Origin of the sequence: Flavobacterium enshiense (genome assembly GCF_040750275.1) — a bacterium.
GTDB classification, from domain to species: Bacteria; Bacteroidota; Bacteroidia; order Flavobacteriales; family Flavobacteriaceae; genus Flavobacterium; species Flavobacterium enshiense_B.
Genome location: NZ_JBDOCV010000003.1, coordinates 1 through 112,151, shown reverse-complemented (window position 1 = coordinate 112,151; position 112,151 = coordinate 1). Strand labels below are relative to the sequence as shown.

125 protein-coding genes (1 of these 125 running past the window's edge) are annotated in these 112,151 nt (G+C 36.7%); 33 read left to right on the top strand and 92 right to left on the bottom strand.

Going from position 1 to position 112,151, the window contains the following annotated elements; genetic code table 11:
• The 3 genes from ABGT15_RS06350 to ABGT15_RS06340 all read right to left on the bottom strand — a co-directional run.
• Positions 1-70 carry the beginning of a hypothetical protein gene (locus ABGT15_RS06350; RefSeq protein WP_367230589.1) on the bottom strand. Its footprint begins 1,145 nt before the window's first position, so the window shows 70 of its 1,215 coding nt (coding positions 1-70); it begins with the start codon at positions 68-70; its stop codon lies beyond the left edge, outside the window.
• Between the two features lie 132 nt (positions 71-202).
• Positions 203-967 carry a TIGR02757 family protein gene (locus ABGT15_RS06345; RefSeq protein WP_367230588.1) on the bottom strand — a complete coding sequence of 255 codons (765 nt, stop codon included), beginning with the start codon at positions 965-967 and terminating at the stop codon, positions 203-205.
• Positions 968-978: 11 nt separating this feature from the next.
• Positions 979-1,674, bottom strand: a complete 696-nt coding sequence (locus ABGT15_RS06340) for an ABC transporter ATP-binding protein (protein ID WP_367230652.1) — start codon at positions 1,672-1,674, stop codon at positions 979-981.
• Between the two features lie 240 nt (positions 1,675-1,914).
• Between ABGT15_RS06340 and msrA the strand changes: the two genes are divergently transcribed.
• Together msrA and ABGT15_RS06330 are read left to right on the top strand one after the other, a co-directional pair.
• A complete protein-coding gene (gene msrA / locus ABGT15_RS06335; protein ID WP_367230651.1) occupies positions 1,915-2,463 on the top strand; it encodes a peptide-methionine (S)-S-oxide reductase MsrA in 549 nt (182 codons plus the stop codon).
• 56 nt (positions 2,464-2,519) lie between these two features.
• A complete protein-coding gene (locus tag ABGT15_RS06330; protein WP_367230587.1) occupies positions 2,520-2,819 on the top strand; it encodes a hypothetical protein in 300 nt (99 codons plus the stop codon).
• A 17-nt stretch (positions 2,820-2,836) separates the two neighbouring features.
• Here the strand turns inward: ABGT15_RS06330 and ABGT15_RS06325 are convergent, their stop codons facing one another.
• The 7 genes from ABGT15_RS06325 to ABGT15_RS06295 all read right to left on the bottom strand — a co-directional run bounded on the left by ABGT15_RS06325 (position 2,837) and on the right by ABGT15_RS06295 (position 8,102).
• Positions 2,837-3,163 (bottom strand): DUF6787 family protein, encoded by a 327-nt coding sequence (locus tag ABGT15_RS06325; protein WP_367230586.1) that lies wholly within the window; start codon positions 3,161-3,163, stop codon positions 2,837-2,839.
• Positions 3,164-3,191: 28 nt separating this feature from the next.
• Positions 3,192-3,629, bottom strand: coding sequence for a DUF6146 family protein (locus tag ABGT15_RS06320; RefSeq protein WP_367230585.1), 438 nt, complete (start codon positions 3,627-3,629; stop codon positions 3,192-3,194).
• 106 nt (positions 3,630-3,735) lie between these two features.
• Positions 3,736-4,293, bottom strand: a complete 558-nt coding sequence (locus ABGT15_RS06315; protein ID WP_367230584.1) for a hypothetical protein — start codon at positions 4,291-4,293, stop codon at positions 3,736-3,738.
• 156 nt (positions 4,294-4,449) lie between these two features.
• The gene (locus ABGT15_RS06310; protein ID WP_367230583.1) at positions 4,450-5,406 is read right to left on the bottom strand and encodes a D-2-hydroxyacid dehydrogenase; all 957 of its coding nucleotides are present in this window, start codon (positions 5,404-5,406) and stop codon (positions 4,450-4,452) included.
• A gap of 56 nt (positions 5,407-5,462) precedes the next feature.
• The gene (gene serC, locus ABGT15_RS06305) at positions 5,463-6,533 is read right to left on the bottom strand and encodes a 3-phosphoserine/phosphohydroxythreonine transaminase (RefSeq protein ID WP_367230582.1); all 1,071 of its coding nucleotides are present in this window, start codon (positions 6,531-6,533) and stop codon (positions 5,463-5,465) included.
• 7 nt (positions 6,534-6,540) lie between these two features.
• The gene (locus ABGT15_RS06300; RefSeq protein WP_367230581.1) at positions 6,541-6,942 is read right to left on the bottom strand and encodes an LNS2 domain-containing protein; all 402 of its coding nucleotides are present in this window, start codon (positions 6,940-6,942) and stop codon (positions 6,541-6,543) included.
• 80 nt (positions 6,943-7,022) lie between these two features.
• A complete protein-coding gene (locus ABGT15_RS06295) occupies positions 7,023-8,102 on the bottom strand; it encodes an acyl-CoA reductase (RefSeq protein WP_367230580.1) in 1,080 nt (359 codons plus the stop codon).
• A gap of 118 nt (positions 8,103-8,220) precedes the next feature.
• Here ABGT15_RS06295 and ABGT15_RS06290 point away from each other — a divergent pair, with 118 nt between their 5' ends.
• A complete protein-coding gene (locus ABGT15_RS06290) occupies positions 8,221-8,571 on the top strand; it encodes a 4Fe-4S dicluster domain-containing protein (protein ID WP_237790610.1) in 351 nt (116 codons plus the stop codon).
• Positions 8,572-8,604: 33 nt separating this feature from the next.
• Positions 8,605-9,039 (top strand): hypothetical protein, encoded by a 435-nt coding sequence (locus ABGT15_RS06285; RefSeq protein ID WP_367230579.1) that lies wholly within the window; start codon positions 8,605-8,607, stop codon positions 9,037-9,039.
• A gap of 24 nt (positions 9,040-9,063) precedes the next feature.
• Here ABGT15_RS06285 and ABGT15_RS06280 read toward each other — a convergent pair whose 3' ends face one another.
• Positions 9,064-9,600, bottom strand: coding sequence for a hypothetical protein (locus ABGT15_RS06280; RefSeq protein ID WP_367230578.1), 537 nt, complete (start codon positions 9,598-9,600; stop codon positions 9,064-9,066).
• A gap of 212 nt (positions 9,601-9,812) precedes the next feature.
• Between ABGT15_RS06280 and ychF the strand changes: the two genes are divergently transcribed.
• The 3 genes from ychF (at position 9,813) to ABGT15_RS06265 (ending at position 12,541) form a co-directional block, all read left to right on the top strand.
• Complete coding sequence (gene ychF, locus ABGT15_RS06275) at positions 9,813-10,907, top strand: redox-regulated ATPase YchF (RefSeq protein WP_367230577.1); 1,095 nt, start codon at positions 9,813-9,815, stop codon at positions 10,905-10,907.
• 132 nt (positions 10,908-11,039) lie between these two features.
• Positions 11,040-11,567, top strand: a complete 528-nt coding sequence (locus ABGT15_RS06270; RefSeq protein WP_367230576.1) for an NADPH-dependent FMN reductase — start codon at positions 11,040-11,042, stop codon at positions 11,565-11,567.
• Between the two features lie 290 nt (positions 11,568-11,857).
• Positions 11,858-12,541, top strand: coding sequence for a TIGR02117 family protein (locus ABGT15_RS06265; protein ID WP_367230575.1), 684 nt, complete (start codon positions 11,858-11,860; stop codon positions 12,539-12,541).
• Positions 12,542-12,577: 36 nt separating this feature from the next.
• Here ABGT15_RS06265 and ABGT15_RS06260 read toward each other — a convergent pair whose 3' ends face one another.
• Positions 12,578-15,184 carry a TonB-dependent receptor gene (locus ABGT15_RS06260; protein ID WP_367230574.1) on the bottom strand — a complete coding sequence of 869 codons (2,607 nt, stop codon included), beginning with the start codon at positions 15,182-15,184 and terminating at the stop codon, positions 12,578-12,580.
• Positions 15,185-15,398: 214 nt separating this feature from the next.
• On the opposite strand from ABGT15_RS06260, the gene ABGT15_RS06255 reads away from it, so the two are divergent.
• Both ABGT15_RS06255 and ABGT15_RS06250 read left to right on the top strand, forming a co-directional pair.
• The gene (locus ABGT15_RS06255; protein WP_367230573.1) at positions 15,399-17,261 is read left to right on the top strand and encodes a DNA topoisomerase IV subunit B; all 1,863 of its coding nucleotides are present in this window, start codon (positions 15,399-15,401) and stop codon (positions 17,259-17,261) included.
• A 69-nt stretch (positions 17,262-17,330) separates the two neighbouring features.
• Positions 17,331-20,021 (top strand): DNA gyrase/topoisomerase IV subunit A, encoded by a 2,691-nt coding sequence (locus tag ABGT15_RS06250; protein ID WP_367230572.1) that lies wholly within the window; start codon positions 17,331-17,333, stop codon positions 20,019-20,021.
• A gap of 47 nt (positions 20,022-20,068) precedes the next feature.
• On the opposite strand, the gene ABGT15_RS06245 is transcribed toward ABGT15_RS06250, so the two are convergent.
• From ABGT15_RS06245 to ABGT15_RS06205, 9 genes are read right to left on the bottom strand one after another with little or no spacing between them, the layout of a single operon-like run.
• Positions 20,069-20,836, bottom strand: a complete 768-nt coding sequence (locus ABGT15_RS06245) for a TerC family protein (RefSeq protein WP_367230571.1) — start codon at positions 20,834-20,836, stop codon at positions 20,069-20,071.
• Positions 20,837-20,870: 34 nt separating this feature from the next.
• Positions 20,871-21,242, bottom strand: coding sequence for a DNA topoisomerase IV (locus ABGT15_RS06240; protein WP_367230570.1), 372 nt, complete (start codon positions 21,240-21,242; stop codon positions 20,871-20,873).
• Positions 21,239-21,814 (bottom strand): DUF1572 family protein, encoded by a 576-nt coding sequence (locus ABGT15_RS06235; protein WP_367230569.1) that lies wholly within the window; start codon positions 21,812-21,814, stop codon positions 21,239-21,241. The genes ABGT15_RS06240 and ABGT15_RS06235 overlap by 4 nt, the downstream gene beginning before the upstream one ends.
• Complete coding sequence (locus tag ABGT15_RS06230) at positions 21,801-22,028, bottom strand: DUF6095 family protein (RefSeq protein ID WP_367230568.1); 228 nt, start codon at positions 22,026-22,028, stop codon at positions 21,801-21,803. The genes ABGT15_RS06235 and ABGT15_RS06230 overlap by 14 nt, the downstream gene beginning before the upstream one ends.
• On the bottom strand, positions 22,028-22,495 hold the full coding sequence (locus ABGT15_RS06225) for a hypothetical protein (protein WP_367230567.1): 468 nt from the start codon (positions 22,493-22,495) through the stop codon (positions 22,028-22,030). The genes ABGT15_RS06230 and ABGT15_RS06225 overlap by 1 nt, the downstream gene beginning before the upstream one ends.
• A 4-nt stretch (positions 22,496-22,499) precedes the next feature.
• Positions 22,500-23,315 carry an N-acetylmuramic acid 6-phosphate etherase gene (gene murQ, locus ABGT15_RS06220; protein ID WP_367230566.1) on the bottom strand — a complete coding sequence of 272 codons (816 nt, stop codon included), beginning with the start codon at positions 23,313-23,315 and terminating at the stop codon, positions 22,500-22,502.
• A gap of 3 nt (positions 23,316-23,318) precedes the next feature.
• A complete protein-coding gene (locus ABGT15_RS06215; RefSeq protein WP_367230565.1) occupies positions 23,319-23,699 on the bottom strand; it encodes a PH domain-containing protein in 381 nt (126 codons plus the stop codon).
• Between the two features lie 30 nt (positions 23,700-23,729).
• Positions 23,730-24,425 (bottom strand): ZIP family metal transporter, encoded by a 696-nt coding sequence (locus ABGT15_RS06210; RefSeq protein WP_367230564.1) that lies wholly within the window; start codon positions 24,423-24,425, stop codon positions 23,730-23,732.
• Position 24,426: 1 nt separating this feature from the next.
• A complete protein-coding gene (locus ABGT15_RS06205) occupies positions 24,427-25,158 on the bottom strand; it encodes an SAM-dependent methyltransferase (RefSeq protein ID WP_367230563.1) in 732 nt (243 codons plus the stop codon).
• A 116-nt stretch (positions 25,159-25,274) separates the two neighbouring features.
• Between ABGT15_RS06205 and ABGT15_RS06200 the strand changes: the two genes are divergently transcribed.
• The gene (locus ABGT15_RS06200; RefSeq protein WP_367230562.1) at positions 25,275-26,480 is read left to right on the top strand and encodes a THUMP domain-containing class I SAM-dependent RNA methyltransferase; all 1,206 of its coding nucleotides are present in this window, start codon (positions 25,275-25,277) and stop codon (positions 26,478-26,480) included.
• A gap of 42 nt (positions 26,481-26,522) precedes the next feature.
• Positions 26,523-26,756 carry a hypothetical protein gene (locus tag ABGT15_RS06195; RefSeq protein ID WP_367230561.1) on the top strand — a complete coding sequence of 78 codons (234 nt, stop codon included), beginning with the start codon at positions 26,523-26,525 and terminating at the stop codon, positions 26,754-26,756.
• A gap of 41 nt (positions 26,757-26,797) precedes the next feature.
• On the opposite strand, the gene ABGT15_RS06190 is transcribed toward ABGT15_RS06195, so the two are convergent.
• The 3 genes from ABGT15_RS06190 to rlmD all read right to left on the bottom strand — a co-directional run bounded on the left by ABGT15_RS06190 (position 26,798) and on the right by rlmD (position 29,470).
• Positions 26,798-27,502, bottom strand: a complete 705-nt coding sequence (locus tag ABGT15_RS06190; RefSeq protein ID WP_367230560.1) for a DUF6048 family protein — start codon at positions 27,500-27,502, stop codon at positions 26,798-26,800.
• Positions 27,474-27,974, bottom strand: coding sequence for a DUF6452 family protein (locus ABGT15_RS06185; RefSeq protein ID WP_367230559.1), 501 nt, complete (start codon positions 27,972-27,974; stop codon positions 27,474-27,476). The genes ABGT15_RS06190 and ABGT15_RS06185 overlap by 29 nt, the downstream gene beginning before the upstream one ends.
• An 80-nt stretch (positions 27,975-28,054) precedes the next feature.
• Entirely contained in the window at positions 28,055-29,470 is a 1,416-nt protein-coding gene (rlmD, locus tag ABGT15_RS06180; protein WP_367230558.1) for a 23S rRNA (uracil(1939)-C(5))-methyltransferase RlmD, read from the bottom strand.
• A gap of 214 nt (positions 29,471-29,684) precedes the next feature.
• Between rlmD and ABGT15_RS06175 the strand changes: the two genes are divergently transcribed.
• Both ABGT15_RS06175 and ABGT15_RS06170 read left to right on the top strand, forming a co-directional pair.
• Positions 29,685-30,398: a hypothetical protein gene (locus ABGT15_RS06175; protein WP_367230557.1), complete on the top strand. Its 714-nt coding sequence runs from the start codon at positions 29,685-29,687 to the stop codon at positions 30,396-30,398.
• A gap of 72 nt (positions 30,399-30,470) precedes the next feature.
• Complete coding sequence (locus ABGT15_RS06170) at positions 30,471-31,013, top strand: DUF1697 domain-containing protein (RefSeq protein ID WP_367230556.1); 543 nt, start codon at positions 30,471-30,473, stop codon at positions 31,011-31,013.
• On the opposite strand, the gene ABGT15_RS06165 is transcribed toward ABGT15_RS06170, so the two are convergent.
• A complete protein-coding gene (locus ABGT15_RS06165) occupies positions 31,014-32,780 on the bottom strand; it encodes a cytochrome c peroxidase (protein ID WP_367230555.1) in 1,767 nt (588 codons plus the stop codon).
• A 70-nt stretch (positions 32,781-32,850) separates the two neighbouring features.
• On the bottom strand, positions 32,851-34,296 hold the full coding sequence (locus ABGT15_RS06160; protein WP_367230554.1) for a hypothetical protein: 1,446 nt from the start codon (positions 34,294-34,296) through the stop codon (positions 32,851-32,853).
• A gap of 299 nt (positions 34,297-34,595) precedes the next feature.
• On the opposite strand from ABGT15_RS06160, the gene rocD reads away from it, so the two are divergent.
• The gene (gene rocD / locus ABGT15_RS06155) at positions 34,596-35,840 is read left to right on the top strand and encodes an ornithine--oxo-acid transaminase (RefSeq protein WP_367230553.1); all 1,245 of its coding nucleotides are present in this window, start codon (positions 34,596-34,598) and stop codon (positions 35,838-35,840) included.
• Between the two features lie 60 nt (positions 35,841-35,900).
• Here the strand turns inward: rocD and ABGT15_RS06150 are convergent, their stop codons facing one another.
• A complete protein-coding gene (locus tag ABGT15_RS06150) occupies positions 35,901-36,260 on the bottom strand; it encodes a CCC motif membrane protein (protein WP_367230552.1) in 360 nt (119 codons plus the stop codon).
• A gap of 20 nt (positions 36,261-36,280) precedes the next feature.
• A complete protein-coding gene (locus ABGT15_RS06145) occupies positions 36,281-36,562 on the bottom strand; it encodes a DUF2752 domain-containing protein (RefSeq protein ID WP_367230551.1) in 282 nt (93 codons plus the stop codon).
• 106 nt (positions 36,563-36,668) lie between these two features.
• Between ABGT15_RS06145 and ABGT15_RS06140 the strand changes: the two genes are divergently transcribed.
• Both ABGT15_RS06140 and ABGT15_RS06135 read left to right on the top strand, forming a co-directional pair.
• A complete protein-coding gene (locus ABGT15_RS06140) occupies positions 36,669-36,848 on the top strand; it encodes a hypothetical protein (protein WP_367230550.1) in 180 nt (59 codons plus the stop codon).
• A complete protein-coding gene (locus ABGT15_RS06135; protein ID WP_367230549.1) occupies positions 36,841-37,395 on the top strand; it encodes a Smr/MutS family protein in 555 nt (184 codons plus the stop codon). Before ABGT15_RS06140 ends, ABGT15_RS06135 begins: the two co-directional genes overlap by 8 nt.
• Here ABGT15_RS06135 and ABGT15_RS06130 read toward each other — a convergent pair whose 3' ends face one another.
• Positions 37,396-37,917, bottom strand: coding sequence for a hypothetical protein (locus ABGT15_RS06130; protein ID WP_367230548.1), 522 nt, complete (start codon positions 37,915-37,917; stop codon positions 37,396-37,398).
• A 112-nt stretch (positions 37,918-38,029) separates the two neighbouring features.
• Here ABGT15_RS06130 and ABGT15_RS06125 point away from each other — a divergent pair, with 112 nt between their 5' ends.
• From ABGT15_RS06125 to ABGT15_RS06115, 3 genes are all read left to right on the top strand, one after another.
• Positions 38,030-39,796 (top strand): MFS transporter, encoded by a 1,767-nt coding sequence (locus ABGT15_RS06125; protein WP_367230547.1) that lies wholly within the window; start codon positions 38,030-38,032, stop codon positions 39,794-39,796.
• A 71-nt stretch (positions 39,797-39,867) separates the two neighbouring features.
• Complete coding sequence (locus ABGT15_RS06120; RefSeq protein WP_367230546.1) at positions 39,868-40,776, top strand: EamA family transporter; 909 nt, start codon at positions 39,868-39,870, stop codon at positions 40,774-40,776.
• Between the two features lies 1 nt (position 40,777).
• Positions 40,778-41,899: a cysteine desulfurase family protein gene (locus ABGT15_RS06115; protein WP_367230545.1), complete on the top strand. Its 1,122-nt coding sequence runs from the start codon at positions 40,778-40,780 to the stop codon at positions 41,897-41,899.
• 2 nt (positions 41,900-41,901) lie between these two features.
• Here ABGT15_RS06115 and ABGT15_RS06110 read toward each other — a convergent pair whose 3' ends face one another.
• From ABGT15_RS06110 to rsfS, 7 genes are all read right to left on the bottom strand, one after another.
• Positions 41,902-42,690, bottom strand: a complete 789-nt coding sequence (locus tag ABGT15_RS06110) for a superoxide dismutase (RefSeq protein ID WP_367230544.1) — start codon at positions 42,688-42,690, stop codon at positions 41,902-41,904.
• A 31-nt stretch (positions 42,691-42,721) separates the two neighbouring features.
• Positions 42,722-43,006 carry an acyl-CoA-binding protein gene (locus tag ABGT15_RS06105; RefSeq protein WP_367230543.1) on the bottom strand — a complete coding sequence of 95 codons (285 nt, stop codon included), beginning with the start codon at positions 43,004-43,006 and terminating at the stop codon, positions 42,722-42,724.
• Entirely contained in the window at positions 43,006-43,668 is a 663-nt protein-coding gene (locus tag ABGT15_RS06100) for a phosphatidylserine decarboxylase family protein (RefSeq protein WP_367230542.1), read from the bottom strand. The genes ABGT15_RS06105 and ABGT15_RS06100 overlap by 1 nt, the downstream gene beginning before the upstream one ends.
• Complete coding sequence (locus tag ABGT15_RS06095; protein WP_367230541.1) at positions 43,649-44,467, bottom strand: phosphatidate cytidylyltransferase; 819 nt, start codon at positions 44,465-44,467, stop codon at positions 43,649-43,651. Before ABGT15_RS06095 ends, ABGT15_RS06100 begins: the two co-directional genes overlap by 20 nt.
• A gap of 1 nt (position 44,468) precedes the next feature.
• Positions 44,469-45,074, bottom strand: a complete 606-nt coding sequence (locus ABGT15_RS06090; RefSeq protein WP_367230540.1) for a lactate utilization protein B/C — start codon at positions 45,072-45,074, stop codon at positions 44,469-44,471.
• A gap of 111 nt (positions 45,075-45,185) precedes the next feature.
• The gene (ftsH, locus tag ABGT15_RS06085; RefSeq protein ID WP_367230539.1) at positions 45,186-47,120 is read right to left on the bottom strand and encodes an ATP-dependent zinc metalloprotease FtsH; all 1,935 of its coding nucleotides are present in this window, start codon (positions 47,118-47,120) and stop codon (positions 45,186-45,188) included.
• A gap of 12 nt (positions 47,121-47,132) precedes the next feature.
• A complete protein-coding gene (gene rsfS, locus ABGT15_RS06080) occupies positions 47,133-47,504 on the bottom strand; it encodes a ribosome silencing factor (RefSeq protein WP_367230538.1) in 372 nt (123 codons plus the stop codon).
• A 92-nt stretch (positions 47,505-47,596) separates the two neighbouring features.
• Here rsfS and ABGT15_RS06075 point away from each other — a divergent pair, with 92 nt between their 5' ends.
• Complete coding sequence (locus ABGT15_RS06075; RefSeq protein WP_367230537.1) at positions 47,597-48,328, top strand: biotin--[acetyl-CoA-carboxylase] ligase; 732 nt, start codon at positions 47,597-47,599, stop codon at positions 48,326-48,328.
• 55 nt (positions 48,329-48,383) lie between these two features.
• On the opposite strand, the gene ABGT15_RS06070 is transcribed toward ABGT15_RS06075, so the two are convergent.
• The gene (locus ABGT15_RS06070; protein ID WP_367230536.1) at positions 48,384-48,776 is read right to left on the bottom strand and encodes an SRPBCC family protein; all 393 of its coding nucleotides are present in this window, start codon (positions 48,774-48,776) and stop codon (positions 48,384-48,386) included.
• Between the two features lie 16 nt (positions 48,777-48,792).
• A complete protein-coding gene (gene pyrE, locus ABGT15_RS06065) occupies positions 48,793-49,440 on the bottom strand; it encodes an orotate phosphoribosyltransferase (RefSeq protein WP_367230535.1) in 648 nt (215 codons plus the stop codon).
• Positions 49,441-49,447: 7 nt separating this feature from the next.
• Here pyrE and ABGT15_RS06060 point away from each other — a divergent pair, with 7 nt between their 5' ends.
• The gene (locus ABGT15_RS06060) at positions 49,448-50,050 is read left to right on the top strand and encodes an NUDIX hydrolase (protein ID WP_367230534.1); all 603 of its coding nucleotides are present in this window, start codon (positions 49,448-49,450) and stop codon (positions 50,048-50,050) included.
• A 268-nt stretch (positions 50,051-50,318) separates the two neighbouring features.
• Here the strand turns inward: ABGT15_RS06060 and ABGT15_RS06055 are convergent, their stop codons facing one another.
• From ABGT15_RS06055 to ABGT15_RS06040, 4 genes are read right to left on the bottom strand one after another with little or no spacing between them, the layout of a single operon-like run.
• Positions 50,319-52,052, bottom strand: coding sequence for a M14 family metallopeptidase (locus ABGT15_RS06055; RefSeq protein WP_367230533.1), 1,734 nt, complete (start codon positions 52,050-52,052; stop codon positions 50,319-50,321).
• A 7-nt stretch (positions 52,053-52,059) separates the two neighbouring features.
• A complete protein-coding gene (gene coaD / locus ABGT15_RS06050) occupies positions 52,060-52,515 on the bottom strand; it encodes a pantetheine-phosphate adenylyltransferase (protein ID WP_367230532.1) in 456 nt (151 codons plus the stop codon).
• A gap of 2 nt (positions 52,516-52,517) precedes the next feature.
• The gene (locus tag ABGT15_RS06045; protein ID WP_367230531.1) at positions 52,518-53,129 is read right to left on the bottom strand and encodes a zinc-ribbon domain-containing protein; all 612 of its coding nucleotides are present in this window, start codon (positions 53,127-53,129) and stop codon (positions 52,518-52,520) included.
• Between the two features lies 1 nt (position 53,130).
• Positions 53,131-54,105: a D-alanine--D-alanine ligase gene (locus ABGT15_RS06040; RefSeq protein WP_367230530.1), complete on the bottom strand. Its 975-nt coding sequence runs from the start codon at positions 54,103-54,105 to the stop codon at positions 53,131-53,133.
• Between the two features lie 191 nt (positions 54,106-54,296).
• On the opposite strand from ABGT15_RS06040, the gene ABGT15_RS06035 reads away from it, so the two are divergent.
• From ABGT15_RS06035 to ABGT15_RS06025, 3 genes are read left to right on the top strand one after another with little or no spacing between them, the layout of a single operon-like run.
• Positions 54,297-54,929 carry a PASTA domain-containing protein gene (locus ABGT15_RS06035; RefSeq protein WP_367230529.1) on the top strand — a complete coding sequence of 211 codons (633 nt, stop codon included), beginning with the start codon at positions 54,297-54,299 and terminating at the stop codon, positions 54,927-54,929.
• Positions 54,919-55,971, top strand: coding sequence for an RluA family pseudouridine synthase (locus tag ABGT15_RS06030; protein ID WP_367230528.1), 1,053 nt, complete (start codon positions 54,919-54,921; stop codon positions 55,969-55,971). Before ABGT15_RS06035 ends, ABGT15_RS06030 begins: the two co-directional genes overlap by 11 nt.
• 42 nt (positions 55,972-56,013) lie before the next feature.
• The gene (locus ABGT15_RS06025) at positions 56,014-59,025 is read left to right on the top strand and encodes a DUF7619 domain-containing protein (protein ID WP_367230527.1); all 3,012 of its coding nucleotides are present in this window, start codon (positions 56,014-56,016) and stop codon (positions 59,023-59,025) included.
• A 38-nt stretch (positions 59,026-59,063) separates the two neighbouring features.
• Here the strand turns inward: ABGT15_RS06025 and ABGT15_RS06020 are convergent, their stop codons facing one another.
• The 7 genes from ABGT15_RS06020 to lpdA form a co-directional block, all read right to left on the bottom strand.
• Positions 59,064-59,711 carry an intradiol ring-cleavage dioxygenase gene (locus ABGT15_RS06020; protein WP_367230526.1) on the bottom strand — a complete coding sequence of 216 codons (648 nt, stop codon included), beginning with the start codon at positions 59,709-59,711 and terminating at the stop codon, positions 59,064-59,066.
• A gap of 33 nt (positions 59,712-59,744) precedes the next feature.
• Complete coding sequence (locus ABGT15_RS06015) at positions 59,745-60,719, bottom strand: MlaD family protein (protein ID WP_367230525.1); 975 nt, start codon at positions 60,717-60,719, stop codon at positions 59,745-59,747.
• Between the two features lie 6 nt (positions 60,720-60,725).
• Positions 60,726-61,463 (bottom strand): ABC transporter ATP-binding protein, encoded by a 738-nt coding sequence (locus ABGT15_RS06010; protein ID WP_367230524.1) that lies wholly within the window; start codon positions 61,461-61,463, stop codon positions 60,726-60,728.
• A gap of 5 nt (positions 61,464-61,468) precedes the next feature.
• On the bottom strand, positions 61,469-62,221 hold the full coding sequence (locus tag ABGT15_RS06005) for an MlaE family ABC transporter permease (RefSeq protein ID WP_367230523.1): 753 nt from the start codon (positions 62,219-62,221) through the stop codon (positions 61,469-61,471).
• A gap of 166 nt (positions 62,222-62,387) precedes the next feature.
• Positions 62,388-64,304, bottom strand: coding sequence for an SPFH domain-containing protein (locus ABGT15_RS06000; RefSeq protein WP_367230522.1), 1,917 nt, complete (start codon positions 64,302-64,304; stop codon positions 62,388-62,390).
• Positions 64,305-64,625: 321 nt separating this feature from the next.
• Positions 64,626-65,051: a hypothetical protein gene (locus tag ABGT15_RS05995; protein WP_367230521.1), complete on the bottom strand. Its 426-nt coding sequence runs from the start codon at positions 65,049-65,051 to the stop codon at positions 64,626-64,628.
• Between the two features lie 164 nt (positions 65,052-65,215).
• Positions 65,216-66,604 (bottom strand): dihydrolipoyl dehydrogenase, encoded by a 1,389-nt coding sequence (lpdA, locus tag ABGT15_RS05990; RefSeq protein ID WP_367230520.1) that lies wholly within the window; start codon positions 66,602-66,604, stop codon positions 65,216-65,218.
• A 214-nt stretch (positions 66,605-66,818) separates the two neighbouring features.
• Here lpdA and ABGT15_RS05985 point away from each other — a divergent pair, with 214 nt between their 5' ends.
• Positions 66,819-67,472, top strand: coding sequence for a CPBP family intramembrane glutamic endopeptidase (locus ABGT15_RS05985; protein WP_367230519.1), 654 nt, complete (start codon positions 66,819-66,821; stop codon positions 67,470-67,472).
• 18 nt (positions 67,473-67,490) lie between these two features.
• Here the strand turns inward: ABGT15_RS05985 and ABGT15_RS05980 are convergent, their stop codons facing one another.
• Both ABGT15_RS05980 and truA read right to left on the bottom strand, forming a co-directional pair.
• Positions 67,491-69,242, bottom strand: coding sequence for an ABC transporter ATP-binding protein (locus ABGT15_RS05980; protein WP_367230518.1), 1,752 nt, complete (start codon positions 69,240-69,242; stop codon positions 67,491-67,493).
• Positions 69,239-69,985, bottom strand: coding sequence for a tRNA pseudouridine(38-40) synthase TruA (truA, locus tag ABGT15_RS05975; RefSeq protein WP_367230517.1), 747 nt, complete (start codon positions 69,983-69,985; stop codon positions 69,239-69,241). Before truA ends, ABGT15_RS05980 begins: the two co-directional genes overlap by 4 nt.
• A gap of 130 nt (positions 69,986-70,115) precedes the next feature.
• Between truA and ABGT15_RS05970 the strand changes: the two genes are divergently transcribed.
• On the top strand, positions 70,116-70,613 hold the full coding sequence (locus ABGT15_RS05970; RefSeq protein ID WP_367230516.1) for a metallophosphoesterase family protein: 498 nt from the start codon (positions 70,116-70,118) through the stop codon (positions 70,611-70,613).
• Here the strand turns inward: ABGT15_RS05970 and ABGT15_RS05965 are convergent.
• The 4 genes from ABGT15_RS05965 to ABGT15_RS05950 all read right to left on the bottom strand — a co-directional run bounded on the left by ABGT15_RS05965 (position 70,581) and on the right by ABGT15_RS05950 (position 73,943).
• Positions 70,581-72,302: a sensor histidine kinase gene (locus ABGT15_RS05965; RefSeq protein ID WP_367230515.1), complete on the bottom strand. Its 1,722-nt coding sequence runs from the start codon at positions 72,300-72,302 to the stop codon at positions 70,581-70,583. The genes ABGT15_RS05970 and ABGT15_RS05965 overlap by 33 nt on opposite strands.
• Positions 72,303-72,380: 78 nt before the next feature.
• A complete protein-coding gene (locus ABGT15_RS05960) occupies positions 72,381-72,674 on the bottom strand; it encodes a hypothetical protein (RefSeq protein WP_367230514.1) in 294 nt (97 codons plus the stop codon).
• Between the two features lie 24 nt (positions 72,675-72,698).
• A complete protein-coding gene (locus ABGT15_RS05955) occupies positions 72,699-73,367 on the bottom strand; it encodes a response regulator (protein ID WP_367230513.1) in 669 nt (222 codons plus the stop codon).
• Positions 73,368-73,532: 165 nt separating this feature from the next.
• Positions 73,533-73,943, bottom strand: a complete 411-nt coding sequence (locus tag ABGT15_RS05950) for a DUF4293 domain-containing protein (RefSeq protein WP_367230512.1) — start codon at positions 73,941-73,943, stop codon at positions 73,533-73,535.
• Between the two features lie 180 nt (positions 73,944-74,123).
• Between ABGT15_RS05950 and rho the strand changes: the two genes are divergently transcribed.
• Positions 74,124-75,827, top strand: a complete 1,704-nt coding sequence (rho, locus tag ABGT15_RS05945) for a transcription termination factor Rho (protein WP_367230511.1) — start codon at positions 74,124-74,126, stop codon at positions 75,825-75,827.
• Positions 75,828-75,927: 100 nt separating this feature from the next.
• On the opposite strand, the gene ABGT15_RS05940 is transcribed toward rho, so the two are convergent.
• Genes ABGT15_RS05940 through ABGT15_RS05925 form a run of 4 tightly spaced genes read right to left on the bottom strand, consistent with a single transcriptional unit; the run spans position 75,928 to position 79,567 of the window.
• Positions 75,928-76,224 carry a hypothetical protein gene (locus tag ABGT15_RS05940; RefSeq protein WP_367230510.1) on the bottom strand — a complete coding sequence of 99 codons (297 nt, stop codon included), beginning with the start codon at positions 76,222-76,224 and terminating at the stop codon, positions 75,928-75,930.
• A 52-nt stretch (positions 76,225-76,276) separates the two neighbouring features.
• Complete coding sequence (locus tag ABGT15_RS05935; RefSeq protein ID WP_367230509.1) at positions 76,277-77,413, bottom strand: endonuclease; 1,137 nt, start codon at positions 77,411-77,413, stop codon at positions 76,277-76,279.
• Positions 77,414-77,426: 13 nt separating this feature from the next.
• Entirely contained in the window at positions 77,427-78,641 is a 1,215-nt protein-coding gene (locus ABGT15_RS05930) for an RsmB/NOP family class I SAM-dependent RNA methyltransferase (protein WP_367230508.1), read from the bottom strand.
• Between the two features lie 50 nt (positions 78,642-78,691).
• The gene (locus ABGT15_RS05925) at positions 78,692-79,567 is read right to left on the bottom strand and encodes a helix-turn-helix domain-containing protein (RefSeq protein WP_367230507.1); all 876 of its coding nucleotides are present in this window, start codon (positions 79,565-79,567) and stop codon (positions 78,692-78,694) included.
• 101 nt (positions 79,568-79,668) lie between these two features.
• On the opposite strand from ABGT15_RS05925, the gene ABGT15_RS05920 reads away from it, so the two are divergent.
• Both ABGT15_RS05920 and ABGT15_RS05915 read left to right on the top strand, forming a co-directional pair.
• A complete protein-coding gene (locus tag ABGT15_RS05920; protein WP_367230506.1) occupies positions 79,669-80,028 on the top strand; it encodes a DUF983 domain-containing protein in 360 nt (119 codons plus the stop codon).
• 38 nt (positions 80,029-80,066) lie between these two features.
• Positions 80,067-81,161 carry a WD40/YVTN/BNR-like repeat-containing protein gene (locus ABGT15_RS05915; RefSeq protein WP_367230505.1) on the top strand — a complete coding sequence of 365 codons (1,095 nt, stop codon included), beginning with the start codon at positions 80,067-80,069 and terminating at the stop codon, positions 81,159-81,161.
• A 41-nt stretch (positions 81,162-81,202) separates the two neighbouring features.
• Here the strand turns inward: ABGT15_RS05915 and ABGT15_RS05910 are convergent, their stop codons facing one another.
• The 4 genes from ABGT15_RS05910 to ABGT15_RS05895 all read right to left on the bottom strand — a co-directional run bounded on the left by ABGT15_RS05910 (position 81,203) and on the right by ABGT15_RS05895 (position 83,386).
• Entirely contained in the window at positions 81,203-81,814 is a 612-nt protein-coding gene (locus ABGT15_RS05910; protein ID WP_367230504.1) for a PAS domain-containing protein, read from the bottom strand.
• A 163-nt stretch (positions 81,815-81,977) separates the two neighbouring features.
• The gene (locus ABGT15_RS05905; protein WP_367230503.1) at positions 81,978-82,427 is read right to left on the bottom strand and encodes a sensor of ECF-type sigma factor; all 450 of its coding nucleotides are present in this window, start codon (positions 82,425-82,427) and stop codon (positions 81,978-81,980) included.
• A gap of 2 nt (positions 82,428-82,429) precedes the next feature.
• Positions 82,430-82,813, bottom strand: a complete 384-nt coding sequence (locus ABGT15_RS05900; RefSeq protein WP_367230502.1) for a hypothetical protein — start codon at positions 82,811-82,813, stop codon at positions 82,430-82,432.
• Between the two features lie 30 nt (positions 82,814-82,843).
• On the bottom strand, positions 82,844-83,386 hold the full coding sequence (locus tag ABGT15_RS05895; protein ID WP_367230501.1) for an RNA polymerase sigma factor: 543 nt from the start codon (positions 83,384-83,386) through the stop codon (positions 82,844-82,846).
• 222 nt (positions 83,387-83,608) lie between these two features.
• Between ABGT15_RS05895 and ABGT15_RS05890 the strand changes: the two genes are divergently transcribed.
• Positions 83,609-84,265, top strand: coding sequence for an HAD family hydrolase (locus ABGT15_RS05890; protein WP_367230500.1), 657 nt, complete (start codon positions 83,609-83,611; stop codon positions 84,263-84,265).
• A gap of 27 nt (positions 84,266-84,292) precedes the next feature.
• On the opposite strand, the gene ABGT15_RS05885 is transcribed toward ABGT15_RS05890, so the two are convergent.
• On the bottom strand, positions 84,293-85,579 hold the full coding sequence (locus ABGT15_RS05885) for a cryptochrome/photolyase family protein (RefSeq protein ID WP_367230499.1): 1,287 nt from the start codon (positions 85,577-85,579) through the stop codon (positions 84,293-84,295).
• A gap of 4 nt (positions 85,580-85,583) precedes the next feature.
• The gene (locus ABGT15_RS05880; protein WP_367230498.1) at positions 85,584-86,045 is read right to left on the bottom strand and encodes an SRPBCC family protein; all 462 of its coding nucleotides are present in this window, start codon (positions 86,043-86,045) and stop codon (positions 85,584-85,586) included.
• A 135-nt stretch (positions 86,046-86,180) separates the two neighbouring features.
• Between ABGT15_RS05880 and ABGT15_RS05875 the strand changes: the two genes are divergently transcribed.
• The gene (locus ABGT15_RS05875) at positions 86,181-87,029 is read left to right on the top strand and encodes a DUF2911 domain-containing protein (RefSeq protein ID WP_367230497.1); all 849 of its coding nucleotides are present in this window, start codon (positions 86,181-86,183) and stop codon (positions 87,027-87,029) included.
• A gap of 51 nt (positions 87,030-87,080) precedes the next feature.
• Here ABGT15_RS05875 and ABGT15_RS05870 read toward each other — a convergent pair whose 3' ends face one another.
• From ABGT15_RS05870 to ABGT15_RS05800, 15 genes are all read right to left on the bottom strand, one after another.
• Complete coding sequence (locus ABGT15_RS05870) at positions 87,081-88,763, bottom strand: sodium:solute symporter (protein ID WP_367230496.1); 1,683 nt, start codon at positions 88,761-88,763, stop codon at positions 87,081-87,083.
• Between the two features lie 122 nt (positions 88,764-88,885).
• Positions 88,886-91,375 (bottom strand): PIG-L family deacetylase, encoded by a 2,490-nt coding sequence (locus ABGT15_RS05865; protein ID WP_367230495.1) that lies wholly within the window; start codon positions 91,373-91,375, stop codon positions 88,886-88,888.
• Between the two features lie 128 nt (positions 91,376-91,503).
• Positions 91,504-92,148, bottom strand: a complete 645-nt coding sequence (locus ABGT15_RS05860) for a hypothetical protein (protein WP_367230494.1) — start codon at positions 92,146-92,148, stop codon at positions 91,504-91,506.
• Between the two features lie 205 nt (positions 92,149-92,353).
• Entirely contained in the window at positions 92,354-92,893 is a 540-nt protein-coding gene (locus ABGT15_RS05855; protein WP_367230493.1) for a hypothetical protein, read from the bottom strand.
• Between the two features lie 104 nt (positions 92,894-92,997).
• Positions 92,998-93,531 carry a mechanosensitive ion channel domain-containing protein gene (locus tag ABGT15_RS05850; RefSeq protein WP_437125355.1) on the bottom strand — a complete coding sequence of 178 codons (534 nt, stop codon included), beginning with the start codon at positions 93,529-93,531 and terminating at the stop codon, positions 92,998-93,000.
• Between the two features lie 11 nt (positions 93,532-93,542).
• Complete coding sequence (locus ABGT15_RS05845; RefSeq protein ID WP_367230491.1) at positions 93,543-94,127, bottom strand: Maf-like protein; 585 nt, start codon at positions 94,125-94,127, stop codon at positions 93,543-93,545.
• Positions 94,120-95,043, bottom strand: a complete 924-nt coding sequence (locus ABGT15_RS05840) for a geranylgeranylglycerol-phosphate geranylgeranyltransferase (protein WP_367230490.1) — start codon at positions 95,041-95,043, stop codon at positions 94,120-94,122. Before ABGT15_RS05840 ends, ABGT15_RS05845 begins: the two co-directional genes overlap by 8 nt.
• A 62-nt stretch (positions 95,044-95,105) precedes the next feature.
• A complete protein-coding gene (locus tag ABGT15_RS05835) occupies positions 95,106-95,633 on the bottom strand; it encodes a KdsC family phosphatase (RefSeq protein ID WP_367230489.1) in 528 nt (175 codons plus the stop codon).
• Complete coding sequence (locus tag ABGT15_RS05830) at positions 95,633-96,382, bottom strand: Rossmann-like and DUF2520 domain-containing protein (RefSeq protein WP_367230488.1); 750 nt, start codon at positions 96,380-96,382, stop codon at positions 95,633-95,635. Before ABGT15_RS05830 ends, ABGT15_RS05835 begins: the two co-directional genes overlap by 1 nt.
• A gap of 31 nt (positions 96,383-96,413) precedes the next feature.
• On the bottom strand, positions 96,414-97,307 hold the full coding sequence (locus tag ABGT15_RS05825; protein WP_367230487.1) for a TolB family protein: 894 nt from the start codon (positions 97,305-97,307) through the stop codon (positions 96,414-96,416).
• 121 nt (positions 97,308-97,428) lie between these two features.
• Positions 97,429-98,181, bottom strand: a complete 753-nt coding sequence (tpiA, locus tag ABGT15_RS05820) for a triose-phosphate isomerase (protein WP_367230486.1) — start codon at positions 98,179-98,181, stop codon at positions 97,429-97,431.
• Positions 98,181-98,690: a TlpA family protein disulfide reductase gene (locus ABGT15_RS05815; RefSeq protein WP_367230485.1), complete on the bottom strand. Its 510-nt coding sequence runs from the start codon at positions 98,688-98,690 to the stop codon at positions 98,181-98,183. The genes tpiA and ABGT15_RS05815 overlap by 1 nt, the downstream gene beginning before the upstream one ends.
• A 10-nt stretch (positions 98,691-98,700) precedes the next feature.
• Entirely contained in the window at positions 98,701-99,798 is a 1,098-nt protein-coding gene (locus tag ABGT15_RS05810; RefSeq protein ID WP_367230484.1) for a BT_3928 family protein, read from the bottom strand.
• A gap of 1 nt (position 99,799) precedes the next feature.
• A complete protein-coding gene (locus ABGT15_RS05805; RefSeq protein WP_367230483.1) occupies positions 99,800-100,246 on the bottom strand; it encodes a GNAT family N-acetyltransferase in 447 nt (148 codons plus the stop codon).
• Positions 100,247-100,248: 2 nt separating this feature from the next.
• Positions 100,249-100,791 (bottom strand): DUF1599 domain-containing protein, encoded by a 543-nt coding sequence (locus ABGT15_RS05800; RefSeq protein WP_367230482.1) that lies wholly within the window; start codon positions 100,789-100,791, stop codon positions 100,249-100,251.
• 109 nt (positions 100,792-100,900) lie between these two features.
• Between ABGT15_RS05800 and folP the strand changes: the two genes are divergently transcribed.
• On the top strand, positions 100,901-101,725 hold the full coding sequence (folP, locus tag ABGT15_RS05795; protein ID WP_367230481.1) for a dihydropteroate synthase: 825 nt from the start codon (positions 100,901-100,903) through the stop codon (positions 101,723-101,725).
• Positions 101,726-101,736: 11 nt separating this feature from the next.
• The gene (locus ABGT15_RS05790) at positions 101,737-102,357 is read left to right on the top strand and encodes a hypothetical protein (protein ID WP_367230480.1); all 621 of its coding nucleotides are present in this window, start codon (positions 101,737-101,739) and stop codon (positions 102,355-102,357) included.
• On the opposite strand, the gene rlmH is transcribed toward ABGT15_RS05790, so the two are convergent.
• The 12 genes from rlmH to ABGT15_RS05730 all read right to left on the bottom strand — a co-directional run bounded on the left by rlmH (position 102,351) and on the right by ABGT15_RS05730 (position 111,930).
• Positions 102,351-102,824 (bottom strand): 23S rRNA (pseudouridine(1915)-N(3))-methyltransferase RlmH, encoded by a 474-nt coding sequence (gene rlmH, locus ABGT15_RS05785; RefSeq protein ID WP_367230479.1) that lies wholly within the window; start codon positions 102,822-102,824, stop codon positions 102,351-102,353. The genes ABGT15_RS05790 and rlmH overlap by 7 nt on opposite strands.
• Positions 102,825-102,877: 53 nt before the next feature.
• Entirely contained in the window at positions 102,878-103,441 is a 564-nt protein-coding gene (locus tag ABGT15_RS05780; protein WP_367230478.1) for a DUF4256 domain-containing protein, read from the bottom strand.
• A gap of 255 nt (positions 103,442-103,696) precedes the next feature.
• Positions 103,697-104,584: a TlpA family protein disulfide reductase gene (locus ABGT15_RS05775; RefSeq protein ID WP_367230477.1), complete on the bottom strand. Its 888-nt coding sequence runs from the start codon at positions 104,582-104,584 to the stop codon at positions 103,697-103,699.
• A gap of 218 nt (positions 104,585-104,802) precedes the next feature.
• The gene (locus tag ABGT15_RS05770; protein ID WP_367230476.1) at positions 104,803-105,228 is read right to left on the bottom strand and encodes a VOC family protein; all 426 of its coding nucleotides are present in this window, start codon (positions 105,226-105,228) and stop codon (positions 104,803-104,805) included.
• 703 nt (positions 105,229-105,931) lie between these two features.
• A complete protein-coding gene (locus tag ABGT15_RS05765) occupies positions 105,932-106,771 on the bottom strand; it encodes an amidohydrolase family protein (protein ID WP_367230475.1) in 840 nt (279 codons plus the stop codon).
• Positions 106,772-107,022: 251 nt separating this feature from the next.
• Positions 107,023-107,361: a hypothetical protein gene (locus tag ABGT15_RS05760; protein ID WP_367230474.1), complete on the bottom strand. Its 339-nt coding sequence runs from the start codon at positions 107,359-107,361 to the stop codon at positions 107,023-107,025.
• Between the two features lie 213 nt (positions 107,362-107,574).
• Positions 107,575-108,102: a hypothetical protein gene (locus ABGT15_RS05755; protein ID WP_367230473.1), complete on the bottom strand. Its 528-nt coding sequence runs from the start codon at positions 108,100-108,102 to the stop codon at positions 107,575-107,577.
• A gap of 164 nt (positions 108,103-108,266) precedes the next feature.
• Positions 108,267-108,875 (bottom strand): DUF6705 family protein, encoded by a 609-nt coding sequence (locus tag ABGT15_RS05750; RefSeq protein WP_367230472.1) that lies wholly within the window; start codon positions 108,873-108,875, stop codon positions 108,267-108,269.
• Positions 108,876-108,877: 2 nt separating this feature from the next.
• Positions 108,878-109,273 (bottom strand): hypothetical protein, encoded by a 396-nt coding sequence (locus ABGT15_RS05745; RefSeq protein WP_367230471.1) that lies wholly within the window; start codon positions 109,271-109,273, stop codon positions 108,878-108,880.
• A gap of 41 nt (positions 109,274-109,314) precedes the next feature.
• Complete coding sequence (locus ABGT15_RS05740) at positions 109,315-110,415, bottom strand: hypothetical protein (protein WP_367230470.1); 1,101 nt, start codon at positions 110,413-110,415, stop codon at positions 109,315-109,317.
• 265 nt (positions 110,416-110,680) lie between these two features.
• A complete protein-coding gene (locus ABGT15_RS05735; RefSeq protein WP_367230469.1) occupies positions 110,681-111,307 on the bottom strand; it encodes a hypothetical protein in 627 nt (208 codons plus the stop codon).
• A 311-nt stretch (positions 111,308-111,618) separates the two neighbouring features.
• Positions 111,619-111,930 (bottom strand): hypothetical protein, encoded by a 312-nt coding sequence (locus ABGT15_RS05730; protein WP_367230467.1) that lies wholly within the window; start codon positions 111,928-111,930, stop codon positions 111,619-111,621.
• Positions 111,931-112,151 lie beyond the last annotated feature (221 nt).

The window sequence follows — 112,151 nt, the reverse complement described above, 5'->3', positions numbered from 1 at the left end:
TCTGAATGCCAATTTTAGGAATTTTATTCAGATTCGTATCTTCTAAAAAGATAAGTGACAGGTCGATCATTAAAAAAATAACATTTTGTATTTATATTTTAGGTTCCTGTAACAAATTTGGGGAATTTGTAATGAAAAATACAAAAAACAGTGCAAACATACATGCTGTTTTGATTAATTCCTAACAAAATGTGTTTTTTTATTAAAAGTTTTCAAAAACACCAAGTCCGAATAAAGCAAAATCATATTTCACAGGATCGTTAGAGTCCAGACGACGAAGATTGGAATCCAATTCGGCTAATGCTTTGGCATCGTTTTGTTTACGTATTAATAATTCTAATTTACGTGCCACATTTCCGGAATGCACATCCAGAGGACAGGAAAGTTTGGAAGGCGGGATGCTTTTCCAAATGCCAAAATCAACACCATTGCTGTCTTTGCGGCACATCCATCGTAAATACATGTTGATGCGTTTGGCAGCTGAACCGCCCATTGGATCGGGCAGGTGCTTTTCGGTTCGGGATAAGTGGTTTATTTCAAAGAAGGTTTTTTTGAATTCAGATATGCTTTTCTGCATGGAAACTTCTTCCTGGTGCAAGGCAAATGCAGCTTCCAGACCACCATGATTGATGTAAATGTTTTGCAGACTTTTAATGAATCCTATAAAATCCTGACCGTTAAAGGTGCGGTGTACAAAATTTTCAAGCCGTTCCAAATCTTTTGCCTTATGGCTCATCACAAAATCGTAAGGTGAATTTCCCATTAGTTCCATTTTCTTTTGGGCATTTTTAATAATCATTTTACGATTGCCCCAGGCGATTACAGAAGCAAGAAAACCGGCAATTTCAATATCTTCTTTTAAGGAGTAGGCATGCGGAATTTGAATCGGATCACTTTCGATAAAATTTGGATTGTTGTATAATTCAACTTTTTCGTCGAGGAAAGATTTGAGTTCAGTAAAATCCAAAGTTTAGAAATTTATTCGTTTTTAATTAAAGTGTTGTTAAGGACTTCATTCCGGATATCGCCATCGACCATAACCAGTTTGCGGTCGGCCATATTTGCTAATTCTTCGTTATGGGTTACAATCACAAACGTTTGTCCGAATTCGTCACGCAGTTTGAAAAATAATTGATGCAGGTTTTCAGCCGAATGCGTATCAAGATTTCCGGAAGGCTCATCGGCAAAAATCACGGAAGGTTTGTTAATTAAAGCTCTCGCTACAGCTACACGTTGCTGTTCCCCACCGGAAAGTTCTCCTGGTTTGTGGTCGTAGCGGTGCGATAATCCTAAATAATCAAGCAAACGTTTCGCTTCGGATTCGGTTGTTGCCTTGTCTTTTCCGGCGATATAAGCAGGAATACAAACATTTTCTAAAGCGGTAAATTCAGGTAATAACTGATGAAACTGAAAGATAAACCCGAGCTGCAAATTTCGAAACTTGGAGAGTGATTTGTCTTTCATTTTCAATAAATCTTCTCCATTAATTACCAGCTCCATGTTTTTCTCTGAAGAAGGTTTGTCCAAAGTCCCCAAAATTTGTAAAAGTGTTGTTTTTCCTGCACCGGATGCCCCAACAATGGAAACAATTTCTCCTTTTTTAATGTGCAGGTTTACGCCTTTAAGGACGTGAAGTTTATCGAAGTATTTATGAATGTTTTTTGCCTGAATCATCATTACGAATTTGTACAAAGAAACAAAGAAATTTGAGTAAAATGAAATCCGTCCCCTTCAATATTCCGTATAATACTATAAAGTTTCGTTAACGTAGAAATTTAGGTTTTAGAATTGGTTAAATTTGATAAAAGAAAAGTGATGAAGGCATTTTTTGTATTTTTAGTTGCTCTTTCGACGATAGGTTGTCAGTCGAGAGAAAAAAGTTTATCAGTTGAGAAAAACGAGGAGAATAAAACAATGAGCGAGCAAAAAGGTTTAGAAGTTGCCACATTGGCAGGAGGATGTTTTTGGTGTACAGAAGCCCTTTTCTTAGAATTGAAAGGGGTAAAAAAAGTGGTTTCGGGTTATACCGGTGGGAAAACCAAAAATCCCACTTATGAAGAAGTATGTTCAGGTTACAGTGGCCATGCCGAGGCAATTGAAATTACTTTCGATCCTAAAGAAATATCCTATGAGGATATATTAGAAGTGTTTTTTGCTACACACGACCCTACAACGTTAAACCGTCAGGGTGCCGATGTGGGAACGCAATACAGAAGTGAGGTTTTTTATCACGGAGCGATTCAGAAAGAAGCAACAGAGAATTTTATCAAGCTGTTGAATGACCAAAATATTTTCGGAAAAAAAGTAATTACCAAAATTTCGGAAGCTGTGGTTTTTTATCCCGCGGAAGATTACCATCAGAATTATTACAACCGTAATAAGAATCAAGGATACTGTATGGCGGTAATCAGTCCGAAATTGGAAAAACTGCGTAAAAATTATAAGTCTAAGCTCAATGACTAATTTTAGTGATGATTAATCTGGCATTGGATTTGCAATGACAATCAAAAACATTTTAAATGACAGAAACCGAAGTAAAAACCGCAACGGACAATCGTGGAAAAAAATTAGCCTTGAGTATTATATTTGACCTTATTGGCTATGCGTCTTATGGAATCCCTTTGTTTGCAGAAATAACGGATGTGATTTGGGCACCGATTGCTGGATTTCTTCTTGCCAGAATGTATAAAGGGACTGTAGGTACAATTGGAGGTATTACCGTTTTTATAGAAGAACTTCTTCCAGGTATTGATTTTATCCCGACTTTTACACTTACGTGGATTTATACGTATCTGATAAAGAAAGAGAATAGAAAATAGAAATTGAAGGGGCTTTATTAGGCTCCTTTTTTATTTCCGAACAAATCAGCAATGAAGCCTAATTTCATCCCACGAAGCATTTTGAAAACAAAGTTTTTAAAGAAAGTATGTTGTCCGAAAATGGTTCCAATGCTTACCAAAAGTACTTTATAAACCGGAAGTATGATTAAGATATAAAGTGTCCAATATAAAACCGGGTGTAAAGTGTCACGGGTAATTCCCAGCCATTCCAATATGGGTTTAGACAGGTAAGAAGCGGTAGTTCCGGTAATGGCAAAAACGACAAAAATGACAGCCATCTGCCAATTGCTTTGAATTCCCCAACGCTCTTTTAAATTTGCCATTTTTTAGAAATATGCTCAAAAATACAAATTATGGGCGAGGCACAAAACCTCCAAGACGAATATTATTTTTCATTTGAAAATAAACCAGATAATTGTACAACAGATAGTTTACTTCATAACCATAATCCGTTCCGTTCTGGTAATCGATTTGCATCAGGAATAAATCACGTTCCTGATTGTTTTTTGGAGAACGGGAGCGATTGTTCCATTCGGTTACCCAAGGTACATTTCGGGCTTCAAGATGACTTTGAGGATAAAATCCACGTGGTTTTGCAGTGGAATTGAGCCAATAATTAAAGCCTCCGTCAATAATAATGATTTCATATTCCATTTCATCGTTGGCGATGCGAACCGTATCATTTGCTTTTTGGGAAACCTGATTTTCTGCAACAGGTTTTGAAGTCGGATTGCAACCGAAAATGATGGCAGCTGTCACAATAAAAAAGGAATAAATTATATTTTTCATCACTCTGAATTTTCTTATAAAGTTACTAAAAGTCAGCCGATTGAAAAATCAATTTAACAAAAAAGCCAGACAGTATGCCTGGCTTTTAATATTGAATATCACAGCTTTATTTTCCAAAAAGCTTACCAAGTAAACCACCTAAAAAACCGCCGCTTTTTCCGGAAAGGGCAGCTGTAGCATCACTCATATCTACTTTTCCGTCCTTATTTTGATCTAAGCCGAACTGTCCGCCGTATTTGGAAACTGCATCCATCAGCCCGCCGGAATTTCCGCCTCCAATGGCATTAACAATGTCGGATACATTAAATCCGGGCTGATTCGGATCCTGAGCTTTACCAATTAAAGAACCTAAAACTTTTGGAATCATATTACCGGCAACACCTGAAGCTGCATCACTGCTTAAACCGAATTTTTGTCCTAAGTTACCAGATAACTGATCGGTTAATTGTTTTACTACAGGATGGGAAGTATCAATGTTGGCATTGTTTAGTAAGCCAGCCACATCACTAATGTTTCCGTTGGCAACCATATCTTTTAATCCGGAAAGGATAGAAGAAGAGGTTTCGTTCATTACTGCGTCATTATGTTCGTTTGGGACATTCTGATTGTTCACAATGGCATCGCCACCAAACTGTTTTACTAATTCTGATATCTGATCTAACATTGGAAAATGTTTTAAGGTTAACTATCAAATTTAAGCAAAAAAATGATTACAAATTTGTTAGAAGATTATATTTCAGAAGTTGTTAAAAGAAAAATCGTGTATTCCCGGCACTGTTTGTTTTGCCAAGAATACACGAAATTAAGTATTGTTACTGAATTAGTTGTTTTTTAGTAAACTGATAATTTGTTCCGCTAATTCCGTTCCGATTCTGTCCTGAGCTTCTAAAGTTGCAGCACCGATATGCGGTGTCATTGAAATTTTAGGGTTCATCAAAACCTGAATCGCAGGCGTTGGTTCTTCTTCGAAAACATCTAAACCAGCAAAGCGTACTTTGTTTTCTTCTAAAGCATCAATTAAGGCTACTTCATCTATAACACCGCCACGGGCACAGTTTACGATACCTACACCATCTTTCATTATATCAAACTGGGTTTTCCCTATAATATAGTCGTCTTGAGCCGGAACATGCAGCGTAATGAAATCGGAATGTTTTAAAATATCTTCCATTGGTTCCGTTTCAATATCTACATTGATGAATTGCCCGTTATAAAAATCGACTTTAATGGTGGCTTCATCTACATATTTGTCGGATGCGATTACTTTCATGCCTAATCCTAAGGCCATTCGCGCCACTTCACGACCAATTCTTCCAAAACCGATAATTCCTATGGTTTTTCCGCGAAGTTCAATCCCGTCAGCATAGGCTTTTTTCAGATTGTTGAACTGTGAATCGCCGTCCAAAGGCATGTTTCGGTTGGAATCGTGTAAAAATCGAACCCCCGAGAATAAATGTGCAAATACCAATTCCGCAACGGATTCCGAAGACGATGCCGGGGTATTGATTACATGAATTCCTTTTTCACGAGCATAAGCCACATCAATATTGTCCATTCCAACCCCACCGCGACCGATGATTTTGATGGATGGGCAATTGTCGATAATATCCTGACGTACTTTCGTGGCACTGCGCACTAAAATTACGTCAATGTTGTTGGTATTGATATAGTTGGCCACTTGTTCCTGAGCCACTTTTGTTGTAATTACTTCAAATCCGGCTTTTTCTAAAGCAGTAATCCCGCTTTGCGATAGGCCGTCGTTTGCTAATACTTTCATTTTTATTTTGTCATTGCGAGGAACGAAGTAATCCCGTTCTTCTTTGTTATTGTACTTTAAATTTTACTTTCCAGTTCCTTCATCACATCAACCAAAACCTGAACACTTTCAATCGGTAAGGCATTGTACATCGAAGCGCGATACCCACCAACCGAGCGGTGTCCGTTAATTCCGGAAACTCCTGCTGCTTTCCACATCGAATCGAACAATTCTTTATGGTTTTCATCTGCCAATAAAAAGGTTGCATTCATGTTGGAACGATCTTCTTTTACGGTAGTTCCTTTGAATAAAGGGTTTCTGTCGATTTCATCATACAACAATTTTGCTTTGGCTTCATTTAGCTTTTCAATAGCGGCGATGCCTCCTAAATTTTTTAGCCATTGCATCGTTAAAAGCGAAGTATATACTGCAAATACCGCAGGTGTGTTGTACATGCTTTCTTTATCGATGTGTTGTTGATAATTCATGATGTTCGGAATGGCTCTTCCGGTTTTTCCTAAAAGCTCTTCTTTCACTACGATTAACGTAACTCCGGCTGGGCCCATATTTTTCTGTGCTCCGGCGTAAATTAAATCAAATTTTGAAAAATCAAGGGTTCTTGAAAAAATATCGGAACTCATATCGCACACCATTGGAACATTTGTGTCCGGGAAATGCTTCATTTGTGTTCCGAAGATGGTATTGTTGCTGGTACAGTGGAAATAATCTGCATCGGCAGGAATACTGTATTCTTTTGGAATATGATTGTAATTTTCAGGTTTAGAAGAAGCTACTACAACGGTTTCTCCAAAAGCTTTGGCTTCTTTAATAGCGCCACTGGCCCATGTTCCTGTATCTAAATATGCAGCTTTCCCGTTTTCTTTCATTAGGTTGTATGGGATTCGTAAAAACTCCATACTCGCGCCACCTTGTAAAAATAACGCTTGATACCCTTTTCCGGTTAATCCTAAAAGTTCTAAAGCCAAAGCGCGGGCTTCTTCCATTACAGCCACAAAGGCTTTGTCGCGGTGGGAAATCTCTAAAAGAGACAATCCCATTCCGTTAAAATCTAAAACGGCCTGTGCGGCTTTCTCAAAAACTTCCTGAGGTAAAATGCACGGACCGGCACTGAAATTATGTTTTTTCATTAGTTGATTAATCTTTAAAAACCTGAATTACGACTTCTTTTTCCACTAAATCGGTAAATTTACCATTATAACGCGTAGCTTTTACCAAATGATTGTCAATCCAGTGGTAATTTCCGCCGCGTGGTTTCCCTAACAGTAGGCTGTGGTATTTGAAGCCATGTCTGTTTAACCATTCTGTGGTAACTTCACGGTGTTCTTCGGTTCTGGAAGTAAAAAAGCAAATCTGATGCCCTTCGTCGTACCATTTATTGATGGTTTCCAAAGCGTCTGGGAAAGGTTCGCAGGTAGCCATTCTTTCGGGTTGTTCGTTGGGAACATCTTCCGTAATTGTACCGTCGATGTCGATGAGGTAGTTTTTAATCCCGTCTTGTAAAACCGGACTAACATTGTCTTTGTGATCTAATTGCATTATGTTGTGTGTTTAATGCAAGCAAATTTCATAAAAAAGACGGTAACTATGAAAAAAAATAACCTCAAAAGGATAATCGCTTACTTTTTTTGCGATATGGTTTGTATTTTGTTTAAAAATGTAAGTGTATCGACATTATCGGCGTAGTCCCACAATTTTGGTTTCTGGGTATGCCCAAACGGAATGCTGTTTTCAATCAGATTATCGGAAACGATACACTGGATCATGTCTTCATCATTTTTCAGGCGGTCTTTCACGGTTTGTAAATCGTCGTAAAACTCATAAAAAACGGAAGAAATTGGTGAAGCATAGCTTGTGTCTTCTTTCAGCGTAAGGAATTCGTTGTCTAATAATTTAAAAAGGCTCATCAGGAAAACGGCCTTGTTGTAATCATAGTTGTTGGCATATTTTTCATAATGGATGATGTCGCCGTATTCGAAAATCGCTTCAAAAAAGTTTTTAAAATCATAATCTTTCGGTACAAAAAGTTTGGAAACGTTGCGACAACCCAATCCGAAGTAACGGAAAATGTCTTCGCCTAAAGCAATTAGATCTTCTTTGGATTCTTTTCCGGTTAGTATGGCAACCGAATTTCTGTTTTTGCGGATAATGCTTGGTTTTTCTTTAAAATAATACTCGAAATAACGGGCAGTATTGTTGCTTCCGGTGGCGATTACAGCGTCGAAATTTTCCAGTTTGCCTTCTGTGAAAGTGATGCGGTTTTCTAATTCCGGCTGAACCGAAATAAGGTACTTTGCTAAAAAGGGTAACAGTTTCTGATCGTTAGACGACATTTTTACTAAAACCTTGTGTCCGGAAATCAAAACCGATATGAAATCATGAAAACCTACCAGTGGAATGTTTCCGGCTAAAATTAACCCTACCGTTTTTGGTTTTACATTGGAAAAGTCATAATTGGAAACCCATTGATTCAGGTTTTCTTCCGTTAAGGCTTCTGCCCAGGATTGAATAGCAAAATAAACCTGCTCGGGAGTAAACCAGCCGTTATGAGATTGTGAAATATCGATTAAAGCCACAAAGTCATCAAAAAACTGCGCATTGTTTTTTACTTCAGGATTCTGAACATTTTCTTTTTCTGAAAATTGTTGTAAAAACTTTCCCAGTGCAACAAAAGCGGTTATAATTTCTTTTTGTGACATTTCTTACTTGTTTATATAGGGTTTACGTTGTAATTTTGTGCAAAATTAAGTAATAAGTTTTTTGTGGAAGAATAATTGCGGTTTTTCTTCAGACTTATGGCTGCTAATACTAAATAAGATGGCAATTATAATAACAGACGAATGTATCAACTGCGGGGCTTGTGAACCGGAGTGTCCTAATACAGCAATATATGAAGGCGCCGACGATTGGCGTTGGAAAGACGGAACCCGATTGAGTGGGAAAATTGTGTTACCCGATGGAACCGAGGTGGATTCTGATGCTGCACAAACTCCAATTTCGGATGATATTTATTACATCGTTCCCGGAAAATGTACAGAGTGTAAAGGTTTTCACGAAGAGCCCCAGTGTGCGGCAGTTTGTCCGGTAGACTGTTGTGTTCCGGATGATAATCATGTGGAAGATGAAGATACGTTGTTAAACAGGCAATCATTTTTGCATAACGAATAAAATTGAACCTCGGCAAAAGCTGAGGTTTTTTGTATGGGAAAATATTTTTTAAGGACACTTTTGGTATTATTAATTCTGAGTCTTGTTTATAAGGCAGTTTTTTTTCTATCGTCAGATAAAGCGGAAGGAGAAATAATTGGTTATGGATCGATTTCTTCAAAGTATCATGGGCGTAAAGGGAAAGTTTCTTTTGAAAAAATTAATTCTCCGGTCATTAGGGTTTTGTTTGATAATCAAGTTTATGAGGTTAGTGAAAAAAAATGGGGCTTTTTTAATGAATATGAAATAGGGGAAAAATTACTTGTTTTTACAAATAAAAGTAGAGTAAGATTCGAAATTAATAGTGTTTTACATTACTGGATCACATTTTACGATTTGGGTTATGGTTTTCTAATATGCATTTTATCAACAGTCTTTTTTGGAATTATCAAGCCACCAAAAGATAAAGTTCCTGTAATTTGGAAATAAAAAAACTGCCCTAAGGCAGTTTTTTTATTCTTTAACAAGCTGAAATTTTTCTAAAGACATCTTGTCGTTTTTCTCATCATAAGTTTCCAGAATCAGATTGCCGTCTTTGTCGAAATACCCTACGGAAACCTTGTCCTTATTGACATAAATATAATTATTATTAGATGTTTTTCTCAATAAAGCTGTTTTTTTGCTTTTAGGGATAGACATGCTGTAGCCTGTTTTATCTACTGCAATTTGATATTTTTCCCCATCCATAAGATAGTAAGCGGAGCGGTCTATATCTACAGTTCTTGTTACGCCATCTACAGTTACCTCTGTGGTGGAAGTAACCTGCACCGGTGTTTCTTTTGTATCCTTGTTAAGAACTTTTGAATCAGCATCCTGCAGCTCAATGTTTTGAACTTCATTAACTTTTTCTTTTTTTACAATTTTTCGCTCCCCGTCCGAATCTTTAATCGTTGTAACAGTTGTTTTAACTTCTTGCTGAACATTTTTGTTCTGAGCCAAAACGTTAACGGATACAAATAGTGCCATCAATGTTAAAAGTGTAGTTTTCATAATGTAACTGTTTTGTAATTAGTATGTTACAAAATTATGGCTATTAATTGAGATATGCCTTACATAATTACTGAGAATCATTATATAGTTATCATTTTGATATTAAAAACCTGTTCGTAATCAGTTTCATACTTACTAAGAATAGATTATATTTGCACACTTTAAAAATGAAAATCTGTTAACCGTTTGGGTTATTGTAAATAAAAAATAGAATGAAAGCAGGAATTGTAGGATTGCCGAATGTTGGAAAATCAACACTTTTTAATTGTTTATCAAATGCTAAGGCGCAAAGTGCTAACTTCCCGTTCTGTACTATTGAGCCAAATATCGGGGTAGTTAATGTGCCGGATCCAAGAATCAACCGTTTGGAAGAATTAGTGAAGCCAGAGCGCGTTCAGATGGCAACTGTTGATATTGTAGATATCGCAGGTTTGGTAAAAGGAGCAAGTAAAGGGGAAGGTTTAGGAAATCAGTTCCTTGGAAACATCCGCGAATGTAATGCTATTATTCACGTTTTGCGTTGTTTTGACAATGACAATATCGTCCACGTAGATGGAAACGTAAACCCAATCCGCGACAAAGAAACCATTGATATCGAGTTGCAGTTAAAAGATTTGGAAACGGTTGAAAAACGTCTGGAAAAAGCAAACAAAGCAGCTAAAGTAGGGAATAAGGAAGCTTTAGCAGAACAAAGTCTTTTAAACCGAATCAAAGAAACGTTGTTGAATGCAAAATCAGCTCGTACGGTAGCATTAAACAGTCAGGATGAAGAAGAGTTGATGGAAAGCTTCCAGTTAATCACTTCAAAACCGGTTTTATATGTATGTAACGTCGATGAAGGTTCAGCGGTAAACGGAAACAAATATGTAGACCAAGTTCGTGAGCTAGTAAAAGACGAAGATGCGGAGGTTATCATCCTTTCCGTTGGAGCAGAGGCAGATATCACGGAATTGGAAAGCTACGAGGAGCGCCAGATTTTCTTAGAGGATATGGGCTTAAAAGAGCCGGGTTCATCGGTTTTAATTCGTGCAGCGTATAAATTATTGAAATTGCAAACGTATTTTACAGCTGGGGTAAAAGAAGTTCGTGCTTGGACAATCAACATCGGAGATACGGCGCCAAAAGCGGCAGGAGTAATCCATACTGATTTTGAAAAAGGATTCATCCGAGCGGAAGTTATCGCTTACGATGATTATTCTAATTTCGGTTCGGAAGCCAAAGTAAAAGAAGCCGGGAAATTAAGAGTAGAAGGGAAAGAATACATTGTGAAAGATGGTGATGTAATGCATTTCCGTTTCAATGTATAATCTGAGACAATAGATAAAAGAATAAAGAGTATACAGAAAGCCGTTGAAGTAATTCAGCGGTTTTTTTTATTATTTTTGACTTCATATAAATAGGGAACTGAAATAGCTTCGTTCCGCGCAATGACAGAAAAAATGAAAATTATAGCTTTCGGAGGCAGTAACAGCCAACATTCCATCAATAAAAAATTAGCCACTTATGTTTCGCATCTCTTTGAAGGCTATGAAGTTGAGGTTTTAGATTTAAACGATTTTGCCATGCCGTTATTCAGTGTGGATTTGGAGAAAGAAGTAGGGCAACAACCTTTGGCGCAGGCTTTTTTAGATAAAATCGCTTCTGCAGATATGTTAGTGATCTCCATGGCCGAAAACAACGGAAATTACACGGCGGCTTTTAAAAGTTTATTTGATTGGGCTTCTAGAATTAATGTAAAAGTTTTTCAGCAAAAGCCAATGTTATTAATGGCTACTTCGCCCGGAGGCAGGGGTGGGGCAACTGTTTTGGATATCGCGAAAAATGCTTTCCCGAGATATGGTGCAAATGTTATCGCAACGTTTTCCTTGCCAAGTTTTAATGATAATTTTGATGTGGAAAATATGAAGATTGCCGATGTGGTTTTGGATAATGAGATTAAGGATATTGTTAAAGGGTTTAGTTTTTAAGTTTTTTAAAAAAAAGTTTTAAAGGCGTTCGTTGAAGAACGCCTTTTTTGTTGTAATTGTTTTTTGTCACAATGTTTTTCTCTTGCTGGCGCGAGCATCTTGCTTGTGTTTTTGTTTATTGTTTTTTTTTGAGTTTGGTTCTTTGATCTTTGTTCTTGTACTTTGTCTTGACACAAAAAGAAAGCACTTTAAAATTTTTATTAGCTTTTCTTTTGTATCAAAACAAAAGAAAAAGAAAAACAGAATTTCTGGCTCAATAATTGCGTAGCAATTTAAAAAAAGCCCACTTCATGAAAACCCTAAAAAAATCTTTAAAAGTCCTTTTCAAAACCCTTTTAGGAATCATTGGATTTATACTACTCTACGTAGTAGCGGTACTCATATTATCACGGATTCCCGTAAACGCGAACACAGAAAAGCCAAAGCAAGGAATAGAAATCTATTTATTGTCAAACGGAGTTCATACCGATATTGTAGTTCCTATAAAATCCGAAACCATAGATTGGTCTGAAAAAGTACAGTTTCAACATACTAAAGCAAAGGACACCACTGCAAATTATTTGGCTTTTGGTTGGGGCGACAAAGGATTTTACTTAAATACACCTACTTGGGCGGATTTGAAATTCTCCACGGCATTTAACGCCGCATCAGGCTTGAGTACCTCGGCGATGCATTGTACATTTTATAAGAGATTAACCGAAGATGAACAGTGTAAGAAAATCATCATTACAGAACAACAGTATGAACAACTGGTCGTATTTATTCAGGATTCTTTTCAAATGAAAGAAGAAGAGGCCATGAAGATAGAAACAGACGCCGTCTATGGTAATCACGATATTTTCTACGAAGCTAAAGGAAGTTATAATCTCTTTTATACCTGTAACACCTGGACCAATAGTGCTTTAAAAGCAGCGGATCAAACTGCGAGTTTGTGGACGGTTTATGATAAAGGAATTTTGTATCATTATCAATAAATAAAAACCCCGGAAATTCCCGGGGTTTTAGTTGTATTATAATTTAAAAGAAAGCCTTGCAAATCCGTAGGTTCCGTTGAAGCCCATTTGAACAGCATCAAAATTACCGCCCGTTTCTGCTTCAGTATCTTGAATATCAGGATACACATTCAACAGGTTATTAGCACCAATCGTAAAGCCGATTTTGGATGTGAATTGGTAGGATAACGATAAATCCGTTACGATTTTAGCACCGTAGCGATCTACAGTATCCACCCAATCAATCAGTTCGATTTCACCAAAACGGGTAAATCTCAAATTAGTATTGAACTTCTTATTGTAGTTATAGTTCAGGTTCAAACCGAATTTACTTTCAGGAGCTGAAGCTAACAGGAAATATTTTTCACGTCTTCCGAAAAGTGTTTCTTTATCTTCCTCAGTGTTTAGGATACTGTTTCCGTGTACTTCACCAATGAACATTTTGTTCAAGTTCCCCACAAATGAAGCGCTGATTGTATTGTTTCCGAAAGTTGTTTCATAAGATGCGACCATGTCCAATCCGATGGTTCTGGTGTCTAGCGCGTTGGCAAAGAACTGAACGTTCGCTACATTCATTCCTAAACCACTTCCGTCAAATTGTCCGGTTAAAACGATACGGTCTTTTACGTTTACAAAATAACCGTCAACAGTAGCCGTGAATTTTCCTTTTTTGTAAGTATATCCCAAACTTGCGTTGAATGATTTTTCCTGCTTTAGTTTTTCTACACCAAAAGCAGCAGTGATTGGACTGTCGTTGTTAGCAAGCAATGTTTCGGATGCCTCACCACTGATGTAATCCGTAAACTTAAGGTTGTAGTATTTCTGCGCTAATGAAGGTGCTCTGAATCCGGTACTTAAGGAGTAACGAATACCTGAAGTTTCACAAACTTTAAAGCGCTGTGCCCATTTCACATTAAAAGTACTTCCAAAATCGGTATAGTTTTCATAACGTGCTGCTGCTGCAACGGTTACAACATCAGATAAATCCAATTCGGTATCAATGTAGGCGGCAAAATTCCCTCTTGATTTGTCCACTTCATTAGCTGGGCTGTAACCTGGGAATCCTTGAGAACCTCCCGGTCTTGGTTCGCCGTTACCGTCGTATACATAATCAGCCGGATCAGTAGCAGTTGTCACAACTTGTCCGTTAACATCGTATAAAGCATACGAAGCTTCTTCACCTGCAAAAATCTGGAAATTCTCAATTCTGTATTCGGCACCAAAAGCGAAGTTTAAGCCGTTTTTGATAGTTTCAAAATTTCTGGTAAAATGAATTCCGGTTGTGTTCTGCATTAATTGGTGACCACCTGCATCGAAAGAAGTAGGAGAGTTGGTTTGTAAAGAAGCATTTAAAGTGTTATGAATGTCATATGTAAATCGGTTCATACCGAAAGTGTTGTTGAAATCCACATCCCATTTTGCCAATTTCGTTCTGAATCCTGCCGATAATGAATTGTCCATGATTTTGGAACCGATAACCGGGTTGAAGCCGTTCGGATAAATTTCAGCGATATTTCTTGGACTGTCTGCGGTTCTGGTATAGGCAAAAGCATCGGTATCACGGTAGCCTGCACCTCCGAAGAAATAAAAATCAGAATTCGTTCCGGTAGCAATTGAACCGTTTAAAAATAAACTCGCGTTTTTTGCTTCCGCATCACCAAATTCCTGTCTGTAAATACTGTATTTATCTGGGTTGGCAGGGCGGTTGGTGTGGTCTTTTTTCATCACATCCAAAGTTGCGTTTATAAAGCCTTTTTCTTTGATTTTGATACCGTAGTTTCCGTTAACTTGCACAGTATTTCCGTCGATGCCGCTTGAATTGATGTCGCTTCCGTATGGCGTAGAAGCATTGTAAGCACCGTACGTTATGTTTCCGGTAAATTCATCCACATTGTCTTTCAAAACAATATTGATAACACCGGCAATAGCATCAGAACCGTATTGAGCTGAAGCACCGTCTCTTAAAACTTCAATTCGTTTGATGGAAGCTGCTGGTATTGCGTTCATGTCGGTACCTGTATTTCCTCGTCCTCTTGAACCAAATAAGTTAACCAAAGATGATTGGTGTCTTCTCTTTCCGTTGATTAAAACCAAGGTTTGGTCCGGTCCTAAACCCCTTAGCGTTGCAGGATCAATGTGGTCGGCCCCATCTGCTCCCGATTGTTTACTGGCGTTGAAGGAAGGAGCTACATACTGCAGCAAAGAGTTTACTTCCACCTGACCGGTTTTGTTTACCACATCGCTTACGTTGATAATATCTACCGCTACCGGAGAATCTACAACCGTACGCTTAGTGTTTCTGGAACCTACAGTTTGAATCGTGATTTCCTGTAATTCTTGGCCTTCCTCTTCTAGAACAGCTGTTACAGTTGATGAGGCTGCTACTTCGGTTTTTTTGAAGCCTAGTGAGCTGATTACCAGAATAGCATTGTTGTCTTTTACAGTGATGGTAAAAGAACCGTCTACACCTGAAGAGGTGCCGTTTTGCGTTCCTTTCTCAACAATTGAAGCGCTGGGAATTGGTTGTCCGTTTTTGTCTTTCACGCTTCCTGAAATGCTCTTTTGTGAATAACTCACAACCGAGAGCCCCAAAAAGAGTAGTAAAAATAAGATGTGTTTTTTCATGGGTTAGTATGTTATAGTTTGAGCTAAAGTATAAAAAAATGTTAAAATAGGTAATGTATTATAGGTAAATGTGTGAATTTTATTTCTAATATATGTTAAATTTAAGATTTCAATAAGTTTATTTTGATTGAAGAATTTATTAATAACTTTCTGATGGGCGACTTTTAAAATTTTGATAAATCACCTATATTAGCAGAAATTCCAAAAACTTTATATGCTAGAGCAAAATCAGTACACCGAAGACAATATCCGTTCCCTCGACTGGAAAGAGCATATCCGTATGCGTCCCGGGATGTATATCGGAAAGTTAGGCGACGGTTCTTCTCCCGATGACGGTATCTATATCCTTTTAAAAGAGGTGCTTGATAACTGTATCGACGAGTTTGTAATGGGCGCCGGCAAAACTATCGAAGTCACGGTTAAGGATAAAACCGTTACCGTTCGGGACTACGGTCGCGGTATTCCGTTAGGGAAAGTGGTTGATGTGGTGTCGAAGATGAACACCGGAGGAAAGTACGATTCCAAAGCATTTAAGAAATCCGTTGGTTTGAACGGAGTAGGAACCAAGGCGGTAAATGCGCTTTCGACATATTTTCGTGTTGAATCTGTTCGTGATAACCAACAAAAAGCAGCTGAGTTTTCTGCTGGAAATTTAACACTGGAAGAAGACGTTCAGGAAACCACCAAGCGTAAAGGGACAAAAGTAACTTTCGTTGCAGACGATACCATTTTCAAGCATTACAAATACCGTAACGAGTACATTATAAAAATGCTGAAAAATTATTGTTATCTGAATACTGGATTAACGATAATTTACAATGGTGAGAAATTTTATTCGGATAACGGTTTAAAAGATTTATTGGAAGAAACCATTACGGAAGAAGATTCTGTATATCCGATTATCCATTTGAAAGGCGATGATATCGAAATCGCTTTAACACACAGTAAAACTCAGTATTCCGAAGAATATTACTCGTTTGTTAACGGACAAAATACGACGCAGGGAGGAACGCATTTAGGTGCTTTCCGTGAAGCTTTGGTAAAAACAATTAAGGAATTTTACAACAAGCCTTTTGAAGCGTCCGATATCCGAAAATCAATTGTTTCCGCAATTTCTGTTAAGGTTGAGGAGCCAGTTTTCGAATCTCAGACCAAAACCAAATTAGGTTCTACCGAAATGGGGCCAGGCTTAGCTTCGGTTCGTACTTTCGTAAATGATTTCATCAAAACCAAACTTGATAACTTCCTGCATAAAAACCCTGAAATAGCCGATGCCTTACTGAAGAAAATCCTTCAGGCGGAACGCGAAAGAAAAGAACTTTCAGGAATTAGAAAGTTAGCAAGAGACCGCGCTAAAAAAGCAAGTCTTCACAATAAAAAATTACGCGATTGTCGTGTGCATTTAACCGATGCCAAAAATCCGCGAAGTTTGGAAAGTACGCTTTTCATTACCGAGGGAGATTCCGCATCGGGTTCGATTACCAAATCGCGTGATGTGAATACCCAAGCGGTTTTCAGTTTGCGTGGTAAGCCCTTGAATTCCTACGGGATGAGTAAAAAAATCGTGTATGAAAACGAAGAATTCAACTTGCTTCAAGCCGCTTTGGATATTGAAGAAGACATGGAAAACCTGCGTTACAACAACATCGTAATCGCAACCGATGCCGATGTCGATGGGATGCACATCCGTTTGCTGCTCATTACGTTTTTCCTTCAGTTTTTCCCGGAATTAATAAAGGAAGGCCATTTGTATATTTTACAGACGCCATTGTTCCGCGTTCGAAATAAAAAGAAAACGATTTATTGTTACAGCGAGCAGGAACGAATCGATGCCATCGAAGAATTGAAACCAAAACCGGAAATCACACGATTCAAGGGATTGGGAGAGATTTCACCGGATGAGTTCAAACATTTCATCGGAGAAGACATTCGTTTGGATCCTGTGATGTTGGACAAAGCAACATCAATTGAGACCTTGTTAGAATTCTACATGGGTAAAAATACGCCGGACCGTCAGGATTTCATTATCAAGAATTTGAAAGTGGAGTTGGATACGGTAGAGGAACTTTCGAGTTAAGAATAAGAGTTAGGAAACAAAAGTCAAGACGAACTGAAAACTGTTAACTGAAAGCTGTTAACTGGAAATATGAGCGAAGAAAACGAAAATACAGAAGATTTGACCCCGGAAGATAATTTCTCAGAAGAAGCCCATTCTGAAGAGAACCAGTCTTTCGAAGGGGAACATTTTTACAATAACGAAGAGAACAATCCAGAAGACACCATTACCAAAGTAACCGGTATGTACAAGGATTGGTTTTTGGACTATGCTTCTTATGTAATCCTAGAGCGTGCCGTACCTGCCATTGAAGATGGTTTTAAACCGGTACAACGCCGTATCATGCACTCCATGAAAGAGTTGGATGATGGTCGTTACAATAAAGTAGCAAACGTGGTTGGTCACACCATGCAGTATCACCCGCACGGAGATGCCAGTATCGGGGATGCGATGGTACAAATCGGTCAAAAAGACTTGCTGATTGACTGCCAAGGGAACTGGGGGAATATCTTAACCGGTGACGGGGCAGCAGCTTCGCGTTATATTGAGGCTCGAATTTCGAAATTCGGTTTAGAGGTTTTGTATTCGCCTAAAATTACCGAATGGGGCGTTTCGTATGACGGTCGTCGTGCCGAGCCGATAAACCTTCCGGTAAAATTTCCACTGTTGTTGGCTCAGGGTGGAGAAGGGATTGCCGTTGGTTTGTCCACGAAACTTTTACCACACAATTTCAACGAATTAATCGATGCGTCGATCAAAATATTAAAAGGGAAACCATTCACCTTATTTCCTGATTTTCCAACAGCCGGAATTGCCGATGTTTCCAATTACAACGATGGAATGCGCGGCGGACGTGTTCGCGTACGTGCCAAGATTTCCCAGTTGGACAAACAGACGTTGGTGATTACCCAGATTCCATTTTCGACCAATACATCAACCTTGATTGATAGTATTCTGAAGGCGAACGATAAGGGTAAAATCAAAATCAAGAAAATTGAAGACAACACTGCCGCTGAGGTTGAAATCTTAATTCATCTTCCACCGGGTGTTTCTCCGGATAAAACGATTGATGCACTTTATGCATTTACCGCCTGTGAAACCTCGATTGCACCGCTTGGTTGTGTAATCCAGAATCATAAACCGTTGTTTATTGGGGTTTCCGATATGTTGAAAATCTCAACGAACAGAACGGTTGAGTTGTTGCGTCAGGAATTGGAAATCCAGTTGCAGGAATTGGAAACGAAATGGCATTTTTCGACTTTGGAGAAAATCTTCATCCGTGAAGAAATGTACATCGACTTTAAATTGTATTCGGACAAAGAATCGTTATTCGAATACATGTACAAGCGTTTTGAACCGTTCCGAAAACAGCTAATGCGAGACATTATCGATGAAGATTTGCAGAAATTGACGCAAATCCCGATGATTCGTATCACGCGTTTTGATTCTGATAAAGCGGATGAATTGATTGCGAAATTAGAAGACGAAATGGCTCAGGTGAAACATCATTTGGCTAATCTGATTGACTTTGCCATTGACTATTTCGCCAAACTGAAAGAGAAGTACGGAAAAGGTCGTGAACGTCAAACGGAAATTCGAAATTTCGATACCATTGAAGCTACGAAAGTTGTTTTAAGAAATACGAAATTATATGTGAACCGTGAAGAAGGTTTCATCGGGACTGGCTTGAAAAAAGACGAATATGTAGCGGATTGTTCCGACATTGACGATGTAATAGTGTTCCTTCGCGACGGTAAAATGATGATTTCCAAAGTAGACGAAAAGAAATTCGTTGGGAAAGATATTATTCACGTGGCGGTTTTCGATAAGAATGACAAACGTACCATTTATAACATGATTTACCGTGATGGAAAATCGGGTTCGTCATTTATAAAACGTTTTAATGTTTCGGGAGTAACGCGAGACAAAGCGTATGATTTGACTCAGGAAAAACCAGGTTCGATGGTATTGTATTTTTCACACAATCCAAATGGCGAAGCGGAAGTCGTTACGATATTGTTGCGTCAGGTAGGCAGCGTGAAAAAACTGAAATGGGATTTGGATTTTGCGGATATTGCCATCAAAGGAAGAGCTTCCAAAGGAAATACGGTTTCGAAATATCCAATCAAGAAGATCGAACTCAAAGAAAAAGGTATTTCCACCTTAAGACCACGTAAAATTTGGTTTGATGATACCGTTCAGCGTTTGAATGTTGATGGAAGAGGGGAGTTGTTGGGCGAATTCCGTCCGAATGATCGTTTACTGATCATCAACCAATCCGGAAAATTGAAGACTATCATTCCGGAGTTGACCACGCATTTCGATGAAGACATGATCATTCTTGAAAAATGGCATCCAAAGAAACCGATATCTGCTATTTATTATGATGGGGAAAAAGAACGTTATTTCATCAAACGTTTTTTAATCGAAAATGAAAACAAGGAAGAAATCTTTATATCGGAACACGAAAAATCACAGTTGGAAATCGTTTCCACAGATTGGCGTCCGGTAGCCGAAATCATTTTTGCTAAAAATAAAGGTGTTCAGAAGGAAAATCAAACCATTGACATGGAGCAGTTTATCGCGGTAAAAGGAATCAAAGCTTTAGGGAACCAATTAACCAGTGATAAATTAAAACAGGTTAATCTCCTTGAACCGCTTCCGTATGAAGAACCCGAAGAGGTTGTGCCGGAAGAACTGGAAGTAAAGGAAGACCATGAAATGACGGATTATAACATCAACTTAGAAGATGACGGTCAGATTACCTTAACGTTAGAATAAAAAAAGCGCTCATATTTGAGCGCTTTTTTTATATGATAAATTGGTTATTATTTCTTTCGCATTTTCATGTTCAAAAACTCCACTCCCAGCGAGAAAGCAATGGCAAAATACAGATAGCCTTTCGGAACCGCACCTACATGTTGTCCTGCCAACGAAGCTCCTGATAAGTGCATGCTTTCCGTCATCAGCATAAAACCGATAAGGATAAGGAAGGCAAGACCTAAAATTTGGATGGAAGGATTAGCATTTACGAAATTTCCAACCGGAACTGCAAACAACATCATAATACCAACGGAAATAACCACTGCTGTTATCATAATGTATAAAGCGCCTTCAAGTCCGTTTGTCATACCAACGGCAGTCAGGATACTGTCTACTGAGAAGATTAAGTCGATTAACAAAATCTGAAAAATAACGTTTCCAAATGATTTGGCTGCGGAAGTTTTAAGCTCCTTTTCTTCCTCACCTTTATGATCCACTTTTTCATGGATTTCTTTGGTGCTCTTATAGATCAGGAAGATACCTCCGGCTAATAAAATCAAGGCCTGCCCCGTAAAATGAGCACTAAACCAGCCCCAGTCGATACTGAATAAAGGTTCTTTCATGGCAATCAGGAGTGTGATACCAAATAACAGCCCGATACGCATGAACATGGCTAAAAAAAGACCAATTTGTGTGGCTTTTTTACGGCTTTCTTCCGGAAGTTTACCGGTTACAATTGAAATAAAAATGATGTTGTCGATACCTAAAACGATTTCAAGAAACGTTAAGGTTAGTAGCGCTACCCAGGCATCCGGATTTAAAAATATTTCCATTTTGTAAGGTTAAGGATTTGCTGTTAAACGTATGTTAGTCGATTTTTGTTACAGTCCCGCGTTGTTTTTTTCCTTCACCTACGAAAGCATATTCAAAAACGTAACCTTTCTCGTTGGTTGTCAGTATTTTCATGGAAATTGCCTTTTTTTCATTCATGGTTTTCGGATGTAATTTTTGCAGTACAAATTCGCAGTCACCCACCCAACGTACGGAAGCGGTGTCGGTTTTTCCGTTGAAGGTTTCAATTTGAAGGGTTTTGGTACGCTCAAAAACAGATTTGGTTTCTTTTCCGTTGATTACCTGTATAAATTCAAATTTACCGGTTTTAAAATCGTTACAGTTGCGTTCCTGATTGTAGCAGGAAGTTATCAATACTGTTAAAGCGAGCATAGTAACTAGTTTCATTTCAGTTTGTTTAGTTCGTCGTCTGTAAAATATTTGGTGCTTTTTTCTTTGGAGAATTTATCCGCGTTATAGTCTCCGGATTTGTTTTTAGGAATGGATAGACTGTCCCATTCTGTTTGTTTCAGCATCTTGGCATAAAATACAATTTGCCCGATATGATAGGGATAATGTGCCAGTTGCCTGTTGATGGCATCTAAAACGGTATGTCCTTCGTTTCGGATGTATACAATTTGTGTCAGTTGCTCCGGTGTTAAGGAATTGATGGCTTGAAAAAGACAATCCCAACCTTTTTCCCAAATGTTCAATAATTCATCTTTGGTTTTTAAAACCGTTTCGAATTCACTGTCCCGGTTGCGCCATTCTTTTTCGCCATCGGAAGTTAAAAAATCGGTCCAACGGGAAAGCATGTTTCCGGAAAGATGCTGAACAATTACCGCAATGGAATTCGTGTCTTCGTTAGCAGCGAAAAAAAGTTGTTCCGGTTCTAATTGATTCATCGCTTTTTCACCTATGGTTTTGTAATAGAGAAAAAGTCTTTTGACGCTTTCCAGATAATTGTTATTTATTTCCATCGAATAAGCTTTTCATTATCGTTTGAATACCTCTGAACATCAGGAAAATAGATAAAAGGCAAAAAATAATGCCCACGCCCAAAACGGGAATGTAAAACGGATGACTCTGGTTTTTGAAAGCGCTGTGAATAATACTTGGGCCAATAAACATCAGCGGCAGCGCAAAGCCAAGATAGCGTACTCCTTTAACTAAAATTTGCTTATCTGTTGCCATTAGAAAGCAATTTGAATTCCGTAGCCGTTTCCGTTGGCGATGATATTTAAATCTACCGTTGGTTTATCATGATACCCCAGAGTGTTTTCAACACCTTTATTGTATAAATCAATTCCTTGTTTCATTTTTTTATTTTTTCCGGACATCACAGGAATAGACGTTAACACTGAAGCAGCTCCAATATAACTCATAGCCGACGGATAATTAGCATCAGAAACTAATCCTACTACTACATCGCCAACAATCATGGCGCCTCCGAAACCAATCAGAAAGCCTCCAAGAGACTCTTTATTTTTTCCTTTTTTGAATAGTTTTAAAGCTTCAGGGTTTGTAGTCAGCATTTGTTTCGTTTCTCTACTGGAGATTTGGTCGCCTTTTACATAAAATTTTCCTTTTTCCATACGGATTTGCTGCGAAAATGCTGTAGCAATGAACAATAAACAAATCAAGGTAAAAATGTGTTTCATAACTTTATTTTTTAGGATAGTTTTCAACTGCTTTTCTAACGCTTCCGTGTTGTTCCAGAAGTGCTTTGGCTTCTTCATACGAAACCGGTATTTCTCCCATTATCATTCTTACACCTCTGTCAATGAGTTTTACATTGCTGAGTTGCATATCAACCATTTTGTTACCTTTTACACGTCCTAGCTGAATCATGGTGGCCGTGGAAATCATATTTAAAACCAATTTTTGGGCGGTACCGGCTTTCATTCGGGAACTTCCGGTTACGAATTCCGGACCGACAACTACTTCAATCGGAAATTTTGCGGTTAACGCTAATGGGCTTCCCGCATTGCAGGTAATACAGCCCGTTATAATATTGTTTTCATTGCATTTTTCCAGGCCGCCAATTACATAAGGTGTGGTTCCTGAGGCCGCAATTCCGATAACAACGTCATTTTTATTGATGTTCCATTCGGATAAGTCTTTCCAGGCTTGTTCTTTATCGTCTTCTGCAAATTCCACAGCTTTACGGATGGCCGTGTCGCCGCCGGCAATCAGTCCGATGACCATATCAAAAGGAACACCGAAAGTAGGCGGGCATTCCGAGGCATCCACAATTCCCAATCTTCCTGAAGTTCCGGCTCCGATGTAGAATAATCGCCCACCTTTTTTCATTTGCGCCACGATTATGGAAACAAGAGTTTCAATTTGCGGCAAGGCTTTTTCTACGGCCAGCGGAACGGTTTTATCTTCGTTGTTGATGTTGGTCAGTAAATCGTGAACCGACATTTTTTCAAGATGTTCGTATTTTGAGGATTGCTCGGTGGTTTTTGTAAATGCCATAATTTAACCTAATACATGATGCGCCAAAACATTTTGTACATCATACACATTAACTGATTTATTGAACTGTTTTACAATACTTGGATTTACTTCACTGGAAACCCAGATTTTTAATTCGGCTTCCAAATCGAAAGTACCGGCTGTTTCAATGCTAAAACGTGATATACTTTTGTATGTAATTGATTTGTACTCTATTTTACTTCCGGTAAGTCCTTGTTTTTCAACTAATATAAGGCGTTTGTTCGTAAAAATAAAAGTATCGCGAATTAATTTAAAGCCTAACTCTACAGTTTCACCTGTAATTAATAGTTTGCCATAGTCTTTCACTAAAGTGTCTTTGTCTACAGCACCTGCATTTCCTAATATAGCAGAGAATATTCCCATGTTTTTTTTATTTTTTATTAAATATATTTTTTACATAAAATAAGCCAACACAATCCCCAGTATAATTGCGGACAGTTTCGCCATATTGAATTTGTGTCCTTCGCTGGTTTCAAAAATAATCGTGGATGAAATATGAAAGAGAATTCCGATCACAAAAGCGGTGATTTCTGCGTAATAATGCGTGATGAACGGTAGTTTTTCCGATGCGATGGTGCCCAGTGGGGTCATGGCGGCAAAGGTTAACATAAAGACGAAAATAGAAGTCCGGTTCAAATGGGAACTACTGAAAAACGTGGTTAAAATAATAGCTATCGGGAAGTGGTGAATGGCGATGCCCCAAGCCAAATCGTTATGATGGCTCACCGGCATTCCTTCCAATAAGGCGTGCAGACACAAACTGATGAACAACGACCACGGAATGTGGTGCATGGTGTCGTGTCCATGTACATGCCCGTGTTCGGCACCTTGCGAGAAATATTCCAAAATAATCTGAAACAGAATTCCGAACATGATGAAGAAACCTACGCCATTGTGAACATGGCCGTGAGCATCAGCAACGTGGGAGGATTCATATACCGCCGGCAGTAAATGCGATACGGTCAATGCCAATAAGAAAGAACCGCTGAAAGCCAGTAAAACCTTCAGGTTCTTTTTGCTTTCCGGACGAAAAAAGGTAGCTATCACGTAGCCAAGCAGTACCGAAAGTAAAGGCAGTAAGTAGATCATACTATTTGAAAATCAGGATTAAGCGTTCCGAATCGTTTTTAAAAAATTTGCGCAGTTTGTAATCGCCGAAAACGTCCAAAAGGAAAATCCCGGCTTCTTCCATCATCTGCTCAAAATCGCTTAAAGTTAAGGCTTTTACTTTTTCCGTGAAATGAAATTTTTGCCCTTTGTCTTCAAAATCGATTTCTTTGAAAATATGATTGTCTTTTACGTAGCGTTTGATGTGAAAATCGATGCCTTCAACGGTTTTTATTTCTTCGGGAACTAAATTGTTGATGATGTAATTTACATTCATAAAGTCGATTACCGCAAAACCGTATTCGGTAAGGCTTTCTTTGATGGCTTTTAAAGTGGTAAGGTTATCGTCATCACTTTCAAAATACCCGAAACTGGTAAATAAATTGAATACGGCATCGAATTTTTCCTCGAAAGGCTCCCGCATATCGTGTACTTTGAAATGCAGTTTGTCGTTAGCAAATTCTGATGCTGAGGCGATACTGTTTTCAGATAAATCAGCACCGGTAACATCGTAGCCTAACTGATTGAGATATAAAGAATGACGTCCTTTTCCACAAGCCAAATCCAAAATTTTAGCATCTTCAGGCAGATTTAAATAATGGGTAAGGTTGTCCATAAAATGCTGCGCTTCGGCATAATCACGGTCTTTGTATAAAATATGGTAATAAGGTGTGTCAAACCAAGAGGCAAACCAATTTGCAGTATCTTTTTGCATAGAAATTCTTTAAGCCTACAAATTTAACGTATTTTTGCCGATGCAATCAATAGGAAGTAAGAAAATAGACAATTGAAGATAGAAAAAAGAGATTGCTTTGATACGGATACTTAAGAATGGAACAAAATTTTAAAATGGTTGCCAAAACCTTATTTGGTTTTGAAGAAATATTAGCAAAAGAATTGGCCCAGTTAGGGGCTCAGAAGATAGAGCAAGGGACTCGTATGGTTAGCTTTTACGGGGACAAAGGTTTTATGTATAAAGCGAATCTTGCTTTGAGAACGGCTTTAAAAATTTTAAAACCGATTTATCATTTCAGAGCGTTTAACGAACAAAGTTTGTACCGTGGCATTCAAGGGATTGACTGGTCGAAGTATTTGTCGGCGCATCAGTCGTTTGTGGTGGATGTGACGTTGCATTCGGAGCATTTTAACCATTCGCAGTTCGTGGCTTTGAAAACGAAAGATGCTATTGTAGATCAGTTCCGTGAGAAATTTGGCAAGCGCCCGAATATCGATAAAGATTTTCCGGATTTGCGTATCAACGTGCATATCGACCGTGATCAATGTTCGGTTTCTTTAGACAGTTCCGGTGATTCGTTGCATCACAGAGGATATAAAACTGCAACTAATATCGCTCCAATCAATGAAGTTTTAGCAGCAGGAATGTTATTGCTTTCCGGTTGGGATGGCCAAGGCGATTTTATCGATCCGATGTGTGGTTCAGGAACCATTTTGGCAGAAGCGGCGATGATTGCCTGCAATATACCGGCCAATATCAACCGAAAAGAATTCGCGTTCGAGCGTTGGAATGATTGGGATAATGCTTTATTTGATCAGATAATGGATTCATTGATGAAGAAAGTAAAAGAGTTTCATTATACGATTACGGGTTATGACAAAGCGCCGTCTGCTGTAATGAAAGCAAAGGACAACATCCGAAATGCCAATTTGGATGAATATGTGAAAATCTCTGAACGCAATTTCTTCGATACGGAAAAAGAAACCCGCGGGCCTTTGCATATGGTATTCAATCCGCCTTATGGGGAGCGTTTGGATATCGAGATGGAACGATTTTACAGAGAAATCGGTGATACGTTGAAACAAAGTTACCCGGGAACGAATGCGTGGTTTATCACTGCCAATTTAGAAGCATTGAAATTCGTAGGTTTGAAACCGTCCCGAAAAATAAAACTATTCAACGGAAAACTGGAAGCACGTTTGGTGAAATACGAAATGTATGAAGGAAGCAAGCGAACAAAATTTGCTTCGCCAGATCGTCCAAAGGACTCGGGTCAGCGTCAAGAAAATAGTGATCAATAATCGCTTTTTAACTCATAACTCATAATTCATAACTTTAAAAAGATGACTTTAAAAACAAAAGGTTTGCTATACAACTTTATAGGTTTTGCGCTATTGTTTGTAATTGTTAGAATTGTAGCCGAAATGTTTACCAATTTAACTGGAATCTGGTTACCGTTAACTGCTTTTGTTGTGGCTACGTTACTAGCACCAAAATTTCAGACAGTGCAAACCAGCGAAGGCGAAAAGCTTTTTATGAAATGGCTTTTCTTTAAAGGTGTTAAAGAAGTTAAGTGATAAAAAAATCCCAACTCTTAAGTTGGGATTTTTTATGATTTTTATTTCTGACTTTTATAAAGAGGAATGAAGTAGCTCACGGTATAGTTAAATCCTACCCCAAATTTTCCGTCATAGGTACGGTTAAATCCCGGTATAAATAAGTTGTCAAAATTCTCCGGTTTTTTATTGGTTACCAGATAATTAATTCGGGCGGAAAATCCTAAATAGACATTATTGAAAAGTTCAGCTTTTACGCCGCCAACCACTTCCAACCAGCTGGCGTTCAATCCGCTGAATTCTTTATCCGCGATAACTGTTGTCTGACCAAAATAGGGATTGGTGTTATAAATGGTATATTGGTTCAGTTCCTGAGAAAACGAACTCACTCCGTAACGCATACCGGCATAAATCATGTTTTCCATATCCAGCCAGTTTTGATAGGTGTTGTAGTCGAAACCAACTTTGAAATAACTTCCTTTGGTGGTAAAATTAAGTTGGTCGTCATCTACGGTTTTCTTTTCGTTTCCTAATTCTCCGGCGATGTATATTTTTTTCGTTAGGCGATAATCTCCAACAATTTCAAAACCTTTGTAATCTTTGTCATAAACAGATTTTGCCAAACGGTGTAAATCTAAACCAACGCGCAATCCATAACGTTCTGTTTTTCCAGATTTAACGGTGTCTTTAGTTTTTTCCTGTGCCAATGCTGATAACGAAACCAACATCAAAGCCATACTAAAAATAGATCTTAATGTGTGTTTCATTTTCATTTTGGATATTGGATTGTGTTATGGTTCGGGATTGAATCCACATATTGGAGTCATTAATCAATTCCGGGCTATTGTCATTCAGTTGAAAAACCGTTTTGTAACCACAGGCTCTCGAGATAAAAACATCAGAACGAACGTAATTGAAGGTAAGTACATCACTGTTATCGTTGGTATTGTCTGAGTCTGAACCGTTTTGAATGAACTGAAGTGTAGTAACGTCTTCATTAACCTTCAAAGGAATTTTAATTTTACTAATGCCGTTATACGATATCCCAGTTGTAAAACCCGAAGCCACAACGCCTAAATTACTAACGGTTTTCAGGTTTTCAGGATTGGCAGCATCATAAAATTCGATCACCACATTGGGAGTGGTTGGTGTTCCTTCGGCACAGATATCATCTTTCTCACAACTCCAAAATGAATTGGCAAGTAAAAAAGACAATGCAACTATTTTAAGTTTTCTCATAGTGTATTTAGAATCAATGTGATAATCAGTGTTTTTGCAAATGAAAATTTTTAACTGATTATTGTGACTGCGACTGTAAACTAATTTCGTTTTTCCAAAAGTACAACATTTTCCACGTGATGCGTTTGCGGGAACATATCCACCGGACGCACTCGGGTTACTTTGTACATTCCGTCCATTAAAGCTAAATCACGCGCTTGTGTTGCCGAATTACAACTCACGTACACTACCTTTTCTGGAGCAATTTTCAAAATCTGTCCCACTACATCAGCATGCATACCGTCACGAGGCGGATCGGTAATAATTACATCCGGATGACCGTGTGTTTTGATGAATTCGTCGTTGAACACGTTTTTCATGTCCCCAACAAAAAACTCACAGTTGGTAATGTTATTGCGTTTTGCGTTTTCTTTGGCATCGGCAATTGCTTCCGGAACGGCTTCCACACCAATTACTTTGTTCGCTTTTTTGGAAACGAATTGTGCAATAGTTCCGGTTCCGGTGTATAAATCATAAACCAGTTCATTACCTGTTAAACCAGCAAATTCTCTAGTAATTGAATACAATTCATAGGCTTGAGCAGAATTGGTTTGATAGAACGATTTCGCATTGATACTGAAGTTCAAACCTTCCATTTCTTCCAAAATATATTCTCTTCCTTTGAAAAGAATGATGTCCTGATCGTAAATAGTATCGTTGGCTTTCTGATTGATCACATATTGTAACGACGTGATTTCCGGGAAACGCTCCGACAAGAAATTCATCATCAGTTCAATGCCTTTTTTATTGTTGTCGTAAAACTGAATCAATACCATGATTTCTCCGGTAGATGCTGTACGAATCATAAGGGTACGCAACAAACCGTGATTTTCTCTAGGATTGAAGAATGTTAATCCGTTTTCGTTGGCAAAACGTCTTATTTCATTACGAATGGCATTGGAAGGATCCTGCTGTAAGTGACATTTGTTGATGTCCAGAATTTTGTCCCACATTTTCGGGATGTGGAAACCAACGGCATTTTTATTGTCTAATTCCACTTCGGAATCGATTTCTTCCTGAGTCATCCAGCGGGAAGACGAGAAACCGAATTCCATTTTATTGCGATAGAAGAATTGTTCTTTGGAACCTAAAATCGGTTCAAATTCCGGCAATTCCACTTTACCGATTCTTTTTAAATGATTATAAACTTCCTGATTTTTGTAGAACAGCTGCTGCTCGTATTTCATGTTCTGCCATTTGCAACCGCCACAAACGCCGAAATGCTCACAGATCGGGTCGATGCGATGTTCGGAAAATTCATGAAAATTCACGGCCTTTCCTTCGTAATAGGCTTTGCGTTTTTTGAATGTCTGTACATCCACTACGTCGCCCGGCACTACATTCGGAATAAAAATTACTTTACCATCAGGAGCCTTTGCTACTGATACGCCTTTTGCACCTGCATCAAGGACTTTCACGTTTTCGAATACGATTTTGTCTGTTTTCTTTCTTCCCATGCGGCAAAGATAAGAATTGTCAATTACGAATTACGAATTGTCAATTACGAATTTGAGGTTTGGGATTTGATACTTCAACTCTGCTTAGTGTGATAATCTGGAATTTTAAAATTTTATTTTTTAATGTAAAGGAAATCAAATAATTAACAGGAAATTAATAGGAAATTGAAAAAGGATGCAGTAACTTAGAGTGATAATATAAAAAGTATGTACCGTGAATCGTTTCGTTATAATTTTTATTCTTTTTTTATTCCATTTGAATCTTTTCGGGCAACACGATTTGAAAGGGATTGTTTTGGGTAATGGTTATGCAAAAGCTAATGTTGAAGTAGTCAATATTACCAAAAAAATAGTAAAGAAAACAGATGATAAGGGGAAGTTTTTAATATCGGCTGCTGTTGGAGATGTCATTTTGTTCGCGGCTAAAGATTATAACGAGAAAAAAGTAAAACTGAACCAGGAGCATTTTAATTCCGAAATTGTATTTCAATTGGAAATAAAAGCTGTTGAATTAAAAGAAATTGAAATTGCAGGGACAGAAAAACTTAAAGTCGGTACCAGCTATGAAGCTTTAAAAATGGAAAAATTGGCAAGAGAGGAAAATCAGCCAAAAGTAGTTGGTGTTTTTACCGGTGAGATTGATAAAGGAATCGATTTTGTAGAGATAGGGAATAAAATCATTAAGTTGCTGGATAAGCAGTTGGCTCCAAAAGGTGAAGTGAAAAACACTGAAAGTTTCAAGAAGTATGTGAGAAGAGAGTTTTCAAATGAATTTTTCATAACTAAGTTAAATCTGAAGGAAAACGAAATCGATCCGTTTATCGTTTTTTGTGAAAATGACCTGAAATCCAGAGATATTACCCAACAAAATGGCGTACTTGACGTTCTCGAATTTATGCTTGATAAAAGAAAAGATTTTAAAAATTGAAAAAGCAATAAAGATTTAGTTGCAAATACACCTTCAAATTTCGTACTTCGTATTTCTAATTTTTGAACTACTATGTATCGTCATTTAGCACTGCTTCGCGGCATTAACGTTTCCGGACACAACATGATTAAAATGGAAGACCTTAAAGCTTTATTGGAGCGAATGGGTTTTGCAAATGTGAGAACCTATATTCAATCGGGTAATGTTTTTATAGATTCTGAAGAAGGACACGGAGCAACAGTCGGATTTAAAATCAAACAGGAGATTTTTAAAGAATGGGGTTACGATGTGCCAATTATTGTTGTTACTAAAAATGATTTGGAAGCCTGTTTGCAAAACAATCCGTACTTAAAAGAAAAAGATATTGATACCAAAAAACTGTATTTCACTTTCATCTCTAAAGAATTGAATGACAGTAGTATTCATGAACTCAAAATGAGTCAGGTTAAACCTGATGAAGCCGTAATCGACAAAAATCGTATCTACATTAAATACGCAGTTGGAGCCGGAAAAACCCGTTTCGACCAGAAATACATTGAGAAAAAGTTAAATGTAACGGCAACGATGCGCAATCTGAATACCGTTACGAAGCTTTTGGAAATGTATGAGGAATAATCAGTGATTGTTAAGGGTCTTGATGAAAGCAACCAACTCTTGAATTTCGGTTTTGGAAAGATTTAGTTTGTCGGTTGGTAAGGTTTGATTGTCTAAATTTATACCAATTCCGGCACCACCGCCGCGGTTGTAAAAATCGATAACTTCTTCAAGCGAATTGTAAACACCATTATGCATATAAGGAAACGTTACTGCAGAATTTCGAATGGTTGGTGTTTTAAATGCATGCTTTTTTAAGGGCGCTTTCGTTATTAGATATTCGCCTAAATCAGTATCAATTGTTGCGTTTTGAATTACGTTTTTAGAAGGAACACCCAAAACCTCACTTTCGGTTTCATTGTAAAAAGGAGGTACACTTCCGTTGAACAATGGAAAGAAATGACACGTAGCACATTTTGCTTTTCCCATAAACAGGTTAAAACCGTTTTTTTCTTGTGATGAAAATGCAGCCTTTCCACGTAAATAAGAATCGAATTTGGAATTGAGTTTCGATAACGAGCGCACATAACTCGCCAACGATTTTAAAAGATTCTGTTCTGTAATTTCGTTATCGTTGGGGAAAGCTTTTTTAAATTCCGGCTTATATTTCGTACTCTTTTTTACTTTGTCAAGCGCATGGGCAAAACTACCGTGCATTTCATCTTTATTGTTGATAACCGCTTTGACTTGGTCTTCCAGATACTGCACGCGACCATCTAAAAATAAAGTATTTTGAAAGCCGGAATTTAAAAGGGTAGGTGTGTTTCGGGACAGTTTTCCGTTTTCGACGGCTTTGGTTTTATGATCGGCGTATGCTTGGGATGGAATATGGCAGGTAGTACACGAAACCTGGTTGTTACCGCTTAAAATAGTGTCGGAAAATAATTGTTCACCTAAAGCAATTTGCTCATTTGAAGGGTTTTGGTTGTAAGCCGGGGCAAAATAATTCACATTAAAAGCGGTTTCTTCAAAAACAGTAGCTTCCTCAAAATTGATGGCACCCGGAAAAGGATTGTTTTTGATTTTAAGTTCTTTTTGTAGCTGCTGGATTTTTTTAGAAATGGGAATGCAGTATGTTACAATGAATTCCGCGCGGTTAAAAGTATCGAAATCCTGATTTTTGTCGAGATAGGTTTCTGTTTGGCTAATCAGTGCCGTGAACGCCTCATCTGTTTTAAAAATTGAGATTGTTCTGCCAATGCTTTGAATTACCGCTTTAGTTTCCGGAATGGAATGAAAAGCAATCGGAGAATCAAAACCCGAAATACCCAAGCTCATCATACGGAGCATTTCCAGTTTTTGCGCTTCAAAAATATTGCTGTCGGAAAGTAGTATGTTTTCAGTATTCGTTTTTGCCGATTGGACATAGCCATTTAAAATTCCGATTTGTTTTTTTAACTCTTCAGTATCGGATTCATCGGAAAAAAGTAGCTCTTCCACTTTTTGAAAACCTGTGGCTTCTTCCGTTTTGCGGCTGGTTTCCTGGATGTCGTTTTTGTCTATGGCGGCTCCGTTTATCTTTATAGCGGTTTCCGGAAAATAGAAGGTTAGCAGGGCTTCTGTTTTTTTATAGGCTAATCGGGTGCTTTTGAATTTTTGCCGAAGTGTTTTTTTATCGGATTTTTTCTGAATCAACGTATTTAATTCGGAAACTTCCTTTGCGAATTCGGAATAATGCGCTACAAAATGCTGCTTGGTTTTTTCAGTAGGAGTAAGCGGGTTGTATTCTTTATTTTGACAGGAGAATATAAATAGTGCAAGTAGCAATAAAGGGATGATTTTTTTCATCAACGTTGTAAATTAAAAATTAGGAGCACGGTGAAGTACTCCTAATTTATTGGTATTCTTTATTTTGGAATTATCTTGGTAAACCTTTAATCAATACGATTTGACTTCCCTGATTTTCGTTTGGACGAACACTTCCGCCATCAACACCTTTGAAAGCATCGGTTCTCCAAGAGTGTGGCTGAATGGATAACATGAATGTGTCCGGCACTCCAATTGTTTCGGAAACATCAAGCAATGCACCATATTCCCAAGATCCTAAAGCTGAAGTTGAACTTAAGAATTTGTTGGTTGCATCGTTTCTTTTGTGATCTAATTCAAAAACCACTTTTAATTCTTTAGTGGCAATGTTATACTGATAGATGTAAGCATCGTGCGTTTCATCACCATAACCGTTAGAATCCTCCTGAATGTAAACATAGTTTTTCGTTACACAGATGTTGTCCGGATTTTGGAATTGTTTTGCTTTTCCGGTTCTGTTATCTCCATCTAAAACTAATGTGAGTTGTCCGCTTAAAGGATTGTTGGCGTCCAGTTCCAGTTTGTAAACACGACCATATTTAGAACGGGAATTGTCTGTATTGGCTCCGGAATTGTTTTGTCCGGTAACGTTGAAATAAATTTCTCTTTCTTTACCGGTTTCTTTGCGGTAATCAATATCTTCCACACGACCGAAAGCGATTGCGTTTAAGGCTTGTGCTGCCTGATTGTTTTGTAAACCGGTATTGGTTTTGGCGTTGGTAATTTCTACGAACTGTACCGGGTAACTTGTGTTTTCGGTCATGGTTCTTTCATTGGTAACGTTATCTGTACGTTTGATCACGTATACTTTTCCATTGTTTAAATCTCCGGTTGATGATTTGTATAAAACCAATTGACCTCCGTAAGTACCGGAATCATCATCGCCCAAAAGAACTATGGTTTGCCCTGCATACGCTTCTTTCGCTAAAGGAACAGCGTTTTCAGCACACCATCTTCCAAAACCTAAAACGGGTCTAGGGGTTGTATTGTTGGCTTTGGTGTCAAAAGGCGTGATTGCGTGTACTTGTGATTCGTTATCACTTTCTCCGGCCGTCAGGAAAATTGGCCCGAAACCGTGTATTTCAGGAGTTGCTAAAGAGGCAGAACATAAACGGTTTCCAGACCCGTTAGAATTTAAAACGTATTCACCGGCAACGGGCTTAAAGGTGTTGTCAAATTTAATTTTTGCTACCGAATAATTATCTTCATTGTTTACTAAAAAAGTAAAGGTTCCATCTGAATTTTTAAATAAACCGGAGCCATCAGCGGAACCACCAAAAACGAATTCCGGAGTTTCAATAAAATCATCCTCACTGGAAAATAATGAGAAAGTTTCTACTGCTGAAAATTCGGTTTTCGTATTTAATAAGACAGGTGTAACCGAATGATTTTTTAACTGAATTGGACTTTGTGGTTCATTGTTAGAACTTTCATCAGAATTGCATGCTATTAAGCCGGTCAGAATTGCAGAACCTAAAAAAGCATAGTGTAATTTCATTTTTTCATGTTTTTTGTTAGACCTGACAAACTTAAACGACTGATGTTAGCTTAATTTATACAGAATATTCACAAAAGGTTATCATTTGTAACAGATATCTTTCTTTTTGTTAACTATGTATGAATGAGTTTTTGTTGTGATTTTTTTACTATATTTTTGAAGCAAACAAACCTCTTTTGTTATAAAATTCATAAAAAAGACTGTAAAATGTTATTTTTTTCGAAACGAATTGTTAACTTGCACAGAAATTTAGCCCCTGAGAATTTTATAATAACTGAAACTACTAAATCAAAATTATAATGCAAGTGTTAGAAAAAATGAGTTCAGCAGAAGCCATCCAATTGGAGGATAAGTATGGTGCGCACAATTATCATCCGCTTCCGGTTGTTCTGAGTAAAGGCGATGGCGTTTACGTTTGGGATGTTGAAGGGAAGAAATACTACGATTTTTTATCTGCGTATTCGGCGGTCAACCAGGGACACTGCCATCCAAAGATTGTTAAGGCAATGATGGAACAAGCACAAACCTTAACCCTTACTTCAAGGGCTTTTTACAATGATAAATTAGGTGTTTACGAGCAGTATATTACCAACTATTTTGGTTTCGATAAAGTATTGCCTATGAATACTGGGGCCGAAGCTGTGGAAACCGCTTTGAAGTTATGCCGTAAATGGGCATACGAGAAAAAAGGAATTCAGGAGAATGAAGCACAAATTATTGTTTGTGAAAATAATTTCCACGGAAGAACCACAACTATTATTTCGTTTTCCAACGATGAAAATGCACGTAAGAATTTCGGGCCTTATACAGCAGGCTTTATAAAAATTGCTTATGATGACATCGAAGCTTTAGAAAAAGCAATTACTTCATCTCCGAATATTGCAGGTTTTCTTGTAGAGCCTATTCAGGGTGAGGCGGGAGTTTATGTTCCTTCTGAAGGTTATCTGGCTAAAGCGAAGACTTTGTGTGAAAAACACAATGTATTGTTTATTGCTGATGAAGTACAAACAGGAATTGCACGTACAGGAAAATTATTAGCGGTTCAGCATGAAAATGTAACTCCGGATGTTTTAATCCTTGGAAAAGCATTGTCAGGAGGGGCTTATCCGGTGTCGGCAGTTTTGGCGAATGACGACATCATGAATGTTATTAAACCAGGTCAGCACGGTTCTACATTCGGTGGAAATCCTATAGCTGCTGCTGTAGCAATTGCTGCGTTAGAGGTTGTAAAAGAGGAAAATTTAGCTGAAAATGCAGAATATTTAGGAGGAGTTTTCCGTTCTGAAATCGCTAAATATATCGAGACTTCAAATATTGCAACTTTAGTTCGTGGGAAAGGTTTGTTAAATGCTATTGTAATTAATGATACGGAAGAAAGCGATACGGCTTGGAATATCTGTATGAAATTAGCGGAAAATGGTTTATTGGCCAAACCAACGCACGGAAACATTATTCGTTTTGCACCACCTTTAGTTATGACTGAAGAGCAATTGATGGATTGTGTTTCGATAATTATAAATACACTTAAAGAATTTGAGAAATAAATACTATAAGCAATAAAAAAATCCGCTGAAAAGCGGATTTTTTGTTTTATATAAATAGGATTATTGTCCCATCAGTTCTCTCATTTTTTCTTGCATTAATTCCGGATCCTGTAATGCTTCCATTCCGAAATAGCTGATCATCCAAATCATATAGATCAAATACAGAACGCTTAATACAATACCAATAATACATAAAATCTTTCCTGTTTTAATATTGCCGAAATTAGTATATGCAGAAGGATTGGTGTTGTATACGGCGGTGTCTTTTTTTGCTAAATACAAACCTACACCTCCTAAAAGTATTCCTAATACTCCGTAACAACAGCAGGTGATTATTGATAATACGCCTAAAATAATTACTGCTGTAGCATTTGGTAATTTTTGTTTGGTTTCAAAGTTGTTGAAATTTGTTTCTTCCATAATGGTTTGGTTTTGGTTAACTATAAAATATAAAAATGTTTAATAAAATAAGAGACTACCATAATTACTGCATTTGCTATTCCAAGTGAAATAATGATTTTGTGATAGTTTCTGGTTTTGTCAATAAAGTTAAGGCTTGCAAAAACAAAAAAGAGCACTAAAGTGTAAATGGCAGGAAACATTTTAAAGGCATCAATGAATTCTCCTTTAAATAATAATACTAAAGCTCGTTGTGTACCACAGCCAAAGCATTCTATACCAAATAGTTTTTTGCTTAAGCAGGGTAGCATGTATTCTTCCATTAGAGGCTTTTTTTCTGTAAGACAATTATACTAAAAAAAGTTATTACTTCAGAAATTAAGAAAAAATATTTTAAACTTTACTATTTTTGGTCCAAATAAGGTAACAATGAAAACCATATACATTATTATACTTTTAGCAGTTTTTGGAATTGCTTTTTATGAGCAGTCGAAACCTAATCCAAGTGTTTGGGTTCAAGTAATCGGCGTAATAGTTTTCTTTTACGGTGCGATGAAATTAATGTCCAAAACCTCAAGTAATCATAAAGATAAAGAAGAAGATGTTTAATATAGGGGATAAAGTTTCAGTGCTTGATGATGTAATCAGTGGTAAAGTTGTGGGTTTTGAAAAGGATCAGATTATCATTGAAACTGCGGATGGATTTACAATGAAATTCATGCAAAATGAGTTGATTAATGAAAACAGAACCAGTGATTTAAAGTCATTTACTTCTAATCAGAGTTTAAGTCAGATTTTAAAAGAAAAGGAAGAGGTAAAGAAGCGTTCTTTTGTTAAAGAAAAGAAATCACGCAAAGACGAATTTGTTCTGGAAGTTGATTTACACATTGAAAAACTAGTGCCTTCAAAACGTGGAATGTCCAATTATGATATTCTTACTTTACAGATGGAAACTGCGAAACGACAACTCGATTTTGCCATCAAAAACAGAATGCCGAAAGTAGTTTTAATTCATGGAGTAGGCGAAGGAGTCCTGAAAGCAGAACTCGATTTTTTACTCGGTCGCTATGACGGAATTTCATTTCAGGATGCCAATTATCAAAAATATGGTTTGGGTGCCACCGAAGTGCACATTAAACAAAATCCAAATCGCTAATTACAAATCGGTAGTATACGTTCCGAAAAGATACTCTTCAAAAACAAAAGTGTTATCGTTACTTACAAACTGGATGTTAATGAATTTAATTTGATGGTTGTATCCGGTAACCGTTACTTCGCTTGTAACAGGATCAATAGTGGTTTTTTCCGTTGAAATGATTTGAATAGTTCCTCCGGTTGCCGCAGTCCATTCGTTGATAACCGTTGGATTAGCCGGCGGAATGACAGAACAGATAGTATTGTTGGTAATAGTACCGTTGTATTTTCTGTAAAGTACTCTGTTTGAACCTGAAATGGTAACAATTCTTGGGGTGTCTACCGGTGTGGCTTCATTCGGAAAGTTTGAAGCAGGGATGTCCAACAGCAAAAGTTCTCCGCCATTAATTTTGAACAACACTTCTTTATCGGTACATTTCTGAATGGTAGCGGCATCGAAATTGAACGATTCCAAAACCAAATCACCGTCATCACAAGAGCTTAAAAGCATTGCACAAACCAATAAACCGAAAAACTTTTTCATAAGTTGCTGTATTTGGGACAAAAATAGCATTTTTAGTTTTTAAAAGCGATAAAAGAAAACACGAAAATTCATCAATATTGCTATATTTGGGAACCAAATGAAAAACTAATTTATGTCATCTAAACATCAAACGAATTATCCTGCGTTGTATACACTAATCACCGTTTTCTTTTTCTGGGGATTTATTGCGGCAGGAAACAGTATTTTTATTCCATTCTGTAAAAGCTATTTTTCACTGGATCAGTTTCAGTCGCAGCTCGTGGATTTTGCATTTTATACCGCTTATTATGTAGGTGCCTTGTTGTTGTTCATTTTTGGGACTTTTAAAAATAAGGATGTCGTAAGCAGCTGGGGATATAAAAAGAGTATTGTCTTCGGATTGCTTTTTTCAGCCCTTGGGGCAGGAGCCATGATCCTGGCGGTGGAAGCGAATTTGTATGCCGGAATGCTAACTGGTTTGTTTATAGTGGCTTTAGGTTTTTCACTGCAGCAAACTGCAGCCAATCCTTTTGCAATTTCTTTGGGGAACCCCAAAACCGGAGCTGACCGTGTGAATTTAGGAGGTGGAATCAATTCTTTCGGAACTGCACTTGGTCCGTTACTTGTTGGATTTGCGCTTTTCGGAACCACAGCAACTGTTACAGACGATCAGATCAAAGGTATGGATCTAGGGAAAGTAGTTTTGCTTTATGTATGTGTAGGGTTGCTTTTTATTGCTGCGGCTGCCTTGTTTCGTTTCTCAAAGAAAGTACCGGCTGGAATTTCGAATGAACCAATGGAAAAAGCAAACAAAGCCATGCGTACGCTTGTGATAATGACAGGTTTGCTGATTATTTGCTTTGTGCCGGTTTTCAGTAGTTATAAAAGTGAAGAAGCTAAGAAGATTGTGGCTTTAGAAGCAAAAATCGCTGATCTTCAAAAAGCAACTGAAAAAGTATCGGTAGTTCCTGATAATGAAGCAGTAAAAGCTGAAATAACTTCGTATGAGAATGAAATAAAGCCGCTTAAAGAAGGGTTGGAGCATAACAGAATGCTTTGGCTTTCCGGTGCTTTAATAGTTGTTGTCGGAGGATTACTGTTCTCGTATCGGTCTGCCACAAAAAACAATGAAGGTTGGGGAGCGATGCAATATCCGCAATTGGTTTTGGGGATGTTGGCCATCTTTACCTATGTTGGAGTAGAAGTAGCTATCGGAAGTAATTTAACCGAGCTTTTAAAACTAAAAGAATTCGGAAGTATTAGTGTTTCAGACAGTGCGCCATATATTTCCATGTATTGGGGAAGTTTGATGATTGGACGCTGGGCAGGAGCTATCAGTGTTTTCCATTTGACGGATGCCAAGAAAAAAATGGCCTTAGTAATTGTTCCGTTGATTGCTTTTTCAGTGGTTATCGGTGTAAATACTATTGCGCAAAAAGACATGACGCCACTTTATTTTTATGTGGTTTGTATAGTGTTACAGATAGTAGCTTTCTTTATCAGTAAAGACAAACCGGCGCGAACCCTGACTGTTTTTTCAATCTTTGGTGTAGCAGCCATGTTAATTGGTTTGTTTACTGCCGGAAACGTAGCGATTTATGCATTTTTAGCTGGTGGTTTGGCCTGTAGTATCATGTGGCCCGCGATTTTCAGTTTGTCTATTATTGGTTTGGGTAAATATACTTCACAAGGATCCGCATTCTTAATTATGATGATTTTAGGAGGAGGAATTATTCCGCCGTTGCAAGGGAAACTTTCGGATATCATCGGAATTCACCAATCCTATATTATTCCGGTACTTTGTTTTGCTTATTTATTGTTTTTTGCGGTTGCCGTAAAAGCAATCTTGAAAAAGCAAAATATCGATGTGGATGAAATCGAAACCGAAGGCGGACACTAAATCTTAATAAAATAATAATATCGAATTCGGAGCGGAGGAAATACTTTACCTTTGCTCCGAATTTCTTTTTTATGCAAATCAATAAATACTATCTGGCAGCCATTACGGCCTTTGTAATCTGGGGTTTTTTTAGTCTGGCTTTAAAGCCGATACATCATTATCCTTCGCTGGACATTTTGTTTTATCGTGTTTTTCTAAGTGTTTTGTTGATATCGGCTATAAATCTTGTTATACGCAGGCATGTGCTTCTGAAAGACTGGAAAACGGTCATGTCAAAATCAAAATCAGAGAGAAATAAAATTATTAAAGTAAATGTAGGTGGCGGTTTGTTGTTAACCGCTAACTGGTTTATATTTATTTATGTAATGAACCACATCAGTGTAAAAGCTGCTTCTTTTGCTTATTTGGTTTGTCCTATATTAACAACAGTTTTAGCTTTTTTTATGCTTAAAGAACGGTTAAGTAAATACCAATGGATTGCGGTAGGGATTAGTGTTTTAGGTTGTGTACTGCTTTCTTTTAACAGTTTTGCGGATATTTTTTACAGTTTGATTGTTGCGTTAACTTATGCGTTGTACCTTATCTCACAACGAACCAATACGGAAATTGATAAGTTTGTAGCACTGAATATCCAATTACTTACGGCAGGAATATTGCTGTTACCGTTTTATCCGAAGTTTAGTGGTCCGGTTCCGACAGAAAGTTTGTTTTATATTTGTCTTGTTTTTATAGTGATACTGTTCACTATCATTCCGCTGTTTCTTAACTTATTTGCGCTTAAAGGGATTAATTCTTCAACAGTTGGTGTTATGTTATACATCAATCCGATATTGAATTTTTTGATTGCCATATTTTATTACAAGGAAAATGTTTCTGAGGTTCAGATGATTTCGTATTCCCTGATATTAATTTCGATAGTGGTTTTCAATGAAAAACTTATCTTTAACCGTAAATTAAAAAAACAAACTGTTTCCGAATAGTATGAAAAAAGTATACTTAGATAACGCCTCTACAACACAAATTCGCTCGGAAGTTGTGTCCGAAATGATAAAAATACTTTCTGAAGATTTTGGAAATCCGTCATCTACACATGGTTATGGGAGAAGTGCCAAAGTGCTTTTGGAAACAGCAAGAAAATCGATTGCCAAACAAATTAACGCAACGGCGCCGGAAATTATTTTTACTTCCTGTGGTACAGAGGCCAATAACTGGATTTTACGATCCGCGGTTAAAGATCTTGGAGTTGAACGAATTATCACCAGTAAAATAGAGCATCATGCTGTACTTCATACTGCTGAAGTTTTAAAGCAAGAATTTGGTATTCAGGTAGATTTTGTGACTCTGAAATCTAATGGGGAGATTGATTTTACCGATTTGGTGGAACTGCTGTCTCAAAACAAAAGAACATTAGTGAGTTTAATGCATGTGAATAATGAAATAGGAACCATTTTAAATCTTGAGAAAGCGGTTAGAATTACTCACGATTATAATGCCTTGTTTCATTCTGATACTGTCCAATCCATTGGGAAAACGGAAATTAATGTACAAGAACTGGGAATTGATTTTCTGGTTTCCAGCGCACATAAATTTCACGGTCCAAAAGGAGTCGGGTTTGCCTATGTTAAGAAGAACGCAGGAATACAGCCTTTGTTTTTTGGTGGAGAGCAGGAGAAAGGACTACGTGCCGGAACTGAAGCGGTTCATCAGATTGTCGGCATGGCAAAAGCTTTAGAGTTAGCCTATCAGCATTTAAAGGAAGAGAGCGCTTATATTGCATCGTTGAAAAAGTATGCAATTGAATGTCTTGAAATTGATTTTCCTCAGATGAAAATTAATGGTGAAGAAACGTTGTATAATATTCTGAATGTGGTTTTACCGCTTCCGGAAGACAAAACGTCTATGTTGCTGTTTCATCTTGATATGAAAGGAGTTGCGGTTTCCAGAGGAAGTGCCTGCCAGAGTGGAAGTGTAAAGCCATCGCATGTTTTGGCTGAAATTCTTGACTCAGAAGAGGTTAAAAAGCCAAGCCTGCGTGTTTCTTTCAGTCACTACAATACAAAAGAAGATGTTGATGTGTTAATGGATGCCTTAAGAAGCATCTGATTTTAAGGCATTAATTGCGTTTTTTTACTGGCTTCCAGATATTTTTTCTCTACTGCCGACCAATTCACAACATTAAAGAAGGCTGAAATGTAGTCACCACGTTTGTTTTGAAATTTCAGATAGTAAGCGTGTTCCCAAACATCTAGTGCTAATATCGGTATTCCAGATACCGGCATATCTGGCATAATGGGGTTGTCCTGATTAGAGGTGCTTCCCACAACTAGTTTTCCGGTTTTATCTACCACTAACCAAGCCCAGCCTGATCCAAATTGTTGTCCGGCTACGGTGACAAACTGGTTTTTAAAAGCATCATAAGAACCAAAATCGCGATTGATGGCAGTGGCTAAACTGTCTTTGGGTTGTCCGCCAGCTTTGGGAGCAATTACTTCCCAGAATAAATTATGATTGTAATACCCGCCGGCATTGTTTCTGATTTCCATATTGGTTGGATCAGAACTTTTTAGAATCTGTTCCAAAGTCCATTTTTCAAGTTCTGTGCCTTTAATAGCTTTATTTAAATTGTTGCAATAGCTTAAGTGATGGCGGGAATAATGAATTTCCATCGTTTTAGCATCTAAATAAGGCTCTAAAGCAGTGTAAGCATATGGTAAGCCACGCATTTTGAATTTACCTTTTGCTGCTTTTACATCAGCTGGATTTCCATAGACGGATTGCGTTTCTTGTGCTTCCGGCTCCGGTATCTGAACCACTTCTTCAAGATTGTTTTTTTTGCGGCAGGAAACCATTGTCATTACAACCAAAAAAAGGATAATTACTCTTTGAATTTTCATGCTGATGGAGATAAAATAAAAAACGAAACTTTTACAAATTTCGTTCTTTCATAAGTTTATTGATAATTTCTATGTATTGTTTTTTGGCATCATCTGCCGAGAGATGGTTTACCTGCATCCAGGCATTTAATTTAAATGCACCTCGGATGTTTTGTGAATCCTGTCGAAAAAAAAACCGATCCGAATCGTTTGATGTAGCCTGCTTATATAAGCCATACAAAATCAGCTGCATATCTATGGGGACTGAAGATTGCGGTATTAATTGGGCATTTTCAAAAGCCTCGTCAAATAATTTATTTAATTCCGTAGAATTCATTATTTTTTAATTGCAATGATGGTTTTTCCTCCAACAGCTTTTTCATTAAGCTTAACGTTGATTTCTGTACCTAAAGGTAAGTATAAATCCACTCTCGAACCAAATTTAATGAAACCGGCATCCGTTCCCTGTACAACCTGCATTCCTTCTTTTGCATAGTTAACAATGCGTCGGGCTAATGCTCCGGCAATTTGGCGGTATAGTATTTCTCCGAAAACAGGACTTTCAACTACTACTGTAGTTCTTTCGTTTTCTTCACTGGCTTTTGGATGCCACGCCACAAGGTACTTTCCGGGATGGTATTTGCTGAACTTTACTAATCCGTTTACTGCGTAACGCGTAACGTGTACGTTAATCGGCGACATGAAAATGGATACCATTAAACGTTTGTCTTTAAAGTATTCAGATTCGTATACTTCCTCAATAACAACCACTTTTCCATCAACGGGTGCAATAACATGATTGTCGTTTATGGCAGTAATTCGGGTTGGATTACGGAAAAATTGTAATATCATAATCAGCATAAACAGGGTGAATACCTGAATAGCTTTCTGAAGCCAGAAGTTAGTTACGAATTCATCGGCTAAAAAGATAACCGCAGTAGCTGTAATAGTAGCCCCTAATATAATTTTTGCTCCTTCTTTATGAAACTGTATGAACATAATTTATAATTTGATAAAATAAATATAAAAATGGTATTGCAAATATAACACTATCTAAGCGATCTAAAATACCTCCGTGTCCAGGCATTATTTTCCCACTGTCCTTAACTCCGGCCTGACGTTTGAATTTTGATTCGATTAAATCGCCTATAGTACCGAAAATACAAACAATAAACCCGGTGGCGATCCAAGTAATTGGGGATAAGCTGGTGAAATACAGACTCAAAACATAACTTCCGGCCATAGCAAAAAATAATCCGCCTAAGAAACCTTCAATGGTTTTTTTTGGGGAAATACGTTCCAGAAGCTTGTGTTTCCCTATAGATTTTCCAACAATATAAGCAAAGGTGTCATTTATCCAAATGATAATGAATACACCAATGATGATTTTTGGATTATAAGGCCCCTCTATTATTGGTAGTTTCATCAGTAAAACAAAGGGAAGGATGATGTAGCCAAAAAGGGTTACATATTTTGAAAGATTGTCGTTTTTGGGTTTAACACGTTCCAGAAACAGGTCCAGGATCAAATTTACGGAAACAAACAAGGCTCCTAATGTGAGTAATGCATCTGTTTTGGGGTTGCCGGTGTGGAAAAAGGCAAAAAGCACATAACTGGTTAATGCCAAAAGAATCGGTACGGAATTCTTCAGGTGAATCAGTTTGCAGAATTCAACTGTGCAAATAAGCATAAACATTCCGAAAAGAAGTGAAAACGTATATTCGGAATATAAAGTTGCCGAAACAAGAAGTAGTATATAAACTATTCCGGAAAGAGTTCGTATGATACTTTCGCGCATATTACAAATCTTCTAAAAGCAGTAGGTATAAGTTTTTAGGGCAACTTCCGTATTGAAGGAAATCTTCTTCTTTAGCTTTTTCGAAGTATTTAAATGTTGTAATATTGGTTGGGATTTCTTTCTCGTATTTTTTCTTGATTTCCCTTAAACCATCACTTTTGTTCCCTGTAATTTGACTGGTGGTAGCAAGAACTACAATGTTATCCGGTAAATCACTTGGTTTGTATTGCTTGATTTGTTTTGATGAAAATAAAATAGAACCCTCGTTGGCTATCAGATTTTCACAGGAAGTCAGAAGGAATTTTGGGTCTTTTGGGCTGGTGTAATTTAATTTGTTCTCATCCAAAAGACTGTAAAGTTTTGGTTCAAGACATAAAGCTTCTTTTTCAAACCAGTCGTTTTCTTCTAAAATGCTCTCAAAGTTATCGTGTACTTCCGGCAGATTTTCACAATATAAAAATTTGCCTCCGTTTTTTTTGAAATTATAGGTAAAGAGTTCGTCGATAGGCATCACCGGATCCGGAAGATAAGGACTTGTTTTATCCTTTTCTTTGTCTTCATTCGAATCTTCGGATGAGGTGCCAAAAAACTTTCTGAAAAGACTCATATATTATATAAAATCTGGGAATTTCACAATTTGATAATAACCAAAGATAAAAAAATCTTAATTCAATCCTGCAACTGAATTAAGATTTTTATAAAAAAATATTTAACAAAATTATTCGTTCTCCGTAACCGCTTCAATATCTGATTTTTCAAACGGACGTTTTCCGAAAATGTTTTCCAAATCGTCCTTGAAAATTACTTCTTTTTCTATAAGAATATCGGCCAATTGAACCAGTTTGTCTCTATTTTGATCTAAAATCTGAATAGCTCTCTGGTATTGGTTTTCGATCAAATCGGAGATTTCTTTGTCAATAACTTTTGCTGTGTCTTCCGAATAGGGTTTAGAGAAGTTATAATCGGTTTGACCTGATGAATCGTAATAAGTGATATTACCAAGTTTATCATTCAATCCGTAAACGGTTACCATAGCTCTGGCTTGTTTGGTAACTTTCTCCAAATCACTCAAAGCACCGGTGGATATTTTATCGAAAATTACTTTTTCTGCAGCACGACCTCCCATGGTAGCACACATTTCATCCAACATTTGCTCCGGGCGAACAATTAAACGCTCTTCAGGTAAGTACCAGGCAGCTCCTAAGCTTTGTCCTCGGGGCACTATGGTAACTTTTACAAGAGGTGCAGCGTGCTCCAACATCCAGCTAACAGTAGCGTGACCTGCTTCATGTATGGCAATGGCACGTTTTTCGGAAGGGGTAACAATTTTGTTTTTCTTTTCCAAACCTCCTACAATTCGGTCTACTGCGTCAAGGAAATCTTGTTTACCAACTGCCTTTTTGTTTTTTCTAGCAGCAATCAAAGCGGCTTCGTTACAAACATTGGCAATATCGGCTCCGGAGAATCCAGGTGTTTGCTTGGCAAGAAAATCGGTATCAAGTTCTTCCTCTTTTTTAAGTGGTTTCAAGTGTACTTCGAAAATTTCCTTACGCTCACGAATATCCGGTAAATCTACATAAATCTGGCGGTCAAAACGTCCGGCACGCATCAGAGCTTTATCTAAAATATCAGCTCTGTTGGTAGCGGCGAGAACAATAACGTGTGTATTGGTGCCGAAACCGTCCATTTCGGTTAATAACTGGTTTAAGGTGTTTTCACGCTCATCATTTGAACCTGAAAAGTTGCTTTTACCGCGGGCACGTCCCACAGCATCAATCTCATCAATGAAAATGATGGCTGGTGATTTCTCTTTAGCCTGTTTGAACAAGTCACGTACACGGGAAGCTCCAACTCCAACAAACATTTCCACGAAATCCGATCCGGAAAGGGAGAAGAACGGAACTTTAGCTTCACCGGCAACGGCTTTGGCCAATAAGGTTTTACCGGTTCCAGGTGGGCCGACCAATAAGGCGCCTTTAGGTATTTTACCACCAATTTCAGTATATTTTTCAGGGTTTCTCAAGAATTCTACGATTTCTTGGATTTCCTCTTTAGCACCTTCTAATCCGGCTACATCTTTGAAAGTAACTTTAACATCGTTTTTTTCATCAAACAATTTAGCTTTCGATTTTCCGATAGAAAAAATCTGTCCACCTCCGCCACCGCCACCAGCGCCGGACATTCTGCGCATCATGTAGATCCAGAAACCGATGATGATGATTAACGGTAAATAGGTAATGATGATTTCTCCCCAGTTACTTTCCGGTTCGGAAGCATAATCGTTTAATTTTCCTGACAGACGAGCTTCCTCCAGTTTTTTCTGGAAAAGTTCGTTGTTGGTTCCAATATCAAAAGAGTAATGTGGCCCGGTATTTTCTTTTCCAAAATAGGTTTCTTTCTTAAGCTTGGAATGGTCTTTCGCTTTTAAAGCCTCTTTTTTCAGATATACCTGTGCTGTGGTTTTGTTGTAAACCACTTTGTTAACCTGACCTGAATCTAAAAACTGATAGAATTTGGAAATACTCGTAGGTTTAATTTCCTGAAAATTCGATCCGCTGGATATAACTTGTATTGCAATTAAAATCAACAGCGCTATTCCGTATAAAAACCACGGACTGATTTTAATTTTAGTAGGTTTATTATCTTTTGACATGAAAATAAAATGTTAGAATTTGTTTTCAATTGAGGTGATTTTAGCATCGCCCCATAAGCTTTCAATGTTGTAATATTCACGGATATGTTTCTGGAAAACGTGAACAACGATGCTTACATAATCCATTAAAACCCACTCGGCATTTTCGGTTCCTTCCACATGCCAAGGCTTGTCTTTTAATTCTTTGGATACTACTTTTTGAATAGAGTTGGTAATTGCATTTACCTGTGTGTTGGAATTACCGTTACAAATTACGAAATAATCGCAAACGGTGTTATCTATTTCTCTTAAATCTAAAATATCAATATCGTTTCCTTTTACGTCTTCAATCCCTTTGATGATGTTTGCTAACAAATCATCATTACTAATATCTTTTACTGCCATTTATAAATTGTATATTTTCGCAAAGTTACCATTTTTGTCCTTATTTTTGACATCTTAACATAAGATTAAACTATCTAAAGTTAATTATTTTCATGAATATCATCAAACTCGATGCCATACCTTCCACAAACGACTTTTTAAAGGAAAAGCTGTCAAAACAGTTTGTCGAGAATTTTACCGTGGCAGTCGCTGAAAACCAAACTGATGGACGTGGTCAAATGGGAGCGAAATGGGAAAATGAATCCGGTAAAAACCTTACATTCAGTGTACTTGTTAAAGATTTGCTGCTTGAAATTCATTCGATTTTTAATTTGAATGTAACAGTTGCCGTAAGTATTGCTGAAGCTTTAAATACGTTTCAGATTCCCAATTTATCGATAAAATGGCCAAACGACATTTTGGCAGAGAATAAGAAAATTGGCGGTATTCTGATTGAGAACAGTATCAAAAGTAATGGGGAGATTTTTTCCATTATCGGAATTGGTCTTAACGTTAATCAAAAGGAATTTGAAGGGTTACCCCAAGCAGGTTCACTTTTTACGGTTGTTGAGAAAGAATTTGATAAAGAAGAAGTACTGAAAGTTATACTTGAAAAACTCAAGCAAAACATCGCTTCACTTCAATCCGGGAATCAAAGTCATTTCTGGATTCTATATGACCAATTTTTATTCAAAAAAGGAGTGCCGATGCCTTTTGAAGATGCAAACGGTTTTAGGTTTATGGGAATTATTCAAAAAGTAAATGAGGTGGGCAAACTTGAAATTTTATTGGAAGATGACAGTATTCGTCAATTTGACATAAAAGAAGTGCAAATGCTGTATTAAAAGAAAGGCTCTCAAATGAATGAAAGCCTTTTTTATTTTTAAAATTCTGAAACTATTAAAGTTTGTTCATGTTTGCCGCCAGGGTTTCGATGAATTTGGAGATTGGTCCTTTAATCATCATGGCCATCATAGGGTTAAACTCACCGTCAAAAATTAACTGAACTTCAGATGTGTTAGGCGTAAGCGCTTTGATGTTCGCTGTTAAAGTAAAAGGTAATTTGTCACTTGCAGCACCTAAAATTACTTTGTTTGGTGCTACTTTGTCTTTCATTTTTAATTTAATTTCCGGCATTCCTTTCAATCCGAAGATGAAAGCATTCTCATCCAAAACCTCAAATTTGGCAATGGAGTCCGGCATTAATTTTTCAAAATTCTTTACATCCGTTAATGCGTTGAATAAATACTCATCGGATTTCTCAACGTTAACTTTCGGGCTTTCTAAATTCATAATTGTTAATCGTTATTTATACTTCAATACCCCAGGTAGATGGACTCTTACGCCATTCCTTCAGTGTTTCGTGTTCTTCTTCGGTAATGTATTGTTTGGCAACAGCTTCTTCCAATAAAGAGTCGTAGTTTCCTAAAGTGAAAACATCCAACTTGGCTTCTTTACAATTTTGTTCTGCAACGTCAAATCCGTAAGTGAAAATGGCAACCATTCCTTTTACGTTGGCACCGGCTTCTCTCAAAGCCTCAATGGCCTGTAAACTGCTTTTTCCTGTGCTGATCAAATCTTCCACTACAACAACTGTTTGGCCTTTTTGCAGAAAACCTTCCACCTGATTTTGGCGTCCGTGTTTTTTAGCTTCCGGTCGAACATAAACAAAAGGAAGTCCCATAATTTCCGCAACCAGCATACCGATACCAATGGCACCAGTAGCGACTCCGGCAATAACATCGGGTTTGCCAAATTGTTTTTCAATGTTTTTTGCAAATTCCTCACGCAAATAATTTCTAATTGGTGGAAATGAGAGGGTTATGCGATTATCGCAATAAATAGGAGATTTCCAGCCCGAAGCCCATGTAAAAGGATTTTTGGGATTTAATTTAATTGCGTTTATTTGTAAAAGCAATTCGGCTGTTTTTTTAGCTGTGTCTGTGTTAAAAATCATATTACAAATGTATAAAGTTTTTGTAAACGATAAACCACTTTTCCTGACAAATCAAGTTGTCAAAGAAACCGATTTTCAACTTTTTCTTCTGGAAAGTGTTGATATCAAGCAGATTATTGTAAAAATGTTTCAGAATAAAATTGATAGAGCTTTTTTATATCATCCGGATGAAAAAGAAATCATGCACAAGCTGAAAGAGAAGATGCCAGTCGTAAAAGCGGGTGGAGGATTGGTTTACAATAAGAATGGCGAAGTACTTTTCATCTTTCGAAACGGAAAATGGGATTTGCCAAAAGGTGGAATTGAAAAAGGTGAAGCTATCGAAGAAACTGCAATAAGAGAAGTTGAGGAAGAAACCGGTGTGACAGGTTTGAAAATAACCGGTAAGCTTCAAAAAACGTATCATGTTTTCAAACGCAACGGACGTTACAAGCTTAAAATTACTCATTGGTACGAAATGAAGACCAGCTTTACAGGAATGCCAGAGGGGCAAATTGAGGAAGGTATAGAAAAAGTTGTCTGGATGAAACCGGAAGAAATAAAAGAAGCTTTAAAGAACTCCTACGAGAATATCAAACTCCTTTTTCAGGAAGAAAAAGTTATCCCTTAAAACAAATAAAAAAAGCCGCTTATAAGCGGCTTTTTTTATTTGTTTTCTCGTGTTATTATAAAGTAAATGACGTAGAGCCATCCTAGGATTCCATGAAGAAATGCCCAAAGAACAGAATTATTTCTGGACCACGATGTTACGATAGCGAGTACGCTTCCCATACCAATTCCATTATGAATAATTTCACGTTGAATAGTTGGTTCATTCGCGAAACATGAAGTTGATAAAAATAATGTGAAAACCAGAAATAAGACTGTTTTACTCATAATTAATAACTCATTTTTTTGTAAACTGGGTATTGCAGATAAGCTTTTTCAAAGTATTTGGAGTTTTTGTATACCCAATCTAATTGTGCTTCTCCGCTTTCTGCAAACTTTTTGTCTTCGTTGCGTTTTTTCTCGAATATGGCCTTCATTTTTGGGTTTTCATCTAAAATCTGTTTGGCTAAATCTTCAAATACATAAGCCGAAAAATATTCTTTCTGTTGTAAGATAATATCAAAATAATTCCAGTTGAAGAAAGAATCAGCCGCTTCCGGTTCCAATGTTTCCAAAAGGTATTTTACTTTTGGCTGGCTGGTTTTGATAATTAAATCGCCTTTCTTGAATGTGACATTTTCTCTGCTTGCCGTTACCGAGGTGTTGTAGTGGAAATAATGATTTTCAAACGGTTGGGTTGCAGTTTTGTAATCGGCAATTTTATAGCTTTCCACATTGATAGTAGTGTCCTTTTTCAGTTTCACCATGTCAATGTCGTTCAGTTTCATTAAATCGATAACCTCCCAATGTTGCTGTGGTACAATGTAATATTCTGGAATAACAATTTCTTTTTTCGCTTTGTAAACTTCATAAAAAGGAATCATTTTACTGAAAGGTTTTGTTCTGTCGTAATACAAACGCGGTTTACCAGAAACCTCACTTGCTTTGTATTTGCCTTCGTAGCCGAGGAAGGGAATCTGTTTCACTTTGGCAGAATCGATTTCCCACTGAACGGTATATTTGTTGTGCGGTAGGTAATTTTCAAGGTTATCTTTGCGAAGTTTTTTAATTTTCGCAGCATTTTTATCCGTAAAGTTTAACGTAGACAGCATGTATTCGTAAGTTACTTTTACTCTTTCGGAATACTTTTTCAGCATATGTGTTTCCACCATTGCGCCCAAAGTATTAAACATCGAAGCATATCCAGTTGAAAATCTGGGAGTTTCCATGCTTTTAGCAAAACCAGTTTCAGGAGTTTTGTCATGAATGTTTACATAAGGCGTTGATTCGATTTTCTTGGATTTCAAATCTTTTAACACTGCAGGCATCATTTCTTCGTTAAAAAAAGTACCCAATGTACCGCCTAACTTTTGATAATGTGTGGCGATGTAAGTTAATGTGTATTGATAATCTGCTCCATTGCTTACATGATTGTCAATAAAAACATCAGGATTTACAAAATTGAAAAGAGCCTGGAAACTTCTTGAATTTTTAGTGTCCGATTTTACAAAATCTCTGTTCAAATCGTAATTTCTTGAATTTCCTCTGAAGCCATATTCCTCAGGACCGTTCTGATTTACCCTCGATGTGGAATTTCGATTCATCGAGCCGCCAATGTTGTAAACCGGAATTGCAACCACAACTGTGTTTTTTGGAGCGGAAATTTTTCCTGAAGCCAAATCTCTCATAAAAAGCATTGTAGCATCTATACCGTCAGTTTCCCCGGGATGAATTCCGTTGTTGATGAGCATAATTGCTTTAGTGCCGGATTTCAACTGACGGAAATCAAAGTTTTTATCTGCTGCGAAAGTTACGATGTGAAGCGGTTCGCCATTATCGGTTTGTCCCATTGTTTTCATTGCAATGGTTTCGAAGCCTTTGTCTAGTCTCTGATAATATTCGATGGCTTCTTTATATGTTGCCGATTGGTTGCCGTTTCCTTTTTCATAAGGGGTTTTAAAATCGGTCTGCTGGGCAAAAACCGAAGTTGTACTTAACAATAATAAGCTTATTATGTTTTTCATTATGTTGTTATTTGATTTTTACAGATTGGGGTACTAAAAAAGTATAATCACCGCCGTTTCGGATAACATCCCGAACAATGCTGGAACTGATATGCGAAGTGTCAATAGCCGTTAATAGAAATACGGTTTCTATGTCTGATAATTGTCTGTTGGTGTGAGCAATAGCTTTTTCGAACTCAAAATCGGCCGGGTTGCGAAGTCCGCGAAGGATGAATTGCGCCTCAAGCTTATGACATAAATCAATGGTTAACCCTTCATAGGTGACTACCGAAACTTTTGGTTCGTCTTTGAATGATTCTTCGATGAATTTTTTACGTTCTTCCAACGAAAACATGTATTTTTTTTCGGCATTGATACCGATGGCTACCACAATTTCATCAAACAAAGGCAATGCTCTTTTGATAATATCGAAATGTCCCAAGGTTATCGGATCGAAGGAGCCGGGGAAGATTGCTTTTCTCATAATCAGTTTCTGTCAATTTTATAAATACTGTCATTTTTAAACAAATCAAGTATCTGTGATTTTGTGTAAGATTTGATTTTATCAGTATAATATTTGTCTTCGTTAATAGTAAAAATTTTTGTGAATTTGGTTACTACTGTATCATTAGCTATGAAGTGTATGCTGTCTTTTTCTATTGCGGCAATTTTCATTGTTGTGTAATTTGATGGCAGACAATTTAAGAAATAAACATCACCTACTTTCGGATTGTTTGCAAAATCAGATTTTTTCACATTTGCTCTTGAAGATTGAAATAAAGCTAATGGAATAAGAATAGCTAGAATAATTAAGCCGGAGAACATCCAAATAGGATTTCTTGCCGGTTTTAATTCGTTTTCTCGCTGTAATTTTTTTTTTATGTTTTCTGAAAATTGTTTTTTTTCAAAAACAGTATCACATTCATTACATCCTACAAAAGTGTTTTTTTTATATGGAAAAAAAGGAACCCAATACAAATGAAAATATTTTGATTCAACAATGTAAGTCATTGAAACGTTTTCCCTGCATTCATTACAGGTTACATTTGTAAGGCTGCCTCTTTTGATTTCCTTTTCTCTTGTACCGAAAAATATCATATTACTTTTCTAAAGCTAATTCAATAGCATTGCTGAACAATTCGGTTAACGAAATTCCTGCTTCTTTAGCTTGTTGTGGTAAAATACTTTCGGTGGTTAAGCCCGGAATGGTATTCATTTCCAGCATATAAGGTTCGCCGTTTACGATGATGAATTCACTTCTGGAAAACCCTTTCATTTTTAAAACTTCATAGGCTTTTTTGGAAACGGTTTCCACTTTTTGGCGAATATCCTCCGACAATCGGGCAGGGGTGATTTCCTGAGATTTACCTAAATATTTCGCTTCGTAGTCAAAGAAGTCGTTTTCGGACACAATTTCCGTAATGGGTAAAACCGTGGTTTGTCCTTTGTAATTGATAACTCCAACGGAAACCTCTGTGCCGTCCAGGAAACTTTCAATAATGATTTCGCTATCTTCTTTGTAAGCGGTTTCAATGGCTGGAAGTAATTCTTCTTTTGTTTTTACTTTAGAAATTCCGAAGCTGGAACCGGATTTGTTTGGCTTTACAAATAAGGGCAATCCTAAGGCTTTGATGATTTCTTCTTCGTTGATTATATCGCCTTTATCCAAATAAAAAGAAGTTGCGGTTTTAATTCCGTAAGGTTTTAATACAGAAAGCATATCGCGCTTGTTAAACGTTAAAGCTGCCTGATAGTAATCACAAGAAGTTTGCGGGATACCCAATAATTCAAAATAGGCCTGCATCAGACCGTCTTCTCCGGGCGTTCCGTGTATGGCATTGAAAACTACGTCGAAAGTAAGTTTGCTTCCGGCATAATCCACCGAAAAGTCATGACGGTTTACCGGGAATTCGTTTTCGCTGTTGTCCACCATTACCCATTTTTCTTTAAAAATATGAATTCGGTAGGCATTGTATATTGATTTGTCCAGGAAGTTGTATACTACGTTTCCGCTTTTCAGAGATATCTGATACTCACTGGAATAGCCTCCCATTATGATGGCAACATTTTTCATATGTTTTGCGTTATTTGATAAGTGTTAGTTCTTACAAAATTATCACTATTTGTTGAAACCCACATCAAAAAATATTTTTCTTATATAAAAATGAAAAAGTGGGTTCCTGACGACCTTAAGCAAATAATTACTTTTTCGGAAGAAACAAAAATTCTTTAGTATTTTAATATCTTTGCCCAAAACCCAAAACCATGAGTTGGAAAAAATTTTTAACAAGCCCTACCTTTTTTAAACATTTAGCATTAGCTTTAATTATTACGGTTCTATTTGTTGTTGGGGTGATGAAATTCCTTAGTGTAGCCACCAATCACGGAGAAGAAATACCGGTACCGAATCTGGCGAAGATGAGTGTAGAAAAAGCGGAAGAACGTTTAAACGATATAGATTTAGAATTCCATTTGTTGGATACAGTTGATTATAACCCGGCTTTTCCGCCATATTCCATTGTAGAACAGGATCCTTTAGCAGGTGTTACTGTTAAGGATGGCCGTAAAGTATATGTGAAAATCAATGCTGGAGGATATTCTAAAGTAACATTGCCGGATTTGGTTCAAAAAACATACCGTCAGGCGTTATCAACTTTACGTGCTTTAGGCATACAGGAAGGTGATGTGAAGTATGTGGAATACATGGCCAAAGACGTGGTTTTGGAAGTAAAACAAAACGGTAAGAAACTGAAAGCCGGTGACAGAATCCTGAAAAATTCTAAAATTGATTTTGTTTTAGGTGACGGAAAAACAGGTTTTCAGGAAGAAGAATTAGACAGTGTAAATGCGCAGGAAATTTTAGTTCCTACCGAGGAAGATTTGAATAATGCAGAATAATATAGACTTAGAGCAGGACGAGTTCGATGATGATGACGTCCTACATGAACATCATCGTTTTGAAGTAGCTAAAGGGCAGCAGGCGTTACGAATCGATAAGTTTTTAATGAATCTTATTGAAAACACGACACGCAACAAAATACAGAAAGCTGCCGATTCGGGAAACATCTTCGTGAATGACGTTGCCGTAAAATCCAATTACAAAGTAAAACCTGAAGATGTGGTGCGTGTGATGTTAGAACATCCACCGTACGAACATTTGCTGAAAGGTGAAAATATTCCTCTGAATATTGTTTATGAGGACGATCAGCTTATTGTGGTGAACAAACCGGCGGGAATGGTAGTGCATCCGGGACACGGAAACTATTCCGGAACTTTGGTGAACGCCTTGGCCTATCATTTTGATAATTTACCGATGAACAGCAGCGAACGTCCGGGGTTGGTACACCGCATTGATAAAGATACTTCAGGATTATTGGTGGTGGCTAAAACCGAACTGGCCATGGATTATCTGACCAAACAATTTGCAGAAAAAACATCAGAACGTGAATACGTAGCTTTAGTCTGGGGCAATGTGGAAAAAGACGAAGGGACCATAGAAGGGAATATCGACCGTCATCCGGTAAACCGCATGCAAATGGCAGTATTTCCGGAGGGAGACAAAGGAAAACCTGCTCTAACCCATTACAAAGTTTTGGAACGATTGGGTTATGTTACGTTAATTTCCTGTCGATTGGAAACGGGGCGTACCCACCAAATTCGTGTGCACATGAAGTATATCGGACATACGTTGTTTAATGACGAACGTTACGGAGGCGATGCCATTTTAAAAGGAACGACCTTTACCAAATACAAACAGTTTATTGATAATTGTTTTAAAACGTTACCAAGACAGGCACTGCATGCCAAAACATTAGGTTTTGAACATCCGGTAACCAAAGAATTTATGCGATTCGAATCGGAAGTGCCACAGGATATTCAGGATTGTGTGGAGAAATGGAGAGTATACTCCAAGTCGCATACTACAGACGAAGATAATTAGATATTAAAATAGAGCTTTCAAAATAGGCCAATAAAGAAGTTTATGATAAAAAAAATATTTTTTTCGTTATTTGTAATTTTCCTTTCCACCCTTGCTTTTGGGCAATGTCCTTCTGGAAGTGTTACTTTTTACAATCAGGGACAAATAGATTATTTCTTAACGGCTTATCCGAATTGTACAGAAATTAACGGTTCAGTAGTACTTGATCCGGCAAATGGTAGTGCCATTACCAATTTGAATGGTTTGCGAAATATAACCAGAATAAATGGTAGTTTCAGGATTACGCAGCATAATTCACTTGTAGGAAATTTGAACGGATTAGAGAATTTAACTTACATAGGAGGTAGCATATACATAAATGATACATGGATTTCAAATATTTCCGGGATTCGAAATTTAACTCATGTAGGAGGAAGTTTAGAAATCGCCTCAAACCATATAAGTGACTTTTCACCATTAAATAATATTACATATATTGGAGGAAGTCTGACATTGTCAAATGACACTGATACTTCCAATTACAGTGGTTTAGCATTAAGAGTAACAAATATTCCTGGAGATTTGAATTATTGGCTTAGAACAATTTCAGATCGTGATTTGCATCCTCTTTCCGCACTAAGAAGTATTGGAGGAAACGCTGCTATTTCGGTTGATAACCTGACAACTTTATCCGGTTTGGACTCGTTGCAAACAATTGGAGGCAGTCTGAATCTAACGTTAAACAGCCAAATTACCAACTTGCAGCCACTTGCATCATTAACAAGTCTTGGCGGACTTAACATTATCGGAAATACAAACAGCAATGTAACTAGTTTATCGGCTTTCTCACAAATTACCAGCTTAAATCAGGGGTTGTTCATAAGTGGTATGGCAGGGTTAACGTCTTTAGCGGGATTGGATAATTTGAGTTCTGTTACCGGACAGCTTTATATTTCCGGTAATACTAATTTAGGTTCCATTAATAATTTATCGGGAGCAAATTTGAGTGGTCTTACTCAACTGCGAATTAGTAGTAATCCAAATTTAACGCTATGCAATGAGTTAAATGTTTGTAATTATTTAATTGGAGGAGGCACCTATGAAATTTACGGAAACGGACAAGGATGCAACGATTTTAATCAATTTATAGAATCGTGTAATACAAGATGGAAAAATTTGATTAAAGGGAATATTAGAATCGATTATAACGCCAACGGATGTGCTCCGGACGATCTGCCAATGCCGCAAGCGATGGTAAGAGCTACAACTCTAGGTAATAATGTATATTATACTTTTACCAATTCAAATGGTGATTACCGAATGTTTGTTCCTCAGGGAGGTTACATTGTAAACCCACAATACACACCCAATAATTTTAATTTTACACCTTTATCCTCCACAGTGAATTTTTCAGGAGTAGGGGCGCAGCAGACTTTTGATTTTTGTGCCGTTCCTAGCCAAATCGTTAACGATGTAAAAATTGATTTTTTCCCGTTAGATCCTGCCAGACCTGGTTTTGATGTTTTTTACAGAATTAAATACACCAATAGTGGAACTACAATAATGAGTGGCGCTGTTAATTTTACTTTTGATGCCGGTAAGATGAACTTTGTTAATTCTTCTGTGCCAGTTGCTTCTCAAAATGCAAATGTTCTTACTTGGAATTATACGAATCTTTATCCGATGCAGTCAGGTTTTATTACTTTAAAATTTACTGTTTTACCTCCTCCAATCGTGAATTCTTTAGATCGTATTCCTTTATCAGCCAGTATCAGTTCATTAACCACAGATCAAATTCCGGCTAACAATACCTTTTCAATGAACCATTTGGTAGTCAATTCTTATGATCCTAATGATAAAACGGTATTGGAAGGAGATATGATACTATATCAGGATATTGATGAATATTTGCATTATGTGATCAGATTTCAAAATACCGGAACCGCATCAGCAGTTAATGTTAAAGTTGTAGATACTTTTGTTGATAAATTAGACCCTACAACCATTGAAATTGTTGAGTTTAGCCATAGTGGTAGCGTACAGATAAAAAACAATGTGGCGGAGTTTCTTTTTGACAATATCAACCTGCCGGACAGTACTACTGATGAGCCGGGCAGTCATGGGTATATCAGTTTCAAAATTAAGCCAAATTATAATGCATACGCTGGAACTACAATTAACAATACCGCTAATATCTATTTTGATTTTAATGCTCCGATTATTACCAATACCACAGCAACTTATGTTGATGCAGATACAGATGGTGATACGATATTAGATTCTGTAGATAATTGTAAAACGGTTTCGAATACGAATCAGTCGGATGTTGATAATGATGGTTTTGGTGATGTTTGTGATGATAATATTGAAGTCGATCCGCCGTATAGTATCGGGTTTGATACTGTGAGTTTAGATCCATTATGGAAATCATACAGACAAAGTTCATCTTACACAAATGTTACTGTAAGCAATTTGAATGATGTAGATGCCAATGGTAATACTATTAGATTATATTCAAACCATATAGCTTATAAAGCTATGTTAATCAGCCCAAGATTGAATGCGGTATCCAATACTAGTACGATATCCTTTTGGGTTAAAGATGAAGGCGAAGTTTATAACAGTATAGAGATTGGCTTTTTAAGAAATCCGGCTGATGTTTCTACTTTTACCAGATTAAAATATTACAATCCTTCGACTACCATGACACTTTATACATTGGATATGTCAGGTTATAATGCATCGTATGGAAAGAATTTAGCAATCCTTGTTAAGGGAAATACGGTTTACGTGGATGATTTCAGTTATACAAACAGCGCTTTGTCAACCGAAGAACAAGAGTATGTTAGTTTTTCAGTTTACCCAAATCCGGTTTCAAATATTCTGACCGTAGATTGCAAAGAGTCCTTCGATTCATTGACAATTTATGACATCAACGGAAGAATCCTCAGAAAATTGGAATCAGGAAATGAAAGACAGTTGCAAATTGATGTAAATGACTTTTCGCAAGGGATGTACTTTTTGGAAGCCCAAGCTGATAACAGAAAAAAGGTGATAAAGTTCATCAAGAAGTAACTAAAATATAAAGAAAAGCCTCTGTTTAAGAGGTTTTTTTATTTTAGGATAATATCACGTTTCCCAATCCAGGTTCCATTAATCTTTTTCACTTCAATAATACCTAATCCGCTTTTTTCTCTGGGAGTAGAATGAATTTTTTGCAACAAAGGATCATCTTTAAACATAAAATCATCAATGTGAAACGGTTTGCTGCTGTTCGGCAGTTTGATTGCCGAATGAATATGTTGCGGATTTGAACTGTTGGGATAGGAGGCAGGCCGAATGGTTTCAATACGATAGTTTCCGTTTTGATCTGTCTTGCACCAGCCATGATGGGAACCGTGCCATTTTTGTACCCCTTTTTCATCTCCTTTTTTAGAATATTCTCCTTTGGAATCGGTATGATAAGCGTAGAGAATTGCATTCGGATATGGCGTTTTTTCGTCTTTTTTATAAATTTTCCCTGTAATGATCAATTTTTCACTCTCTTTATCATTATCTGAAATCGTCATGGTTGCAGTAAGCAATTCAGGCATGTTCACAAAGTAGCAGTTAATGTTCGCATCGGGACTGTCACAACTGTCGGTTTGTATCGAGCTGTTGATTGCAGTTTGCGACACGTCTTTTGCAGTATCTTTTTGTGTGCAAGAAAGCAGAAGCAACACTAAACATGTTACTCCGGTGATTTTGATTGAATGTTGCATGATATAATTTTTTTGAAATAACGCCTTTCGAACTTATTGTTTTTGTTTCGCTTTTGCTTTTTCCTGCTTTTTAAAATAGCCTCTGAACAGGAAATTGTGTTTTAAAGCTTCCAAATCTTCGTTCAGCTTGTAGCTGGCCTTTTGTAAATTGGTCATGGTCGAATCTATTTTCTTTACCAGTTTTGGGTCGTTGGATAAATAATTGATGGCTCCTTTTCCTTCTTTGATGTTCAGTATGGTGCTGTTCAGATTGGTAACCACTTTGTCAATTTCAGAACTCGATTTTTCCAGATTTTTCACCACCGATTTAATTTGTGAAGCTACGGCCGTATCTTTCATCACACCGATTACATTATTGCTTTTATTTAAGTCCTGAATTAATTTATTCAGGTTTGCCACTGATTCGGAAGTTCCTTTAGATGTAGTTTTCAGATAGTACATTGTTTCTTTTAAATCCTGTGCCATTATCGAGTCGCGAATCAGTAAGCCGACCGTTCCTTTTCCCTGAACGATTTCATTGGTTATTTTTAATAAATCGGCAGTGAGTAAAGCGGCGTTTTCGTTGGTAACGTTTAGTGTTTTGAGGATATCGTCGGTTCGGATTCGACTGTAGGATTTGATGATGTCATCTTCTTCTACATTGAGCGCGTTTCCTTCTCCCGGAATGATGTTGATGATCATATTACCAACCAAACCATCCGAACTAATGGTGGCGATGGCATTTTTCTTGATATGGGACAACATTTTTTTATCGATAATCATTTCTACATAAATGGTAGAATCGTTAGCCATTTCGATTTTTTTAACCGTCCCGATATCAATACCGGAATACCGAACGTTGTTACCTAATCGTAATCCGTTTACATTGGCGAAAACCGCTTTCAATCGAACAGTGTGGCCAAAAAGATTCTGTTTGTTTCCCACAAAATAGATGGCCGCCATAAACAGCAGTGAGCCAATCAAAGTAAATAGTCCGAGTCGGATTTTTTGTTCGCGCGTTTTTTCCATATGCCTCTATTTAAAAAAAGCCTTCACTTTTGGATCATCAGAACTTTGTAAGTCACTGAAAGTCCCTTCAATATAGTTAATTCCGTCGATTAATAAAATCATTCGGTTAGAAATCGCTTTGGCACAATCAATATCATGCGTGATGATGATGGACGAGGTGTGATATTGTTCCTGAACCGATTTCATCAGCAGGATAATTTCTTTGGCTGTTATCGGATCTAACCCGGTTGTAGGTTCGTCGTATAAAATTATTTTTGGTTTTAGGATGAGTGTTCTGGCTAAAGCGATTCGTCGTTTCATGCCTCCGGAAAGTTCGCTGGGCATTAAATCGATTGCCGCTGCCAAACCGACACTTTCCAGGGCTTCCATTACCATAGGCGTAGTATCTTCAATAATTCCAAATTTTTTAATATGACGCCGTAACGGAAATTCTAAATTTTCACGTACCGACATCGAATCGTACAAAGCGCTTCCCTGAAACAGAAAGCCAATATCAGTTCTCAATTCGTCCAGTTCGTCATGGTTTAGTTTTCCGATTGCTTTGCCCATAACCGAAATGGAACCGCCCGAAAAATCTTCAAGCCCGATAATGCATTTAATCATTACGGATTTTCCTGAACCGGATTTTCCCATAACTACCAGATTTTCACCTTTGTATAATTCCATGTTGAATCCATTCAATACGACATTGGAACCGAATTGTTTGTGTAAGTCTTTTACTGTTATGATGGTTTCGGTAGTCATGGTTGCTAATCATAAAAAATATTGGTAACAAAAACCGCGATAAAATCAATAATGAAAATCAGTACCGAAGTATAAACCACTGCCGCATTTGCTGCTTTCCCAACACCGGCTGTTCCTCTTTTACAATAATAACCTTTATAACATCCGATGAGCCCGATGGCAAAGCCGAAGAAGAACGTTTTAATCGTCGCTGGAACGATATCACTGAATTTTAAGGAATTGAAAACTAAATTGAAATAGAGCAGAAAGGTAGTGTTGTCCTTTAGATTTTGTACCAGACTTGAACCGATTAAGGCCATAAAATCACCAAAGATTACCAATAACGGCAGCATCAAAGTGGTGGCAACAATACGGGTTATGACCAAAAATTTAAACGGATTGGTTCCTGAGACTTCCATAGCATCGATTTGTTCGGTAACCCGCATGGAGCCAATCTCGGCACCAATTCCCGATCCGATTTTCCCCGCACAGATGAGCGCCGCGATAATAGGACCAATTTCCCGAATAATGGAAATGCTGACCATAGATGGCATCCAGGAAACCGCTCCAAATTGCATTAAAGTAGGGCGGGACTGAAGCGTAAAAACCAATCCGATGATGAAACCGGTAATCCCTACAAGAAACAGCGAGCGGTTCCCAACATTATAACATTGATGAAGCAATTCTTTGAATTCATAAGGAGGTTTGAGGAAGTCTTTAAAAAAGCGTCCGGCAAAATAAGAGATTTCGCCAATTTCGAGCAAAAAGCTTGTAACCATTTCATGTATTTGTTCAAACTTTTGTCTCATAATCATTTGTATAATAATTGATTATATTCTATAAAATTACTGATTATTCAGACATGAAATCAAAATTGTCTTAAAATCCTGCATAAAAAAACCGCTCAAAATTTCTGAGCGGTTTTTATAAGTTTCAAATTTCAAATTAGTTTTCCGATTGTGGTGGTTCTGGCTTTTGTTTATTTGAATCCATCATTTCCATGAGTTTCATTCCTAACAAGCCACTTATTCCACCATCGGCACCATTATTTCCTGAAATTAAGACATCCGGAATTACCTTAATATTTCCTTTACCGATTTCTTCCGTGATTTTATATTTTGTAAAGTTGTCGCCACCCATCGCAGAAACCTGTAATTGATAAGCCTCAGCCGTAGATTTACCGATTGCCATGATTTTTTCCGCTTCAGCTAAACCGGTTTTGGAAATTTTTTCGGCTTCGGCGCTTGCATTTAAACGTGTTGCTTCTGCTTGTGCTCCGGCTCTTGCTTTTGTAGCTTCTGCTTCCGCATTGGCGCGCATTTTTGTAGCTTCTGCTTCTGCATTTACATTCAGTTTTAAACTGGTTGCATCTCCTTCTGCTTTTTTAACGGTAGCATCGGCGGTTCGTTGCGCGATTTCCACACTTTGCGAAGCACGAACAATTTCTTTTTGCATGTCGGCAATAGCGGTTTCTTTTTCAACACCTTGTCGTTGCTCTTGTGCCATTTTTTGAGTCTGATAGGTTTTTTGCTCTTCTTCGGCAATTTTTCTGTCGGTTAGCGTTTTCATTAACGAATCCGGAGGAACAATGTCTCCAATTAAGGTGTCAACGGCATTTACGTTGTATTCGTCCAAAACCGCTTTGATATGGTTTTTAGCCGATTCCTGACGCTCTTTTCGGGTACTTAAGAACGAAATTACATCGCTGTCCTGAGCTGAGTTTCGGAAATAGTTGCCAATGGTTGGCTCTAAAACCTGAGATACTAAATTGGTCATGCTTCCAAAACGAGCGATTACTTTCGGTGCTTCATTAGCAGGAACGTGAATAATTTGTGCCACATCTAAATTGAAAGGGAATCCGTTTTTGGAACGAACAGTTATTGTAGATAGGTTTTTATCCAGGTCGTGCGATTCACTACGAGCATTTGCCCAGTTTAATACTAAGTTTGTCGTTGGAACCGGTTCCAATTTGGTAGTGTATTTGTTCAAGGCATATTTTCCGGGACCAAGAGGTTCCATCCAAACTCCGCGTTGCCCTTTTGATACGATATTTCCGTGTTTGAAGGTTTCTCCCGTAACGTCCTGACCGTCTTCTCCAATATAGGAAATCACGACACCAACATAACCGATTGGCACATCGGTCATTGGGTTTTGTTCAATTTGAATTGCCCAAGTATTGATGTAGTAGGAACCGGCTAACATTACTTGTGGTTGTAAACCTCTGTTTCCGCCTTCTTCCAAAAATCTATCGAAATCCTGAAAGTTGTTATGACCTTCCACGAATTTACCGGCAATTTGCCCTAATGGAATCGGGTCGCCGTCTAATGCGGTTACGACACCCACCATATTCTCGAAGATTTTTACCTGATCGGTAATGATAATGTCGAAAAGGAAAGTATTGATACGGTAGGAACCACTGGTAATAAAAGCTGTTTGACGTCCTTTTTGCCCTCCGTTGTTAAGGAAAGACGTTGCGTCCTGAAAGTTATCACTTTCCACTTTACGTGCTAAAATGCGGCCTGTTGGAATTTCTTTTCCGTCTTTACTCATTACTAAACCGATTTTTCCTTCCGGGATGATGGTAAAAGGTGTCATGTCTACCGAATATTGCCAAATCCACATCGTCCAGTATAAACCAGGAGCGAGTGTTTGAGCCTGAAAACCTGCTTCTCCTTTTGTTGCAATGATACGTCCGTCCGGAAGCGATCGGTCGGCTCCGAACAAAACGAATTTTTTTGTTACCAAACCAATCTTGTCTTCCGGAACAATTACCATTCCGAAGAAAACACGCAAAACAAATTTGTAAAAGACTATGGATAATACAATAAGTATCAGCCACCAAAGAGATAAAATTGTTGTCATTTAATTAATAATTTAATTAGAATTTGGTTTGATTTTAGAAATGATTAATATGAAAAATGAATGTAAGATCATTTTAATTCTGTTAATCGGAATCATGTTGAAGTAGTAGTAAGATTCCCTTTTCGAAGATACAACACCTGTGTGTGTGTCATTTTGGATATTAATTTCTTTTTTAAAATCTCTAATTATACGTTGTAGGGAATTTATTGTTACAGAAAAGCCTTTAATTTTTTTTTGTCTTTTTTAATTTACTGATAATGTGATAAATAAAAATCCGCTTTGTTTTCACAAAACGGATTCGTCTCTTTAAGATGAAATAGTCTAATGTTTATGATTATGCTTGTCATCGGTTTTGGTCATCATTTTTTTTGCCATTTTCGGTTTGATTTCTGTAACGATCAATTTTGCAGAAGAGGTTCCGATGTTTTTGGCCATGTGGGTTACTTTAGGAATAAATAAAACTTCACCGGCTTTGATGTCTGCAACAACAGCCGGTTTGCCTTTATCAGTTATTTCAATTTTAGCATCAGTTAGTGCGTAAGCAGTGTGATCGGGATGACTGTGCCAGGGAATGGTCTGTCCGGCTGTAATTTCCAGTTCAATTACTCTTACGGCATCGTTTTCAAGAAGGATTTTTTTATACACATCAGGTGCCACTTTTACAGGATCCTGACCATACATGATTGCACTCATCATTAAGAACATTCCAATGATTTGAGTTTTGGGAAATAACTTAATTGTTTTCATTGTATTTAGTTTTGAATTGATTTCCAATTAAGTGGTATTCGAATACAAATTTACAAACAATATGTAAGGTATTGATTATTAGTTGAATAAAAAAATCCGCCTTGTTTTTACAAAGCGGATTTATTACTTTTTCTGAATTCTAACTTCAGAATTCTTATTTCAGATTACAAGTGAATTACTTCACCGTAAGCATCTGCTACAGCTTCCATAACCGCTTCACTCATAGTAGGGTGAGGGTGAACCGCTTTTAAGATTTCGTGTCCGGTAGTTTCTAATTTACGAGCCACAACTGCCTCAGCAATCATATCCGTAACACCGGCACCAATCATGTGGCAACCTAACCATTCACCGTATTTAGCATCGAAGATTACTTTTACGAAACCATCAGGAGTTCCGGCCGCTTTAGCTTTACCAGAAGCTGAGAACGGAAATTTACCAACTTTCAATTCGTATCCTTTTTCTTTGGCTTGTTTTTCAGTTAAACCAACAGAAGCGATTTCAGGAGTTGCATACGTACATCCTGGGATATTACCATAATCTAAAGGCTCAACATGTAAACCGGCAATTTTTTCCACACATAAAATTCCTTCCGCAGAAGCAACGTGTGCCAAAGCCTGTCCTGGCGTTACGTCACCAATTGCGTAGTAACCCGGAACGTTGGTTTGGTAGTATGCGTTAACAAGGATTTTATCTCTGTCGGTAGCGATACCGGTTTCTTCCAATCCGATGTTTTCGATGTTTGTTTTGATACCCACTGCAGAAAGTACAATGTCTGCCTCAAGAATTTCTTCTCCTTTGGCTGTTTTAACCGTAGCTTTTACGCCGTTTCCTGAAGTGTCAACTTTTTCTACAGAAGCGTTTGTCATAATATTAATACCAGCTTTCTTCAAAGAACGTTCAAATTGTTTTGAGATATCTTCGTCTTCAACCGGAACCACATTTGGCATGAATTCAACAATGGTTACATCCGTTCCCATTGCATTATAGAAATGTGCGAATTCCACACCGATTGCACCAGAACCTACTACAATCATTTTCTTTGGTTGCTCTGGTAAAACCATTGCCTGACGGTATCCGATTACTTTTTTACCATCTTGCGGTAAGTTTGGTAATTCTCTTGAACGAGCACCTGTTGCGATGATGATGTGATCAGCAGAGTATTCCGTAACTTTTCCGTCTTTATCGGTTACATCAACTTTTTTACCCGGTTTTACTTTTCCGAATCCGTCGATTACATCGATTTTGTTTTTCTTCATCAGGAACTGAACACCTTTGCTCATTCCTTCTGCAACACCACGAGAACGTGCGATTACTGCGTTGAAGTCTTTGTCAAATTCTTTTACTGTTAATCCGTAGTCGGAAGCATGTTTTAGGTAATCAAAAACCTGAGCCGATTTTAATAAGGCTTTTGTTGGGATACATCCCCAGTTAAGACATATTCCACCAAGGTTTTCTTTTTCGATAACGGCCACTTTAAAGCCTAATTGTGATGCTCTGATAGCAGTTACATAACCGCCGGGACCACTTCCTAAAACAATAACATCGTATTTCATATCAAATAATTATTTCTTTGTTAGTTTGTGATTGCGAAAATACGGATTTATTTGTTTGCAGCAATGAAAGTCGGATTTCAAATTAAGGTCTTATATTTTTGTTAAAATAAATTTATTGATATGTCAAGCAGTTTTATTTCCTATACATTTGTAAGAAATAATTGGTTTTATCTGGGTTTGTCCGACAAGTTAAATTTTAATATTTTAGAAATCTATGAATGCACTTTCCAAATTGCTCAATACAAAGTTTGCTGCTTTTTTATTGTTTGCCATTACATTTGGATTTATTTTTAATCCATGGACTAAATTTCCCTATACATTTATTCTGATTATCTTATTTATACTACTGTTCGTTTATTTGCAGGATGGGAATTTAAAAGCACTTAATTTTAAAAAAATTACACTTCGAACCATTGGTATAATTATAGGTGTTTTTACTGTTTTGGAGCTTTCAATGGATTTTGTTTTCCAGCCTTTAATGACTATACTGTTCAACGAACCCGCAGATTATTCGAGTTTTGAAGTGTTGAAAGGTAATTCGGCGATGTATTTTAAATATCTTGTTTTTATGTGGATCTCCGCTGCTTTTTCAGAAGAACTCTTGTTCCGAGCGTTTGCATTTTCTCAGTTTCGCAGAATAATTGGAGACCAGAAAATCTTAATTGTAGTTTTGAGTGCTGTGTTGTTCGCGCTTCCGCACGCCTATCAGGGTGGTGTGGGATTGGCAATCACGTTTTTATTCGGTTTGGCCTTTGGATGGATTTATCAGAAATACCAAAATATCTGGATAAACATTATTGTACACGGATTGATTGATACACTGTTCTTGACCTTGAGCTATTACGGATTATTAAGTTATTACGCTTAATAAGAAATAAATAGCAGATTAGTTGTTTTCCACGGCAAATTGTGATTCGTAAAGGTTTTTGTAATAGCCTTCTGCTTTAGCAATCAATTCATAGTGTTTGCCTTCTTCTACGATTTCTCCTTTGTCCATAACTATAATTTTATCCGCATTAATAACGGTTGCCAAACGGTGTGCGATTACTATGGAAGTTCTTCCTTTTGTTATGGTTTCGGTGGCCTTTTGAATCAATTCTTCCGAATACGTATCGATTGAAGATGTTGCTTCGTCTAAAATCAGTATGCTTGGATTACTCACATAAGCACGCAGAAAAGCAATTAATTGTCTTTGCCCTGAAGACAACATTACACCGCGTTCTTTTACATTGTAATCATAACCTTGCGGTAAACTCATAATAAAGTCGTGAGCGCCAATTTTTTTTGCAGCCGTTATAACATTGTCTCTTGAAATATCAGGATTGTTAAGTGTTATGTTGTTGGAAATGGTGTCCGCAAAAAGAAACACATCCTGTAACACAATCGCGATTTGTTTTCGCAAACTGTCTAAATCAAATGCATTGATGTTACTTCCATCGATTAAAATTTCACCACTGTCAATTTCGTAAAAACGATTCAGTAAATTGATAATAGTCGATTTTCCTGCACCGGTTGCTCCAACAATTGCAATGGTTTCCCCGGCTTTTACTTTCAGATTGATGCCTTTTAAAACTTCTTCATCTTTGATGTAACTGAAACGAACGTTTTTAAAGCCAATATCACCTTTAAAGTGTCCCGCAACAATTGCTCCGGTTTCTTGTACTAGTTCTTCTTTGTCGAGTACTTCAAAAACACGCTCAGCCGCAATGATCCCCATTTGCATTACATTGAATTTATCCGCAATCTGACGTAACGGGTTGAATAACATGCCAATTAACATCGTATAAGCAAACAAATCTCCAAAGGTTGTCATCGTATCGCCATTCATGATGTTCCAACCGCCGTACCAAACTACTAAACCTAATGTAAGTGATGATAGAATATCGGCAATTGGGAAAAAGATCGAGTTGTATAAGATATTTTTTAACCAGGCTTTGTTGTGTAAATGGTTGATTTCCTTGAACTTTTCCAATTCAATTTCCTCACGGTTGAACAACTGAACGATTTTCATTCCGCTAACACGTTCCTGAACAAATGTATTTAAGGCAGCTACCTGATTACGAACTTCTTCGAAAGCTACTTTCATTTTTTGCTGAAAGATTCGAGTGGCATAAACCAAAATCGGCATACCCAAAACAACAATAAAACTTAACTTCCAGTTCATGTAAAACATGATGCCGAGTACGACAATCATTTTCATTAAATCACTTACAATCATAAACAAACCTTGACTGAAAATGCTGGCAATGGATTCAATATCAGTTACCGAACGCGTTACCAGTTTTCCAACCGGCTCATGATCGAAATATTTCATTCGGAATTTGGTGATATGACTGAAAAGCTTTTCGCGAATGTCTTTAACAATGTCTTGACCCAGCCAACTCGCCCAATACGTAAAATAAAACTGGGAAGCCACCTCAAGAATTAGAATAAAGGCCATCAAACCAATGTAGAAAAGTAAGCCTTCTTTATCGTGAACTTTTAAATAGGTATCGACAGTTTGTTTCAGCAAATAAGGGCGAAGTGCCGCAAATATCGACAACGTTATTGCAAACAACACAACCATATACAGCCTCGATTGATAAGGCTTGGCATACTGCATGACTTTTTTTAATGATATGGATTGAAGGGCTTTCATGATTCTTGGTGAAGATACGGATAAATTACTTTGGTTAAATACAAGCCGTGTGCCGGAACCGAAAATCCCGCTTTGCTTCTGTTTTTGCTTTCGATGATTTTTCTAAAATCGTCAAGAGAAATTTTTCCGGAGCCAACCCCAATAAGTGTTCCCACAATGGCACGGACCATATTACGTAAAAAACGATCAGCAGAAATGGTGAAAACTAAACGCGTACCATTTTGTTGCCAATGCGCTTCTTTAATATCACAGTTGAATGTTCTGACATCGGTATGTACTTTGGAAAAACATTCAAAATCAGTATATTCAAATAATATTTTGGCAGCTTCATTCATTTTAGATACATCAATCGGATGAAAATGATACCAGCTTCCTTCGTGTTCAAAAGCATCCTTAAATGTGTGAATATGGTATTCGTAGGTTCGGCTGGTGGCGTCAAATCGGGCATGAGCTTCTTCATGTAAAGGAATCAGTCCGTACACAACAATATCTTTCGGTAAAAACGAATTGAGTTTCTGTGTCCAATAGGCTGAATCCAAAATTTCTTCGTAATCGAAATGGGCATACATTTGTTTAGCATGAACACCGGTATCGGTACGTCCGGCACCTACCACATCAATTTCTTTTTTCAGTAAAACAGATAAGGCTTTGTTTAGGGTTTCCTGCACGGATGCGGCTTTTGGCTGATATTGCCAACCGTGATAGTTTTTTCCGTTGTATGCGAATTCGATGAAATATCTCAAGGTATTTTGGCTCAAAAGTTTTAGATGAGCAAAGTTACAAAGATTTTGACTGGTTGATTTTTGATTTCGTAAGATTTAGGAGAATTTTTAGAAATCAACTCAGTAAATTAGCGAACGATTTAGTTTGACAATGAAAAAAATTCTTCTGCTTTCCGATACACACAGTCATATCGACGATACTATTTTAAAATACGTAAAGCTTGCCGACGAAATCTGGCATGCCGGTGATATTGGTGATTTGTCAGTAACCGATACTCTTAAGAAACTGAAACCCATACGAGCCGTTTATGGTAATATAGATGATGCAAAAGCGCGTATGGAATTTCCCTTGCACAACCGTTTTCTGTGTGAAGGAGTCGATGTCTGGATTACTCATATTGGCGGTTATCCGGGGAAATACAATCAGGAGATTCGGACTGAAATCAGGCAAAATCCGCCTAAATTATTCATTTGTGGGCATTCACACATTCTGAAAGTTCAGTTTGATAAAGATTTGAATTTATTGCACATGAATCCCGGAGCAGCCGGTAAACATGGGTTTCATCAGGTGCGAACCATGCTGCAATTTGAAATCGATGGTGATAAAATTCAGAATTTAAGCATTGTGGAACTGGGAAATCGCGTTTGATTTTTCTTTAGGAATTTCTACTTTGATGTAAATTATAGTGCCCGATTTTTCCTTAGAATTAATATTGATGGTTCCGTTGAGGCTCTTAATTCTGGTTTTAATTTGAGATAAGCCTAAACCTTCTTTAGATTTCCCTTCTTTAATTTCAAACCCTTTTCCGTTGTCTTCTATGTTTATGACAAGTTGGTTGTCTGATTGGTCTAAGGTTAAAAATGCTTTGGAAGCGTTGCTGTGTTTAATGATGTTGTTGAAAAGTTCGGCTACAATAAAATATAACTTCATTTCGAAATCATTCTGAAAACGGGTTTCCCTTTCGATGAAATAATTGAAATTGAACTCGATTAAAGAATTTGAATTTTTCTCGCACAAATCTTCATACGCCGCTACCAGGCCTAACTTTTCCAATACCGGTGGAATTAGGTCATGGGAAAGGTCACGTACTTTATCGTGCGCTTCTTTTAGAATGGATTTGGTTTTTTTAAGTTCATCCTTCATGTCCGGATAGTTAGCTTCAAATGCCGATATGTGTAAACCAGCCGATGAAAGTAACGCACTGATGTTATCGTGTAAAACCCCGGAGAGCCTTTTGCGTTCTTCTTCCTGACCGTCAATGGTTGCGTTGATGATGTTTTGCTGGGTTTTCTGGTAAACGTCTTTTAATTTGTTTTTTTGTCTCAGTTTTAAATTCTGATAGAAGAAATAAAACAGAATTCCTAAGAATAATAAAACGGTTAGCAAAAGGTAAAGCATTTTTTCGCTTTTAAGCTGCTTTTGCTTTAACAGGAGTTCTTTTTCATTAAAGGTATTTTCAGCTTTGTCTAATTCGTATTGGGTACGAATTTGTTCAATTTCAGTGTCGTTTTTGTTGATACGGAGTGAATCGACGTAATCTACATAGGATGTTTGGTATTGGTAGGCTTTTTTAAATTCACCTAAATTCTCATAAACATAGGATAAATTTAATTTAGCAATTGCGAGTTCTTTTGGGTGTCTGTTTTTTTTATCGGAATTAATAATATCTAAATATATTTCAATAGCTTTTTTATAATCTTTCTTGTTAATATAATCAGCACCTATATTGTTTTTTAATATGTTAATTGTATTTAGATCCTTAGATTTATTAGCAAATATTAAGGCAGAGTCTAAATATATTTTCCCAATATCATGCTCATCAATCATATTGTAAAAAGCATAATGATAATTGTAAGCATCAGCGATTAGCCTATAATCTTTTATTTTGTATGCGCTTTTAAGAAAAGGTTGAAGATACTTATACAGACTGTCTGTGTTTTGACTATTATGATTACAGATCTGAATGATTCTATTTGTTTTTGCTATTAATGTGTCGTTTTTTATTTTTTTTGAGAGTTTTAAATTTTCGATTGCAATCTTTAATGCCTGAGGGTATCTTTGGAGGCTAATGTTGATAAATGATAAACAGTTTAATAGTTTGATTTTTTCATCCTCTCTAATTTTATTATTGGTATTTCTTAATGCGTTCAATGTCAATTTATAGGCTCGTTTATTGTCTTTAATGTCTATAGAGAGTAATTCAGCACTTTTAATTACCTGATTAACATATTCAGGATATTTTTTTTTTGATAAATATAAATTAGATTGTTTTTCAGAGAAATGAAAAGCTTTAAGATACGCTCGTTTTTCTTTATAATAGTCAAAAGAATCTTTCACGGTGTTTTGTTGTGAAAACGCCGTGAAAGAGAAAAATAATACTATTAGGTAATTTAATTTCAAATTCCAGATTTTTTATTACCAAGTGCTTTCATTGTTTATTGTTCTTGGTCTTTTTGAGACAACTCCATTCAAAGTTTCCTGAAAACGAACATCAACAATGCTTCCCGAACTGCTGAAAGTATGGTATTGTGTAACATACGTGCTCGATGGTTGGGTTTGCCCCGAATTTAACTGTATGGAAACCGTGTAGTAATTTTTGGTTGCATCATACGAAGTGGTAAAATTGCAATTGTTTGGGATGTCAAAATTAAATTCGAAATCTCCTGAATCCAATTCGGTTTGAAAACCGTAGTTTCTTAGTAAAGCCATAATTCTTGTGTTTTTAATTAATGTTTAGGTTATGTTAACAAGATTGTATTTATAAGCAAATTTTACCAAGCCAATTGTAGATTTGACTTTTAGTTTTTTCATAAGGTTTTTGCGATGGGTTTCCACCGTGTTCACACTGATAAATAAAGCATCACTAATTTCCTTGCCGCTGTATTCCATCGAAATTAATTTCAGGATTTCCAGTTCGCGTTCGGAAATATTATTGAGGATTTCTTCGGCATTAATTTCTTCGGTTTCTTTTTCTCTTCCGGCAAACGCATGAAAAATTTTCTCGCGTACCGATTTGGAATAAAATTCTTCACCGTTATAAACTGTTGTAATGGCTTCGACAAGATGTTCTCCCGCAGATTGTTTGGTAAGGTAGCCTTTGGCGCCCAACTGCAATACTTCTTTAATCAGTTTGATGTCATCAAAGCTCGAAAATACGATTACCTCACAATGGAATCCTTTTTCCTTGAATTCCTTAAGTACTTCGATACCGTTTTTTTCCGGCATGTTGATGTCCATAATAAGGATATTGGCATTTTTGGAAGACACTTTATCATACAGATTTTCCCCGGAAAGCGAAAAGCCCACCACTTCAAAAGATTTATTGGTTGTCAGCACGGCAATGAGTCCGTCTATAAGTACCTGATGGTCATCAGCAAGGTAGATGCGTATTTTTTCTGTCATTATGGAAATCTCTGTTAAATCAAATATATAACAAAAAAAGTATCATTCACTCACCTAAAATGGTGATTTTGTATCACCGAAATTGGTGATATTGGGGAATAAAAAAATCCGAACCAATTATGATTCGGATTTTCTTTCGCGCACTAATAAACTAAGATGATAGGTTTATCGTAATCGGTCCACTGATTTTACGAGATCTTCGTCCTTCTTGATGGCCTTGTTGGCTAATACCAGCAAAACGATAGAAACAATAGGAAGAAACATCCCAATACCCTTCTCGGAAACTTTCGTTTCTCCGGATAGATTTAGCGAATGATACACAAATAATCCTAGTAATATAACGTTTAATATCATGTTCAGTCGGTTCATCACAAACTGATTTTGTCTTTTTTTATACCCCAAAATACTTACCAGACAAAGCGTAGTGCTTAATCCGAATAACACTGCGAAGAGCATGTTCATCATAAAATAAAACTCTTTTCCTGCCACATCTTTCCATAACGGAAACACGAAAGGCAATACCCCTGAACATACAAAGGCTAAAAAAAGGTAAACAGTTTGTATTCTCTGAATCATTTTTGGTTTATTGTTGCACAAAAATACTATTCTTTTTGATTAAAATGCCATTGTTTGTTAAAATAAATTCGTATTATTGCAATATAAAATCGTAAGTACTTCATTTTGCGATTGTTTCAATTCAAAAAAAATCACCCAGTTTTTACTACTATTACGACTAATTAAACTCACAGAACATACATGTTTGATATTGATGTGTTAAAAGAAATGAAGCTTCCAGAGCTTCAGGAGATTGCCAAGGTGGCTAAAGTCAATAAATACCGTTACCTTAAAAAAGAAGAGCTTATTTATCAGATTTTGGACCTTCAGGCAGCCAATCCGGATGTTATCGAACCGGTAAAGCCAGTGCAGGCCGCTATACCGGATGCAAAACAAGAGAAAGGAAAGCGCGCACGAATTACTCCAAAAACGGAAACTGAAAAACCAGCACCAGCCATAAAGCCAAAAGAAGCTTCTGTAGCTGAACCAAAATCTGAAAAAGCGGAAGTAAAAGATGCAAAAAATGAGCCTTTTGCTAAAAAGAAAGATTTTCAGCAAAAGCCACGTTTCAATAAAGAAAACAATCCTAATTTTCAGCCTCGTCCACAAAAGGCAGAAATTGTAGAAGAAACAACAGTTGAAAAAGCTGAAACTCCAGCTTCGGTTCAAAATCAAAAGACTCATAATCAACAGAACCCGAATCAGCAACATCAAAACCCAAATCAGAATTCTAATCAAAACCAGAATCAGAAAAACAAAAAGCCGAATTTCAGAGAACCGGATTACGAGTTCGACGGAATTATCGAAAGTGAAGGCGTTTTGGAAATGATGCCCGACGGTTACGGATTCTTGCGTTCTTCTGATTATAATTACTTAGCCTCTCCGGATGATATTTATTTGTCACAATCGCAAATCCGTTTGTTTGGATTAAAAACTGGAGATACTGTAAAAGGAGTGGTTCGCCCTCCAAAAGAAGGTGAAAAATACTTCCCGCTTGTAAAAGTGTTGAAAATAAACGGTCACGATCCGCAAGTTGTTCGTGACAGAATTTCTTTCGAACATTTAACACCGCTTTTTCCGGAAGAAAAATTCAGATTGGCAGAACGTCAAAGCACAATTTCCACTAGAATTATTGACTTGTTTTCTCCAATTGGAAAAGGACAGCGTGGTATGATTGTAGCACAACCGAAAACCGGTAAAACAATGTTATTGAAAGACATTGCCAACACTATCGCTGCAAATCATCCGGAAGTTTACTTAATTGTTTTATTAATTGACGAACGACCTGAAGAGGTGACTGATATGCAACGAAGTGTTCGAGGGGAGGTTATCGCTTCGACTTTCGATGAACCGGCGGAAAGACACGTAAAAGTGGCTAATATTGTTTTGGAAAAAGCAAAGCGTTTGGTAGAATGTGGTCACGATGTAGTGATTTTGTTAGATTCAATTACACGTTTGGCAAGAGCTTACAATACAGTGCAGCCAGCATCCGGTAAAGTGTTAAGTGGAGGTGTGGATGCAAATGCGTTGCAGAAACCAAAACGATTCTTCGGTGCGGCCCGTAATATTGAAAACGGTGGTTCGTTGAGTATCATCGCAACAGCTTTAACAGAAACCGGTTCTAAAATGGATGAGGTTATCTTCGAAGAGTTCAAAGGAACAGGGAATATGGAATTACAGTTGGATAGAAAAATTGCTAACCGTCGTATTTTCCCGGCTATCGATTTAACGTCTTCCAGCACGCGTCGCGATGATTTGTTATTGGACGAAAAGACAATTCAGCGTATGTGGATTATGCGTAAATATCTAGCCGATATGAATCCGGTTGAAGCTATGGAATTTATCAACGACCGATTCAAGAAAACCAGAAACAACGAAGAGTTCTTGATTTCGATGAACGACTAAAGTATATCAGAGAGAGGTTTTTAGCCTCTCTTTTTTTATGATAACAATCAAAAGAATGCCAAAAACAAGAAACGGAATTGTAGATAGGATCATTTTTACGTTAGCCGATAAAATTAATTCCTGCAAGTAAAATTAACAGTATGATTAAACTGAGTAAAATCATTCCAAACACGTTGAGTTTTTTAGAACTGTTGTTTTTTACAGTGCAGTATAAAATCAGAAGCTGACCGCTTAGGCTTGCTAAAATGATTGGATGGGTTATCGATTCTAAAAGATTTTTTTGACCAAACAACAAGTCGTATTTAATTTGATACAGAAAGGAATGTTGATCTTTTCCCCATTCCATATAACCGAATAGGAAAGATACTAACAAGCCGATGTTTACTAGCTGTTTCATAGAGTGAAACAAAAAATCCACCTGCTTGGTGGATTTTTTGTTTGTCTGAGAATTAATTTACTAATATCTTTTTAGTTGCAGTCTGGTTATCTGCAGCTGTCAGTTTTACAAAGTAGAAACCTTGGGGTAAGTTTTCTAAAGTATATACATTTTGAATACTGTTCGGTTTTTTGATTTGCTGAACGATTTGACCGTTGATGTTGATTAATTCGATTTCACTTAACTCTACGTCAGAATTTATGTTGATTCTGTTATTTTTCGTAGGATTAGGGTAGATGGAAATGTTGGCAATGGCTTCAAAAGAATCTGTGGCAAGTAAATCTACAGTTGCACATTGAGTCGTCCAGATATTGCAAACATATTCTGGGTGATCAATGTATGGGTTTCTGTTACCTTGGAAATTATAGATTGCATTATTTTGCGCAATTTCTTTAGCAGAAACCGGATCATCTTTATGCCATTTTATCAGCAATAAAATAAAGTTATCGGAAAACACTTTGTTGATTGAACCGTCAAACATGTTTTTTGCTTCACAAGTTGCAGCATTGGCAGATGTATAAAAATCATCCATTGAGTCTTCGTATCTTGTCGCAAAATAAAAGAAAGCTCTTGCTACATCGCCTTTGAAAGCGTCAAGAGGTTCGAAAACGGTAGCTGAGTAGCCTGAAAAGTCATTTACGGTATTAGCGCCTCTTTTAGATCCGTTTTGGGAAGTATAGGTAGCAGTAGATACCTTTCCAAAAGGTAAATTGTTTCTGTCACCGTTTACTTTTCCATCTGATGGGAATACGTGAAAAGGATCGTTTTTCATCGGATCTACCGCAAAATTGTCAAAATAAGATTGCGGAACTAAGTGTTCTCTGTTGTAACATTGTCCTTCTGCAGTATAATTTCCACATTGTTGAGAGGTTGAAGTGTAATTATACGGATCTGCTCCGGTTGGATTTTCAGAATATAAATCTAATAAAGAACCGTCATTTTCGTAATAATTATCACGAAAAGCCGATTGAGTATAAAGTGTCCATAAAGCAGCGTAGCCCTGGTCAGAATGATTCGTGGTGATTATATTTTTCAACTGGGTTTTCAAAGTATATCCACTACCCGTAGCAGTATTGTAATATCCCGTAGGTATCTGAGCAAAGCCGACAACAACGCTCAATATTGAAAATATTGTGTAAAATTTTTTCATATTTAAATTGGGGTTAAATTTTTCTTTCTAACAAAGCCATGTAAAATCCGTCAAACCCAGACTCTGATGCCAAAACTTTAATATCCTTAACAAAGGTAAAGTTTTTTCCGTTTTCCGTGCTTAAGAATTTCTTAATTTGTTCCTGATTTTCAGAGGGTAACACTGAACATGTGGCATATACTAATTTTCCGCCCGGCTTCACAATTTTGGAGTAATTTTCCAAAACTTCGGCCTGTACTTTTTTGATGTTTTCGATGAATTCCGGTTGCAATTTCCATTTACTGTCCGGATTTCTTTTTAAAACACCTAAACCACTACAAGGCGCATCGATTAAAACGCGATCGGCTTTTTCGTGTAATTTTTTGATGGTCTTGGTGCCTTCAATTACACGGGGTTCGATGTTATGAACGCCGTTTCTTCGAGCGCGTAATTTCAACTGATTTAGTTTACTTTCGTATAAATCCATGGCAATTAATTGGCCTTTGTTGTCCATCAAGGAGGCCATGTGTAATGTTTTTCCGCCGGCACCTGCGCAGGTATCGACCACACGCATTCCCGGTTTTACTTCTAGGAAAGGAGCAACTAATTGCGAAGAAGCATCTTGTACTTCAAACAAACCGTCTTTAAAAGCCTGAGTTAAAAACACATTGGCTCTTTCTTTTAAGATTAAGGCATCTTCGTATTTCGCGTCGAATTCAGTTTCGATGTTTAAATCCATCAAAATCGCACGTAATTTTTCTTTTGTGGTTTTCAGTCGGTTAACACGCAGAATTACTCTTGCCTGCTCGTTTTGAGCAGCAATTTCTTTATTCCAAAGTTCTTCTCCTAATTCTTTTACACCCAATTCGTCCATCCAGTCCGGAATGGATTCACGGAACTTTCTGATTCTTGACAATTCGTCAAAACGCCCTTTGATTTTACGAGCCGGAGTGCTTTCGAAATATTTCCAATCCGGTAGGGTATAGCCGCGTAAAACAGCCCATACAGCGAACATTCTCCAGATGTTATCACGGTCATAAGGTTCTTTAACCTCAGCAATTTCGGCGTACAAACGTTTCCAACGAACAATTTCGTAAATGGTTTCCGCTACGAATTTTCGATCGTGACTTCCCCAACGTTTGTCTTTTTTCAAAGCTAAAGCAACTACTTTATCGGCATACTGACCTTCATTGAAAATCGCCATAAGCGAATCAATAACGGTGAAAACTAAATTACGGTGTAATCTCATTGTGTAAAAAAATAAGCCCGCAAAGATAGTAAATTATTTGCGCAAAAAGATTACTGATAGCGTTTTATAAAATCAGAGGGTGTTTCACCGCATTTCTTCTTGAAAAGTCTTGAAAAATAGGCGTAATCGTCGTAACCTAAATCGGTTGCGATTTCATTAAAGTTAAATTGTCGGCTTATTAACTCACGTTTGGCTTCAAGAAAAACTCTTTCCAAAATCATGTCCGTAGTGGTTTTACCGATCATATTTTGCGTAATCCGGTTGAGATGTTTTGCGGAAATGTTAAGCCAATCGGCGTATTTGGAAGGTGATTTTTCGGTTTTATAATGTTTTTCAATCAGTTCTTCTAATTTTTGAAAAGTAGTGGAGTAGGTGTTCTGGGTTATGATTTCCGAATCGTTTTTCTGAATGTAAAGCCTTGTACTTTCAATATAAATTAAATCAATAAGTGAAATAATTTTGTGGTTTTTGAATAAGAAATCGGATTGATTTTCAGAATGAACCTCTTGAAACAAGCTGCTGAAGTATACGCTTTGATTTTCTTCCAGATACAAAACCGGCGAATTCTGAACGCTGTAAAAAAACGGGAAGCTGTTTACTCGGTTTATCGCATAATGTAAATCGTAAAAGGATTGCGTATGAAAAAAGATAAATCCCTGAATATCTTCGGATAATTCCCAATGGTGCATTTGTCCCGGATTCAGGAAGAAAAGTGTCCCGGGTTGAATGTCGTATTTGATGAAATCGATTTCGTGAATTCCGCTGCCGTGAGTAAAAAGTACAGTTAGGTAAAAACTATGCTTGTGTGGCTTGTGTATGTTTTTGTGTGCTGTAACAATATGATTTTCGATTGTATTGGTGTATAATTCCTTCTTTTTCTTTACGGATTCAAATTGTTGAATATCTAAAACAGTAAAATTTTTCATGGTAGCTGTAAATTAACAATGTCCTAAAAGTACAAATAATTGCGTAAATTGTTTATAGATGCAATGCTAAAAACTGCCGAAATTTGTATAAAAAATATAGTATGTCAGTTTTATTAAATATCCTCGGAGAAAAATGTCCTAAATGTGGAAAAGGGAAAGTGTTTGCGGAAAAGGGAAATATTTTTCTTTTGCGATTGCCAAAAATGAACGCAAGTTGTTCACACTGCCATCATAAATTTGAAAAAGAACCGGGTTATTTTTTCGGTTCGATGTTTGTGAGTTATGCGGTTGCTGTAGGTGAAATGGTATTGTTTTTTCTTATCGCCAATCAGTTTATTGAAAGTTATTTAACCATCGTTGTGTTAATCGGGATTTTAGCGATCGTAATGAGTACCTTCAACTTTCGTTTTTCACGTATGCTATGGATTTATCTGCTTGACGGAAAAGACAAAAAAATCTAAAGCAAATTCGTACTTTAGCGTTTCTAAATTCACTTGAAATGAGAAGCGTTGTCATTTTTGTTGCTGCTTTTTTATGTTGCTCCTGTAGTATGAAATCGGTTTTCAGTAAGCCGGTAACTACAGTTGAATCTGTTGAAAAACCATCGCCTCTTTTTGCCCCAAGCTTTACAAAGGTGGAAATCGATACATTGTTGTCTGAAAAATTAAGTATCAGAGCTTTAGTTGTAGATAATGATAAAGTTTGGTATGCAGCCAACAATGGAAATTACGGTTCTATTTCTTTAAAAGATGATAAACGTTTTGTAGGTAATATTCAAAAAGACACGCTAAAAATTGAATTCCGAAGCATTGCACAAACCAAAGACAATATTTTTGTACTGGCTATCGGAAATCCTGGTTTGTTGTATCGTATTTCCAAAGATGGAAAAGAAACAGAATTAGTCTATGAAGAAAAAGGCGAAAAAGTTTTCTACGATGCCATTAACTTCTGGAATGACAATGAAGGTATTGCAGTAGGTGACCCGACCGAAGACTGCTTTTCACTATTGATTACCAGAGATGGTGGTCAAAGCTGGACCAAAACATCTTGTGAAAGTTTACCCAAATTAACAGAAGGTGAAGCTTTTTTCGCGGCCAGTAACACCAATATCATCATAAAAGGAGAAAAGACTTGGATTGTTTCCGGAGGTAAAAGATCGAGAGTGTTTTATTCCGAAGACAAAGGAAAATCATGGCAAGTGATTGAAACACCTATTATTCAGGGTAGTGCCATGACCGGAATTTTCTCGGCCGATTTTTACAATGAAACCATCGGTTTTGCCACCGGTGGCGATTATGAAAAACCTCAGCAAAACTTTGGCAACAAAATTATCACTTTAGATGGCGGAAAAAACTGGAACAAGATTGCGGAAAATGAAGGGTTTGGTTACGGTTCCTGCGCTCAGTTTGTACCGGGAAGCAACGGAAACGAGTTGGTAACTGTTGGAGCTTCCGGTGTTTATTATTCTTACGATCAAGGAAAAAGCTGGAACAAAATTGCGGAATACAAAGATTTGTTTACTCTTCGGTTTATTGATCGTAAAACCGCCATTGCTGCCGGAAACAAAAAAATCATCCGTTTGCAGTTCAATTAAGAAAGACTGGTAAAAACCAGCCTTTCTTAATTTACACTTAACTAACCAAAGAATTTCGAAAAGAATCCTTTTTTATCTTCTGTTTTAATTTCTGCAGCCGCCGCGTTTTGAAGTTCAACGGATTTTTCATGTTCGCTCATGATTTCCATGATAAAATCCACATACGTTTTATTTTGTTCTTCCAGATAACCAATCAGATATTTTTCACTGGCGTCCATTCCGCTGGCGTTTTCTATCTGAAGTAATCGTTTGTATAACGGTTCAATATGTTTGGTAATTACTTCCTGTGGTACTGATTTTCGTCTGGCAAAATAATTCACAATGTTTCCTTTTTCATCTTTAGAAATATCGAAATCGGTAATCACCCAATAGTAGCGACCGGATTTGGCAAGGTTTTTCACAATTGCGTGGTAGTTGTTACCTTTTTTCAGATTATCCCAAAGCACTTTAAAAATTACTTTCGGCATATCCGGATGGCGGATGATGTTGTGCGGTTGTGACATCAGTTCATAATCTTCGTAACCCGAAACATCGATGAAAACTTCATTGGCATATTCAATCGTACCAAAGCGATCTGTTTTGCTCATAATGGTTTTCGTTTTATCCCACGAGACTTCTTTGTCAATTGGTGTTGGTTTTTCCATTACTTCCATATTGCTATATTTTTTTTTGAGGATTATTTAACGGGGCAAAGAAATTCAAATAAAATGTAAGGGAATATGACAAAAATCAGTAAATATTGACTTTGTTTTTGTTGTATAAAAAAGCGGCCCGGTTGTTTGTACAACCGGGCCGCTTAGTAAAATGAAAGTTATTTTAGCGATTATGAGATCTCTTGTTTTTCATTTGCTCCAACAGTTTGTGTTTGAATTCGATTTCCAACTGTTTTAACATCAGTATTTTTTGGTTTGGAATTACGCCTTGTAAATCCTTTACGAGTTTTTTTCTGTTGTTCTGAATTTCCGCTTCGAGTTCTTCATCCTGTTCCATTAAAACCATTGTCTCCTTGTCGGATAAATCTTTGGAGTTTTCAGGTTTCAACTTGAACATTAACTGTCTTTTTTGTTTGTGAAGTTCAAACTGACGCTCTTCAAACTGGTTGTAAATCGGCCAGAATTTTTCAGCTTCCTCAGGTTTCAAATCCAACCGATCGGAAATGAAAGCTACTTTTAAAGCTTTAATGCGCTCAAAACGTTCCTGCTTTTTATCCTGCGCAAAAAATGAAACAGAAACGACAAGTAAAAATAAGGTTATAATCTTCTTCATAACTAATCAAGGTATTCATTAACATAAGCTTCCGATTCGGTACCGTAAAGCCCTAATTCTTTTTCAAAATTGGTGATATCGTCGTCCGTAAGTTGGGCCGCAATATCTTCGGTGGTAACATCACTTTGATACGCCAAATACATTTGGGTACTAGTCTCTAATTCGTTATTTTGATAATTTGTGTATAACCAAAAGCCTAAGCTTACTACAAAAACCGCAGCAACGGCAGAAATCCAAGTGGTTCTTTTTTTCGATAACGAAATCACACGCACTTCTGTTTCCGGAAGCTGCTGCATCAATCGGTCTTCAAATCCTTCAAAATAGTTTTCGGGAATTTTAAAACCGGATTTGATTTTCGGGTCGTTATGTAAATCAAACTTTTTCATATTCATAAGACAAAATTACATTCAAAAGGTTTAATTCGTATTTAAAAATTCTTCAATCTTTTTCACCGCGTGGAAATAGGAAGCCTTCAAAGCGCCAACAGAAGTTTCGAGAATTTCCGACATGTCTTCGTATTTCATTTCTTCAAAATATTTCATCTTAAATACTAATTGTTGTTTTTCAGGAAGTTTTGCCACGGCTTGTTGTAGCTTCATTTGAATTTCGTCACCGTCATAATCCACATCCGCCTGTAAACTGTTAATGGCCTTCTCCTGAATTTCTTCACTGGAAATACCTTGTTTCTTAGCACGTTGATTGATAAATGTTATCGCTTCATTCGTCGCAATCCGGTACATCCAGGAAAATAGTTTGCTTTCACCTTTAAAGTTTTTCAGGTTTTGAAATACCTTCACAAATGTATTCTGCAGTACATCGTCTGTATCGTCATGATTTATTACAATATTCCGGATATGATTGTACAACGGTCTCTGATATTCACGCACCAACTTTCGAAACGCTTCGTTCTGCGTTTTCGGGTTAAGTAATTCGGCGATAAAGGCTTTTTCGTCCTGCAAGTGAAATCGATTTGTTGATAAGACTAAAGATAACGTAAATAGTTTAATTGTTTTGTCGATTTTTTTTGGAGCGAAAGGTTGTTTTGTACCGGGAAACGTAAATCCTGCTGTCCGCTTTACGCGGTGCCGCTCCCATCAGGGCTAGTAGGAAACCATTTTTGTATTTGTTAACATAAAAAACGCAGCAACTTTGTACCTTTGCCGCTTTACAACACAACAACCATGATTAAAACAGTAATTTTCGATATGGACGGTGTAATTGTCGACACAGAGCCCGTTCATAAATACGCTTACTATCAACATTTTAACGAATTAGGAATTGACGTTTCTGAGCAACTTTACGCTTCTTTCACCGGAAATTCCACCCGAAATGTATTCCAAAAAGTAAAAGACACTTTCAATCTGGAACACGATGTCGAAGAACTGATTCTGAGAAAACGTCACCTTTTCAATGAAGCGTTCGATACCAAACCCGATTTAGAATTAATTGAAGGGGTTCATAATTTGATTAAGAACTTACACGAAAACGGTATGCAGCTTATCTTGGCTTCATCAGCATCCAAAAGCACGATTAATCGCGTGTTTACCCGTTTTGATTTGTATCAGTATTTCACACACACAGTAAGTGGTGAAGATTTTCCTAAATCCAAACCCGATCCGGCGATTTTCCTTCATGCGGCTTCTTTGTCGGTATTCCCGAAAGAGCATTGTATTGTGATTGAAGACAGCACTAATGGTGTTAAAGCGGCCAAAGCAGCAGATATTTATTGTATTGGTTATCATAGTGATAACTCAAAGCATCAGGATTTATCGTTGGCAGATTTTCATATTCGTGATTTTTCTGAAATTAACTTTGAAAAAATAAAGGGTTTGCTTTAAGTTTTTCCCTCCAAAGAAAGCGAAGTTTTACCCAACGGCCTCTTTAAAAACAAGTAAGCATTTCTCACGTGCTTCTTTGTGATCTACTATGGGTTTCGGATACTTGGACGTTTCCAATTCCGGAATCCATTTTTTAATATATTTTAGGTCTTTGTCAAATTTTTTAATCTGTTCGGTAGGGTTAAAAATTCGGAAATAAGGAGCAGCATCCACACCACTTCCGGCAGCCCATTGCCAATTACCCACATTGCTGGATTGTTCGTAATCCAACAGTTTTTGTGCAAAATACGTTTCGCCCCATCGCCAGTCAATCAGTAAATGTTTGCAAAGAAAACTGGCTACGATCATGCGTACGCGGTTGTGCATGTGACCTGTGGAGTTGAGTTCGCGCATACCAGCATCTACAAAAGGATAACCTGTTTTTCCGTCGCACCATTTCTGAAATAAATTTTCGTTATTACTCCATTGTATTGCATCGTATTTTTCTTTGAAACTTCGGTTAACGGTATGTGGGAAGTGCCATAAAATCTGCATGAAAAATTCGCGCCAGATTAACTCTTTTAAAAAGGTTTCATTTTTTGAATTTTGCGCTAGAAAAACCATTTTTCGTATCGAAACGGTTCCAAATCGGAGGTAAACACCTAACATCGATGTGCCTTCAATTGCCGGGAAGTTTCGCGTTTCCTCGTAATGGCTAATACGTTTGTCGGAAACATCGAAAGGTTTGGGCGCGATGGATGAATTTTCAAAACCGATATCGCTTAAATTTAAAAACGGGTAGGAGTGAACCACAATGTTTTGAAGCAAATCTTCAGATGGGTAGGTAACCAACTTACTTTTGCTAAGCAGCTCTTTCCATTTTTTGGAGTAAGGTGTGAAAACTACATATGGAGTTCCATCGTCTTTGACTACTTCGTTTTTTTCAAAAATTACCTGATCCTTGCAGGTTTTGAATTCGATATTGTTTTCTTTTAGAAGCTGATAGATTGCTTTATCTCGTTTTCTTGCAGCCGGTTCGTAATCATGATTGGTATACACCGTTGAAATTTTATTTTCAGAAATAAGTTGCTGAAAAATAATTTCAGGATTTCCATAAAATACAGCCAGTGATTTCCCTATTTTTAGCAATTCTGAATGAATTTTTTGCAGTTGTCTGTGAATGAAAGTCACACGTGCATCATCTTTTTCTAATTCATGCAAGATGGTTTTATCAAAAATGAAAATTGGTAGAACAGCTTCGTTGTCGTTTAAAGCATGAAAAAGAGCGGTATTGTCTTCGAGACGTAAATCTCTTCTGAACCAGAAAATTGTCATGGTATTATGATTTAAATTCACCAAAAAGCTCGGTCAGTTTTTGTCTTCTGTAATTGAAAATTTCGTTGAGTTTCGGTTTTACAATCATTGGATGAAATAGCTTCCCGATAAAACCAAACGGTAATTTATAATGCACAATGTCTTCCATTTCTACTCCACCTTCAATCGCTTTGAAAAAATGTTTGTGATGCCAGAATTTATAAGGGCCGAAGCGTTGTTCATCTACAAAAAACTCATTTTCTTTTGCATGAGTGATTTCTGTAACCCATTCCATTGTAATGCCTTTAAAAGGGGAAATCCTGTAATGAATAATTTGACCTGGAAACATTTTTTGTTCATCTCCCGAAAGTGTTTTAAAATGCATGGTGTCAGGAGTAATCCTGTTGAGATTTTTAGGATCGGAAAAAAAAGCCCAAGCTTCTTCAACGGAAATTGGTAATTTTTGTCGGGTGTTTACAGAAAACATCTTTTTTTCGTAAAGTTACATAATGTTCTATTGTTTAAAAAAAAGAAAACTATAAATTCTATTTAAGCTATTCTTAACATTTAGCAGTCGGTTTTTTTTCTATTTTCGTTACAAATCAAATTAACGATAATATTTATGAAAAGAATAGTGCTTACAGCTGTTTTTGCATTCGCTACACTGGCAATGCAGGCTCAGGTAAAGACACCGCAGGCAAGTCCTGTATCCAAAATTGAACAGACCGTTGGTTTAACCAATGTAGATATCGAATATTCTCGCCCGAGTACAAAAGGGAGAACTGTTTTTGGAGAATTGGTGCCTTATGGTAAATTATGGAGAACCGGAGCCAATGCCAATACGGTAATTAGTTTTAGTGAAGATGTTACGATAGACGGTAAAATGCTAAAAAAAGGAAAGTATGCATTATATACTTTACCTAAAGCAGACAGTTGGGAAGTGATTTTCTACAACAACACAGACAACTGGGGATTACCTGAAAAATGGGATGAGGCAAATGTTGCCATCAGAACGATCGTTAAACCTGAAAATCTGAATCGAAAAGTAGAAACTTTCACTATCGGAATTAATAATGTAGATAACGATTATGCAGTTTTAGAGTTGTTATGGGAGAAAACATTAATTCCTGTAAAATTTGAGGTGCCTACACAAAAAGTCGCTCTGAAAAGCATTGAAGCTACCTTAGCCGGGCCTACGGCAAATGATTATTTTGCTTCTGCTCAATATTTGTATCAGTCTAACGGTGATATGAAAAAGGCATTAACATGGGTTAACAAGGCTTGCGATATGAAAGCGGCTGAAACTCCTTTCTGGTATTTACGTTTAAAATCGTTGGTTCAGGCTAAAAATGGAGATAAGGTTGGAGCAATTGAAACGGCAAAACAGTCTTTGGCCGCTGCTGAAAAAGCAAATAATCAAGATTATATGAAGATGAACAAAGATTCCATTATGGAATGGTCTAAAAAATAATAAATAGTTTTTTAATTGAAAAAGGCTGTCGTAATTGGCAGCCTTTTTTAATTATTCTTTAGTTTTCATAAAAGTCTGGAACAGGACTCCAAGAAAGATAGTCATTATTGCACCGATGAAATTAAGCCATAAAAAGCTGACAACATCCAAGTAGAAAATATAGAAGATGGTAAGCTGTGTTAAAACCGCACTCCAGAAAACCGCTTTTGCCTTCACAAATTTAACATAGAAAGCTACAAGAAAAATTCCTAATACGGTCCCGTAAAAAATTGATCCTACGATGTTTACCAATTGAATTAGGTTTTCGAATAACGTTCCGACACAAGCAAATAAAATAGCAATAATCCCCCACATTAAAGTGAAAAGTTTGGTAGCAGTAACGAAGTGTTTTTCGGATTTATCGGCTTTTACATTTCTTTTGTAGATGTCTATAGTAGTAGTTGAGGCCAGAGCGTTCAACCCCGATGCTGAGGAAGACATGGCTGCCGAAAAGATAACCGCTAACAGTAATCCAATTAAGCCTGTTGGCAGAAAGTTCAGGATGAAATACAGAAAAACATAATCTTTGTCATTGGTTTCGGTTTTATCATCTACTTTACTGATGATTTCTTTGGCCTGTTCACGTAAATCTTTTTCTTTTCCGGAAAGCGAAACCATTTTTTGCTGCAGTATGGGATTATCAAAATCCTGATTTAACTGTCCTACATACAACATGCTGATTTCTTTCTTTTCATTTTGAAGATTTTCCAGCTGTTTTTCCAGTTTTTCATACGTAGCTTTATACTCCGATTTTTTCACCAATTCGTTGTTGGTCGGGTTAAAATGTAAAGGAGAAGAATGGAACTGAAAAAATACAAATACCATTACTCCGGTAAGCAGAATGAAAAACTGCATCGGTACTTTCAATAACCCATTCATTATAAGACCCATCTGGCTTTCACGGATGTTTTTACCTGTCAGATAGCGTCCAACTTGAGACTGATCCGTTCCAAAATAGGAGAGTGCTAAAAAGAATCCGCCTGTGATTCCGCTCCAGAATGTGTATCGCGTTTCCGGATCAAAAGAAAAGTCTACGATGTTCATTTTGTCGTTGGCACCTGCAATTCCTAATGCGTTGCTGAAGCTTAATTCTTCGGGTAAGTAGCTTAATATCAGGAAGAAGGTTATGAACATTCCCGTCATGATGACGAACATCTGTTGTTTTTGGGTAACATTTACGGCTTTGGTTCCGCCCGAAAAGGTGTAAATGATTACCATGATTCCGATGACTACATTCATCAGTGTAAGGTTCCATCCCAATAAAGCAGACATAATGATGGCCGGAGCATAAATGGTCAGACCGGTCCCCATCCCGCGTTGAATTAAAAATAAAATTGAAGCTAACGAACGGGTTTTAACATCGAAACGCTGTTCCAGAAATTCGTATGCGGTAAAAACTCTGAGTTTGTGATAAATTGGAATAAAAGTGATACAGATAACCACCATCGCAATCGGTAATCCGAAATAAAACTGAACAAATCCCATTCCGTCATGATAAGCTTGTCCAGGTGTGGATAGAAAGGTGATGGCACTCGCTTGGGTTGCCATTACAGATAGTCCAACTGTCCACCAAGGGGTTTCATTATTGGCAAGAATGAATTCTTCTACGTTTTTGCTTCCTTTGGTTCTCCAAGCTCCGTAAATTACAATGAAGAGCAGTGTTACCGATAGAACGATCCAGTCAATTAGCTGCATAATTTAAGCGTACATTTGCATTAAAAAATAGAACAACAAAATGTAGAAGGCGTTGAGTAACAACACTATCGTATAACTTCTTTTCCACTTGAATTCCTGTTCTTTCATATTTTTCTATTTGATTATTTTCCGATAGCAATCAGGTTGGCCATGAGGCGAAAAGCGCCTGGTACTCCTTCCGGTAGTTCCCTGAAAAAACTCAGCCCGGTATAAATATAATGCCCTTTGCCATATTTTGCTATCAATAAGCTGCTTTCTTTTGGTGTTTCGCCCTTATCATGAGAAGAAATAACGGTTTTGAATTCTTTTGCCCATTTGTTAGGATAGTATAAACCTTGCTCTTGAATCCAGCACTCAAAGTCTTTTTCAGTAATTTTATTAGGAAAATTTAAAACAGTATGTTTTGGATCTGTGAATGTTACAACTGCCGTTTCTTCGGTTACCCTGTCTTGTGAAAGTTTTAATTCAAAAGGAGCAATGTCGTTGGTAACCAATTTGCCGGCTGTGTTGTACTGAACAATCATGGTGCCACCATTTTTCACATAGTCAAACAATATTTTTTGTTTGAATTTCAACGGTTCAACAGTATTGTAAGCTCTGATTCCAACTAAAACAGCGTCATAACCCTGAAGGCTTTCCGAAGTAATTTTTTCAGGATCAATTATGGTAACGGTATAGTCCATCTGGCGTAAACTTTCAGGAATTTCATCACCAGCTCCCATAATATAACCAATGTTGCTGCCTCGGGTTTCGATTTCTATTTTATTGAATTTGGCCTCCGATGGCAGTAATATCTGTTGTAATGGAATGTGCGGATAATCAATGGTAACCAGTTTTTTATCGTATTTGACATTGTCAATTACAGCAATGCTTTTAGCGATAGCCTCAGTAGGATAGGATGGAGGAGTCACTTCGAAAGTAACTGTTTTTTCCCCTCCTTTTTGTGGTAACTCGAATGCGATTGTTTTAGGGTACACTTTCCAGTCGGCAGGTAAATCTAATAGAACTTCGCCTTTGCAATTGTCTTTCCCGGCCCTTACTTTAACAGCAATTTTGTGTTTTCGGTTGTTGGGGAAAAGTTCTACTTTGTTTAAAATTTCTGTGGTAACTTCCGGTAATATGGCAAAAGGCTGATACATTTCTCCTTTTACCGGATCGTTAAATTTGTAAACAATGTTTTTGTAAATATCAATTGGAATATCGCAAATTCGGATTCTCCAATGTAGTTTCAAATAATCGGATTCCGGTTTTCCGATGTTGTTTTTATCGTTTACGGCAAACAGTCCTAAAGTTCCTTTGTCATTTAGCCAATAAGGAGTTGAGTAAAGATTTTCAGTTGGAATCTGGATCAGTTTTTCTGCTTTGAACGCTACGTTATTTTCTAATTTTTTATTGGTGATAACCGATGAATTAAGAAAGGAAACGGCTTCGATTTCAATAGGTTCATTACTTCGGTTAGTAGCTTCCAGTTTTAAAGTGATTTCTCCGTTAGGATTGGTGTATTGTACTGATGCAACACCTTCAAGATAAAGACCGCAACAAGCTGTGATGATGGACTCTATTTCCTGTTTTTTTAAGTTTTTCCAATGTTCATCTTCCAGTTGCGAGATAAGTTTGTACGCCTCCATCAGTTTGGTTAGATGGACTTCCGGATTTTTGAAATTGAAGTTGTTCTGAACTTCATAAAGAATTTTCCCGATGGCTTCCCCGCCTTTCACTCTTGACCAGGTTGTGTTGATGCCTTCGAAAATATTGTTTTTTTCTTTTAAATCATCTCCTTTCAGAAATTCTAAATATTCGGTTTCATTGCCTCTTGTTCCGGTACTTCCAAAACCTTGGCATTGGTGTTGGCTTCTGCTTAAAGCGGCTATTTCACCATTGCTTTTCCCTTTCAACGGATAATAAACGCCGGTGTTGATTGTTGTTAAATTGCTTTTATCGGCTTTTTTAAAGTTTTCTTCACTTCCGTAAAACCACCAGGAAGTATTGAAAAATAAGCGTTTCGGTTGCCAAAGCGAAGTCATGGAAAGTTGATCCGGATAAACAGAAGCATCATTGGTTTTGTCAAAGGCTTCCATGCTTAACATTGCCGAAGCGGTATGATGCCCATGCGTGGTTCCCGGAGTTCTGTGATTGAATCGGTTGATAATCACATCCGGTTTGAATTTTCGGATGGCTAAGATAACATCGCTTAAAATTTCTTCTTTATTCCAGATTTCGAAAGTTTCCTCAGGTTCTTTGGAATAACCGAAATCGTTGGCTCTGGTGAAAAACTGCTCGCCACCATCGATTCGTCTGGCTGCTAAAAGTTCCTGAGTTCTTAAAACGCCTAAAAGCTCTTTTAGTTCTGTTCCGATGAGGTTCTGACCACCATCGCCACGTGTCAAAGACAAATAACCGGTTCGTGCTTTGGTTTCGTTGGATAAGTAGGAAATCAGTTTTGTGTTTTCATCGTCCGGATGCGCGGCAACATACAATACAGAGCCCAAAAAATTCAGTTTTTCGATTTGGTGGTAAATGTCCGAAGTACTTGGCTTTTGAGGTTGTTGGGCAAACCCATTGTTCGAAATAAATAAGGCAACGATATAGAAAAGTAAGCTAAGCTTCTTCATAATTAATTTGTAGAGTTATTCTTGTCTTTCAAAGATAGTCAAATAGGCTGTCGCAATAATTTATTTAACAGGAAATTAAAAAAGGCAAGAACGTTTAAGTCCTTGCCTTATAAAATTAGTATTTGTAATTAGCCTCTTTTTCCTTGGCCCCTGCCGTTTCCGTTTCCGTTGTTTCCGTTTCCACGTCCGCGTCCTGGCTCATGCCCTCCGCCATTTCCATTCTCGCGGCCGCCACGGTATTCATTCCTGAAATCGTTGTTTCTTCTTTCGTTTCGGTTATCGTTTCTGTAGAAATCGTTTCTGTTATTGTTTCGGTCTCTGTATTGCTCTCTTCTGTCATCATCACGGTCTCTGTCTCTGTAATATCCGTCTCTTGGTCCGTTGTATACTACTTGTGGTCTTACTCCAATGGTTCTCTGATAAGGTCCTCTGTATCCATGATGGTATTTAACTCTATGGTTTTTATAATAGACATATGGGTTTGGGCCGTAATCATGTAAACAAACTTTGTAAGCACCGTATAAATCATAATGTCTGTAGCGATAAGGCAAGTAGGCTGCTCTGATCCATCCGCCTCCATCAAAGTAGATAAACATAGCGGTTGGAATATCGTAGTATACTTCAATGTCAGGCAAGTAATAATACCTTGTTTCAGCGTATCCGACCGGTCCCCATACCGGAGGCGTTCCAATATTTACATTAACCGATACTTGAGCCTGAGAACTTAACGTCATTAAAAATAATCCTGCAAATAATAGTCTGATAGCTTTCATAATCGTATATTTTAATTTAATTTATTCTTGTTTGATTGTATAAATCCAACTACCGTGCCAAAATTAAATTTTCAGGGAAAAAGTTGAAATGATTTTAACAAAGAATCTTGTCAAAGCTTTGTTTTTATTAGGTTTAGTAAAAATGAAGCGGAATGAAAAAAGCAAGGCTTTAACCTTGCTTTTTTGTTTTTAAAAGTAAAAACTGTTATTTGTTTTTCCCTTTTCCGTTTCCACCGCCATGTTTTCCGCCATGTTTTCCGCCACCATGTCCGGGATTTCCGTCACGGTTAAATTTAACGGCTTTGTTGCTGTGAATAATTTTTTCTGGTCCTCCTTTTGCGTGGCCATGATGATTTCCGTTATCACCTTTCATTTTAAAAGGTTTCTGTTTGTATTTTTTATAGCCTTTCGGATATTTTACTTTGTGTACGTCATAATAATGGTACGGATTCCCTCCTCTATAATCTAAAACTACTTTGTAGCCACTGTATAAATCGAAGTGAGCGTATCTGTTCGGCAGATTGTGTACATGAATCCATCCTCTGGGACCGTGATAAATGAACATTGCTGTGTGAATGTCATAATATACTTGAATGTCGGGAATATAATAGAAACGCGCTTCTGCATATCCAATAGGCCCCCATGGGGGTGGCGTTCCAATATTTACATTAACCGATACCTGAGCTGATGACTGCAAGGCGAATAAAAAAACTAAACCGAGTACGACCTTTTTAATTGCTTTCATAACTTTTTGTTTTTAATGAAATTAATCATGTTTATTCCTGTTAAAACGAAGAATGTTTTCTTAAAAGTATTAAAAAAATCACAATAAAAGTTAAGGAAAAGTTATTAGTCGGTAAACTCGCGGTCGTCACCGTATTGTTTTACTATGGTAATGCCTTTTTGGATAAGAAGATTGTTAGGATAGGTGATAAGCTCTCCGTCTTTGGTTTTCAGGAGTGCATGAAAGGCTGTGATATCTACAATTTTACCTTCTACCGGAAAATCTTTGTCGTGAATGAGAATTACATCGCCTATTTTAAACGGAAAATTAAAAAACAGAATTATGCCAGCAGTAATATTACTCAAAATGGACCACTGAGCAAACATTGCAACACCAATAAAGGCCGATACAGAAGAAGCAAAAAACACAAGATGCTCGGCTTTGATTCCCCAAATGGTAAACAATACAATTAGAGTAAGAATGCCAATAAGAATGCTAATGTATTTGATCACCAGATTGGTTCGTCGATGGTCTATGATCTCTGAAACTTTAGCGAAGCGACGGATAATTTTTGCCGTAAGAAACCGTACCAGAATATAGAATAGTAAGGTAGTGGCCGTGGCAACAATTTCGAAAAGAAAATGATTGTCAAACATTATCTTGTGCTTTACTATACAAATGTAAGCAAATGTTGATAAACTTTATCTACCGGTAAACCGACAACATTAGCATAAGAGCCGTCAATTCTTGCAATGGCAACCAAACCGATCCATTCCTGAATGCCATAGGAACCGGCTTTATCGAAAGGTTTGTAATGATCTAAATAATAGCGTATTTCGTCGTCCCTTAACACATTAAATGTTACTTTGGTGACTTCGTAAAAAGTGTCCGTTTTGCTTTTAGTCCTAATACAGACAGAAGTTATGACTTCATGCGTCTTGCCCGAAAGCGAGGCAATCATTTGGAAGGCGTCTTGGTAATCTTTTGGTTTGCCCAATGCTTTTCCTTCATGCCAGACAATAGTGTCACTGGTAACCAGAATGTCTTTTTCTGAAAGTTCTTCTGTAAAAGCATTTGCCTTTAATTCGGCTAAATAATTGGTGATGGCTTCAGCTTCCAGCGTCTCGTCATAGATTTCTTCCACCTCTTTTAAACGAATTTCGAAATCCAGATCCAATTCCTTAAAAAACTGCTGACGACGTGGTGAACCCGAAGCTAAAATAACACTATATCCTTTTAATTTTTCTCTAAGCATTCAGTTTCATATTTACGGTGATGACAACAATCGAAAGAATTCCGAAAAGTAAAACCAGTTTTAAGATTAGGCTTAGATGGTTAAAATCTTTCTTGGATTTAGCCGTCCAGATTTTGATAAGAAAATAAAGTAAAGGTGCTAAAACAAACAATAGCATATAGTACAGTACCCAATCCAAACTCAATAAATTATCGTTAATGTAAATCAGCAAAAGTGCAACAGGGATAAGTGTGATTCCGAAAACAACTTTCGCAGTTCGTTCTTTACCTAAAAGAATGGGTAAGGTGCTCATTCCGGCATTGTAATCACCATCTATATCTTCGATGTCTTTTACAATTTCCCTGATAAAGTTGATAATAAAAGCGAATACGGCATAATCAACCAATATACTGAAAAGCATTGCCATTTGCGTTCGGTTGCCTTCGTAGGTTGCCGGATATAAATCGAAAATACCCACAATGATAACACTGAAACCCAAGAGTAAAGCCACAACGATATTCCCAATCAGTAAATTTTGTTTCAAACTGGTGGCATACATATACAAAGTGCCTGCGACTACAATGAATATGGAAGCAAACATCGGTTTTTGAATAAGATTGGAAAGGTAAAAACCGATTCCTACACCAATGATGTTCAGTGCGATATAAATATTGTAGGCCATTCCTTCCGAAATGTGTTTGCCGACAATTACATTTTTGGGCTTGGCAATTTCATCCGTTTCCTGATCCATGATATTGTTGATCACGTAACCGCCAGCTGCTATCATAACCGTTGAAATAACCAGTAAAATAAACTCAAGGTCTGTTAAAGCTACAAAAGGTTCTTGTTGGTTTTTGAAGAATACGAAGTGGAAAACCAGCTGCATTAAAGCAAGCATTATTAAATTTTGAAAACGAATCAGTTTTAAGAATTTCATGGTTTTATTGAAGACTGAGTTTTAGTTTTTAGATTACTGAAAATTGTGACTGCGACTGAAAACTAATCGTATTTCGCGTCGAAATGTTCCATCCATTTGCCCTGAACTTTCATCACTTGTTCGATGACATCACGTACCGCACCCTTTCCACCGTTTTTGTGTGAAATATAAGTACTGATGCCTTTAATTTCAGGTGAAGCATCTTGCGGACAAGTAGGTAAGCCCACCAATTGCATCACATGATAATCCGGAATATCGTCACCCATGTATAAAACCTGTTCCGGTTTGATGTTGTAAATATCGGTGAACTCTTTAAACGTTTCCACCTTATCATGAACGCCTAAATGAATGTCGGTAATGCCTAAATTTCTCAAACGGATGCGAACACCTTCATTACTTCCGCCGGAAATAATACAAACGGTATAACCATTTTCAACCGCTGCTTTCATCGCATAACCGTCACGGATATTCATTTCACGCAGCATTTCGCCTGTTGGAGTTACGTGTACGGTTCCGTCTGTGAGAACGCCATCCACATCGAAAACGAAAGTGGTGATGTCATTCATGATTTCTTTATAACTTTTTGCCATTATTTATGCTGTATGGATTGTGTTAGTAAGGTATATATTGTTTTTTTATTCTCATCGTCGAGAAAAGCAAGATGCTTTTCAATGGTTTTTTGGTCGTGACGAATGGCCGGACCGGTTTGTGCTTCTTTTGGGGAAAGCGTTTTAATTTTATCGGCCGTTTCCTGAATCAGTGGAAATAAAATCTCGAACGGAACCTTGTTTTCTTCACAGATTTCATTACCTAATTGATACAAATGATTAACGAAATTGCAGGAGAAAACCGCCGCAACATGCAAACTTTGCCTTTGTTGTGAACTGATTTTGTATACTTTATCCGAAATCGATTTTCCAAGATTTTCAAGAATTGCATAATCATTCACAGCCTCTGTTTCCAGACAAAGCGGAATGTTTTTAAAATTGATTGCTTTCGATTTCGAAAAGGTCTGCAAAGGATAAAAAACACCTTTTCTGTTTTTAGGGTTAAGCTCCTCAAGTCCCATGCTTCCAGAGGTATGAACTACCAACTGATTGTCATAAGGAAGTTGATTGGAAACCTCTGCAATGGCTCCATCTGTAACTGAAATTATGGTAATGTCAGCAGGGTTGAGATGTTGAAAATCGGTTACAATTTTATTATCAGTAAGTAAATGGCTGATGTTTTCACGATGGCGCGAAAAAACCTGTTGCAGCATTACATCCTCCGTTTGTTGAAAAACCGAAATCAGATGTTGTGCGACATTGCCCGAACCGATGATGTTAACTGTAATCATGTTGCTAAAGTAGCACAAAATTACGAATTGTTTACGCTTTTGGCAGTACAGCCGATTTTTTTAATTTTTTCAGCAGCGTATTAAAATTGTCGTAGTAATAGATGTTTTCAATAAAACGCTTGTCATTTTTCTTGGATTGTCGCGCGAAATACAGACGGTTTTCTTTCTGATGGACGAACGGACAGAATTCCGCTGTTTCCGAATTGATTTCCTTGCCCAGATTTTGCGGGATGCTCCATTGGTTTTTGATTTTGAAACTGATGTACAAATCGACATCACCAAACCCTTTCGGATCGGTTGAAAAATAAATGATATACTCTTCTTTTGGTGAAATATAAGGATTGGATTCCCTTTCGTTTGTGTTTATTGGTGTGCCAATATTTACAGCCGGGGTGTATTTTCCGCTTTTAAATTCCGCAACATAAATATCGGATTTTCCGGTACCGTTTTCATTTTCCTTCATAAAATAGATGTTGCCTTTTTTGGTTATGGAGGCAAACGATTCGGAAGCTTCGGTATTAATGTCCTGCAGGTTTATCGGTTCAGACCATCCGTTTTCGGTTTTTGATATGGAATAAAGGTCGAATTTTGTTCTTTCCGGATGATTGGCTACCGGACGGTTAGACTGAAATAGCAAAGTCTTCCCATCGGGACTGAATATCGGATCAATATTTTTATAAGGCAACTGATTTGAAAAAGAAGCTTTTACCGGTTTTTGCCATTTGCCGTTTCGCTTTACACTTTCCTTTATAATCAAGGTATCTCTACCACCATTGGATTCTACCCATAAAGCACGGTTTCCATCCGGAGAAAGTGTAAAACCGAAAACCCCATCATTGGAAATAATTCCCGGTTCATAAATTTTGGCTTGCTGGGCTTGAAGGAATATAGGAGCAAAGAGTAATACGAAAGCGATTTTTTTCATAATTGATGATTTTGTCGAATAAATGTAAGGACAACCCTTTTTGTAAGAAATTGTTTTAACAGAACTTTATGGAATAAAAAAAGCCGCTCTTATGAACGGCTTCTCTTTGAAAATGTATGTTTTAAAAGGCGTCTACAATGGCAACGAAATCTTCAGCTTTTAAAGCCGCACCGCCTATTAGACCACCATCTACATCGGTTTTTGAGAAAATTTCTTTAGCGTTGTCCGGTTTTACACTTCCGCCGTAGAGAATAGAAACATTTTCTGCGGTACTTTCACCATATTTATGACGAATGGTTTCACGGATGAATTGGTGCATTTCCTGTGCTTGTTCCGGAGTTGCCGTTTCGCCGGTTCCGATAGCCCAAACGGGTTCGTAAGCTAAAACGATGTTTACCCACGCATTGGCTCCCAAATGAAACAAACCATCACGTAACTGGTTGTCCACTACGTTAAAATGCTGCTTGTTTTGACGGTCTTTTAATTCTTCACCAATGCAAAAGATCACGCGCATTTCGTGTTTTAAAGCGGTATCGACCTTATTGGCTAAAAGCGCATCAGTTTCTTTAAAATATTGACGACGTTCCGAATGTCCTAAAATTACATTTTGTACCCCTATCGATGTAAGCATATCCGCAGAAATTTCTCCGGTAAAAGCACCACCTTCTGCCTGATGCATATTTTGAGCCGCGACACCAATATTGGTATGTTCCAGCATGTGAATGGCTTGTGATAAATTCACAAATGATGGTGCAACCAGAACTTCTACTTCTTTTCCGGAAGGAAGCTGGTTTAGAATATCAGAAAGTAATTTTGCCGTTTCACCTGCATTTTTATTCATTTTCCAGTTGCCGGCAACAATATTATGTCTCATTATTTTAATGTGTTTAGAGTCGTTTGTATTTTTTCGTGATCTGTTTCAACAGCGCGGTATAAAGCAACTTTTCCGTTTTTATCTACGATAATGTAACGTGGAATCCAATCCAGATTAATAGCTTTGCCAAAGGTTCCTTTCATACCATCAGGAATTAGATAATGATCTCCTTTTAATTCGTGTTTTGAAATTCCGGACTGCCATTTTTCCTGCGTTTTATCACAGGACAAAAAGATAAAATCAACATTTGGGTTTGCCGCTTGCAGTTCTTTCAGTTTTGGCATATTCTTTACGCAATCGCCACACCAGGATGCCCAAACTTCAATTACGGTTGTTTTTCCCTGTTGCTTTTTGAGGATTTCTCCGAATGTTGTTTCGCTACCGTTTAAGGTAATTAATTTTTCGGATAGCGCCTCTTTATTGAATTCGGTTACTTCTTTCTTTTGCGTGTAGGAATAAATTCCGAAAGTAAGAACACCAAAAATTGCAGTAATAAGTATTTTTTTCATAATCAGTAAATTATAGTTTCACATCGTCAATATCATTCCAATGTTTCTTATCAACAATCGTACCTTTATGCAGGACTACGATACTGGGATTGGCTCTTTCGATGGTTTTTAAGGTTGTGGCATCGCAAAAATAATAATCGAATGAAATGTTATTTTCTTTTCGGAATTTGGCAATATCTTCAATAGGTGAGGCCGTCATTCCAATTACCTTATAACCTTTGGCTTGTGCTTTTTTAGAGAATGTTTCCAATTTTACCAAACCGTCTGCTTTCGCTTTATTCAGATCGTAGGAAACCAGCATAATTACTTTTGGCTCGTTCAGCATTTGTTCGGTAAAATCCTGACCGTCCAATTCTATGGTAAAATCGTGGATAGGAGGTACGTAGCCTTGTGTAATCAATTTGTCATCACGACGTACGAATTCGGCTCCGGCCGGTAAACTCATCAGATCTTTCTCGCCAAAATTCTGCTCTTTTCCGTTTACTTTGTACACGAAATTCATCTCGTAAACCGAACGCGCGGCTCCTTCCGGAAATTCCATGTCTTTTTGGATGTTGGTTCCGATTTTATACGCTCGGAAATCTTTCAACGGCAAATGGTTCAATACCCAATAACCCATAAAAAGACACAATGAATACGAAACAAATACAGTTAAAGCGCCCACCATCGGTTTGAAAAGCGGTTGGATGTACTTTTGTCCGAAGAATAAAATCAGAATAAATACTAATAAAGCTAAGTCTTTATAAAAAGATTCCCAAGGTGTCAATTTTAAAGCATCGCCAAAACAACCACAATCGGTAACTTTATTAAAATAAGCCGAATAGAAGGTTAAGAACGTGAAGAAAACAATCATTAATAATAAACTCCATATCGTCCATTTTGGTTTAAACCCGATTAATAATGCTACTCCTAAAACCACTTCAAAAATTACCACAAACAAAGCGATAGCTAAGGCATAAGGCACTAAAAAAGGCATGTTTAGAACACCTTCTGAAAAATATTCTTCCAATTTAAAGGAAAAACCGGTGGGGTCGTTTAATTTGATCAAACCGGAGATAATGAATAAAACACCAACTATAATTCGCGATACGTGTACTAAGTATTTCATGTTATTTTATGTTGTGATTTAACCAATTGTTATAAGTCATTTCAAATTTAATCTCTTTGGTGCCGTGTGTGCCAACTTCTGTCCAGCCTGCTTTTCGATAAAAGGCTTCTGCTCTTGTGTTGAAAGCGGTACTTAACCATACTGTTTCTTTTCCCTGTTTAAAATACCAGTCGAGCATAATCTGATGTAATGCTTTTCCAATGCCTTGTTTTTCAAAATCAGGATGAAGGAATAAAGCCCAAATGTTATTGTCTTTTAAATCCGCAATGGCGAAACCAATTATTTTATGGTTAATTTCACAAACCCAGCCTTTGCCGCGTTCGAAAAGAAATTCTTCGCAATCTTTATCGGTAACCAAATCCGGATTGGAAAGCGTATTTTCTTTTACGGAATTTCTAACCATCTGAATTTGCGGAATATCGTCGTTATGTGCTTCTCTGAAAATCATGTTTATTTTGTAAAACCCATTAAAATTAAGGCGAATGCCGAATAATTAATCATATCCTGATAATTGGCATCGATGCCTTCGGAAACTAAAGTTTTTCCTTTGTTATCTTCTATTTGTTTCACGCGAAGTAATTTCTGAAGGATTAAATCGGTTAAAGAACTTACGCGCATGTCCCGCCAAGCCTCGCCATAATCGTGATTTTTGGCTTCCATTAAGGTTTTGGTAAGCAATATTTTTTCGTCGTATAAACGAACGGCGGTTTCCCAATCTAAATCGGGTTGATCTGCAACGCCCAAGTCTAACTGAATTAATGCCATGATGCAATAGTTGATGATACCGATGAATTCTCCGGTTTCGTCTTCGTCTACTTTACGGACTTCGTTTTCCTGTAAACTTCTGATACGTTGCGCTTTGATGAATATCTGGTCGGTTAGGGAAGGCAAACGTAAAATACGCCAGGCGCTTCCGTAATCTTTCATCTTTTTGCTGTACAAATCGCGGCAGATGGCGATTACTTTATCATATTCCTGTGAGGTGTTACTCATTTTCTGGTTATCTTTGTTCTTGAATTTTCAAATGTAAAGAAATTCAAATGAAGTTCAAAGCTTATGCTGCTTTGTAACATTTTATTAGCAACCCGATTTTTGTAATATAATGACTGTCAACTGTAAAGGAAACCTTCTTGATTTGTCCACACCAAAAGTGATGGGGATTCTAAACATCACTCCCGATTCTTTTTTCGACGGCGGAAAATATAAAACCGAAGCAGATTTCCTGAATCAGACGGAAAAAATGTTGACGGAAGGTGCCGCAATTATCGATATCGGTGCTTATTCTTCACGACCGAATGCCGCTTTTGTTTCGGAAGATGAAGAAACTGAACGATTGACACCGATTGTTACTTTGCTTTCAAAAGAATTTCCCGAAGCGATATTGTCCATTGATACGTTTAGGGCAGAAGTGGCAAAAGCTGCTATTGAAAGCGGAGCATCCATTATCAACGATATTTCTGCGGGTTTGTTGGATGATAAAATGCTGAATGTAATTGCACAAACTAAAGTGCCTTATATTATGATGCACATGCGCGGAACACCTCAAACAATGACAACGCTCACGGATTATGAAGATATCGTAAAAGAAATGATTTTCTATTTTTCGGAACGAATCGCAGCTGCCAGAAGTTTGGGCATTAACGACATTATTATTGATCCTGGTTTTGGTTTTGCCAAGACATTGGAACAGAACTACGAAGTACTTCAAAAACTCGAATTGTTCCAGATGCTCGACGTTCCTTTGTTGTCTGCGGTTTCCAGAAAATCGATGATTTATAAATTATTGAACACCAGTTCGCAAGAAGCGTTAAACGGAACCACGTTTTTAAATACGGTTTCCCTGATGAAAGGTGCTAAAATCCTTCGTGTTCACGATGTAAAGGAAGCGGTGGAATGTGTTAGATTATTTGAAGTTCTACAACAATAAAATAAATTGTGATGAGAAAAATTACGTTGCTGTTGGCAAGTGTTTTACTGTTTTCGTGTGGAGAAGAAAAGAAAATTTTGCTTCCTAAAGCGGATGTAACTTTAGTGAAACAAGTTGACGATCTTTCTACAATTGATATGTTTTTTTCGGTTGAAAATAAAGATACGATTGCCGATGTCAGTAAAAATACAGTGATTACAACTACTAATTGGGTTTTTAATATTGACAAACGACTTCCGTTGAAAAGCATATTGCCGGACATCGTCAAACTTCAGGAAAAGAAACGCAAGAAATCGAAAGGTGAAGTTGCGACCACACAAAATTATTATTCGTATGCGGACAGTATCGGAAAGAATCTGGCTTTTCTCGGTTTTACCAATATTCAGTACAAACTCCAAAAGCCTGTTGAAGGAATTGTTGTGTTTATCGATAAAAAGAACCGTATTTTGGTAAACGATTCAGTAGTGGAACGTAAAGATTTGGAGAAGCACATTATCCGCATCAATCAAGATTTGAAACCGGTACATTATGGTTTTGATAAAAATATGTTGTACGGCAACTATCTTCTGAACAAGTTGTTTTTGAATGCAATGGAACTTAAAACAGTTGGCTCTGAGGAATATGTTTATTGATGATGATACGGTTCGTTTCTTAAAATTGTAAAGCCTCTGTAAAGTTGTTCGATAAAAAATAAACGTACCATCTGATGGGAAAAGGTCATTAGGGAAAGCGATATTTTGCCTTGTGCTTTTTTATATACTTCGTCGCTGAAACCATATGGGCCGCCAATTACAAAAACGAGTGTTTTTACTCCGGAATTCATTTTCTTCTGTAATTCTTCGGAAAAACCTACGCTGGAGAAAGACTTACCGTTTTCATCCAAAAGAATCAGTTGATCGGTAGGAGTGAGCTTGGCTAAAATCAGTTCCCCTTCTTTTTCTTTCTGCTGATTTTCGGATAAATTTTTTACATTTTTGATATCGGGAATGATTTCCAGATCAAATTTGATGTAAAAAGATAAGCGTTTCGTGTAATCATCGATTAAGGATTGCAGGGCTTTGTTATCTGTTTTTCCAATGGCGAGAAGTTTGATGTTCATGGATGAATTTTAGATGCAAAAATAAGTATTCTTAGTTGACGGAATATGATTATTTAAATCTTTAACAAGCCTCGAAAACCTCTGACGGCATAATATGATTCTGCACCGTTGTGATAAAGAAAGACAGTATTATACCTGAAATCACAAAAGACTGCACCGCCAAGTTTTCTTATCGCTGAAGGAGTTTTTACCCAACTGGAGCTTTTTTTGTCGAAATTTTCTAGTTGCTGTAAAGCTCTGTATTGTTCTTCGGACAGCAGTTCTATCCCCATGGCTGTGGCCATATTCACAGCGCTGTTTGCCGGTTTATTTTCTTTTCGGGATTCTAAGGCCTCATGATCGTAACAAATGCTTCTGCGACCCTTAGGAGTTTCTGCTGAACAATCATAAAAAATGTATTGATCTTCCTGTTTGTTATAGTCAACAACATCGGGTTCACCGCCGGTTCTTTCCATTTCATTGAGCGACCAAAGTTTTTCAGGATTTGCGTCCAGTTTTGCCAGCACTTTTGGCCATTCAATACCTGCATGGCGGCTCATGTTTTTCTCAAAACGGTTTTTTACTATTTTTAGTAGTTCTTCGCGTTGTTCGGTTGATAATTCCTTTTTATTTGCCATTGTTATTAGCTGTTGTTTTGATTACTATAATTTGGTATAAAAAATGAATTATCCAATGGACGACATCAAGACCTTAATACCAAAAAGGTTAGTTAATTTTAGTTCTATCAAATTTAGTATTTTTCTTAAAAATTGTATTTGTATTCAGAATAACTTTTTGGTCAATCTATGTTTTAGGATTTTGTTTATTTTTCAGTTACCGATATACACTCAAACCGCCATTTCAAAGAAAATGCTGTTAACTGTAGGTAAAAATTAATATCCAAAAATTTGAATTAATTGATTTTCTAATTCTTTTTTATTTAACTCTCCACTTGCTTTCCATTTGCCGATAATTATTCCATTCTTGTCAATTAGTACTTTATGAGGAATTCCGTTAACAAAGTATTCTTGTTTGATTGAACTATTGTTTTGTAGCGTTGAAAAATGTTTCCAATCTTCTATTTTTTCTTTAGTAATTGCATTTTCTAAGTTTTTCAAGTCTTCGTCAATTGAAATGCTAATTATTTCAAAATCTTGTGCTTTATATTTCTCTTTTAATGATTTCAGAAACGGTATTTCTTCACGGCACGGAGCACACCAACTAGCCCAGAAATCTATTAAAACATATTTTTTTTGATAAAAATTCTGAAGTGAAATATCCTGTTTGTAAATATCAACACCTGAAAATTTAGGAGCCACACTGCCAACCATGCTTTGTTTGAAAAACTTTAATTTTTCAGCCATTTTTTTTCCGGTTTCACTTTCCTTTATTTCTTTTGAAGAATTGTTATAAACATATTCAAATTCTTTATAAAAATTCTTTCCTCTTTGTCTTGCAACTTGAAGGTAAACAAGATTGAAACTATAAGAGCATGATGGGTTTTTTATACAGTAGTTAATATCTGTTTTTAATTCTTCAATATCGTTTTTATCGGAAACATTGTAAAGTGAATCTAATGAAAGCATCAAAAATTCTGTCTTATCGGAATTAATTTCTTCTTTGATTTTAGCATTTTGGCTTTTTATTAGAATTCCAATGGAATCACGTATGAAATTTGTTCTTGAATGCAGTTTGTCTAATTCTATAATTGCTTGTTTATCAATTTTTTGTGCATGAGAAATTGTAACCAAAAGAAGGAATATAAAGTAAAAGATTCTCATTTTTTTACGATTTTCAATTGTTTACGGCTAATACCGCACCAGTTTTGTCCTGTAGCGGATGATTTATTGCAGCTGATTGTAAATGTATTAAGAGTTGAAAGGCAAAAGCTCAATTTAATATAGGAATGTAAACACCGACCATTCCAAAAAAATGTCAAGCCCCGACATTTCATATAACCGCTGTCAGGCATTTGTTGTTTTTTGCCTATATTTCTCCGTTATATTTTGGGGTCAAAATCTACTATCCATTCAATACCGAATTTGTCTCGAAACATTCCAAAGCATGAACCTTCAGGGTTGTCTACAATAGGCACTTCTACACTCCCGTTTGATGAAAGGCCATTAAATAATTTGTAAGCTTCTTCACGATTTTCTGCACTTACTGATATTTTAGACCTGTTTTCATTTTCATTAACTTTTCCCATAAACTCAGGTACATCATTACCAATTAAAACGTTTTTGCCAATTGGTAAAGCAATGTGCATTATCTTATTTGCCTCATTTTCTGCTACTGGATATTCAGGGGTTGATATCTCTTTGAAACGTATAATTTTTGCAAATTCTCCCCCAAATACAGATTTGTAAAAATTGAATGCTTCTTCGGCATTTCCGTTGAAGTTAATGTGCGGATTGATAAGTGCCATGAATTATATTTTTAAATTGTTTTTGTTTCTTATTTCAAATGTATGAGAAAAGGTATTGTAAAATATTGAAAGAGAAAACCTTACTTCTTTGAAGAAGTGCAAACAAGGAAGTTTCCTTGTGCAAACTGAACTTAACAATTCTACCAAACTGTTGTTAGCAGCTGGCAAGATTTTAGGTTTTAAAACTAAATTGATAATATTCTGTTTTATCAATTTTTATTTATTGTATTACGCATAATTTTTTTATATAATTTGACGAGAAAATATACAATAGCAGCAAAAAGTACCACAAGAAATGTTTGCCACAAAAGCAAACCAATGCTAAAATCAGTTGTTAATTTTTCCATATTTTAAAAGTTCATTTTTTAAAGTTTATTATTTTGAGTATAAAATTTATCGAGTTTCACTTTTTCAAGTACCACAATTATGTGCAACCTTTTTAAGTTTCAATTTCATAAATTTAATATGATGTTTATCGCCTTAAGTATTTGATGTTTTATTATTTGCGTTCCGTTTTTTCATCACTTCCGGCTAACGTCCCGCCGGCTTTAAAAGAGGCAAAGATTTGTTACCGATGTTTGCAAATATACCGAAAAGTTAGAAAGGAAAAAGATAAAAATTAACACTAAAGTGCTAACACAAACTCTTTCAAATATCCATCGGTTTTAGCCATTGTTTAAAACCGCTGTTAACGGCTGTGCTTTCATTTTTTAAAGAATTGTTCTGCATTTTTGTAGAATATTTTTTCTTTTTGCTCTGAAGATAAAAAGTCAAGTTTATTAACTGATTCAATTGCTTGTTTGATGTCACCATTATCGGATCCAAACATTAATCTATTTTCTAAACCCGCATCGATTAATCTTTTCATAGTAGCGTAAAAATCTTTGTGGGGAACAATATAAGGATTTGAAATAGCGGATATGTCGGTGTATACATTTCGATAAACACTCATAATTGCTATAGTTTCTTCTAAAAAAGGACTGCCTGCATGCATAATCCAAATTTTTAACTTCGGAAATTTTAATATTAAATCTTCCATTAAGATTGGACTTCCTAAACTTACTTTAAAATTTGGACAGCCATGATTAGGACCTGCTAATCCTGTATGAATACCAACAGGGAGATTGTATTTTTCAGCTAATGCATAATATGGGTATAATAATTTATCTGATGGTGAAATTCCGTAATATTGGCTTAGTATTTCTCCAATGAAATCAATTTTTCCATTATTAATTTGTTGTTCTACCCATTTAATATCTGGCAATTCTTTTCCATCCGAAAAACAAAGTCGGTTAACATATGGGACTTTTCCATTTGGACAGGGAAGCATTAATCCATATAGTAATTCAATTTTGTGTTTATCTCGATAAGTTTCTTGTAGGTCCCAAGAAGTACTTATGGCTGCTTTGTAGACACCAGAATTTTCTAGTAGTTTCATTTGAATGCTTGGGTCTGCTTCACCATGAATGTGTGTGTCGAATATTTTTTGAGAATAAACATTAAAAAATCCAAAAAGTAATGAGATTAGGATTAATTTTTTCATAATGCTACATTTTATATTTTTTGACAACATTGAATTCTTCCAATTTTAGCTGCACTGTTGTTAACGTTTTGCGGCTTTAAACAATAGTTATGATTTGACACTGGCTTTCACAAATTTACCGAAAGTTAGAAAGAAAGATGAAAATTAGCGCTGAAGTGTGAACACAAACTATTCCAAATATATATATTGGTTTTAGCCATTGTTTAAACCGCTGTTAGCCATTCGGTTTTATGTTATCATAGATTAAATCATTAAGTTTTGATCTTATTTGATATTCCTCGATAGATAATATAAAATATCGATGTGATTAACGTTATTATTAAACCCATTATCCACAATCCCAAGAAAAGTGATACAACAGGTAATAAACATTTAGTTTCAATATATTTTGAATCAGAGATAACTTCTCTTTGATTTTGTAAAAAATTAATTAAAAAAGGGAATAAAAAATATATAAAAAGTATAATAATTGTAATAAAGCTTTTACTTTTTTTAATTTTATTGCTGTCAATACGGATATACAATATAAATTGTAAAATTGGTATTGAAACGAAAAGTAATAAAATCAAGTAAGGGGCTAATTTTTCCATTTATCACGCTTTTTTTTCAAATCATTCTTTTTAGTAATCTATGATAAACGGACTGCTTAACGTCCCGCTGGCTTTATAAAGTAGCGGAAACTTATTACTGATGCTTACAAATATACCGAAAAAGTTTTAAAGAAAATTTGAAAAATAGGAGAGAAGTGCAAACACCGGATCATCCAATTATGCACCGGCGCAAGCCATTTATTAAAACCGCTGTTAGGCGCTGTTTTTTCTAAGAAGTTTACGATAAAATTCCTTTTCTTTTCTAAGTTTCCTTTTTTCAGAAGTTGAAAGTTTTAAGGTTTCGTAATTTAATAGAAATTTTACGAGAATGGGTGGATCGATTCCTTCAAACTTACTAACATTACGAGTTGTGCATTCACAGTTTGAACTTTTCAATTTTAAAATATGAATTGTTAGATTTCCATCTTTAATCTTAAGCACTTTGTTTTGCTTGAATAATTCATTTTCATTGTAGTGACCTGAATTTTTTTGTTCAGGAATAAACATTTTGCAACATAATTGTGCGTCGTAGTCATCACCTAAAATAAGCATAGATGATTTACTTGACTCTAAATTGAATGAATTTGAATTCATGTCAACAATGAAAAAGCTGTCCTCAGAATCTATCCAGTTTCGTTCATATTTACTAATCCAAATGGCGTATGAATATTCGTTTGAAGTTTGACCAACTCCAGATTGAATGATTAAAAAGACAAAAATAAAATTGTATAATAATTTCATATTTAGTGAGTTCGATCAAAATAGCGCCTAACGTCCCGGGGCTTGCTGACAGTAGCGGGTAAGTTTACCAATTTTTTATTTATCGCTAACCATTACAAATACAATAGCGGCTTTCAGTTTTCCTAAAAGCCGCTATTGCAGCAAACCCTTGTTGTAAGTGGTTTTTAATTTTGTTTAACTAATATGTAATGTCCAGCAGGAACTCTTGTAGTTTGAGGTGAAGTGTCGTTTGGAATTAAAGATGTCCCCATTTGTAAATCAAAAATCATTTTATCATTTGGTAAATTCTCTTGGTAACCAATATACGCATCAGTCATCATATAATCTCTTTCAGGGTCTTTAAAATGAATACGTACTCTTTTGAATATTTCATCGCAGTCATTACAAATGGGTCTGTAAAAGTGTTTTAAAAGATAATTTCCACTTATAAAATGATTGCGTGAATTTATTGATGAATCTTGTAAGCGGGGGAGTGTATTGACAATTTCAACCCCGTTTTCAATATATTGATATTCGCCTATTAAAATGTCTTCATAAAAATTCTTTGATGGATTAAAATTGTTATATTTTTTTTGAATAATTATTTTTAAAGAGGTCATGCCGTTAGTATAAAGCCATGTTCCAACATACCGATCCAATTGATTGTTAGTATCTTTATAGTAAACACCTGGAATTCGACTATAATTATCATTGTCAATATTTACAATTTGTGCTTTACAAGAAGATAATGAAATTATAAATACCATTATCATATAATAAATATTATTTTTCATAATTAATTGCATGGTTTTTGGGTTACTATGTTGTTTTCATTTTCTAATCTATTCCATGTTGTAAAATCTGAATCAGCTTTATATAATGATATGCTAGAACCAAGGAGGGAATTTATAGTTTCTAACATATTTTTTTCATTCTTTCCAGCTGTAATTATACTGTTACCTAAACTATCAAACTGCCACTTTTTATGAATTGATTCAAAATTTTCTAAAAAATCTGCTTTCGTAAACTCATTTAATAGTATTGATTCCATCTTTGTTTTAAATGCGTTCCAGTCTTTAATTTTTAGGGCATAAGTACCAAAACCAGTTGCGACAGTAATTACAAAGTTTGAATAATCAACAGATGTCCCATTACTATAAGTTGAATTTCCGAAATTATGAGTTTTAATCATATTGTAAAACAAAATTACATCCCCGTGAGAGAACATATCTGTTAACCCGCATGAAACTGGATGACTGTGAAATTGCCAATCATGTTTGCTGAAGGGAAAAAATTAATTTTACTGCAATTTGAGGCACTGTTAGGTGCCTCCGCAATATTAAATGAGTTTGTTGTAGGGCTGTAAGTTAATTTAAATCCTTTTTCAAAATTTCCATTTTCGGCATCATGTTGATTTTGTTCTAAAGCTTCCTTGAAAGAATTTACTGGGTTAAGTTGTGTGGTTTCAATTAACTTTTTAAGCTTTAGGCAATTCGTTTCATTAATAATTTTATATTCCTCAAATTCAGGTAGATTTGGAGATGTTATAATTGGGTCTTCTTCTGGATTAGGATCGTGTCCTCCTTCATAATTTTCTCCTGTGTCAGAACCATCTGAAGGATTTGGATTTGTAGGATCGCTATTAGTTGGAGGTTCTCCACCTACTCCAGAAGGAAAGCATACAGTTTCAATGCTATAATAAGATGTTACACACTGATCACTATTTGCAATATGGTCACTGTTATAGCTTCCACCTGTGACTTCACACATAGGAAAATAATAAGTCATACAAGTTTCTCCTGAAGGATACAGTTTTGAATTTGGCGAAACAATATTATTATTGTATACAATTGGAGTAATAATTGTATTAGCTTCATTATAATTTGAAGAAAGCAAAAGGCTGTTATTTGTAATAGGGATGTTGTATTTTACTATGTAAGCTTTTGTAATATTATTTGGTTGGTTTTCAATGATGAGATTTTCAAAATAATCATCAGAAATTAACTCTCTTGTAATATTAAATGTATAGGAAACACCTTGTTCACTTTCTATAATTATGGCTGGTTTATCAGTAATAATAAATCCATATTCTTCTTCCATAACAGTTTTTCCTATCGCCGAGGTTGAAATTTTCTTTTTACTTTTTGGTAATTTATTGAAAGAATTAACAAATTTTTCGTCTGACATTAATTCATCAAATGTCTTTTCATACATTTTTAAATTCTGTTTGTGGTTGTGTTGGTCAATTACGTCTTCTTGTAATTCACACCCGACAATAATTAAGCCAGAAAGTAAAAGTGATAAATAAAATAAATTCTTTAGTTTTTTCTTCATAATTGAAACGTTGTTTGGTTTATAAAAATAGATTAAAGTATTAAATAATTGTATTAATTTTCTGTAATCTTTGTGTAAAATCACTTACAACGTCCCGCCGGCTTTATGTCAGTGGCGGATTTTTTATTACTGACGTTTACAAATATACCGAAAAGAGTGAAAGAAAAACGTGAATTTTAATACAAAAAGTGCGAGCAAAAACTTTCCCAAAAAATCCCAAGCCCCGCCATTGCATAAAACCGCTGTTAGCTGTAGCTTTTGTTATTTAAAATTTTTTTTCACCTACTTTTATATCTCCATCTTCCATATCTGCGTATTTGTATTTAATTGTGTTATCAGATATTTTCAAAACTAACTTATTAGAGTCAAATAGATTTTCAGGTATAATACTCATGGTTTCATGGATCGGAAAGTTGAAGATTTCAACAAATTTATTTTTGTCAAGCGTCATTATGCGATATGTATTAAGGCTTGAAAAATCAGCCCAATCTACTGCATAACCAAATTCATCTTTTCCATCTCCATTAATATCGCCTAGATTTGAAAACAAGTAAACACCTTTTTGTTGGTAATTTTCTGTAACTACTAGTTTATCAATTGACTTATCACTTGAATATAAAATTGAAATTGGTTTGTTTTTTACCGTTAATTCTAAATCGTTATCCCAATCTAAACTATCATGTATTTTATTAATCTCTTGTTTTGTTGCGCTGTTTTGGTATGATTCAAAAATTGTGTCATCGATTTTATCTCCATCAAAATCTCCAACAATAGAATATCGTTTATCAAGTTTTAAAAATCTTGGTTTTTCACTTTTCTTTACCGATAATTTTTCATTACAAGAAAAGAAAAGGATTAGTAAAATTACTGATATTGATATTTTTACGGTCATTTTTAGTAAAGTTACAGCTAACGTCCACCGGCTTTATAAAGTGGCGGATTTTTATTATTGTTGCTTACAAATATACCGAAAAGAGTAAAAAGAAAAAACCTCACTTCGGAGAAGAATTGCAAACACTGGCTCTTTCAAATACACACTGGCCATAGCCATTTTATAAAACCGTTGTTATAAGCTGCCATTTTTATTTGTCACTTATTAATCTCAATTCAGCTAAGACTTTGTTTCCTTCTTCAAATAATGCAATCCAATTTGATGAATCGTTTTCAAAATTTTCCATTTTTTCGGTAGCACTATAAATCCCTTTATTTGTAAGTAGATAAAAAAATTACTTCGTTTTTATTTGGTAAACTTGGCTCTTCGACTTTGTCAGTTTTATTTAGATAAGTTTCTCCTAATTTTACAAATTCTTTTGCTGCGGAACTTACATTTTGATGTTGCCCACCACCAATTACTCCGCCCCCAGAGCTCAAATACAAACTTGCATCCCCAGTAATGTATGATATTGTTGTAGCAGTTGCTCCACCCATTTCCCAATCCATAATTATTCCATAGACTTCAGTTTTGTCATTTTGTAATGAAAGTCCAAGTTGCTCAGGTGACACAGAAAAAGCCATTTTTCTAAGTTCAGGAAAAGTGTTTTCCTGTGTTTTTATAGTTTTTGGTTCAGATAAAACTTTTCATTTGAAGCGGATTTGTTTCTACAACTATTTAAAAATAATATGATTGCTATAGATAATATGATTCCGATTAAAATATATGTCATTTTCATTTTTGCGTAAAGTTTTGTAATGGTTGCTTATAACGTCCCGCCGGCTTTGTGAAGGCGGGGATTTTT

What these genes read in the sequence shown, in the direction of transcription:
- ABGT15_RS06340 (WP_367230652.1), bottom strand. Translation starts at nt 1,674, where the DNA reads ATGATTCAGGCAAAAAACATTCATAAATACTTCGATAAACTTCACGTC.
- msrA (WP_367230651.1), top strand. Translation starts at nt 1,915, where the DNA reads ATGAGCGAGCAAAAAGGTTTAGAAGTTGCCACATTGGCAGGAGGATGT.
- ABGT15_RS06330 (WP_367230587.1), top strand. Translation starts at nt 2,520, where the DNA reads ATGACAGAAACCGAAGTAAAAACCGCAACGGACAATCGTGGAAAAAAA.
- ABGT15_RS06325 (WP_367230586.1), bottom strand. Translation starts at nt 3,163, where the DNA reads ATGGCAAATTTAAAAGAGCGTTGGGGAATTCAAAGCAATTGGCAGATG.
- ABGT15_RS06320 (WP_367230585.1), bottom strand. Translation starts at nt 3,629, where the DNA reads ATGAAAAATATAATTTATTCCTTTTTTATTGTGACAGCTGCCATCATT.
- ABGT15_RS06315 (WP_367230584.1), bottom strand. Translation starts at nt 4,293, where the DNA reads ATGTTAGATCAGATATCAGAATTAGTAAAACAGTTTGGTGGCGATGCC.
- ABGT15_RS06310 (WP_367230583.1), bottom strand. Translation starts at nt 5,406, where the DNA reads ATGAAAGTATTAGCAAACGACGGCCTATCGCAAAGCGGGATTACTGCT.
- serC (WP_367230582.1), bottom strand. Translation starts at nt 6,533, where the DNA reads ATGAAAAAACATAATTTCAGTGCCGGTCCGTGCATTTTACCTCAGGAA.
- ABGT15_RS06300 (WP_367230581.1), bottom strand. Translation starts at nt 6,942, where the DNA reads ATGCAATTAGATCACAAAGACAATGTTAGTCCGGTTTTACAAGACGGG.
- ABGT15_RS06295 (WP_367230580.1), bottom strand. Translation starts at nt 8,102, where the DNA reads ATGTCACAAAAAGAAATTATAACCGCTTTTGTTGCACTGGGAAAGTTT.
- ABGT15_RS06290 (WP_237790610.1), top strand. Translation starts at nt 8,221, where the DNA reads ATGGCAATTATAATAACAGACGAATGTATCAACTGCGGGGCTTGTGAA.
- ABGT15_RS06285 (WP_367230579.1), top strand. Translation starts at nt 8,605, where the DNA reads ATGGGAAAATATTTTTTAAGGACACTTTTGGTATTATTAATTCTGAGT.
- ABGT15_RS06280 (WP_367230578.1), bottom strand. Translation starts at nt 9,600, where the DNA reads ATGAAAACTACACTTTTAACATTGATGGCACTATTTGTATCCGTTAAC.
- ychF (WP_367230577.1), top strand. Translation starts at nt 9,813, where the DNA reads ATGAAAGCAGGAATTGTAGGATTGCCGAATGTTGGAAAATCAACACTT.
- ABGT15_RS06270 (WP_367230576.1), top strand. Translation starts at nt 11,040, where the DNA reads ATGAAAATTATAGCTTTCGGAGGCAGTAACAGCCAACATTCCATCAAT.
- ABGT15_RS06265 (WP_367230575.1), top strand. Translation starts at nt 11,858, where the DNA reads ATGAAAACCCTAAAAAAATCTTTAAAAGTCCTTTTCAAAACCCTTTTA.
- ABGT15_RS06260 (WP_367230574.1), bottom strand. Translation starts at nt 15,184, where the DNA reads ATGAAAAAACACATCTTATTTTTACTACTCTTTTTGGGGCTCTCGGTT.
- ABGT15_RS06255 (WP_367230573.1), top strand. Translation starts at nt 15,399, where the DNA reads ATGCTAGAGCAAAATCAGTACACCGAAGACAATATCCGTTCCCTCGAC.
- ABGT15_RS06250 (WP_367230572.1), top strand. Translation starts at nt 17,331, where the DNA reads ATGAGCGAAGAAAACGAAAATACAGAAGATTTGACCCCGGAAGATAAT.
- ABGT15_RS06245 (WP_367230571.1), bottom strand. Translation starts at nt 20,836, where the DNA reads ATGGAAATATTTTTAAATCCGGATGCCTGGGTAGCGCTACTAACCTTA.
- ABGT15_RS06240 (WP_367230570.1), bottom strand. Translation starts at nt 21,242, where the DNA reads ATGAAACTAGTTACTATGCTCGCTTTAACAGTATTGATAACTTCCTGC.
- ABGT15_RS06235 (WP_367230569.1), bottom strand. Translation starts at nt 21,814, where the DNA reads ATGGAAATAAATAACAATTATCTGGAAAGCGTCAAAAGACTTTTTCTC.
- ABGT15_RS06230 (WP_367230568.1), bottom strand. Translation starts at nt 22,028, where the DNA reads ATGGCAACAGATAAGCAAATTTTAGTTAAAGGAGTACGCTATCTTGGC.
- ABGT15_RS06225 (WP_367230567.1), bottom strand. Translation starts at nt 22,495, where the DNA reads ATGAAACACATTTTTACCTTGATTTGTTTATTGTTCATTGCTACAGCA.
- murQ (WP_367230566.1), bottom strand. Translation starts at nt 23,315, where the DNA reads ATGGCATTTACAAAAACCACCGAGCAATCCTCAAAATACGAACATCTT.
- ABGT15_RS06215 (WP_367230565.1), bottom strand. Translation starts at nt 23,699, where the DNA reads ATGGGAATATTCTCTGCTATATTAGGAAATGCAGGTGCTGTAGACAAA.
- ABGT15_RS06210 (WP_367230564.1), bottom strand. Translation starts at nt 24,425, where the DNA reads ATGATCTACTTACTGCCTTTACTTTCGGTACTGCTTGGCTACGTGATA.
- ABGT15_RS06205 (WP_367230563.1), bottom strand. Translation starts at nt 25,158, where the DNA reads ATGCAAAAAGATACTGCAAATTGGTTTGCCTCTTGGTTTGACACACCT.
- ABGT15_RS06200 (WP_367230562.1), top strand. Translation starts at nt 25,275, where the DNA reads ATGGAACAAAATTTTAAAATGGTTGCCAAAACCTTATTTGGTTTTGAA.
- ABGT15_RS06195 (WP_367230561.1), top strand. Translation starts at nt 26,523, where the DNA reads ATGACTTTAAAAACAAAAGGTTTGCTATACAACTTTATAGGTTTTGCG.
- ABGT15_RS06190 (WP_367230560.1), bottom strand. Translation starts at nt 27,502, where the DNA reads ATGAAACACACATTAAGATCTATTTTTAGTATGGCTTTGATGTTGGTT.
- ABGT15_RS06185 (WP_367230559.1), bottom strand. Translation starts at nt 27,974, where the DNA reads ATGAGAAAACTTAAAATAGTTGCATTGTCTTTTTTACTTGCCAATTCA.
- rlmD (WP_367230558.1), bottom strand. Translation starts at nt 29,470, where the DNA reads ATGGGAAGAAAGAAAACAGACAAAATCGTATTCGAAAACGTGAAAGTC.
- ABGT15_RS06170 (WP_367230556.1), top strand. Translation starts at nt 30,471, where the DNA reads ATGTATCGTCATTTAGCACTGCTTCGCGGCATTAACGTTTCCGGACAC.
- ABGT15_RS06165 (WP_367230555.1), bottom strand. Translation starts at nt 32,780, where the DNA reads ATGAAAAAAATCATCCCTTTATTGCTACTTGCACTATTTATATTCTCC.
- ABGT15_RS06160 (WP_367230554.1), bottom strand. Translation starts at nt 34,296, where the DNA reads ATGAAATTACACTATGCTTTTTTAGGTTCTGCAATTCTGACCGGCTTA.
- rocD (WP_367230553.1), top strand. Translation starts at nt 34,596, where the DNA reads ATGCAAGTGTTAGAAAAAATGAGTTCAGCAGAAGCCATCCAATTGGAG.
- ABGT15_RS06150 (WP_367230552.1), bottom strand. Translation starts at nt 36,260, where the DNA reads ATGGAAGAAACAAATTTCAACAACTTTGAAACCAAACAAAAATTACCA.
- ABGT15_RS06145 (WP_367230551.1), bottom strand. Translation starts at nt 36,562, where the DNA reads ATGGAAGAATACATGCTACCCTGCTTAAGCAAAAAACTATTTGGTATA.
- ABGT15_RS06140 (WP_367230550.1), top strand. Translation starts at nt 36,669, where the DNA reads ATGAAAACCATATACATTATTATACTTTTAGCAGTTTTTGGAATTGCT.
- ABGT15_RS06135 (WP_367230549.1), top strand. Translation starts at nt 36,841, where the DNA reads ATGTTTAATATAGGGGATAAAGTTTCAGTGCTTGATGATGTAATCAGT.
- ABGT15_RS06130 (WP_367230548.1), bottom strand. Translation starts at nt 37,917, where the DNA reads ATGAAAAAGTTTTTCGGTTTATTGGTTTGTGCAATGCTTTTAAGCTCT.
- ABGT15_RS06125 (WP_367230547.1), top strand. Translation starts at nt 38,030, where the DNA reads ATGTCATCTAAACATCAAACGAATTATCCTGCGTTGTATACACTAATC.
- ABGT15_RS06120 (WP_367230546.1), top strand. Translation starts at nt 39,868, where the DNA reads ATGCAAATCAATAAATACTATCTGGCAGCCATTACGGCCTTTGTAATC.
- ABGT15_RS06115 (WP_367230545.1), top strand. Translation starts at nt 40,778, where the DNA reads ATGAAAAAAGTATACTTAGATAACGCCTCTACAACACAAATTCGCTCG.
- ABGT15_RS06110 (WP_367230544.1), bottom strand. Translation starts at nt 42,690, where the DNA reads ATGAAAATTCAAAGAGTAATTATCCTTTTTTTGGTTGTAATGACAATG.
- ABGT15_RS06105 (WP_367230543.1), bottom strand. Translation starts at nt 43,006, where the DNA reads ATGAATTCTACGGAATTAAATAAATTATTTGACGAGGCTTTTGAAAAT.
- ABGT15_RS06100 (WP_367230542.1), bottom strand. Translation starts at nt 43,668, where the DNA reads ATGTTCATACAGTTTCATAAAGAAGGAGCAAAAATTATATTAGGGGCT.
- ABGT15_RS06095 (WP_367230541.1), bottom strand. Translation starts at nt 44,467, where the DNA reads ATGCGCGAAAGTATCATACGAACTCTTTCCGGAATAGTTTATATACTA.
- ABGT15_RS06090 (WP_367230540.1), bottom strand. Translation starts at nt 45,074, where the DNA reads ATGAGTCTTTTCAGAAAGTTTTTTGGCACCTCATCCGAAGATTCGAAT.
- ftsH (WP_367230539.1), bottom strand. Translation starts at nt 47,120, where the DNA reads ATGTCAAAAGATAATAAACCTACTAAAATTAAAATCAGTCCGTGGTTT.
- rsfS (WP_367230538.1), bottom strand. Translation starts at nt 47,504, where the DNA reads ATGGCAGTAAAAGATATTAGTAATGATGATTTGTTAGCAAACATCATC.
- ABGT15_RS06075 (WP_367230537.1), top strand. Translation starts at nt 47,597, where the DNA reads ATGAATATCATCAAACTCGATGCCATACCTTCCACAAACGACTTTTTA.
- ABGT15_RS06070 (WP_367230536.1), bottom strand. Translation starts at nt 48,776, where the DNA reads ATGAATTTAGAAAGCCCGAAAGTTAACGTTGAGAAATCCGATGAGTAT.
- pyrE (WP_367230535.1), bottom strand. Translation starts at nt 49,440, where the DNA reads ATGATTTTTAACACAGACACAGCTAAAAAAACAGCCGAATTGCTTTTA.
- ABGT15_RS06060 (WP_367230534.1), top strand. Translation starts at nt 49,448, where the DNA reads ATGTATAAAGTTTTTGTAAACGATAAACCACTTTTCCTGACAAATCAA.
- ABGT15_RS06055 (WP_367230533.1), bottom strand. Translation starts at nt 52,052, where the DNA reads ATGAAAAACATAATAAGCTTATTATTGTTAAGTACAACTTCGGTTTTT.
- coaD (WP_367230532.1), bottom strand. Translation starts at nt 52,515, where the DNA reads ATGAGAAAAGCAATCTTCCCCGGCTCCTTCGATCCGATAACCTTGGGA.
- ABGT15_RS06045 (WP_367230531.1), bottom strand. Translation starts at nt 53,129, where the DNA reads ATGATATTTTTCGGTACAAGAGAAAAGGAAATCAAAAGAGGCAGCCTT.
- ABGT15_RS06040 (WP_367230530.1), bottom strand. Translation starts at nt 54,105, where the DNA reads ATGAAAAATGTTGCCATCATAATGGGAGGCTATTCCAGTGAGTATCAG.
- ABGT15_RS06035 (WP_367230529.1), top strand. Translation starts at nt 54,297, where the DNA reads ATGAGTTGGAAAAAATTTTTAACAAGCCCTACCTTTTTTAAACATTTA.
- ABGT15_RS06030 (WP_367230528.1), top strand. Translation starts at nt 54,919, where the DNA reads ATGCAGAATAATATAGACTTAGAGCAGGACGAGTTCGATGATGATGAC.
- ABGT15_RS06025 (WP_367230527.1), top strand. Translation starts at nt 56,014, where the DNA reads ATGATAAAAAAAATATTTTTTTCGTTATTTGTAATTTTCCTTTCCACC.
- ABGT15_RS06020 (WP_367230526.1), bottom strand. Translation starts at nt 59,711, where the DNA reads ATGCAACATTCAATCAAAATCACCGGAGTAACATGTTTAGTGTTGCTT.
- ABGT15_RS06015 (WP_367230525.1), bottom strand. Translation starts at nt 60,719, where the DNA reads ATGGAAAAAACGCGCGAACAAAAAATCCGACTCGGACTATTTACTTTG.
- ABGT15_RS06010 (WP_367230524.1), bottom strand. Translation starts at nt 61,463, where the DNA reads ATGACTACCGAAACCATCATAACAGTAAAAGACTTACACAAACAATTC.
- ABGT15_RS06005 (WP_367230523.1), bottom strand. Translation starts at nt 62,221, where the DNA reads ATGGTTACAAGCTTTTTGCTCGAAATTGGCGAAATCTCTTATTTTGCC.
- ABGT15_RS06000 (WP_367230522.1), bottom strand. Translation starts at nt 64,304, where the DNA reads ATGACAACAATTTTATCTCTTTGGTGGCTGATACTTATTGTATTATCC.
- ABGT15_RS05995 (WP_367230521.1), bottom strand. Translation starts at nt 65,051, where the DNA reads ATGAAAACAATTAAGTTATTTCCCAAAACTCAAATCATTGGAATGTTC.
- lpdA (WP_367230520.1), bottom strand. Translation starts at nt 66,604, where the DNA reads ATGAAATACGATGTTATTGTTTTAGGAAGTGGTCCCGGCGGTTATGTA.
- ABGT15_RS05985 (WP_367230519.1), top strand. Translation starts at nt 66,819, where the DNA reads ATGAATGCACTTTCCAAATTGCTCAATACAAAGTTTGCTGCTTTTTTA.
- ABGT15_RS05980 (WP_367230518.1), bottom strand. Translation starts at nt 69,242, where the DNA reads ATGAAAGCCCTTCAATCCATATCATTAAAAAAAGTCATGCAGTATGCC.
- ABGT15_RS05970 (WP_367230516.1), top strand. Translation starts at nt 70,116, where the DNA reads ATGAAAAAAATTCTTCTGCTTTCCGATACACACAGTCATATCGACGAT.
- ABGT15_RS05960 (WP_367230514.1), bottom strand. Translation starts at nt 72,674, where the DNA reads ATGGCTTTACTAAGAAACTACGGTTTTCAAACCGAATTGGATTCAGGA.
- ABGT15_RS05955 (WP_367230513.1), bottom strand. Translation starts at nt 73,367, where the DNA reads ATGACAGAAAAAATACGCATCTACCTTGCTGATGACCATCAGGTACTT.
- ABGT15_RS05950 (WP_367230512.1), bottom strand. Translation starts at nt 73,943, where the DNA reads ATGATTCAGAGAATACAAACTGTTTACCTTTTTTTAGCCTTTGTATGT.
- rho (WP_367230511.1), top strand. Translation starts at nt 74,124, where the DNA reads ATGTTTGATATTGATGTGTTAAAAGAAATGAAGCTTCCAGAGCTTCAG.
- ABGT15_RS05940 (WP_367230510.1), bottom strand. Translation starts at nt 76,224, where the DNA reads ATGAAACAGCTAGTAAACATCGGCTTGTTAGTATCTTTCCTATTCGGT.
- ABGT15_RS05935 (WP_367230509.1), bottom strand. Translation starts at nt 77,413, where the DNA reads ATGAAAAAATTTTACACAATATTTTCAATATTGAGCGTTGTTGTCGGC.
- ABGT15_RS05930 (WP_367230508.1), bottom strand. Translation starts at nt 78,641, where the DNA reads ATGAGATTACACCGTAATTTAGTTTTCACCGTTATTGATTCGCTTATG.
- ABGT15_RS05925 (WP_367230507.1), bottom strand. Translation starts at nt 79,567, where the DNA reads ATGAAAAATTTTACTGTTTTAGATATTCAACAATTTGAATCCGTAAAG.
- ABGT15_RS05920 (WP_367230506.1), top strand. Translation starts at nt 79,669, where the DNA reads ATGTCAGTTTTATTAAATATCCTCGGAGAAAAATGTCCTAAATGTGGA.
- ABGT15_RS05915 (WP_367230505.1), top strand. Translation starts at nt 80,067, where the DNA reads ATGAGAAGCGTTGTCATTTTTGTTGCTGCTTTTTTATGTTGCTCCTGT.
- ABGT15_RS05910 (WP_367230504.1), bottom strand. Translation starts at nt 81,814, where the DNA reads ATGGAAGTAATGGAAAAACCAACACCAATTGACAAAGAAGTCTCGTGG.
- ABGT15_RS05905 (WP_367230503.1), bottom strand. Translation starts at nt 82,427, where the DNA reads ATGAAGAAGATTATAACCTTATTTTTACTTGTCGTTTCTGTTTCATTT.
- ABGT15_RS05900 (WP_367230502.1), bottom strand. Translation starts at nt 82,813, where the DNA reads ATGAAAAAGTTTGATTTACATAACGACCCGAAAATCAAATCCGGTTTT.
- ABGT15_RS05890 (WP_367230500.1), top strand. Translation starts at nt 83,609, where the DNA reads ATGATTAAAACAGTAATTTTCGATATGGACGGTGTAATTGTCGACACA.
- ABGT15_RS05885 (WP_367230499.1), bottom strand. Translation starts at nt 85,579, where the DNA reads ATGACAATTTTCTGGTTCAGAAGAGATTTACGTCTCGAAGACAATACC.
- ABGT15_RS05880 (WP_367230498.1), bottom strand. Translation starts at nt 86,045, where the DNA reads ATGTTTTCTGTAAACACCCGACAAAAATTACCAATTTCCGTTGAAGAA.
- ABGT15_RS05875 (WP_367230497.1), top strand. Translation starts at nt 86,181, where the DNA reads ATGAAAAGAATAGTGCTTACAGCTGTTTTTGCATTCGCTACACTGGCA.
- ABGT15_RS05870 (WP_367230496.1), bottom strand. Translation starts at nt 88,763, where the DNA reads ATGCAGCTAATTGACTGGATCGTTCTATCGGTAACACTGCTCTTCATT.
- ABGT15_RS05865 (WP_367230495.1), bottom strand. Translation starts at nt 91,375, where the DNA reads ATGAAGAAGCTTAGCTTACTTTTCTATATCGTTGCCTTATTTATTTCG.
- ABGT15_RS05860 (WP_367230494.1), bottom strand. Translation starts at nt 92,148, where the DNA reads ATGAAAGCTATCAGACTATTATTTGCAGGATTATTTTTAATGACGTTA.
- ABGT15_RS05855 (WP_367230493.1), bottom strand. Translation starts at nt 92,893, where the DNA reads ATGAAAGCAATTAAAAAGGTCGTACTCGGTTTAGTTTTTTTATTCGCC.
- ABGT15_RS05845 (WP_367230491.1), bottom strand. Translation starts at nt 94,127, where the DNA reads ATGCTTAGAGAAAAATTAAAAGGATATAGTGTTATTTTAGCTTCGGGT.
- ABGT15_RS05840 (WP_367230490.1), bottom strand. Translation starts at nt 95,043, where the DNA reads ATGAAATTCTTAAAACTGATTCGTTTTCAAAATTTAATAATGCTTGCT.
- ABGT15_RS05835 (WP_367230489.1), bottom strand. Translation starts at nt 95,633, where the DNA reads ATGGCAAAAAGTTATAAAGAAATCATGAATGACATCACCACTTTCGTT.
- ABGT15_RS05830 (WP_367230488.1), bottom strand. Translation starts at nt 96,382, where the DNA reads ATGATTACAGTTAACATCATCGGTTCGGGCAATGTCGCACAACATCTG.
- ABGT15_RS05825 (WP_367230487.1), bottom strand. Translation starts at nt 97,307, where the DNA reads ATGAAAAAAATCGCTTTCGTATTACTCTTTGCTCCTATATTCCTTCAA.
- tpiA (WP_367230486.1), bottom strand. Translation starts at nt 98,181, where the DNA reads ATGAGACATAATATTGTTGCCGGCAACTGGAAAATGAATAAAAATGCA.
- ABGT15_RS05815 (WP_367230485.1), bottom strand. Translation starts at nt 98,690, where the DNA reads ATGAAAAAAATACTTATTACTGCAATTTTTGGTGTTCTTACTTTCGGA.
- ABGT15_RS05810 (WP_367230484.1), bottom strand. Translation starts at nt 99,798, where the DNA reads ATGAAATACTTAGTACACGTATCGCGAATTATAGTTGGTGTTTTATTC.
- ABGT15_RS05805 (WP_367230483.1), bottom strand. Translation starts at nt 100,246, where the DNA reads ATGATTTTCAGAGAAGCACATAACGACGATATTCCGCAAATTCAGATG.
- ABGT15_RS05800 (WP_367230482.1), bottom strand. Translation starts at nt 100,791, where the DNA reads ATGAGTAACACCTCACAGGAATATGATAAAGTAATCGCCATCTGCCGC.
- folP (WP_367230481.1), top strand. Translation starts at nt 100,901, where the DNA reads ATGACTGTCAACTGTAAAGGAAACCTTCTTGATTTGTCCACACCAAAA.
- ABGT15_RS05790 (WP_367230480.1), top strand. Translation starts at nt 101,737, where the DNA reads ATGAGAAAAATTACGTTGCTGTTGGCAAGTGTTTTACTGTTTTCGTGT.
- rlmH (WP_367230479.1), bottom strand. Translation starts at nt 102,824, where the DNA reads ATGAACATCAAACTTCTCGCCATTGGAAAAACAGATAACAAAGCCCTG.
- ABGT15_RS05780 (WP_367230478.1), bottom strand. Translation starts at nt 103,441, where the DNA reads ATGGCAAATAAAAAGGAATTATCAACCGAACAACGCGAAGAACTACTA.
- ABGT15_RS05775 (WP_367230477.1), bottom strand. Translation starts at nt 104,584, where the DNA reads ATGAGAATCTTTTACTTTATATTCCTTCTTTTGGTTACAATTTCTCAT.
- ABGT15_RS05770 (WP_367230476.1), bottom strand. Translation starts at nt 105,228, where the DNA reads ATGGCACTTATCAATCCGCACATTAACTTCAACGGAAATGCCGAAGAA.
- ABGT15_RS05765 (WP_367230475.1), bottom strand. Translation starts at nt 106,771, where the DNA reads ATGAAAAAATTAATCCTAATCTCATTACTTTTTGGATTTTTTAATGTT.
- ABGT15_RS05760 (WP_367230474.1), bottom strand. Translation starts at nt 107,361, where the DNA reads ATGGAAAAATTAGCCCCTTACTTGATTTTATTACTTTTCGTTTCAATA.
- ABGT15_RS05755 (WP_367230473.1), bottom strand. Translation starts at nt 108,102, where the DNA reads ATGAAATTATTATACAATTTTATTTTTGTCTTTTTAATCATTCAATCT.
- ABGT15_RS05750 (WP_367230472.1), bottom strand. Translation starts at nt 108,875, where the DNA reads ATGAAAAATAATATTTATTATATGATAATGGTATTTATAATTTCATTA.
- ABGT15_RS05745 (WP_367230471.1), bottom strand. Translation starts at nt 109,273, where the DNA reads ATGATTAAAACTCATAATTTCGGAAATTCAACTTATAGTAATGGGACA.
- ABGT15_RS05740 (WP_367230470.1), bottom strand. Translation starts at nt 110,415, where the DNA reads ATGAAGAAAAAACTAAAGAATTTATTTTATTTATCACTTTTACTTTCT.
- ABGT15_RS05735 (WP_367230469.1), bottom strand. Translation starts at nt 111,307, where the DNA reads ATGACCGTAAAAATATCAATATCAGTAATTTTACTAATCCTTTTCTTT.
- ABGT15_RS05730 (WP_367230467.1), bottom strand. Translation starts at nt 111,930, where the DNA reads ATGGCTTTTTCTGTGTCACCTGAGCAACTTGGACTTTCATTACAAAAT.